The following is a 95,630-nucleotide window of genomic DNA, read 5'->3' on the forward strand; positions in this document are numbered from 1 at the left end:
CACCCCTGCATAAAAGGGGGCCCCGCCCGCTGTAGGGGGCGCCCCGCCCCTCTTTTCGTCGCTAACGGCGGGCGTAGACGCTGACGTCGTCGATGTTCGCCTTCGACCGGTCCGGCAGCGCGATCACACACAGGATCGTGATCACCGCGGACAACACGATGTAGATCGACACCGAGTACGGCGTGCCCGTCAGGTGCAGCAGCCAGGTCGCCAGCAGCGGCGCGGGCCCACCCGCGAACACCGACGCCAACTGGTACCCGAGGCCGGCGCCGCCGTAACGCAGGTGGGTCGGGAAGCTCTCGCCGATCAGCGCGGCTTGCGGCCCGTACTGCATCGCGTGCGCGACCAGCGACACGATCACCGCGATGAAGATCAGGGCGTGCCCGCCGTGGCTCAGCACCGTGAAGTACGGGAACGCGATCAGCGCCGTGAGCACCGCGCCGGTCAGGTACACCCGTTTTCGGCCGATGCGGTCGGAGAGCTGGGAGAACACCGGGATCAGCACCAGCTCCGCCAACGCGCCGACGAGCACCGCGTTGAGGACGAACGTCTTGCTGAACTCAGGACGCTCCACCACGTACACGAGCACGAAGCTGGTGAACAGGTAGAACGGCATCTGCTCGCTGAAGCGCAGACCGGCCGAGAGCAGGATCTCCCGCCAGTGGTGGCGCACCGCGTCCTTCACCGGCGCCTTCGACGTCTTCTTGTTCGCCACCACCGCCGCGAACATCGGCGTCTCGAGGATCCGCAGCCGGATCACCAGCCCGATGACCACGAGCACCAGACTCAGCAGGAACGGGATCCGCCAGCCCCACGAGTCGAAGTCCTCTTTCGACAGCGTCGCCGACAGCAGCGTCATGCCACCGGTTCCGAGCACCAGGCCGACCGGCACGCCGATCTGCGCGAAACTCGCGAGCAGCCCGCGCCTTCGCTGGTCACCCCATTCCATCGCGAGCAGCACCGACCCGCTCCACTCACCGCCGATCGCGATGCCCTGGATCAGTCGCAGCAGCACCAGGATCAACGGCGCCGCGAACCCGATCGACGCCGTCCCCGGCAGCACCCCCACCACCGCCGAGGACAGGCCCATCAGCAGGAGCGTGACGATCAGCGTCGCCTTGCGCCCCAGCCGATCGCCCCAGTGCCCGAAGATCGCCGCGCCGACCGGCCGGGCCGCGAACCCGACCGCGTAGGTGGCGAACGACTGCATCACGCCGGCGTATCCGCTCGAGGAGGGGAAGAACAGGTGCGGGAAAACAAGTGCCGCTGCCGTGTTGTAGAGGAAAAAGTCGTACCACTCGATCGTCGTGCCGATCGACCCGGCGAGCGCCGCTCGCCGCACTTGCACTCGACGGTCTCCCGTGGACGCTTGGACTGACTGGCTGACTTCGTTGTCGCCTAGAACCATGGGTGCACACCTCTCGTGACTGGCGTCACTCAATAGTGTGAGCCGTGCCCGCCTGTTTGGCGATTCCTGACGAACGATGCGGGAAGGTCGTTTCGTTCCGTCACCCTTTGTGGTCGTATTCCGCCGAAAACCACGGTCTGCGATTGTTCCGAAAACTTCGCGACGGGATGTCGGAAACCCGTGCGCGGCTCCGTCCCCGCAGCGACAACAGACCGAAGCTCACCGGCCGGACCGACACCACCGAGGAGAACCCCGTGGACCGCAGCGAGATCACCGAGATCCTCGACCGCCCGCTCAGCCAGGAGCTGCTCGAGCGCGACCTGTCCCGCCTGGCGTACGTCGCCCAGGACGGGACGCCGCGCAACGTGCCGATCGCGTTCACCTGGAACGGCACCGAGATCGTCATGTGCACCGCGAAGAACGCGCCGAAGCTCCCGTCCCTGCGGGCCAACCCGATGGTGGCGCTCACGATCGACACCGAGGTGCACCCGCCCAAGATCCTGCTCATCCGGGGCCGCGCCGAGCTCGACGTCGTCGACGGGATCCCCGAGGAGTATCTGCAGATGAACGGCAGCTACAAGATGACCGCCGAACAGCGGGTCGAGTGGGAGGCCGAGGTCCGCTCGCTCTACGACGGCATGGTCCGCATCGTCGTGACCCCGACCTGGGCGAAGCTCATCGACTTCGAGACCACACTGCCCAGCGCCGTCGAAGAGCTGGTCGAGCAGCGCGCCGAGCGTCAGCAAGCCTGAAAACCCCAGCCGGAAAAAGTTTCGCCGCGGGATGTCGAGAACCCGCGAACGGCTGCGTCCCCGTACCGAACCCGGCCAGAATGGGCCGGACCACACCAAGGAGAACGACGATGGCCAAGTACCTGCTGCTCAAGCACTACCGCGGCGCGCCGGCCGCGGGCAACGACGTGCCGATGGACCAGTGGACCCCGGAGGAGGTCACGGCCCACATGCAGTACTTGCGTGACTTCGCGGCCAAGCTCGAAAGCACCGGCGAGTTCGTGGACAGCCAGGCGTTGTCGCAGGAAGGCACGTGGGTCCGCGCCGGCGGCGAGGGCCGGCCGCCGGTCACCGACGGGCCGTTCGCGGAGACCAAGGACCTCATCGCCGGCTGGGTGATCATCGACGTCGAGACCCACGAGCGCGCAGTCGAGCTCGCCGGCGAGCTGTCCGCGTCGCCCGGTACGGGCGGGAAGCCGACCCAGGAGTGGCTCGAGGTGCGCCCGTTCTACGGCGAGTGCCCCGCCATCACCGAATGACGGCACCGGTGGACGAAACCCTGCTGCGGGCCCTCACACCGGCCGTGATCGGGATCCTCGGCCGCCGCGGAGCGGATTTCGCGGCGGCCGAGGACGCGGTGCAGGAAGCCCTGGTCGAGGCCGTGCGCGTGTGGCCGGACGACCCGCCGCGAGACCCGAAGGGCTGGCTGGTCACCGTCGCGTGGCGCAAGTTCCTCGACGCCGTGCGCGCCGACTCCTCGCGGCGCGACCGCGAGCTGCGCGCCGACGAGGAGCCCGAACCCGGCCCGACCGAGGTCGCGGACGACACGCTGCAGCTGTACTTCCTGTGCACCCACCCGTCGCTGACCCCGGCTTCGGCCGTCGCGCTCACGTTGCGCGCGGTCGGCGGGCTGACCACGCGGCAGATCGCGCAGGCCTACCTCGTGCCCGAGGTGACGATGGGCCAGCGCATCACCCGGGCCAAGAAAACCGTGGCGGGTGTGCGCCTGAACCAGTCCGGCGACGTCGGCACGGTGCTGCGGGTGCTGTACCTGGTGTTCAACGAGGGCTACTCCGGCGACGTCGACCTCGCCGCCGAGGCCATCCGGCTCACGCGCCAGCTCGCCGCCCGGATCGACCACGAGGAGGTCGCAGGCCTGCTCGCCCTCATGCTGCTCCACCACGCCCGCCGCCCGGCGCGGACCAGCGCCGACGGCCGGCTCGTGCCGCTGGCCGACCAGGACCGCAGCCAGTGGGACACAGGCCTGATCGCCGAGGGCGTCGACATCCTGCAGGCGGCGCTCGCACGCGACCGGCTGGGCGAGTTCCAGGCCCAGGCCGCGATCGCCGCGCTGCACGCCGACGCGCAGGCGGCCGAAGAGACCGACTGGGTGCAGATCGTCGAGTGGTACGACGAGCTGGTGCGCCTCACCGACAGTCCGGTGGCCCGGCTCAACCGGGCCGTCGCGGTCGGGGAGGCCGACGGTCCCCGCGCGGGCCTGGCCGCGCTCGCGGAGCTCGACCCCGCCCTGCCCCGCCACACCGCCGCGTCGGCGTACCTCCACGAACGCGACGGCGACCCGGCCACCGCGGCCCGGCTCTACGCCGAAGCCGCCGCGGCGGCGCCCAACCTCCCCGAACGCGAGCACCTCACCCGGCAGGCCGCCCGCCTGAACTCCCGGCTGCGCGGGTGAACGCAGCCCGGGGTCAGGCGGTCGCGTAGATGTCACGGTAGAGCTTCAGCGCGCGGCGGGTGAGGTCGTCGCCGTCCGTCGCACCAGATCCCGCAGACCGTCCACAGTGGTCGCGACCTCGAGTCCGCCGACTCGGCTGAACCCGTCCGGGACCTCGTCGTAGCGCGCGGCGCCGGCCCGCGCCAGCTCGGTCAGCACGGGAGCCACGTTGAACAGCCCGACGATCCCCGCTCCGACGATGACGACGTTGCGCATCTGCGCCCTCCGAAACCGTGCCCACCCACCCTGGCGCAGCGCTCCACGGGTTGACACGTAGGAATTATCCTACCTATTGTTTCCGGCATGACCGTCTCCCGCATCCAGTTCGTCACCGTGCCGGTGGCCGACCAGGCGAAAGCCCGCGAGTTCTACGTCGACAAACTCGGGTTCGAGGTCGTCGTCGATCGCCACGGCCCGGCCGGCCGGTTCGTGATGGTGGCGCCGAAGGGCGCCCAGACCGGCCTGGTGCTCGTCGACTACCCGATCTCCGGTGTCACGCTCACCGGCCCGCTGCACTTCCAACTCGACACCACCGACCTCGACGCCGACGTGGCCGCGTTGCGCGACAACGGGATCGAGGTCCCCGAGCCGCAGGCGATGCCGTGGGGCCGCGCGACCTCGTTCCGGGACCTCGACGGCAACGGCGTCGGGCTGCTCGAGCCCTCGGCGTTCGGCAACCGGCCGGGCTGAGCGGCGTGCCTGTCAACGACGACGTCTTCGCCGCGCTCGCCAACCCCGCGCGGCGCGAGGTGCTGCGGATGCTGCTCGAAGGCCCGATGGCCGCCGGCGATCTGGCCGAGCGCTTCGACATGCGCCGGCCCAGCCTGTCGGAGCACCTGCGCGTGCTGCGGGAAGCCGGCCTGGTCACCGAGCAACGCGCCGGGCGCAACCGCCTCTACTCCCTCGAAGCCGCGCCGCTGGAGGAAGTCACGACGTGGCTGCACCCGTTCGAGCGGTTCTGGCGCACGAAGCTCACCAACCTGCGTGACCTGCTCGACGAGGAGGACCTGTGACCGAGGCCGCGCCGAACTCGGAAGACCCGACGGCGGTGCACGTCGACCAGTTCCTGCCGCACCCCGCGCGCAAGGTCTGGCGCGCGCTCACCGAACCCGAACTGCTGGAACGCTGGCTCGCGATGCCCAACGACATCAAACCCGTGGTGGGACACCGCTTCGAGCTGCTCGCCCAGCCCGTGCCGGCGGCCGGGTTCGCGGGCGGGCCGGTGCGTTGTGAGGTGCTCGTGGCCGACCCCGAACGCGAGCTGAGCATCAAGTGGGGTCCGAAGTGGACGGTCACGTGGCGGCTCGTGCCGGAGGGCACCGGCACCCGGCTGTTCCTCAGCCACGAGGGCTTCGACCCCGACGACGAGTTCGAGCGCGTGTCCCGCCGGATCATGGGCGGTGGCTGGCGCTCGCACGTGCCGCAGGCCCTGGAGCGCGTGCTCAGCGCGCTGCCCGGCTGAACCCGGCTACGATCAGGCACCGTGACGGAGTCCAAACCGCTGCGCGCCGACGCCCGGCGCAACCGGGCCAAAGTGCTCGAAGCCGCGGAGACGGTGTTCGCGGCCAAAGGCACGGGCGCCCCGACCGAAGAGGTCGCCCGCGAGGCGGGCGTGGGCGTCGGCACGGTGTTCCGGCACTTCCCGACCAAGGAGGCGCTGCTCGAAGCGGTGCTCTACGCGCGGCTGCACCGCTTCGTCGACGAGGCCGAGGTGGTCGTCGCGCAGGACTCACCCGACGCCGGCGCCGCGTTCTTCACGTTCCTGACCAGCTGGATCGAGATGTCCAGCGCGAAGAATGCCTACTTCGAAGCCCTCAGCGCCGCCGGCGTCCACGTACCGAAGGCCGGCTCGGACGTCGCCACGCACCTGCTGGAAGCGCTCGGGGTGCTGCTGCGCCGCGCGCAGGACGCCGACGCGGTGCGCGCCGACCTCACCGTGGCCGAGCTGATCCCGGTGATCATCGGCACGGCCAAGGCCGCCGAGCACATCGGCGCCGACTGCGCGCTGCGCGACCGCGTGGTCGCGATCCTGTTCGACGGCCTGCGCCCGGCCTTGTCAGCCGCGCACGCTCCGCGCGTCGGGGCCTGACTCAAGCGCGCCTGACCCAAGAACGCCTGATCCGAACGGTTCCAGCACCGGGCGCTTCGGGCTCATCGTGTCGCCGGAAGACTCGCCGCGCAGGCGGCGCTGCACCCAAGGCCACGCGTGCTCGCGGCTCCAGCGCAGGTTCTCCTCGCGGCGTTCGCGGGTCGACAGGCGCGGGCGCGGCTCCAGCTCGGCCGAGGTGAGGTCGTGGGGGACCCCGAGCGCGCCGAGCACCGCGATCGCGATCTCGAGGTGGCCCCGGGAGTTGAGGTGGAGGCGGTCCGGTGCCCACAGTCGCCGGTCGCGCAGCTGCCGCATCGACCACATGTCCACCAGCAGCGTGCCGTGGCGGGCGGCGATGCCGCGCACGTTCTCGTTGTAGATCGCGACGCGCCCGCGCATCTGCCGGAACAGCGCATCCTCGACCCCATCGACACCGGTGAACAGAACGACCCGGGCGCCGGTCCCACGTAGCCGGGCGACGGCGAGCTCGTAGGAGTCAGTCAGCGCGTCGATGTCGACCTTCGGCCGCATCAGGTCGTTGCCGCCCGCGTAGAGCGTGACCAGGTCCGGTTCCATCGCGATCGCCGGCTCGACCTGCTCGGCGAGCACCTGCGGCAGCAGCTTCCCGCGGATGGCGAGATTGGCGTAGCGGAAGTCCGGCTCACGGGCGCCCAGCACCTCGGCAACGCGGTCGGCCCAGCCGCGCACGCCGTTCGGCGCGGCGGGATCGTCGTCGCCGACACCTTCGGTGAAGGAATCGCCCAGAGATACCAAGCGGTTGGTCATAACGAGAACCCTAATGCAGCCCGAATCGTCCCTTGATCGCCTCCGGTGTCACAGAGTGACGAGATTCGCTGAGATTTCTCCACGGATGGCTGAACTTCTCAGCGTCTCCGTCCGTTGTTGCGAGTGTGAAGTCACGATCCGGTCACCGTCGCTCCCGCCACGGCGCGCTGGCACTCGCCATTGTCGCTGGTGCGGGCCTCGCCGGCTACGTCACCATCCAGAAGGGCCCGGCAGCGTCCGCCGCCGGGACCGCCGACGCGGCCGAGGTCGCGCACACGCGGGCGGGCACGGCCGGCCAGGGCTCGTCGGCCCAACCGAAGCCGTCGCCCAGCAGCACTGCTCCGGCCTTGCCGCCGAGTGTGATGCCGTTCAACGCGAAGCTCACGTCGAAGGACATCCCCGTCGAGGGCGGCGGCGTGCGCGGCGGTGGCTGCAGCGGGTCCCTGATCGCGCCGGACTGGATCATCACGGCCGGGCACTGCTTCCACGACCTCGACGGCACCCGCGCCGGCGGCGCACCGAAGTACCACATGACGGTGGCGGTCGGGAAGATCAACGACGAGGACCCGCGCGGGCACGTGGTGCAGGCCGTGGACGTGCGCCAGTCGCCGGTCAACGACCTCGCGCTGGTCAAGCTCAGCGCCCCGATCACCGACATCGCACCGCTGACGCTGCCGACCGGGCCGCCGAAGGTCGGCGAGGACGTCGACTTCGTGGGCTGGGGTTCGCTCTCGGCCACCGTTGTCGCGCCGGCCGACCACATGAAACGAGGCCATTTCGAGGTCAGCGACATCCGCCACACCGAGCTCGACATGAGCCCCCTGGAGGCGCGCACCGTCGAGAACAGCCCGTGTCACGACGACTCGGGCTCACCGTTTTTCATCCCCCAGGGCGACCAGAGGGGCCGGCTCGTGGCGATCGAGGACAACGGCCCGGATTGCCCCCAGCCCGGTGTGGAGACCACCGCGCGCGTGGACACGATCCTCGACTGGATCCACGCGCAGATGAGCTGAGTCAGGCGCTGAGCTGCCGGGCCCGGTGGTCGGCGACGTTGACCCGCGTGCCGCACCGCGTCGAGCAGAAGCGGCGGCGGCCGTTGCGCGAGGTGTCCACGAACGCGATCCCGCAACCCTCACGTGCGCACAGGCCGAAGCGGTCGGGCGCTTCGCACACGAGGTGGGCGAGCCCGCCGGCCGAGTGCGCCTGCACGCGTTCCACGGCCTCGGCGTCTTCGCCGGCGTAGTGCAGGTGCGGGGGTTTGCCGTCGTGGCCGGAGATGTGCGGGCGCACCGCCGCGGTGAGCAGTAGCCGGTTCACCAGCTCCACCTGGTCCGCTTTGCCCGCGCCGAAAACTTCACGCAGCCGCCGGCCCCAGTCGAGGATGCGGGCGCCTTCGTCGTCGGTGATCCCGGTCAGCGTCATGCCGTGGGCCCGGCAGGTGTCCAGCACGTCGTCCGCCGAGACGCTGTCGTCCTGGGCCAGGGTGGCCAGCGCCGCCGCCACCTGAGCACCGGAGCCGCCGTAAGGGTTGAAGTGCACTGACTCATTACAGCACGATCGGGGCATGGATGAGAACCGTTGCCCCCGTTGTGGCTGGCCCCTGGCCGAACTGCCCCCGTCCGCCGTCGTGCCTGCTTCACGCGGCAGCCGTGCCGACTACGTCCGCTGCCTGTGCGGCAGCTGGGTCGCGCGACTCGGTGGTGTGGTGGTCGGGTCGACGCGGCCGGCTACCAGTGGGCGGGCCGGCTGAGGCGTTCGGTGAGCCGGGTCGTGTTGTCGCCGCGGGCGGCATTGACCTGCGACTGCGTGAGGAACAGGCACGCGGTGAGGTCCGCGCCGCGGACGTCGGCGTCGCGCAGGTCCGCCCCGATCAGGTCGGCCTGGCGAAGATCGGCGCCGCGCAGGTCCGCGGCGATGAGGTAGGCCCCTCGCAGGTTCGCGCCCCGCAGGTCCGCGTTCGCGAGCTTGGCCCCCATGAGATCGGCGCCCCTGCGGTCCTTCTTCTTGCCGCGCACCCCGTCCCGCACGAGCCGGCTCGTGGCCTGCAGCAGCACGTCCACGTTGGCGCGCTGCTCGGCGACGTCCAGCGCGAGCAAGGTGCCGGGGTCGGTCAGAGTGAGTTGTCCGGTCTCGGCGAGCGCGGCGTCGAGACCGGCGTGCAGCTCCCGGGTGACGTCCAGGGACCGGGCTTCGGTGAGGTACCAGAGCAGTTCGTGCAACTGGCGCATCACAGGCAGCGCGGCGAACATCTCCTTCGCGCCACCCGGTTCGCTGCGCCAGTCACGCCCGGCGAAGGTGATCTGCGAGATCTTCTGCCCGGCGCCGAAGCAGTCGTAGACGGTACAGCCGGAGAACCCCTTGTCCCGCAGGCGATCGTGGATGCCGCAGCCGAACTCCGGTTCCAGGTTGACGCACGGCTCGCCGGCCGCCTTGTCCATCGCGAAGTCCGCGGAACGCGTGAAGGTGAGGGCGACACAGCACAGCCCGAAGCAGCTGCCGCAGTCGGCGATGAGCGAATCGTGGTGGGACAAGTGTTCTCCTGGCCGGCCGGGTTCTCACCAGGGTATCGGCGCCGCCGTTGCCGCTCTGGACTACCGGCGTACAGCGACTGGCAGACCTTCGGCGGGAGGCGATCGCTCGCAGGGCCGGCCACGCCTCCGGCACCGTCGTGACCGCCGTCCGGACGACGTCCAGGTGCTGTTCCATTCCCCGTTCGAACAGCGCGTTGTGCACCGCGAGCCGTGGTCGCACGTCAGTCGGCGCTGGTGTCGTCGGGGAACCAGCTGCTCGCGACGAGGTCGACGGCGCTGCGTTCCGGCGCGCGGGCGGCGTGGTCGTAGGTCTGCTGGGTGGTGTCGATGCTGCTGTGGCCGACGTCGGCCTGCACGTGGACCAGTTGGGCGCCCGCTTCGACGGCGGTGGTGACGTAGAAGTGGCGCAGCGCGTGGGGGTGCATGGCGCCGGCGATGGGTTCGAGGTCGGTGCCGCCGGTGGCGGTGATGCGGCGGAGCAGCTGCCAGATCGCCTGGCGCTGGTAGCGGTTGCCGGTGCGGGTCAGCAGTAGCGGCGACGGCGGGGCGTGGCGCGCTTGGGTCCGGCGTTCGACGGTGGTCTCGCGTGAGGCGGCCGCGGTGTCGCGGGCGGAGAGGTAGCTCATGAGCGCGTTCTCCGCCGGGACACTGAGGTAGACCACGCGCGTCTTGCCGCCCTTGCCGAGCACGCGTAGCGCGCGACGGCCGCGGGTGACGTGCAGGTCGGAGCGGTCCAGGCCACACAGTTCGCTCACGCGGAGCCCGAGCGTGAAGAGCGCGACCACGGACACCGCGCGCGCCGTGTCCAACGGACTGGCGCCGCGCCGGGGTGTGCCGGCGGCGGTGTAGAGGGCGCGGACCTGGCGTGTGGTGAGGGTGACGGTGCCGGACGTGCTGCTCGCGGCCGTGGCGAGGCCGAGCCGGCGGCGGTTGAGGGCGGCGGGGTTTCCGGTGACGAGGCCGGTGTCGGCGAGGTAGCCGTAGAGCGCTTTGACGGTCGCGAGCATCCGGTCGCGCGTCGCGGGGGCGGCGTCGGCGGTGGCGAGGGTGTCGAGCCAGCTCTTCACGTCGGCCGAGGTGGCGGTCATCGGGTCGAGGCCGCGGGTGACGCACCAGCGGAACCAGTGGTGCGCGCGCAGCCGGCCGCGCGGTGCGGGCGGGGGAGCGGTGGCGGAACTCGGGCTCGAGCTCGGGCTGAGGCGGAGGGCGTCGGCGTAGTGGAGGACGGCCGTGCGCCAGGTGTCGAGGCGACGTCCCGGTTCGGCCCACTCGGCGAGGTCGGCCGCGGTGACGGGGAGGCCGAGTCCTTCGGCGTAGGTGCGGCGGGTGGCCTGGTTGCCGTAGCCGGCGAGCCAGTCCGCGATCGCGTCGAGCAGTGCGGCGGGGTCTTCGACGCCCGGCCAGACGTCGTGGTCGGCCGAGAGGGGGTACCCAGTTTTCGAGCCGGTTTCGAGGCTCACGATCTCACTCACAGCTGCTGGTTCCGTCACTCTCCGTCGACCGATCATCTTCCCTGGCAGCTTAGCAACAAAAGCTCTGTTCTGTAGCTGACCAAGGTATTAAGTTACATAACTAAAACCTCAGTTACAGGTTACGTAACCGATCAGATAGGCTTCAGAAGTGACTGAGGGAGCTGTGATCGAGGACCGGACCGCCGCGCTGTGTGGGTTCCGGCAGTGCCGGGCGCCGTTGCCGCCGCCGGGACCGCGTGGGGGCCGGCCGTTCGAGTTCTGCCCGGACCGGCGCTGGCCCGGGGACCGCACGTGCAAGCAACTCGCCGCCGCCGACCAGGCGCTGCGCGAAGCACTGGGCGATTCGGTCTCACACGCCGGCCTCACCGACGCGGCCGCGGAGTTCGTCCGCGCCGCCACGGAGCTGGGTGGGCCGCTGCAGACGCTGCGCAACGCTCTCGACAGCGTCGCCGCCCGCGCCCAGGACGAGGTGACCTCCGCCCTCACCCGCGCCGAGACCGCGGAAGCCCGCGCCACCGAAGCAGACGGCCTCCGCCAAGCCGCCGAAGCCCGCGCGCTGGAAGCCGAACAAGCCACCGCCGCCGCCCAGGCCCACGCCCAGGAACAGGCCGACCTGGCGAAAGCCGCCCAGGAAACGGCCGCGACAGCGGTGAAAGCCCGCAAGGCGGCCGAGCTCGACCAGGCCCGCGCCGAAGCCTCCGCCACCGCCGCTGCCGAACGCGCCGACCAGGCCGCCACCGACACCCGCACCGAACGCACTCGCGCCGACGCCCTCGCCGCAGAGCTCGCTCAACGCTCCGAGCGGCTCGCCGTCCGCACCACCGAACGCGACGCGGCACTCACCAGCCTGGCGCAGGCAAGCGCGCGCGAAGAGGAGGTCCGGCGGGACCTCACCGGCCGGCTCGACCAGGCCACCGAGGCGCTCACCACCTCCCGGGCCCGCCTCGGGGACCTCGAGCAACGTCTGGACGCCGCTCACCAGCACCAGCGCACGGAATCCGCTGCCTCGGCCGAAGCCGTCGCGGAGGCACGCAGCCGGTCGGCCGTCCTGGCCAGCCGGCTGGACGCGGCCCAGGAGCAGCTGACCCGGGCCGCGGAGCACCACACCGGCTTGCGGTCCCGGCTCGAGGGCGTGCACAGGCTCGCGCTGGCGACTCCCACCGAGAACACCGACCTGCGCGCGGATCTGCTGGCGGAACTGCTCGATCTGCCCGGGGAGACCCCACCGCCCGGGCTGTGAAGTTTCAACCGCACGCCGCTTCGGCCGCCGTGAGACCAGGTCCTGCCAGCCGAGGCGACTGACGGCTCGCGCACCTGCCGTGGGCGGCGTGCGGAGCCGCTTTCCCTTGACCGGCAGAGGAAGACGGTCGTCGAACGCCGGCCCCGCACCGCGGAGGCGGCCGCCCGCCGATCCGGCGGAGCCGTGGCACGCGTCGTCTGACGTGCGCGTTCGTGCCTTGCGGCCACGACGGCACGCGCGGGACATTGGCCGCGGGGGAATCGGACAGGGGAGGGAGAACGTGATGACCGCACAGTCACAGACCGATCCGACCTTCTACCGCAGCCCCGGCGACGCGATCGCGGCCCCGCCGGAGAAGCTCGCGTACGTCGTGGCATTCGACCGGACGGCCGCCAAACCGGACGCCCTGGCGACGGTCGACGTGGATCCCGACTCGGGCACTTACGGCAGCGTGGTCGGCTGGTCGGAGCTGCCGGGCAGCGGCGACGAACTGCACCACTTCGGGTGGAACGCGTGTAGCAGCGCGTTCGCGCACACCGGACACGACCCGGACGGCCTGCGCCGCCGGTTCCTGCTGCTGCCCGGGCTGCGTTCCTCGAACATCCACGTGTTCGACACCCAGCCCGACCCGCGCCAGCCCGTCCTGCACAAGACGGTGACCGCGGCCGAGCTGGCCGAGAAGGCCGGGTACTCCCGTCCGCACACCTCCCACTGCGGGCCGGACGGCGTATACCTGTCGTGTCTCGGCGCCGGGGAAGGCTCGGGCGGTCCGGGCGGCATCGCGCTGCTCGACCACGACACGTTCGACGTGGTCCGTGCGTGGGAGACCGACCGGGGCCCGCAATACCTGGCCTACGACGCGTGGTGGCACCTCAACCGCAATGTCCTGGTCAGCAGCGAGTGGGGTACCCCCGCCATGATCGAGGACGGCATCAATCCGGAGCTGCTGCTGGGCCACAAGTACGGGCACTCACTGCACTTCTGGGACCTGGCCGAGGGCCGCCACCGCCAGAGCGTCGACCTCGGCGAGCAGCACCAGATGGTGCTCGAGGTGCGCCCGGCTCACGACCCCGACGCCACATGGGGGTTCGTCGGCGTGGTGGTGTCCACCGAGGACCTGTCAGCGTCCGTGTGGCGCTGGCACCTCGACGGCGCCACCTGGGCGGTGGACAAGGTGATCACCGTGCCCGCCGAGCCCGCCGACGCCGCGGACCTGCCACCGGCGTTGCGGCCGTTCGGTGCCGTGCCGCCCCTGATCACCGACATCGGCCTCAGCGTGGACGACCGGTTCCTGTACGTGTCGTGCTGGGGCATCGGCGAGCTCAAGCAGTTCGACGTCAGCGACCCCGCCCGGCCGAAGGAGACCGGCTCGGTGCGCCTCGGGGGCATCACCGGCCGGGTCCCGCATCCGTCCGCGCCGTCCCTGCAGCTCTCGGGTGGCCCCCAGATGGTCGAGGTGAGCCGCGACGGTCGCCGGATCTACGTCACCAACTCCCTCTACGGCGCCTGGGACGACCAGTTCTACCCGGACGGTGTCGGGGCCTGGATGGCGAAGCTCGAGACCGATCCCGCCGTCGGCGGGCTGCGTGTCGACGGGAAGTGCTTCCTGCACGGCGACGACTTCCGTGGCCTGCGCCCGCACCAGGTCCGATTGGAGGGCGGCGACGCCTCGTCGGACTCGTACTGTTTCCGCTGATCTGAGCACCCGACCGCGACCGGCCGAGTCGGTCAGATCGCGGTTTCCGTGAAAGGGGACGCGCAGAGACTGCAGGTGATCGGCCCCAGCTCGAGGACCGACCGGGCCGCGCGGATGCGGCGCGGCTTGTCGCACCCGCACACCGCGGCCACGTAGTTCGGCCCGCCGCGGTGAGCACCGCGGCCGTCCACCGGCGCGATCACGATCGGAGCCGGTGCCGGCACGACGACATCGGGCTGGTCGGGGTCCGTGCGCAGCGGCTGCGGAGCCTGCGCACGGACCACCTCCTGCTCGGTGTGCCGCCACACCGTCAACGCCCGTTCGAGAACACGCACCGAATCCGCGTAGGCGTCGATCGTCTCGGGCAAGGCGGTGGTGGCCGACCACCCGATCCGATCCGCCTGCTCGGCCCGCACACCCAGCTCGTGGGCGAGCGCCGCGAACCGCTTGTTGTGGTACCGGCCGTCGCTCACGTCCACGATGTCGCGCGTGGCGGCGAGACCGTGGGCGGCTTCGTGCAGCGTGGTGGCCAGGATGTCGGTGGCGGGGCGGCGCAGGCCTTCGGCACCGAGGAAGAACTCGGCGCGCGGATCCTCGCCGGGGCCGACGTGCCAGCGGGAGCGGGCGAAGTGGCCGTGGATCTCGGTGGTGGTGCCCATCGTGCCGGACGCCAGGACGAGGATGGCCTCGGGCACGTCGGGGTGGCGGCGGCGGATTTCGGCCCACAGTTGTTCCATCGCGTGCATGACGCGGGTCGTCGGGCCGAGTTCAGGGATCACGCCGCGATCTTGCCGCTTAAGCGGTAACCGGGCCACCGAGCCCGTCGAGGACGCGGGCGAGGCCGGCGTCGAACGCGGTGTCCGGGTCGGGGTGGGAGCCGAGGTCGACGGCGCGGGCGAGGGTGGGGTAGCGGCCGGTCGCGAGCATGCGCCGCAGGTAGGGAGCCGACGCGCGTTGCCACTGCGCTTCGTCCTGGCCGGACTCGCGTTCGCGGCGCAGCTCGGTGATCTCGCTGCGGACGGCGCCGGTCACGTAGGAGTGCACGGCGTGCACCGCGACGAGCGCGTCGTCGAGGTCGCCTTCGTCCGCGGCGGCGAGCGACGCTTCGAGGTAGGCCAGCGCGTTCGGGCCGAGCCCGGGGCGCCCGCCGAGGAGGTCGGCGAACCATTCGTGCCGGTGTGCAGCCGTGCGGACCGCGTGGGCGAGCGCCCGCAGGCCCGCGCGACGGTCGGTGCCGGGCTCGGGCAGGGGCAGCTCGCCGTAGACGGCGTCGGCCATGAGGTCGAGCAGTTCGTCCTTGGTGGAGAGGTAGCCGTAGAGGCGCATTGGCCCGGCGCCGAGCGCGGCCCCGACCTTGCGCAGCGACACGGCCTCCAGCCCTTCGGCGTCGGCGAGCGCGCAGGCCGCGGCAACGATCCGCTCCCGGCTCAGCGGGGTCGGCGCCGATCTGGCCGGTGGCTCGGGCCGTTCCCACACCAGTTCGCTCATCGCGGTAACGATACACCGCACTCGTCTATACAGCGTATTGTAGAAATACACTGTATCGATCGGAGTTCTCATGCCTCGCATCGCCATCGCCGGAGGGGGCCTCGGTGGGCTGACGCTCGCCCGGGTCCTGCACGTCCACGGCATCCACGCCGACGTCTACGAACGCGACACCGGCCCGACCGCTCGCATCCAGGGCGGCACGCTCGACCTGCATCCCGCCGGCGGCCAGCTCGCGCTGCACGAAGCGGGGCTGACTTCTGGGTTCCGCGCCATCGCCCGGCCCGAGGGCCAGGACCTGGTGCTGCACGACCACACCGGCACCCTGCTGCTGCGCGAGGACACGCCCGACGACGAGTTCGGCCGCCCGGAAGCCGACCGTCCCGCGCTGCGCAAGCTGCTGCTCGACGCCCTGCCGCCCGAGACCGTCCACTGGGGACGCGCCGTGGAGGACATCACGCCGCTCGCCCACGGACATCGCCTGCACCTCGCCGACGGCAGCACCGCCGACTGCGACCTGCTCGTCGGCGCGGACGGCGCCCGTTCCCGCGTCCGCCCGCTCGTCACCCCGGCCGAACCCGCGCACACGGGCGTGAACGCGATCGAGCTCGTGATCCCCCACATCGACCGGGCCCATCCGGCGCTGTCGGGGATCGTCGGGCGCGGCAGTTTCATGGCGATCGGCCCGAACCGCACGCTGTCCGCGCAGCGCAACGGCGATGGCAGCGCCCGGGTGCATCTGACGATGCGCGGTGAGGAGGACTGGTTCGCGACCTCGGGCATCGCGTTCGACGACCCGGCGACGGCCAGGAACCAGCTGCAGGACCTCTACGCGGGCTGGGCCCCGGAGTTCCTGCAGCTGGTCGCCTCGGCCGAAGGACCGATCACCCGGCTGCCGATCACGGCGCTGCCGGTCGGCATGAGCTGGGATCCGGTTCCGGGCGTGACATTGCTGGGCGACGCGGCGCACCTGATGCCGCCGTTCGCCGGGGCGGGCGCGAACCTGGCGATGCTCGACGGCGCCCGGCTCGCCTTGGCACTCGCGTCGGCAGAAGACGTGCGCGGCTTCGAGGAGGAGATGTTCGCCCGCGCCGCAGTGGAGGCGCGGGACTCGGCGGCGAACCTGGCGAAGTTCCTGTCGCCGCGCGGCGCCCAGGGGGTGCTGGAGCTGATGCGGTCCCTGGGCGCCGTGGACGTCAGCTCAGGTGCTTGATGACCTCGGCGAACGCGGCGAGGTGCGGTTCGAGCACGCTGATGTAGGTGGTGCCGAACGTTTCGCGGTAGCGCTCGAGCCGCTCGGCGATCTCGCGCGGCGAGCCCACGAGCACGCCGGGCAGCTGGGTGAGCTGCTCGTCGGGCAGGCCGCTGGCCTGGCGGATGATGCCGAGGTCGAGCTCCTCGACGCTGTCGCCGACGGCCGCGACGAACAGGTTCAGCTCGATGTCGCCGAAGCGGTCGCCGGCGGCGTCGCGCAGCACCTGCACGCGGTGGGCGAACGCGTCTTCCGGGGCGGTGCCGGCGGTGACGCCGGCCATGATCGAGAAGCTGAAGATGTCGGCTTCGCGGCCACCGAGCGCCACCATGCGGTCGCCCGAGCCGGACAGCATGATCGGCGGCACGGCGGTGCCGGTTTCGGCGGCGAGCAGCTCGCGGGTGGCCTTGAGCGTGGACTCCAGCCTGCGGATGCGCTCGCCTCCGGAGCCCATCGGCACGCCGACGGCCTCGAACTCGTTCGGCATGTAGCCGGTGCCGAGACCGAGTTCGAGCCGGCCGTCGGTGAGGCGCTGCACGTCGGCGACATCGCGCGCGAGATAGGCGGGGCTGAGGATGCCGGCGTTGAGCACGTAGGTGCCCAGCCGGATGCTCGTGACGTCGGCCGCCGCGACCAGCGCGGGGAACGGCGAGGGCATCCCGAGGTGGTCGGGGACCTGGAGCACGTCGTAGCCGCGGTCCTGCACCTCGCGGGCACGGGCGCGCCAGTCCGTGCGGGAGCCGACGTTGAGCAGGGAGACCCCGAAGCGGAAGGGCTGGGTAGTCATAGGGGCGGATCCTTCGCATGCGGACGAACGGAGAAAGCCGGTACGGCCTCCGGCTCACACGTACGCCACGCTAGTCCCGTTCAACGCCATGATCGAGATCACGAGGTTTCGCGACCCGTACCGGTGACGCGGGGTTCGCGCAGGTGGTCGAGGACCCGCCCGAGCTGGTGGACGAACTGCTCGCGCTCGGCCGCGGGCAGGGGTGCGGTGAGTTCGTCCTGCACGTCGTCGAGGGTTTTCGTCATCGCGGCGAGGTGGGTGCGGCCTTCGCCGGTGAGGGTCACGACGTTGCGGCGCCGGTCGGCCGGGTCGGGTGCGCGCTGCACCAGGCCGGCGGCCTCCAGCTCGCCCACGGCCTCGACGACGTAGCTGCGGTCGATACGGCAGCGCCGTCCGAGCGCGGCCTGGCTCGCGGGGCCGAACTCGTCGAGCGCGGCGAGCAGCGCGTAGTGGTAGCGACGGAACCCGGCGGCGTCGAACGCCTCGCCCACCAGCCGCGTGACCTGCGTGGCGAGCTGGGTGACGAGCCAGCTGGGCCGGCTGCGCAACAGGGTGGGGACGCGGTCGTCCCCGGTGTTCTGCATGGGCAGAGCGTAACGGCGACGCGTGGCCGCGACGCGGGAAGTGGCTGCTTCGCGCAGCTACCTCCGGGTGATCGCCCGGAGCGAACCCCGCACGCCGTGAGCGAACGCCGGCCCCACGGCCTCGCCCACGCTCCTACGTTCGGGGCGGACAGGGATCTCGCGCGGAGAAGGAGAAGACGATGACGTTGACGGTGGTTCCCGGGATGCACGCGGCGGGGCAGCAGCCGAACGAGTCGGTGTACGAGCAGTTGCTGCGCGACCGGATCGTGTTCCTGGGCACCGAGGTGACCGACGAGGTGGCGAACCGGATCACGGCGCAGCTGTTGCTGCTCGCCGCCGACGACTCCGAAAAGGACATCACCTTCTACCTCAACTCGCCCGGCGGTTCGGTCACGGCGGGTATGGCGATCTACGACACGATGCAGCTGGTGAAGCCGGACGTGGCGACGTGGGGGCTGGGGTTCGTGGCGTCGATGGGGCAGTTCCTGCTCTCGTCGGGCACGCCGGGCAAGCGGCACTTGTTGCCGAACACGCGGATCGTGATGCACCAGCCGTCGGCGGGGATATCGGGGGCGGCGACGGACATCGCGATCCAGGCGGCGGTGTTCGGGAAGATGAAGCGGCGGATCGCGGAGCTCACGGCGGCCCAGACGGGGCAGCCGGTGGAGCGCATCACCGCCGACGCCGACCGCGACCGGTGGTTCGACGCCGAGGAGGCCCTGGCCTACGGGTTCGTGGACCACATCGTGGGCGCGGAGCGGGTCGCGACGGCCTGACCGTCCCTTCCGGACGGACTCTCGGGCACGCGCGTCCCGGCGTCCTCACGCCGGGACGCGCGTGCGGTACTGCTGGGGGCTGCGGCCGTATTCGCGTTTGAACGCGGCGCTCAACGCGAACGCGCTGCCGTAGCCGACCTGGCGGGCGATCGCGCCGATCGTCGTGTCGGGCTGCTGGCGCAGCAGGTCGGCGGCCAGGGCGAGGCGCCACGCGGCGAGGTAGGCCATCGGGGGCTCACCGACGGTGGCGGTGAAGCGCCGTGCCAGGGCGGCACGGGAGACGCCGGTGCCGGCCGCGAGCTCGGCGACGGTCCACGGGTGTGCGGGCTGGTCCTGCAGCAGCCGCAGCGCGCGGCCGGCCACGGGGTCGTCGTGGGCGCGATACCAGGCGGGCGCGGGTGAGCCGGGGCGGGCGAACCAGGTGCGCAGCGCCGCGATGAGCAGCAGGTCCAGCAGGCGGTCGAGCACGGCTTCCTGGCCGGGCACGTCCTTGCCGATCTCGGTCGCGAGCAGCGGGACGAGGGGGCTGTCCCAGTCGGCCGCGCGAACCAGCAGGGTCTGGGGCAGGGCGGCGAGCAGCCGTCGCGACACCTCGCCCACCCGTGGATACGTCCCGGTGAGCAACACGGTGGTGCCGCCGGCGGGGGTGCCCCAGGTGCGTACGCCGACGTCGATGAGGTCGATGAGGTGCTCGCCGTCGGGGGTGCGGCACTCCTGGCCGGGCAGGATCACCGCCTGCGGCGGGGTGGCCGGGTCGTCGGCGAACAGATACGGGTCCGGGCCGAGGGCGATCGCGATGTCCCCCGCCTCCAGGTGCGTGGCGTCGCCGTGGTCGGGCACGAGCCACGCCTCACCGGCCACCACGGCGACGATGGTGAGCGGGGCTTCGTCCTCGATGCGCAGTGACCACGGCGGCGTCAGGACCGAGCGGAGCAGGAAGGCCCCGTGCGCGCGGGGCCCGTCGAGGAGCGCGGCGAGCGGATCCATGCCCAGCAGTGTAGACGCTGGAACATGCGATTGAGCTGATGAACCATGGAGAGTCTCATCTGCCGGCGCTTCACTGGCTGGCATGACAAACACAACTCTGGTTCTGGGCGGTACGGGTAAGACGGGGCGCCGGGTGACGCAGCGGCTGACTGCGCGCGGTGTCGAGGTGCGGGCGGTTTCGCGCAGGAGCGAGCCGCGGTTCGACTGGGCGGACGACACAACGTGGGCACCGGTGCTCGATGGCGTCGGGTCGATCTACGTGACGTTCTACCCGGACCTGGTGGTGCCGTGGGCGGCGCCGGTGATCCGGGCGTTCTGCGCGCGGCCGGTGGCGGCCGGGGTGCAGCGGATCGTGCTGCTGTCCGGGCGCGGTGAGGAGGACGCGGCAGTCAGCGAGCAGGTGGTGCGGGAGTCGGGTGCGGCGTGGACGGTGTTGCGGGCGAGTTGGTTCTTCCAGAACTTCAGCGAGCACTTCTTCCTCGAGCCGGTGCTGGCGGGGGAGATCGCACTGCCGGCCGGGCAGACCACGGAGCCGTTCGTGGACGCCGACGACGTCGCCGACATCGCGGCCGAGGCGTTGACCACGGGTGCGCTCGACGGCCGCACGCTGGAGCTGACCAGTCCGCGGCTGCTGACGTTCGACGACGTGGCCGGGGAAATCTCCGCCGCGGTCGGGCGGAATGTTCGCTATCGTCCGGTTTCGGCGGAGGAGTTCGTGCGGCTCGCGACCGACGGCGGCGTACCGGCCGACGAGGCGCAGGTGCTGGTCGAGTTGTTCGCGCGGGTGCTGGACGGGCGCAACTCGCATGTGACCGGTGACGTGGAGCAGGTACTGGGGCGCCCGGCGCGCGATTTCGCGGACTACGCGCGCTCGACGGCGTCGACCTGCGTCTGGACGCGGTGAGCCGCGCCGGCTGGGGAAGGGAGCACGTGATGTCCACTGTGTCCGGAGTGGTCCTCGTGGTCGCGATCGTCGCGGCGGGGCTGATCGCGGGGTTGTTCTACTCCTACGCGGTGTCGGTGATGCCAGGCCTGGCGCGGGCCGACGACCACACGTTCGTGACGGCGATGCGCGAGATCAACATCGCGATCGTCAACGGCTGGTTCCTGCTCACGTTCCTCGGCGCGCCCCTGCTGGCGGCGGCCGCGGTGGTACTGGACCTGGTGGCCGGCGGACGTGGGGCGCTGCCGTGGCTGATCGCCGGCTTCGTGCTGCTGCTGGCGATGATCGTGATCACGGCTGTGAAGAACATCCCGATGAACAACGCGCTGGACAGCGGCACGGCTTCACTCGCCGAGCTGCGCGGGCAGTTCGAGACGAGCTGGGTCCGGTGGAACCTGTTGCGTGCCTTCGCCTCGGCGGCCGGGTTCGCATGCTTGCTCGGTGGGTGGCTGGCGCGCGGAACCGGTTGACACGGTGCCGGAGCCGGTCCCGCGGCGCGGGTCAGTCGGCGAGGCGGAAGTACAGGTCGGTCTCCCACTTCGTGGCGTCGGGTTCCACACGCGGGTCGGTGCGGTAGACCTCGAGTCGCCCGGTCCAGTGCTCGCCGTCGGCGGCCCGGGTGCGGTCCCAGCGCACGCCTTCGGCCGCACCCCACGCGAGGACTTCGGCGGTGGCGGCGACGAGTCCGTCCGGCGCGCCGTGGTGGGTGGCGGTCACGTACTTCCCCCCGGGCACGACGTCGTTGAGGTAGTCCTCGCCCAGTTCGACCGGCGCCGCGACGGGCACCCCGGCCTCCACCGTCAGGCTCGCCATGTCCGGGCCGATCACGAGGTAGCGGAAGAACGGCGCTCCCGCGGGCGTGACCCCGCGTTCGACAAGGGCGCCCACGATCGCGGCGATGCGGTGAGCGACCTCGCGCAGCCCGTCGAACCCGACGGTCGCGCGGTAGGCGACGTAGGGCTGGTCTTCGCGGTCCACCAGGGACGGCATGGGGTTCTCCTCGTGTTCGGGTCAGCCCAGCATCGGGCGGACTTCGATGGTGCCGTACGCGGCGGCGGGATGGCGGGAGGCGATGTCGACGGCCTCGTCGAGGTCGGCGCAGTCGATCATGACGAAGCCGCCGATCTGTTCCTTGCTCTCGGTGAACGGCCCGTCGGACAGCAGGACGTCGCCGCCGCGGACGCGGACGGTGGTGGCGGTGGCCGGCGGGTGCAGGCCTCCGCCGCCGACGAGGATTCCGCGGGCGAGCAGGTCGTCGGTCCAGCCTCCGCAGCCGGCGATCTTCTGGTCTTCGGTGGGCTCTTCGCCGGCGATCATGAGCAGGTAACGCATGAGCTGCCTCCTAGGCGTGGGTGAGGACTTCGGTCAGGCGGGCGGCGAAGGGACCGGGCTCGCCGGCGAACCCGCCGTGGTCGCCGGGGAACTGCACGGCGTCCTGCCCGAGCGCGCGGGCCAGTTCGACCCCGGCGGTGTGGGCGGGGGTGCCGGCCGCGGCCTTGCCGACGGCGACGACGAGGCGGGTGTCGGTGGCGCGCAGGGCGTCGAGGTCGGGTTCCCAGGCGCCGATCGCCGCCATGAGGTGGCCGAAGAAGAAGGCGAAGTTGCCCTGCATCCGTTTGCCCTGCTCGATTTCCTCGGCCGTCGGGTTCGCAGGTGGCGGCGGCACGTCGAACCCGGACGCCGCCATGAACGCGCCGAGCGCGGCCTCGACGCCCTGCTCGCGGCAGATCGCCGGGATGTCGGGGAAGTCGGCGAGCATCTCGCCGAGGTAGCGGCTGACCGGCGGCTCGTGCGCGATCAGGGTGGCGACCTCGCCGGGGTGGCGCCGGGTGTGTTCCAGCATCGTGATGGCACCGCCGCTGTTGGCGAACACGTGCGCGGGCCCGCCACCGATCTCGGTGAGCAGGCGGTGCACGTCGTCGGCGTGCTCACCGACGAGGTCGCTGCCGGGTTCGCCGGCGATCGGGCTGCGGGAGATGCCGCGCGGGTCGAAGGTGACCACGGTGTAGTGGTCGGTCAAGTGCGGGCGCAGGCCGGTGAAGGCTGTGGCGTCGGCGGGGCCGCCGGGCACGAGCAGCAGCACGGGGCCGTCGCCGTCGAGGTCGTAGGTCAGCTCGGCGCCGGGTACGCGCAGCGTCTTGGTGATCATCGCGGTCCTTCCGGTTCACGGGTCGGTTCGTCCAGCCGACGAACGGGCGGCGCCGGGACCGACACTTCGGCTCCGGAATTCCCGGGAGATGTTTCGGCGAGCCTGCGCCGCAGGAAGCTGCGCTCGGCGTCGGTGCGGGCGAGGTCGAACGCGTCGGTGTATGCGGCGTGGGCTTCGGCGGTGCGGCCGAGGCGGCGGAGGAAGTCGGCGCGGGTGGCGGGCAGCAGGTGGTAACCGGCCAGCGTGCCGCGGGCGGTGAGCTCGTCGGCGAGCGCGAGCCCGGTTCCGGGCCCGAACGCCATTCCCGCGGCGACCGCGTGGTTCAGCTCCACGACGGGGGTGGGCAGGTGGCGGCGCAGCTCGCGGTAGAGGCCGGCGATCTGGGCCCAGTCGGTGTCGGCGGCGCGCGCGGCCGTGGCGTGACACGCGGCGATCGCGGCCTGCACCTGGTACGGCCCAGGGCTGCGGCGGCGCAACGCGGCTTCCAGCAGGGTGGTGCCCTCGGTGATCGCGGCGGCGTCCCAGCGGCCGCGGTCCTGTTCCTCCAGCGGTACGAGCTCCCCGTCGGCGGCGACGCGGGTGGCGCGGCGGGCGTGCTGCAGCAGCAGGAGCGCGAGAAGGCCGGTGGCCTCGGGCTCGTCGGGCATCAGGTGCGCGAGCACGCGGGCGAGGCGGATCGCTTCCGCGGCGAGGTCGGGCCGTTGCAGATCGGGCCCGGCACTGGCGGTGTAGCCCTCGTTGAACAGCAGGTACAGCACGCCGAGCACGGCCGCGGTGCGTTCGGGCAGCAGGTGCGCGGGCGGCACGCGGTACGGGATGCCCGCGCTGCGGATCTTGCGTTTCACTCGCACGAGCCGCTGCGACATCGTGGCCTCGGGGACGAGGAACGCGCGAGCGATCTCGGCCGTGCTGAGCCCGGCGAGGGTGCGCAACGCGAGCGCGACCTGCGCTTCGACTGCGAGCGCCGGGTGGCAGCAGGTGAAGATAAGCCGGAGGCGGTCGTCGGGCACGGTGCCGTCGTCGGTCGGTGGTTCTTCGGGGACGATCATGCGCGCGGCCTCCCGGAGCTTGCCCGCGCCGACGGCGTCGCGGCGGATCCGGTCGACGGCTCGGTTGCGGGCGGCGGTGGTGAGCCAGGCCCCGGGTTTGGCCGGGATGCCGTCGCGCGGCCAGGTGCGCACGGCGAGGGTGAAGGCGTCCTGGGCGCACTCCTCGGCGAGGTCCCAGTCGCCGGTGACCCGGATGAGGGTGGCCACGACCAGCGACCACTCTTCCCGGAACGCCTGCGCGGCGGCGGCCTCCACCGCGGCGTCTCGCCCTTCCTGCTGCAACCCTCGCTCCCTCCGGTACCGGCTCGTACCCGCTCGACGAGCGGGCCACGCCGAAACCGACACCCGGATGCGAACCTAAACCGGGGGACCGACAGTTCTCCAGGCCTTCAGCGGCGCTCGACGAGCAGCGTCACCCCGTCGAGGATGCGGGCGAGGCCGAAGCGGAAGTGGTGCTCGGGGTTCGTCGCGGCGCCGTGGGCCTGGCCGGCGGCGGTGCCGACGCGGCTCGCGCGCGGGAAGTTCGCGGCGTCGGCGGCGGGGATTTCGGCGAGGACGGGCGCGCTGCGTTCCCACCACTCGGCGTCGGTCAGACCGCTGCGGCGCGCGAGCCGCACGGCGTCGATGGAGCCGCGCGCGGTGCCCTGCACGAGCCCGATGACGAGGCCGACGACGGCGTCGAGCTCCAGCTCGTCGAGGTCGAGGCCGTCGAGGGCGCTGAGTTCGCGTTCGTACTTGGCGAAGGTGTTGGGTCCGAGCGGCGGGCGGGCGGTGGTGATCTGCAGCAGCCAGGGGTGGCGGTGGTAGAGGCGCCACAGGTCCTCGGCCACGGTGGTGAGCGCGTCCCGCCAGCCAGTCGACGGCAGTTCGGCGGTGAGCTCGCCGTGGGCGTCGTCGAGCATCAGGTCGATCAGCTCGGCGTGCCCGGGCACGTAGGTGTAGAGCGACATCGGGGCGACGCCGAGCTCGTCGGCGACGCGGCGCATGGTCACGGCCTCGAGCCCGTCGGCGTCGGCCAGCCGGGTCGCGGTGGCGACGACGTCGGCCACGGTGAGCTTGGGTTTCGGCCCTCGCCGCGGCGGTCCGGGGATGCCCCAGAGCAGCTCGATCGTGCGCCGCGGGTCGCCACCGCCGGTGTACTCCGTGCTCATCCGCGTCATTCTGCCCTGTATTTCCTCGTACGTCGTACAGAGTTCTGGTAATGTCGGCGGACGGCGTACGAGACCGACGGGAGGGGGAGTCGTGGGGAGCGCATCGCCGGGGCGGGCCGTGGTGGTCGAGCCGGGTTTCGTCGTGTTCTGGCACCCGGACGGCACCACACCGGCGGGACCGGGCGAGCCGGGGACGGTCGACGTCGTCCTGCGCGACGGACTGCGCACGGTTCCGGCGCGGCGAGTGCCGATTGCCGACGCCGTCACGCTGCTGCGCGACGTCTCCGGCGACGCGTCGGCCGAGTTCTGGTCGGTCGCCGCGCAGGCGGGCACGCGCCTGGCCGAGGCCGGGTGGACGGGACCGCTGGCACCGGAGGAAGAACAGTGGCTGCGCCGGCTCGCCGACGCGATGCCGCCGCACGCCCACGCCACCCCGCTGCCCGGCGATCCCGCCCGGCTGCCCGAGCCGTTCCCTGTGCTGCTGGGCTTCCTGCGTGACGTCGCCGGCCTCGCCGCCGCCACACGGGTGTCGCTGCGGCTCGAATCGGACGACTTCGACGGCGGCCGGTTCCGCGCCGTGGTGCAGGTCCACGGCGACACGCTCGTGGACGCGGAGGAACTGTGGCGGACGGGCGCCGAGGCGGTCCGCCACGAGGTGCTGCTCGTGCTGCGGCGCTGCGCCGAGGTGTGGCCGCCGCTCGCCCCGCTGCTGGCCGCGCCCGTGCCCGCGGAAGTGGCGCTGCTCGACGACGACATCCGCGAGCTGCTCGGTGACGCCGCCGGCCGGCTGGCCGAGCTCGGCGTCGCCGTCCACTGGCCCGCGCAGCTGGCGGGGCTCACGGCCCGCGCGGTCGTCCGCCCTGGCGCCGCGCCGGACGACGTGCCCGCGTTCTTCGGCGGCGGCCGCGCGCTCGAGCTCGATTGGCAGCTCGCCCTCGGCGGCGCGCAGCTGTCGGCGGCCGAGCTGGATGTGCTCGCGAAGGCCCGCCGGCCCGTCGTGCGGCTGCGCGACCGGTGGGTGTTGCTCGGCCCGGCGTCCGCGAACCGCGCGCGGGAGCGGGCGCTGAAGCCCCTCACGCCCGTCGACGCGCTGGCCGCCGTGCTGGCCGGGACGACCGAAGTGGACGGTGCCGAGGTCGAGCTCGTCACCGACGGCTGGCTCGCAACATTGCGGTCCCGGCTCGCCGAGCTGCCCGGTCCGGCGCCGCAGCCGGCGGGGCTGACGGCGACCCTGCGCGACTATCAGCTGCGCGGCCTGCACTGGCTCGACACCGTCACCTCACTCGGCCTGGGCGGCTGCCTCGCCGACGACATGGGCCTGGGCAAGACGCTCACCCTCATCGCCCTGCACCTGCACCGCGACGCCGGCCCGACGCTGGTGGTGTGCCCGGCGTCGTTGCTGGGCACGTGGGAGGCCGAGATCCACCGCTTCGCTCCGGGCGTGGCCGTGCGGCGGTTCCACGGCGGCGCCCGCTCGCTCGACGAACTGGACGGGTTCGTGCTCACCACCTACGGCACGCTGCGCGCGGACCCGGCGCCGCTGGCCGCGGTGGCCTGGGATCTGGTGGTGGCCGACGAGGCCCAGCACGTGAAGAACCACCGCTCCGGCACGGCGAAAGCGTTGCGCACGCTGCGATCGTCCGCGCGGGTCGCGCTCACGGGCACGCCGGTGGAGAACACACTGTCCGAGCTGTGGGCGATCTTGGACTGGACCACACCGGGCCTGCTCGGCACGCTCACGGAGTTCCGCGCCCGCTGGGCGAAACCCGTCGAGACGGGCAGCGATCCGGCAGCGGCCGAGCGGCTTTCCCGGCTGCTGCGACCGTTCCTGCTGCGGCGGCGCAAATCCGATCCGGGGATCGCGCCCGAGCTGCCCGCGAAGACCGAGACCGACCGGCCCGTGGCCCTGACCTCGGAGCAGGCCGCGCTGTACGAGGCGGCCGTGCGGGAGCTGCTGGCCGAGGTCGGGGCGAGCGCCGGGATGGCCCGCCGCGGCCGGATCGTCAAGCTGCTCACCGCACTCAAGCAGATCTGCAACCACCCGGCCCACTACCTGGCCGAAGGCGACGACGCGCCCCTGTCCGGCCGGTCCGGCAAGCTCGAACTGCTGGACGAGCTGCTCGACACAATCCTCGCCGAAGACGGCGCGGTGCTCGTGTTCACCCAGTACGTGGTGATGGCGCGGCTGCTGCAACGCCACCTCGCGGGTCGTAAAATCCCCAGCCAGTTCCTGCACGGCGGCACCCCCGTTCCTCAGCGGGAGGAGCTGGTCCGCCGGTTCCAGGACGGTGCCGTGCCGGTGTTCCTGCTGTCACTGAAGGCGGCCGGGACGGGCCTGACGCTCACCCGCGCCGACCACGTCGTGCACTACGACCGCTGGTGGAACCCCGCCGTCGAGGACCAGGCGACCGACCGCGCGTACCGGATCGGGCAGACGCGACCGGTACAGGTGCACCGGCTCGTTGCCGAGGGCACTGTGGAGGACCGCATCGCGGCGCTGCTGCGCGAGAAGCGCGCGCTCGCCGACGCCGTGCTCGCCGGTGGGGAAGCAGCGTTCACCGAGTTGACGGACACCGAGCTCGCGGAACTCGTGCAGTTGAGGAGGCCGGCGTGACCGACCGCGTCCGGGGGTTCCCGGCGTTCCCCGCCCGCGAGGGCCGGGGTCCGTTCGCACGCACGTGGTGGGGCCGCGCGTGGCTGCAGGCCATGGAGGACACGGCCCTGGATCTGCGGCAACTGCGGCGCGGCCGCCGTTACGCCGTGGCGGGACTGGTCGGACCGATCACCGTGAGCCCCGGCCGGATCGCCGCGACCGTGGACGACACCGACGGCGGTCCGTTCCGCACGAGCGTGCACCTGGCCGAACTGTCCACAGCGGACTGGGACCTGCTGCTCGGCCGCGCCGCCGACCGGGCCGGGAACCTCGCCGCGCTGCTCGACCGGCACCTGCCGCCGGAGCTGGCCGACGACGTGCCGCTGCTGCCGGGGATCGGCGACCTCGACCCGGACTGCGACTGCCCCGGCTTCGAGCTGCCGTGCCGGCACGCGGCCGCGCTGTCGTTCCAGGTGTCGTGGCTGCTCGACGCCGACCCGTTCGTGCTGCTGCTCGCCCGCGGCCGCACCGAACGCGAGGTCCTCGACGAGCTCGGGCAGCGCACCACCCGCCCCGCCGACGGCATCCTCGCCGCCGACGCGTACGCACGGGTGGTGCCGCCCCTGCCGGATCTGGCCGAGTTCACCCCGGTGCCGCGCTAGGCGTGGGTGCCGCCGTCGATGCGGATCTCGGTGCCGGTGATGAACTCGCCGTCGTCGGAGGCCAGCATCGCCACGACACCGGCCACCGACTCCGGGCGGCCGACCGGGTTGCCGACCGGCGTCGCGAGATCCGTCGGCAGGATCGGCAGGAGCTTGCCGAACAGCGCCCAGTCCACGTCCTGCGGCATCCAGGTGCCCGCGTTGTCGGTGATGCCGCTCTTCACGCTGCCCGGTGCGACGCTGACCGCGCGCACGCCCTGTTTGCTGTACTCCAGCGCCAGCGAGTGCGTGAACGCCTGGATCCCGCCCTTGCTCGCCGCGTACGCCGCCATGTAGGGGTGCGCGAACGCCGCGGACGTGGAGCTGAAGTTGATCACCACGCTCTTCCCGGTGGCGATCAACGCGGGCAGCGCCTCGCGCGTGACCAGGAACGTGCCGGTGAGGTTCACCGCGACGATCCGGTTCCAGAACTCCAGCGACGTCTCATGCGTGTGGGAGGCCTGCAGGATCCCGGCGGCGTTGACGAGCACGTCGAGCCCGCCGAGGTGCTCGACCGCGGCCGCGGTGCCCTTCACCACCGACTGCTCGTCGGCGACGTCCATCACGAAGGTCTCGAGGCGCGGATCGCCGGCCAGCTCGGCGGTGCCCGCGATCGTCTCGGCGGACACGTCGGTGGCCACCACCCGCGCCCCCTCAGACAGCAGACGCAGCGTCGTGGCGCGGCCGATGCCGGAACCGGCACCCGTCACGAGGATCCGGCGATCGTGCAAGCGAGTCATCGATCTCCGTAGTGTTGGCTTCGGCTCCGCCGAAGCGTGCGAAATCGCTTTTGAGCCGGTTTCCGGACAGAGCGGTGGGACCGGCCGGGGGCCGATCGCACCGCTCTGTCCGGAAACCGGCGCGATCTCGCTGTTACGTTACCGAGTTCACCACTGCCTGCCACGGCGAAGTTTCCCCAGTTCCGGCATCGACACGTGCCCGATCCGGTACCGCACGGGGTCTTCGTCCGGTGCGTCCTCGGCCCACAGCGTGTAGCGCACCAGCTCCCAGCCGCGCGGGTCGATCACGAGCGCGGTTGAGTGGACGCCGTCGCGCTGCGAGTGCTCCGACAGGTCGGCCAGCGCCGGCGTGATCACGTCACCCGGAAGGACCTCGCGCGGCAGGGTTTCGGTTCGTTTGCCGGCCGCGCGAGGTGTCGCGCCGAACGCCGGTCCCTCCTCGAACGCCAGCACGGTCCAGTGCTGCACCGGCGGGCGCCCGAAGTCGTCCACGATCCCGCGGAACCCGCCCTCCCACAGGAACGAGTGCATCCCGGCCGGGTCGTGCCAGAGGTAGAAGGGGGAGTACTGGTTGAGCGCCGAGCCGTCGACGCCGCGCTCGCGTACCCCGTACGCCTTGAGCCCCAGCCCGGGGAACTCGTCCAGCAGCGGCCCGCGCTCGCGCACCCTGCGGTGGATGATCTGCATGTCGTAGTCGGCGGGCAGGGTGATCTCGTAGTGCATGGCGTGCACGGGTGACCTCCGATCGTCGAGGTCCACACTAGGAGGGCAGGGGCATGCGGGCGTACGGGTTTGTGGGAGCAGGGGAGATCACGGCCGCGATCGTCGAAGGACTGAGCGCGGATGTGGCTGACCCGCCCGCCGTGTTCCTCTCCCCGCGCGGGCGGCAGGTCGCACACGAGCTGGCCGGGCGGTTCCCGAACGTGGCTGTCTGCGCGAGCAACCAGGAGGTGCTCGACGTGGCTTCGGTGATCGTGCTCGCGGTCCGGCCCGACGTAGCGCGGGAAGTGGTGGCAGAGCTGGAGTTCCGGCCGGACCACGTGGTGCTCAGCGCCGTGGCCGGGGTGCCGCTGGCGACGCTGCGGGAGTGGACCGCGCCAGCCGCACCCGTCGTACGGACCATCCCGCTGCCGCAGGCCGCGCGGCGGCAGAGCCTCACCGCAGTGTTCCCGGACCACCCCGTCGCCCGCGGCCTGTTCGAGCCCCTCGGTGGGGTGGTCGTCCCACCCGACGAGCCGACGCTCGACGCCTTCAGCGCCGCGACCGCCACCTTCGCCGCGCACCTGGACTACCTGGCCACCATCGCGGGCTGGCTCGCCGGCCACGGCGTCGAACCCGGCGCCGCCGATGCCTACGTGACTCACCTGTTCGCGCAGCTGGGCCAGTCGCTGGACACCGCGTCGCTCACCGTGCTGACCGCGAAACACACCACACCGGGCGGGATCAACCAGCAGCTGATGACCGCGTTGCGCCACGACGGCGTGCCTGGCTCGGTGCGCCGCGGCCTCGACGCGGTCCTGGCCCGGCTGCGCGAATAACTCAGCTTTGCTTGCGCGCCAGCAGATAAGCCTGCGGAGTCTTCTCGTGCGGCGGCTCCGGTGCGCGAACCAGCCGGGCTTCCACCGTGAGACCGGCCTCGGTCAGCAACCCGGCGATGAAGTCCGGGTCGAGGCGGTAGGCGTCGAGGGAGATGTCGTGGCCGTAGCCGTTGGCGATGTGCCGGCGTTCGGCACCGACCTGGAACCCAGTCAGCAGCCGCCCGCCCGGCTCGAGCACGCGGGCGAGCTCCATGATCAGCACCGACAACTGCTCCGGCGGAGTGTGGATCAGCGAGTACCACGCGAGCGCACCCGCCAGCGACGCGTCGGCCAGCGGCAACGCGGCCATCGACCCGACCTCGAACTCCAGCCCCGGAAACGCCTGACGCGCGACCTCGACCATGCCAGGGGACAGGTCGATCCCGAACGCGTCCAGCCCGCGCCCCGCGAGATACCCCGTGACCCGGCCCGGCCCGCACCCGAGATCACCGACCCGCGCTCCGGCGCCGACCAGCTCGCTGAAGGTGTCCAGCATCGCGCGCTCCCACGGACTCGCGGCGAGGGCGTCCTTCAGCAGATCGGCGTAGGACACAGCAACGGTGTCGTAGGCGGTGCGGGTGGCGGACACGAAGTCGGTTTCGGAGGCGGTCATAACCGCGCACGCTAGCGGGCCGCCCAGCCCCGTGTCCGCGAAACGCCCCGGTTACACCCGGGCGCGGTCGATGATCGCCGAGGTGTCCGTGCCCGCCGGCAGCGTGCCGAACGCGATGCCCCAATCACCGCCGAAGCGCGACGCGCAGAACGCGTCGGCCACGGCCTGGTCACCGTGGCGCACGAGCAGGGAACCCTGCAGCACCAACGCCATCGACTCCACCACGCGCCGCGCGCGGAACTCCACGTCGTCCAGATCGGACAGTTCCTTCTTCAACCGGTCCACGGCGTCGTCGAGGCGCGCATCGGCACCGGCGGCCTGCTCGACCTCGGTGAAGAACGCCGCCACCGACTCCGGCTGACGGCCCATGGCGCGCAACGCGTCGAGCGCCGCCACGTTGCCCGAACCCTCCCAGATGGACATCAGCGGGGCCTCGCGGTAGAGCCGCGGCATCCCGGACTCCTCGACGTACCCGTTGCCACCGAAGCACTCCAGCGCCTCGGCCGCGTGCATCGGCGCCCGCTTGCACACCCAGTACTTCGTGACCGCCAGCCCGAGGCGCCGAAACGCCTGCTCCTGCGCGTCGTCCGGCCGATCGCCCGCCGCCGCGAGCCGCATCGCCACGGTCGCGGCCGCGTCGGACTCCACCACAAGGTCGGCCAGCACGTTCGCCATCAACGGCTGATCCACCAGCGCCTTGCCGAACGCATGCCGGTGCGTCGCGTGGTGCACCGCCCGCACCGCACCCAGCCTCATCCCCGACGCACTGCCGAGAGCGCAGTCGAGCCGGGTGTTGTTCACCATCTCGATGATCGTGCGGACCCCGCGGCCCTCCTCACCGACGAGCCAGCCCACGGCGTCCTCGTACTCGATCTCCGACGACGCGTTCGACCGGTTGCCCAGCTTGTCCTTCAGCCGCTGCAGGCGAATCGGGTTGCGGCTGCCGTCGGGCAGCACACGGGGGAGCAGGAAACACGACAGACCACCGGGCGCCTGCGCCAGCGTGAGGAACAGATCCGACATCGGCGCGGAGGTGAACCACTTGTGGCCCACCAGCCGGTACGAACCATCGGCGACCGGCCGCGCGGTCGTGGTGTTGGCCCGCACGTCGGAGCCACCCTGCTTCTCCGTCATCGACATGCCCGCGATCAGCCCGCGCTTGGTGCTCGGCTCCCGCAGCCCGAAGTCGTACTCCGTCGCCGCCAGCAGCGGCTCGTACAGCGCCGCCAGCTCCGCGTTGGCCCGCAACGCCGGAACTGCCGCATAGGTCATCGAAATCGGGCACGTGTGCCCAGCCTCCACCTGACCCCACACGTACAGCTTCGCCGCCCGCGCCGCGTGCGCCCCGGCCCGCTCGTCACGCCACGGCGCGCCCTGCAACCCGTGCGACACCGCGACGGTCATCAGCTCGTGCCAGTACGGGTGGTACTCCACCTCGTCGATCCGATTCCCGTACCGGTCGTGCGTGCGCAGCACCGGCTCGTTCTCGTTGACGATCCGGCCCCACTCCTGCGCCTGCTCGCTCCCGGCGAGCCGGCCCAGCTCGTGGACCTCCTCGGCCGCCCAGCCCGCGTCCGCGCGATCCAGCGACTCGAGCAGCGCCGGATCCTTCGCGACGTCGTAGACCAACGGCGGCACCTGGTTGGTGACCTCATGCGTGGCGGACATCGGAACCTCCCAAAGACCGGACGACGAACGTCCGCAACTCGACGACATCACTCACCGCACCGCCTCGCAGCGGCCCGATCAACACCTCCGCCGCGGCACCCACCAGCGCCGCCGCGGTCAGCACGGAATCCTGCGCGGGCAACGCACCCGAACGCACCCCGGCGGCTACGTGCTCGGCCACCACATCCCGGAAAGCGCGCCGGAACTCCAGGCGCTCCGCGTCGATGAGCGCGTCCACCGGCTCGGCCAGCAGCGCGTACGCCAGCCGCGGCGCCTTCAACGCGCGCGCCGCGAACGTCTCGAACACCGCCGCCACCCGCTCCGCCGGCTCACCCGGCCCTGCCGACGCCTCCCGCACCGCCTCGACCTCCCGCGTCACGACCTGGCGGAACACCCGCACGACCAACTCGGCCTTGGTGGGGAAGTGGCGGTACACCGTGCCGACGGCGACCCCGGCCCGCTCCGCGACGGCCGCCACGGAACAGCCCGCGTAACCGTGCTCGGCCAGCTGCTCGACCGCCGCGGCGACGATCGAGTCGCGCAGCGCGTCGAGGCGCTCCTGCACCTTGGGGGTCCTGCGGTAGGGCACGTCAAGAAGTGAACCATTGATTCATTACTTCAGTCAACTACGCCGGCACGCACCAAAATAGTCGCCCAGCCAAGGGGGAGTGGGGCGTGCTTGGCTGGGAAACCGGACGAAAGGACCACACCATGCTGCGTGGAATGGCCACCCTGAACTTCTCCGCCGACGACCTCTCCGCCGCCCAAGCCTGGTACACGGCCGTGCTCGGCATCGAGCCGTACTTCGCCAGGCCCGGCTACATCGAATACCGCCTCGGCGACCACGAGGCCGAGCTCGGCATCATCGACCGCCGATACCTGCCGCCGGCGCCCGAAGGCCCCGCCGGCGCGATCCTGTACTGGCACGTCGACGACTTGCCCGCCGCGCACGACCGCCTCATCGCCCTGGGCGCCACCGAGCACGACGGCCTGCGCGAACGCGGCCACGGATTCGTCACCGCCTCGGTCGTCGATCCGTTCGGCAACGTCCTCGGCATCATGTCCAACCCGCACTACGTCGACATGCTCGCGACGACCTGAGACCAGGGGAGAGGCAGCCGAGACCGGCCATGCACACCCCGAGCGACCCCGACCGGGCGAACGCCCGGAACACCCCAGTTTTCCGCTGCCTCGCGCCGCTACGATCCGGCCATGATCTGGGTGCGTACGGTGTTGGCCACACTCGGGCTGCTCGCGGTGACCTGGGTCGGCGTCGCACTGACCGTGTTCCACGGCAGCGGCGGCACTCTGCTGATCTGGGTCAGCGCCGCCCTGATACTCGTGATCCCGGCGATCCTGGCACGGTCCGCGGTGTTCGTCCTGCTGAGCATCTTCGTCGCCGGCATCCACATCGTGATCATCTTCATGGCCGGACTCACCGCCGTCGACGGATTCGTCCTGGAGACCCGTGGCGTGCAGGTGCAGGCGACCGCAACCGGCTACACCGACCATTGGACCGCCGCACAGTTCACACCGCCGAGCAAGTACACGCGCAATGGCCTGGCCGTCGTCACGCCGGACGGGCAGCACGGCGTCGTGGCCGTGGACGGCGCCAAGCCGGGCTCGGTCGTCGACGTGGTAGCCGACCCGGCAGCGGCAGTGGACCTGCACCGGCCCGACGAGGTCGACTTCACCGTCGGCATCGTCTGCGGAGCCATCGATCTCTTGATGATCTTCGGATGGGTCCACTGGGCCGACCGGTCGCGGTCCCGACGTCGGCGTTCGGCCGGCGAGGTACCAGCGGCTGCGGAGTAGTGGTCCACACCTGTCTCTGATCCGGAGGAGCGGGCCGATTGCCGTGACTTGACATAATGTACATTATCGGCACTTGGCCGACCTGCTGAAGGAAGCCCGGAGAGGGGCTTCAGGAGGCTGATTCCAGCGGTTTGAGCACCGCGAACGAGAGAGCATCCCGTGGGAAGCCCGCCGGAGCGCCGCGATCCGCGCCCGACCGAACGTCCACCACGCGACAGGCCCTGAGCAAGCCTCCTGGAGGCCGTCCGGAGACTTCGGCGGAGATCCCCGAGTTCAGACGTCAACGCCACCCAGGAACCCGCGTTCAATTCGTCACCGTGACGAATTGAACGAGACTAGCGGGACATCAAAAGTACGCAACCAACACGCGTACTGGACCATCGACAGTCGATCAACTCTCGGTACAGCCGCCTGGAACGACCTCAGGCAACCACTCGAACAGATGAACGATCCCTCGACAACACTGCGCCGCACAGTCGAAGACTCGCCAAACCGGCCATGCGGGCCGAGGACACGAGACCGAGAGAACCGTTGTCCCCCAAGGGGATTCACCCCTGCCGTGGCCATGTTTCATGCATAATCGCCATTATGCAGCATACCGGACAAGCATCCGGGCGACAGAACTGTCGGTGCTGTGCTGTACAAGATCCAGATGCTGGTTTCCGAGGCGCAGCAAGCGTTCTTCGCGGCACGGCGGCCGCGCAAGGACTCGCCGCACACCACTGCCGCCTACCGTCGTGATCTGGCCGGGATCACCACTCTCCTGCTCCAGGAGCTCGGCCGCGCGCCCGAGGAGCTGGATGTCGAACATCTGACGGCGCCGACGTTGCGGACGGCGTTCGGCGCGTTCGCCGACGGGCACGCGAAGAGCTCCGTGTTGCGGGCGTGGTCGACGTGGAATCAATTCCTCACGTTCTGCGTGTCCGACGGGCTGCTGGCAGGCAACCCGATGGGCGCGGTTGCCCGGCCCAAGACTCCCCCGCTGGTGCCGAAACCGTTGCGGGGTGAGGAAACTCCGGAGCGGTTGCTCGCCGCGGCGGCCGACGGTGCGCGGCGCGCGCGGGATCCGTGGCCGGAGCGCGACGTGCTGGTGCTGGCGCTCGGGCTGGTGGCGGGGTTGCGGGCGGCGGAGATGCGGGCGCTGACGCCGCGTTCGGTGGTGGGCCGGGACGGTGAGCTGCGGTTGCACGTCTCGGGCAAGGGCAGCCGGGACCGGTCGATCCCGGTGCAGCCGGTGCTGGCGAAGCTGATCGAGGACTACGGGAAGTCGTGCCGACGACGGTTTCCTCAGTTGCGCTTCCCGGCGGCGGAGCCGTTGCTTCGCGATCGGGCGGGTGAGCCGATCGGGCGTGGGGCGCTGGAGTACCTGGTGAAGTCGTGTTACCGGTGGGCGGGGTTGCACGACCGGGTGCCGGCGGGCGCGAACCTGCACGCGTTGCGGCACACGTTCGCGACCCGCTTGGCGGAGGACGGGGCGACGGCGTCGGAGATCATGGCGTTGCTGGGGCACGCGAGCCTGGCGACGAGCCAGAACTACATCGAGGCGACGGGCCGGGAGCAGCGGGCCGCGGCGGCGAGCAACCGGACGTACCGCGCGCTGGACGGGCTGGGCGCGGGTGATGCGGGCTGAGGGTTCAGTGGGTGGCCATGTACTGCTCGCGGAGCAGGTGTTTGCGGATCTTGCCGGAGCCGGTGAGCGGGAACTCGGTGACGAACTGCCACACCTTGGGTGTCTTGTGCGGTGCGAGGTGTTCGCGGACGTGGGCGAACAGTTCTTCCTCGCCGGCGTCCGCGCCGGGCCGCAGGAGCACGAACGCGCCGACTTGTTCGCCCCACTCCGGGTCGGGGATGCCGACCACGGCGACGTCGGCGACGGCGGGGTGGTCGAGCAGGACGTGTTCGATCTCGCGGGGGTAGATGTTCTCTCCCCCGCGGATGATCATCTCTTTCACGCGGCCTTCGATGGTGAGGTAGCCGCGGTCGTCCATGCGGGCGAGGTCGCCGGTGTGGAGCCAGCCTTCGGGGTCGATGGCGGCGGCGGTCTGTTCGGGCATGGCGTGGTAGCCGGTCATCACGTGGTAGCCGCGGGTGCAGAGCTCGCCGGTCTCCCCCGTGGCGGCGATTTCGCCGGCGAGGGGGTCGACGATCTTCACGGCGCAGGCGGGCAGGGCGCGGCCAAGGGTTTCGGCGCGGTCGTCGGCGCTGTCGGCGGGGGTGGTCATGGTGATGCCGGGTGAGGCTTCGGTCTGGGCGTAGATGATGGACATCGGGACGCCGAGGGTGGCTTCGATGCGGCGGACGAGGGCGGGTGGCACGGTGGCGCCGCCGCTGAGGGCGTAGCGGACGGAGCTGAGGTCGGTCTTGGGGAAGTCGGGGTGGCCGAGCAGGGCGAGCAGCATGGTGGGTACGCCGCCGAAGACCACTCCCTTCTCCTGTTCGAGGAGGGCGAGTTGCAGCGCGGGGTCGAACCAGGGCATGAGGACCTGGGTGCCGAGGGTGGCGATCGGGGCGAGGGTGGCGAGTACGCAGCCGGCGGTGTGGAACAGGGGCATGGGGTTGACGAAGTTCTCGCCGGGTCGCATGTCCAGCGTGCGGGCGTAGGAGAGCAGGGCGTTGTTCGTGATGCCCCGGTGGTGGAGCACGGCGCCTTTGGGGGTGCCGGTGGTGCCGGAGGTGTACTGGATCTGGGCGGGGTCGCCGGGTTCGACGGTGGGCAGGGCCTGGGTGGGCAGTCCGGAGGCGCGGAAGGCGCGCCAGTCTTCGAACCGGATGGTTTCGCGCAGGTCTGGCAGGTCGTGGCGGACGTGGTCGAGGATGGCGGCCATGGGGGTGCCGCGGTATTCGCCGACGAGGAACACGCCGGAGGCGCCGGACTGGCCGAGGACGTGGCGGAGTTCGGCTTCGCGCAGGGCGGGGTTGACGGTGACGAGCGTCAGGCCGGCGAGGGCGGTGGCCATCTCGAGCAGGACCCATTCGGGGATGTTGTTGGCCCACGCGGCCACGCGTTCGCCGGGTTCGAAGCGGCCGAGCAGGGAGCGGGCGGCGTCTTCGGCTTCGCTGAGGAGCTCGCCGTAGGTCCAGCGGCGGCGAGCCGCGGGGTCGGGCAGGCCTTCGACGAGGGCGGGTGCGTCCGGGGCTTGGTCGGCGGCTTCGCGGAGCAGGTCGCCGACGGTGATCTCGCGGACGAGTTCGAGTTCGGTGGCGGGTGTGAACGCGGCCTTCGTCACGGGCGTCTCCCTCGCTCGGCCGGCGCGCAGCTTCGCTGCCGGCAGTCCCCCGGGGACATTCCGGACTCTAGTCCGCCAGGCGGGCCGGCGGAGCCGCTTGAAATCCCGGCGGAGCCGCTTGGAGTCGGAGTGGAGCCGCTTGAATTCTCAGCGGAGCTGCTCGAGGTCCTTCGCGGCGTACACGATCTCTTCGGCGAGGCGGCGGAGCTCGTCGGCGTCGGCGCCGTCCTGGGTGGCGGTGGCGATGTCCTCGGCGGCGCAGCGCAGCTGGAAGAGGCGGTCCTGCAGGGAGGCGATCTCGGTGTCGGAGAGCACGACGGCGTCTTCGGGCAGGCCGCTGCGTTGCAGGGCGGTGCGGCGTTCGTAGGCGCGCTGGCGGCAGGACTGCCCGCAGTATCGGCGGCGCCGGCCGACGTTGCCGCCTTCAGGCAGGCGGCGGCCGCACCAGCCGCAGTGTTTGGGTGCGTTGCTGCGGCGCGGTACGACCAGTTCGTCGCCGGTCATCGGGTGCTCGGCCAGTTCCCTCACCCGCCAGACCCTAGCTGGCCATCGTGTTCTCATGCCGAGGCCATGCCGGTGGCGCACACTGTGGGGATGCGCCCACCGTTTCCGTACCTGGCCGATCCGCTCCCCCGTGCGTTCGCCCACCGCGGGTGGCACCTCGCCGAGCTGGAGGGGATGGAGAACTCGCTGCCGGCTTTCAAGCGCGCGGTCGAGGAGGGTTACCGGTACGTCGAGACGGATGTGCACGCGACGTCGGACGGTGTGGTGGTGGTCCATCACGACGACACGCTGGACCGCACGACCGACGGTGGCGGGTCGATCGGGGCGCAGACGTGGGAGCAGGTGAAGGGCGTCAAGGTCGGTGGGCGGGCGACGTTGTCGCGGTTGGAGGATGTGCTGGAGGAGCTGCCGCAGGCTCGGTTCAACGTGGACGTGAAGGCGAACAGCGCGGTGGAGCCGTTCGTGCGGGTGCTGGAGCGCACGGGTGCGATCGACCGGGTGGCGGCGGCGTCCTTTTCGGACTCGCGGCTGGCGCGGCTGCGGCGGCTGGCGGGGCCGAAGCTGTGCACGGCGATGGGGCCGCGGTCGGTGCTGATGGTATGGGCCAACGGGTGGGTGCCGCCGTTGCCGGTGAGCCGGTTCGCGGGAGGGTATCTGGCGCAGGTGCCGGTGAAGCAGGGGCCGCTGACGGTGGTGGACCGTTCGTTCGTGAAGACGGCGGAGCGGGCGGGGTTCGAGGTCCACACGTGGACGATCGACGATCCGGCGCAGATGCGCGAGCTGCTGGACCTGGGTGTGCACGGGATCGTGACGGACCGGCCGGACCTGCTGCGCGACGTGCTGGTCGAGCGGGGTGTGTGGCAGCAGGCCGGCTGAGCCGCGTTTCTACCTGGGGCGTTTGCCCTGCCAGGCGGCCTTCCACGTGAGCGGGCCGAGGCGACCGGAGTCTTTGATGCCGTTGGCGCGCTGCAGGTCGAGCACGGCGGTTTTGGTCTTGTCGTAGTAGCAGCCGGTGCCGGTGAAGCCGTAGCCGAAGGCGTTCATGCGCAGCTGGAACGTTTTGAGCGCGGGTGCGCAGTCGCCGTAGGCGTAGACGAGGCCGGGCCAGGCGGGCATGCCGCCGGGCGGCGCGGGCGGTGCGGGCTGCGGCTTCGGGGTCGGCGGGGCGGGCAGGCCGATGCCGCCCATGTAGGCGGATTCGTCGTAGGACGGGATGCGCTTGCTGCGCGCGTCGGCGTCGCCGACGAGTTTGAGCATCCCGCCGCACTGCCAGGGCTGCCAGCCGCGCATGCGGTAGAGGTAGAGCGCGCGGTAGTCCTGTTCGCGGGGGCTGGCCTGGTCGGGGCGACCCTGGCCGCCGACGCTGCGCCAGGTGGGCAGGTCGAACTGGTAGGCGCCGTAGTAGCCGTTGCCGGTGTTGATCGTGTAGCGGCTACTGGACTCGCACATCCGCAGCTTGGCCCAGGCGCTCGAAGCGGGGTCCGCGGACGCGGCGCCGGCGACGGCGAGCTGCAGCCCCAGGACGGCGGCCGCGAGGAGCAGGATCCTCACTGCGCCGCGGTGAGCAGTGCGAACGCGGTTGGTCATGGGTTGCACAGTAAGCACGTGACCCATTGACCACAAGAGTCACAACACGCACATCAGTCTCACACAAAACGGTAAAGAATCACGTGAGCGACACGCTCGCCGCGCTACTTCGGGAGCCGTTCGGTGCGGCGCGGATGATCGGCAAGCGACGAACCGGACACGGTTTACCCGTTCGGCGGTGTCGCGCGCGGCCGCCCAGTAGTCTGCCGCCTGACCTGGAGATTCGCGACCGCTGAGGAGCCGTGGATGACGCTGGCCGAGACCCGTGACAAGAAGCGGGAACGGTGGGGCTGGTACTTCTACGACTGGGCCAATTCGCCGTTCTATTCGTCGGTGACGACCGTGTTCGGCGCGCTGTATATGAGCACTGTCGCGGCGGCGGACGCGAAGCAGAACATCACCCTTAACGGGGACAAGGCGTGCCTCGACGCGTCCGGTGTGGACGACAAGCTCCACAACTGCGACGTGTCGTTGTTCGGGCTGCATTTCCCTGCCGGTTCGACGTGGGGTTACCTGCTGTCGGTGGCGACGGTGGTGCAGGTGCTGGTGCTGCCGATCGCGGGCGCGGTGGCCGACCGCAGCCGGAACAAGCGGCGGATCCTGGGCTGGTTCGCGTGGCTCGGCGCGGCGGCGTCGGCGCTGATGTTCTTCATGGCCGGCTCCGACTGGCAGCTGGGTGCGGCGCTGTTCATCGTCGCGAACATCGGCTACGGCGGTTCGCTGGTCGTCTACTACTCGTTCCTGGTCGACGTCGCCGAGCCCGACGAGCGTGACGACGTGTCCGCGAAGGGCTGGGCGTTCGGTTACCTGGGCGGCGGGCTTGCGCTCGCGTTGCAGCTGGCGTTCTACCTCAGCCGCGACGCGCTGGGCGTGGACACGGGCACGGCGGTGCGGATCTGCTTCCTGACGTCGGGCCTGTGGTGGGCGGTGTTCACCATCCCGGTGCTGCGCGCGCTCCCCCGCGTCCACACACCGGTGGCGGTCGAGCGTGGCGTGTCGGTGCTGCGGGCCGGGTTCCGGGAGCTGCGGCGGACGGCGGTGGAGGCGAAGGCGTTCCCGCTGACGCTGGCGTTCCTGGGCAGCTACCTGCTCTTCGCCGACGGGATCTCCACGGTGGTGGCGGTGTCGGCGCAGTACGGGAAGGACGAGCTGCGCTTCTCCGACGAGGTGCTGATCATCACGGTGCTGGTGATCCAGTTCCTCGCCTACGTGGGCGGGGTGCTGCACGGGCTGGTCGCGCGCCGGCTGGGCGCGAAGCGGACGATCCTGGGCAGCCTGGTGCTGTGGGTGGCGGTGCTGGCGGGCGCGTACTTCATCCAGCCGGAGCAGCCGCTGCAGTTCTACGCGGTCGCGGTGGGGATCGGGCTGGTGCTGGGCGGCACGAACGCGTTGTCGCGGTCGCTGTTCAGCCAGATGATCCCAGCCGGGAAGGACGCGCAGTACTACTCGCTCTACGTCGTGGGCGAGAAGGGCACGTCGTGGCTGGGTCCCCTGGTGTTCGCGGGCGTCGGGCAGGCGACGGGGTCGTTCCGGCTGGCGATCGTCGCGCTGGTGATCTTCTTCGTCCTCGGGTTCGTGTTCGTGGCCCTGGTGCCGGTGCGGCGCGCGATCGTGGCGGCCGGGAACCGTCCGCCCGCCGTGCTGTGAGCGGGCGGGCCGGGGCCGGATAGGGTCGATCGTCGTGACTGCCCTCGAAGAAGCCGTGCCCGACGATCCCACCGACGCGCTGTCCCCGGTCCCCGCCGCGCGCGCCCGGGGCGGCCGCCTGAAGTTCTGCTACGGCCCGATGGACTGCGGGAAGTCGACGCTGGCTCTGCAGATCGACCACAACCACGCGCGGCAGGGCCGGCGCGGGCTGGTGCTGGTGCGCCACGACCGGTCCGGGGCGCCGCAGATCAGCAGCCGGATCGGGATCACGCGCCTCGCCACGGAGGTCGCCGCGGGCACGGACGTGCGGGACCTGGTGCGCGAGCGCTGGGCCGACGGGCAGCACGTGGACTACATCATCGTCGACGAGGCGCAGTTCCTCTCCCCCGCGCAGGTCGACCAGCTGGCGGAGCTGGCCGACGAGGCCGGCATCGACGTGTACTGCTTCGGCATCGCCACCGACTTCCGCAGCCGCCTGTTCCCCGGTGCGGGCCGGCTGTTCGAACTGGCCGACGAGCTGCAGCCGGTGCAGGTCGAGGTGCTGTGCTGGTGCGGGCTGCCGGGCCGGTTCAATGCGCGCGTGCGGGACGACGAAATACTCCGCGAGGGTGACACCGTTGTAGTAGCAGATACCGAACAGCCCGTAGTTGAATCTTCAGCTTCAGTACGTTCCGATGCTGAATCCACTACGGTCCGTTATCAGGTATTGTGCCGCCGACACTTCCGGTTGGGTGACTTGGGTCCCGTGACGGCTCACCACGGTCAGTTACGGTTGTCGTGAACGGAGCGCCAGTAGCCCAACTGGGGGATATCCGCACTTGGAAGGCGGTGTCTGCGTCACGCCGGTGCGCGAAACCTGTCCCAGTAGAGGAAGCTGATGCCGAAGGGTGACGCAGCTCATCGTGAGCAACGACATGGTTACCGGGGAATCCCCCGAACGCCGCGTTCGTTGCATAGGGTGAGCAACACCCTGGCTCCACCCGGAGCTGACTGAAAGGACCCCATCATGGCCGACCGTGTTCTCCGTGGAAGCCGGCTGGGAGCGGTCAGCTACGAGACCGACCGCAATCACGACCTCGCCCCGCGCCGTACCGTGCGCTACGCGTGCCCCAAGAACCACGAGTTCGAGGTGCCGTTCTCCGACGACGCCGAGATCCCGACCGTCTGGGAATGCCGCCTGCACGGCAGCGAGAGCGAGATCGTCGATGGCGGGCAGCCCGAGCAGAAGAAGACCAAGCCTCCCAGGACCCACTGGGACATGCTTCTGGAGCGCCGCTCCATTCCCGAGCTCGAGGACCTGCTGAACGAACGTCTCGCCGAGCTCAAGGGACGCCGGACCAGCCGGTCCGCGTGAGTCTCGGCCAGTAGCTGGCTCCCACCCATCCCCCGATCGATCGGCCCCCGTGACCTCCCTCCACGGGGGCCTTTCGCATGTCCGGGGCCGGTTAACGCGGGTTGCTCCCCTGGAGGATCTGCCAACTGGTCCGCGTGGCCGGCCGGAGAAGGTGGGTTCCCGTGCCGCGGAGGGTGACGAGCGCCGTGTGGACGGGATCGAGAGCGTCGACTCTGGACGGCCGCAGCGGACGATCCGCGTCAGCTCCAGCACAGCTTCCTCCGGACATACGAAAGTCCGCCGCCCCGGTGACCAGGACGGCGGACTCGCATGGACCTCAGTAGCTCAGTGCCGGCCGAGCAGGCGCTTGACCTGTTCCAGGCGCCGCTTCACGCCCCACTCCGCGACGCGGAAGAAGGCCTCGCGCATGATGTCGCCGCTCATCTTCGACTGGCCGATCTCGCGGTCGGTGAAGGTGATGGGGACCTCGACGATGTCGAAGCCCGCGTCGGCGGTGCGGCGGGTGAGGTCGATCTGGAAGCAGTAGCCGTGGGAGGCGATCTCGTCGAGCTCGAGCTTCTCCAGCACCGGCCGGCGGTAGGCGCGGAAGCCGGCCGTCATGTCGGAGACCTTGAGGCCCAGGGCGATGCGCGAGTAGATGTTCGCGCCGCGCGAGAGCAGCTGCCGGCTCAGCGGCCAGTTGACCGTGCTGCCGCCGGGCACGTAGCGCGAGCCGATGGACAGGTCGGTGTCCGTGACCGCGTCCAGGATCCGCGGCAGGTCCTCCGGGGCGTGCGAGCCGTCGGCGTCCATCTCGACGAACGTGGCGTAGCCCTGCGCCAGGCCCCAGCGGAACCCGGCGATGTAGGCCTTGCCGAGCCCCGCCTTCTCCGTGCGGTGGAGAACGTGGACGCGCTCGTCGGCAGCGGCCCGCTCGTCGGCGAGCTCACCGGTGCCGTCCGGGCTGCCGTCGTCGACGACGAGCACGTGGACGTCCGGGAGTGCCTTGTGGAGCCGGTCCAGAACCGGGCCCAGGTTCTCCCGCTCGTTGTAGGTCGGGATCACCACCAGCACCGGCTCGATTCCTTCGGCCCCCCGCGGCGCCTGCGCCATCCGTCTCCTCCGAATCCGGCGGTTCAGCCCGCCGCGTCCCCTGCTGTCGTGCCGGCGCGAGTGCGCCGGGTGCGAAAACGGAGTACGAACCCGCCGGCGACACCGGCGATCGCCAGTGCCAGCAGTCCGTACTCCGTCCACGCACCGAGTCGATCCGACAGCGTAGTCTGCGTCCGCAGCGGCATGCGGCCGACCAGGGCGTCTGCCGCGAAAAGGCCGGTTGAGCTGGTGATCGTCCCGTCGGGGGCCACCAACGCGCTCACCCCGGACGTCGCCGAGACCACCACGGCGCGCCCGTGTTCGACCGCGCGCAGCCGCGACATCGCCAGCTGCTGGTAGCTCATCTCTCCCGGTCCGTACCACGCGTTGTTGGTCGGTACGACGAGCAGCTCGCCACCGTCGTCGGTCGCTTCGCGGGCGGGGTAGTCGAACGCAGTCTCGTAGCAGATGAACACGCCGACCTTGGTGCCGGCGACCGACAGGGCCGCGTTGCTGCCGTCGCCCGTGCGCATGTCGGCGGTGTCGTCGACGAACGGGGTGACCAGCCGTGCGATGTCGCGGGCGGGCACGTACTCGCCGAAGGGCACCAGCTGCTGCTTGGCGTAGCGCTGGCCCTGCCCTGTCTTCGGGTCCCACACGATCGCGGTGTTCTGAGCGGTCCCGTCGGGCAGCCGGTAGAGCGCGCCGATGATGGCAGGCACGCCGTAGGAGTTCACCATCTGGTCCACCGCCGGGTCGTCCCCGTCGACCGCGGTGGCGGTCTCGGGCCACACGAGCAGATCGGGCTTGGGCACCTTGCCCGCCTGGATCTGCGCGAGGAGCTTCGCGCTCTCCTCGAGGTGGTTCTGGCGCAGCACGTCGCGCTGGCCTTCGAGCGCGATGCCGATGTCGGGCGCGTTGCCCTGCACGGCGGCGACGGTGAGCGAGCCGTCCTGTGCGTCGGTGCCGACTGTCGGCCACACGGCCAGCCCGGCGACGACCGGCAGGAACGTGAGCACCAGGGGCGCGATGAGCCGGCGGTCGCGCAGCTTGCGCTGTTCCCACCACCGCGCGGCCAGCGCGGCGAGGCCGAAGCCGCTGAGCACCACGGCGAGCCCCACGAGCGGCGCGCCGCCGACGGACGCCAGCGACAGGTACGCGCCTTCGGGCTGGCTGAACGCGACGCGGCCCCACGGGAAGCCGCCGAGCGGGAACCACGCCCGTGGCGTCTCCAGCGCGACGAACACCAGCGCCCCCCACAGCGGCGCCAGCGGCAGCCGGGACACGACCCGGATCAGCACCCCGGCGAGTCCGAAGTAGAGCGACAGCGCGCACGACAGCCCCAGCCACGGCCACGGCCCGAACTCCCGGCCGAGGAAGTCCTGCAGCCACACCAGCAACGCGAGGAAGAACACGACGCCGTAGACGAAGCCGTAGCCGAACGCGCCGCGCAGCGACCGTCCACGAAGGACGAGCGCGAAGCCGGCGAACGCGATCGGCGCGAGCCACCACAGCGGTCTGGGCGCGAAGCTGAGGTAGTACAGGTAGCCCGTGGCGCCGGCGGCGACGAGCCGCACCAGCCACGCACGCGTGAACCGCGGTCGTTTCCGCCGCTTGGAGGTCGTTTCGTGCGGAGCGCCCGGTTCGGGGTCCACGACAGTCACTGCCACGCCCCGAACTCTAGGAGGCGGAGGTGAACTGGTCGTAGATGACCGTGCCTGCGCGCACCGTCCGCAGGCATTTCGGCAGCGGCGCGCCCGGGTCGAGGCGCGGCAGCGGCGGCACGCCGGAGCGCGGATCGGTGGACCAGCGCTGCACGCGGGTGTCGGCCGTGGCGACGACGAGGTCGGTCGCGTCCCAGATCGCGTAGTGCGCGGGCGCACCGGGTACGAGACTGCCGGTCACGCCGTCGTTGACTCCGGCGGCGCGGTGGCCCGCGCGGGTGTGGGCGGTGAAGGCGGCGCGCGCGGAGAGCCGGGCGGCCGGGGTGTGGTGGTGCACGGCCGCCCGGACGGCGGCCCACGGGTCGAGCGCCGTCACCGGGGAGTCGGAGCCGAAGGCGAGCACCACGCCCTCGGCGGCGAGCGTGGCGAACGGGTTGAGCCCGGCGGCGCGGCCGGCGCCGAGGCGCTCGGCGTACATGCCGGTGTCGCCGCCCCACGCGTCGTCGAACAGCGGCTGCACCGAGGCGACGACACCCCAGCCGGCGAGGGCACGGGCCTCGTCGGCGGTGACCATCTCCAGGTGCTCGAGCCGGTGGTGGCGGGCGGCGAGCGCGCGCTGGCCCACCTCCTTCTCGGCCAGCCGGAAGCCTTCGACGACCTCCGCGACGGCCGCGTCGCCGATCACGTGGAACCCGGCCTGCAGCCCGGCCTCGGTGCACGCGGCGAGGTGCTCGCCGATGCCGGCGGCGTCGGTGTAGAGGGCACCGGACGTGCCCGGCTCATCGGCGTACGGGCTGCTCAGGGCGGCGGTGCGGGAGCCGAGCGCGCCGTCGACGAACAGGTCGCCCGCCACGCCGTGGGCACCGAGGGCGCGGGCGGTGTCGAGCCCGCCGAGCTGCCCCCAGTAGCCGACGACCTCGGGCAGGCCGGGTTCGGCGGCGAGGGCGAGCAGGCCCGTGAAGTCGTCTTGGCCGGCGATGTCCGGGCCGCCGCACTCGTGCACGCCGACGATCCCGCGCGCGGCGGCCTCGGCGAGGAACGCGCGTTGCGCCGCCGTGCGCTGCTGCGGCCTGATCGCGGCGCGCGCGGCCGCGCGGACCTTGTGGTGGGCGTCGCGGGTGAGCGGTCCGTCGGCGGAGAAGCCTTCGCCGACGCGGGCCTCGGGCGCGAGGTCGATCAGCGCGGTGGACACGAGCGCGGAGTGCACGTCGACGCGGCTGAGGTAGACGGGCGTGGTGCCGGCGGCGTCGTCGAGCTCGGCGCGGCTGGGCAGGCGTGGGTCGGTCCAGGCCGACTCGTCCCAGCCGTGCGCGAGCAGCACCTGGCCCGGCGCGGCGGCGACGGCGGTGCGGACGGCGGCCAGCAGCTCGCCTGCGCCGCGCACGCGCGTGAGGTCGAGGCCGGTCAGGTGCAGGCCGGTGGCGGTGGCGTGCACGTGGGCGTCGACGAACGCGGGGGCGACGAACGCGCCGTCGAGATCGACCACCGTCGCGTCCGGGTGCAGCGCGCGGGCGGGGGCGTCCTGGCCGACCCAGACCACGGTGCCGCCGGACACGGCCAGCGCCGTCGCGTCGGGGGAAGACGGGGTGTAGATCCTGCCGCCGAGCAGGAGCGTCGTGCTGTCGTTCGTCACGGTGTCGAGTCTCCCCCGCGTCGCGCGCGCCGACCGCCCGGGGTCGGTTTTCCTCACTCCGCGTGAACACGAGTTCGCCCCTGTGAGCCAGGTCACCTGAACGGGTCGGGCCGGTCGGCACGTGCTTGGTCCGTGAGGGAGCGCCGCCGCCAGGTGGCCGCCGAAGGGGACGCGCGGTGCGGGTGACCGGCCGGGCGGGAGACAGGGGACTTCGATGCACCAGATCGTCGCGAGCCCGGTGACCGGGCTCATCCAGGCCGAAGACATCACCGACCTCGTCGCTGTGACCGAAGGCGAGGTGCTGCTGCCGGGCGAGCCCGGGTATGCCGCCGAGTGCGCCGCCTTCAACTTCAACAACCCGCTCGAACCCGCGCTCGTCGTCGCCGCGGTCTCGTCCGCCGACGTGCAGAACGCCGTCCGGTTCGCGCGTCGCCGATCACTGCCCGTAGCGATCAAGGCTACGGCTCACCAGGTCGTGGCCCAGGCGCGGGACGCGGTGCTGATCACCACGAGCCGCATGACCGGCGTGACCGTGGACCCGCGGCGGCGCACCGCGCGGGTCGAGGCCGGCGCCCGCTGGCAGCAGGTCCTCGACGCGGCGGCCGAGCACGGGCTGGCGCCACTGGCCGGGTCCGCGCCGGGCGTCGGCGTCGTCGGCTACACGCTCGGCGGTGGCCTCAGCCCCGTGATCGGGCGGACCCGCGGCTACGCCGCCGACCACGTGCGGCTCATCGAGGTCGTGACCGCCGACGGCGCGCACCGGACCGTGACGGCCGAGACCGAGCGCGACCTGTTCTGGGCACTGCGCGGTGGCAAGGGCAACTTCGGCGTGGTCACCGCGCTCGAGTTCGACCTGTTCCCCGTCACCCGCTTCTACGGCGGCGGCCTCTACTACGCGGGCGAGGACCTGGCCGTGGTGCTGCACGCGTGGCGCCAGTGGGTGCCGCTGCTGCCGGAGGAGGCCACGACTTCGGTGATGGTGCAGCGGCTGCCGCCGGCTCCCGAGCTGCCCGATGTGCTGCGCGGCGCGTTCGTGGTGCACCTGCGCTTCGCCCACCTCGGCTCGCCCGAGGCCGCCGAACGGCTTCTCGCGCCACTGCGTGACGTCGCCCCGGTACTGCTGGACCTGGTGGAAGACAAGCCGTTCAGCTCCATCGGCGAGATCCACCTCGACCCGGCCGACCCGCTCCCGTACTACGACCGCACCACCAGCCTGCGCGAGATCACCGCCGAGACGATCGACGCGCTCGTCGAGCTCACCGGGCCGGACTCGGACTGCCCGCTGCTGGGTGTGGAGCTGCGCGCCCTCGGCGGCGCGCTGGACCGCGAGCCCGCCGCACCGAACGCGGTGCCCGTGCGCGGCGTGCCGTTCCTGGTGTTCGCCCTCGGCGTCGGCGGTCCCGAGCGCGCCGAGGAGCTGCGCGCGGCCCTCGACACCGTTGTCGGCGCGCTGGAACCGTGGTCGGCTGAGCGGCAGTCGCCGAACTTCCTCTCGGCCGACGAGGGCTCGTCGGCCGCCGCGGTGCGCGCGATCTACGGGCCGGAGCGCTACGACCGGCTCGCCGCGGTGAAGCACGTCTACGACCCGGGCAACCTCTTCCGCGTGAACCACAACATCCGTCCGGCCGCCTGAGGACGCGTGCCGCAGCGGTCTCGACCGCTGCGGCACGCACAGTCACCGTGCAAGAAGATTTACGCCGTGAGAACGTTATGGCAGGATAATTTAACGCGTTCCCGACGACTCGAAGCACGAATGACTGGAGTACAGATGACTGCGATCCAGGAACCTGTGCCGCCTCCCGCCCACGACCAGCCGTACGAGTACGCGCGCACCGAGCTGGTGGAACCGGACTGGCGCCGCTTCCCCGGCTGGCACCACGTGACCGACGCCGAGTGGCGCGACGCGCAGTGGCAGCGGGTGCACTGCGTCCGCAACGTCAAGCAGCTGCACGCGCTGATGGGTGATCTGCTGGAGGAGCGGTTCTACGAGGACCTGCTCGCGGACCAGCGGGAAATGGCCACGATGTCGATGCTGCTGCCCCCGCAGATGCTCAACACGATGGCCCCCTCCGCCGGCAGCGACCCGGCCAAGGTCACCGAGGCGTTCTACGCCGACCCGATCCGCCGTTACATGCTGCCCGTGCGCAGCGACCGCGACCTCGCGTGGCCCAGCCACCCGCACTCGGAGCGCGACTCGCTGCACGAGGCCGAGATGTGGGTCGTCGAGGGTCTCACGCACCGGTACCCGACCAAGGTGCTCGCAGAGATGATCTCGACGTGCCCCCAGTACTGCGGGCACTGCACGCGCATGGACCTCGTCGGGAACTCGACCGAGCAGGTCGAGAAGCACAAGCTCACGCTCAAGCCGGTCGACCGCCAGGACGCGATGATCGACTACCTCAAGCGCACCCCGGGCGTGCGCGACGTCGTGGTGTCGGGCGGCGATGTCGCCAACGTGCCGTGGCCGCAGCTCGAGTCGTTCCTCATGCGCCTCATGGACATCGAGACCATCCGCGACATCCGCCTCGCCACCAAGGCGCTGGCCGCGCTGCCGCAGCACTGGCTGCAGCCGAAGGTGACCGAGGGCCTCGAGCGCGTCGCCGTCACCGCCCAGCGGCGCGGCGTGAACCTCGCCATCCACACGCACGTCAACCACGCGCAGTCCGTCACGCCCCTGGTCGCCGAAGCCGCGCGCACCGCGCTCGAGGTGGGCGTGCGCGACGTGCGCAACCAGGGCGTGCTCATGCGCGGCGTCAACGCCACCCCCGCCGCACTGCTGGATCTGTGCTTCGCGTTGCAGGGCGAGGCGAACATCTTGCCGTACTACTTCTACATGTGCGACATGATCCCCAACGCCGAACACTGGCGCGTTGCCGTGTGGGAGGCCCAGGACCTGCAGCACGCCATCATGGGCTACCTCCCGGGCTACGCCACCCCCCGCATCGTCTGCGACGTGCCGTATGTCGGGAAGCGCTGGGTCCACCAGCTCGCCGACTACGACCGCGACCGCGGCATCTCCTACTGGACGAAGAACTACCGCACCGGCATCGAGCACGCGGACCCGGAGGCGTTGCAGCGGCGGTACCCGTACTACGACCCGATTTCGACGCTGCCGGAGAGCGGGCGGAAGTGGTGGGCCGAGCAGAACAGCTGAGTCCTCCGCGTTGTCGAAAACCAGGTGAGCCCTAACCTCGCGAAATCGGGGCTCACCTGATTTCGTGGAAACCACCGGGAAAATCACACGTCTGCGCCCTTGCACGTCATCGACGGCGACGAAGGCCTGCTGGTGAATCAACACGTTGCCGTACAGACAGACCTCGGCACCGCCAATACGCTCCCCCACGCGGCACGTTCACGCTCGGGGAGGGCAGCGACATGCTCGATGCCAAGCAGCACCAGGGCAAGTTCGGGGAGGACTACGTCCGGGTGCTCGCCTCGGCCGCCGGGCTGCTCGTGCTCAAAGAAGATCTTGACGTCGACGGTATCGATCTCGGATTCCGTGCCACTGGGCACTACGGAAAAGTCTTCTCGCCCACCATCGAGGCACAGATCAAGACGTGGTCGGCCCCGCGGCAGTCGTCGGGGAACCTGATCTACCGCGGCCTCAGCGAATGGCAGTTCAACAAGCTCGCCGGACCGGACTTCTCGATCCCCCGGTTCCTCTTCGTGATCTGCGTCCCGCCCGACAGCGGCTCCTACGCCTCGTCACTGACGGAGGGCGTGCTGTTGCGCCACCTCGGCTACTTCGTCTCCCTGCACGCCGAACAGCCGATCGTGAACCCCGACAAGAATAAGAAACGCCCAGTCAGGGTTCCGACCGCCAACGTGCTGACCGCCGCCACGCTGCGTCGGCTCACCGAGACTCGATCGGCCTGGTGAGCCACAGGTGTCAACACCGCTGAACGTCGCCGACATCATCAGCTACCTCACCCAGACGGGCTGGGAAGAACATGATCCGCACGACCTGCGGGGAACGAGCACCTGGCACCACCCCGACGACTTTGAGGTATCGGTGCCGATCCGCGACGGCATGGGCGATGGCGAGCGCAGAGTGCGCGAGATCCTCAGGTGCCTGGCCGAGGTGGAAGACCGCCCGATCCCGGACCTCGCGCAGGAAATCTCCCGCCCCTACTTGGACAAGCAGTTCTTCCGCACCTTCCCGGCCGACCACGACTCCGGCTACACCTCGCTGGAATCCGGCCTTCAGGCGGTGAAAGGCGTGCGCGATCTTCTCGCGACGGCCGCTCGGACGGCGCTGCAAGGACCGCACTTCGCGTTCGCGGGCCGTTCGCCTGCCGCGGTCGGCGATCTGGTGCGGGCGGCGGAACTCGGGCCAGCCAGGGCGGGCAGCTACGTCATCGAAGTCCGGTTAGCGGCGAACGCGACTGCCCGCGCTATGTCGGGGGATCAGTTCGACGGGCGAATGGTGCTCGTGCAGCTTCACGAATCCGTCGCGGCGGCCCAGACCGCGGTGCTGACCGACCGGCCCGCCGCGTTCGACGAAGCGGTCACCGCCGGCGTCTCTGCCGATCTGTGCACCGCGTTGAGCGGCCTGTCCGGTTCCGGCGGCGAACCGTTCGAAGTCACCTTCCGCTGGGCTCGCGCGCGGCCTCATGACGCACCGACGTCGGCGCTGGCATTCCCGGCGCACGCGGAACCACTGCTGAAGGCGGCAGCAGCCCGGTTGCGCGGACTAAACGCATCGGGCCCGGCCTCGGTCGCCGGGACCATCAGCGGGCTGCACGACGACGACAACGGCGGAGACCGTTGGCGCATCAAGGTGGACGGCACCCTCCGCACCGAACACGACCGCCAGTCACCCCGGAAGTCGGTCTGGGTCCGCTTGCCCGACCAGATCACCTACGACCGGGCGATCGCCGCACATCGCGAGCATCGCCAGGTCAGCGTGTCCGGCGAACTGTCCAGCACGACCGGCCGGGTGGAGCTGGTACCCGGCCGCGACCTCGAGATCTGATCCGATCCGAACCCGGAGGACGACCGTGGCAACCGAGATGACCGTGCGCGACCAGGTTTCACTGTTCACGCTGATGATGGTGGCGCGGCCGGTGACGAACCGGGAACTGCGCGACCTCGCCGGCCTCGAGATCACCGCGGCCGTTCGCGCGAGGGCCAATCAGGACGTCGAACTCATCTCGACGACGAAGCGCGGAGCGGTCAACACACATCGACTCACGGCCGAGGGCCGAAGCTGGTGTGAGTCGGCGCTCGCGGCCGGCCGCCCCGACGGCGCGAAGTTCCCCGCGGGCGCGCTCTACGCCGCAATGGAGACCGTCGGACAATTCCTCGCGCGAGCGGACATCAAGTTCGGCGAGTTCTTCCAGCCCGATCTCGAAGGCTGGATCCGCGCGGTGTACGCCGAGTTGACGGTGCGCCGACCGCCGGGGAGCTGGGTCAAGCTCTCGACAGTCCGTCCCTGGCTCCAAAACGTCCCCAGGGAGGTGGTCGACGCCGAACTCGATCGGATGATCGAGCAGGCCGACGTGCGGTTGATGGCCGAGCTGAACCGGAAGTCGCTGACCGACGAGGAGCGCGACGCAGCGGTCGACATCGGAGGCCAGGCGCGCCACCTGCTGAAGATCGAGGCAGAGTGAACCCGGAGCTGGAGGCCCTCGGCCGGCTGCACCTCGGCACGGCGCCCACCCAGGACGAGGTGTGGGACTCGGTCTCGCCATACCACGTCGAGAGCCTCCACCCCGAAGTGTCACGGCGGCTCCTCGCGGCGATGGCCGTGGTCAGCGACGATCGGGCACCGACCGCGGCCGTGATCCAGGGCGAAACCGGGGCAGGGAAGACCCATCTCCTCAGCTGGACCCGGGAGGAGATCCAGAACCGGGGCGGATTCTTCTTCTACATCAAGCTCGTGAACGGACACGACTTCTGGCGCAGCGCCACCGGCAGCCTGGTCGACAGCCTCTACCGCAAAGACGAGGGAGGGCAGGAGCAACTGCTGCACCTTCTGCGCGAACTCTCTCGAGCGGCGGGACTCGGCGACGCGACCTGTGCCGCCGTCATAGGCGAACGCGATGTGACGCCTGCCGACCTCGACACCTTCATCGGCGGGATCCGACGGCTGGACCGGCAAGTGGGCAACGAGGCTCGCGACACCGCTCGCGCGCTGGCACTGGTCGCTGCCGCCCGGGACGATGCCGTGGCGGCCGGTACCTCGTACTTTGCGCTCAACGACGACGAGCTGGGGCAGCGCGCCATGTGGGGTTTGCCTTCCACCGCGACCCCCGCCCAGCGCGTACTGCGTGATCTGACCCGGCTGTTCGCCCTCGTCGGCCCGTTGGTGTTCGCGTTCGACCAGCTCGACAACCTCGTGGCCGTGTCCGAGAGTTCGGCGCTCACCATGCCTTCGTCGGGCGAGCACCGGGCCGCCAAGCGGCTGAGCGGGGCCATCGCCGACGGGCTGATGGACCTTCGAGAAGAGACCCGACGCACGCTCATGGTTGTCGCGTGCCAGCCAGACACATGGCACAAGATCTCCCAGGCGGCCATGGGCTCGGCATTGGACCGGTTCGACCTCCTTCCAGAACTCGGGGCGATCCCGGACGAAGCAACGGCCGCTGCCATCGTCGCGAGCCGTCTCCGCGAGACCTACGCGTCGGCAGGTTTCAGCCCGCCGTACCCGACCTTCCCGATCACCGCGGCCGCAATCGCGGACGCGCCGCGGCGCTACACGGTCCGCCGGCTCCTGCAGCGGGTGGCCCAGCACGTCAAGTCCTGCCTCGACTCCGGGCACGTGATCGAACTGGCTACGCTGAGCGACACGGAGGCGACCGCTACGACGGTCAGCACCGCATCGGCCGTTGAGGACCGTTCCGAAGACGAAGCGCTCACTGAGCGGTTCGAAGTGCTGCGGAGCGAGGCGGATCCGGCGATGCCGCTCGACAAGGCAACCGAAGACCGGCTCATGCCCGGCCTGGTGGGCGCGGGGCTCAAGTGCTTGATGATCGAATTCGCGGTGGACGAATCCCGGTTCGTGATCGAGGCCGGTTTCGGTCGCAGGGCAGCGCTGCACGCCCAGTTGCGCGTCGTCCTCGACGAAGCAACCGAGAACGACGTCCGGTGGTCCTTCCGGGGCGTCGCCACCGGCAACGCCCTGTCGGCGCAGGCGCAGATGCGCAACGCGATGACCGAAGCCGGGCTTGAGGCAGGCGTGGTGAGCCGGCAGCTGTCGCTGCTGCGCAACACTCGCTATCCGTCGGGTCGCAAGACCGAGGAGATCAAGGTTGACTTCGAGGCCCGCGGGGGCCGGTCGGTTCCGGTCAGCGGTGCCGATCTGCGAACATTGGCGGCATTGCGGCGGATGCTCGACGAGGGCTTGCCGGGCTTCGGCGGATGGCTCCGACGGACGCGGCCCGCCTCCCGGACCGAGGTGTTCTCCTCCCTCGTCGCGCAACTGCGCCCGTACGTCGGCGATGCCGGCGGCACGACGACTCCGGCGGAGCCTCTCGAGGAGCCTGCTCGTCAGCATGTCGAGGATTCCGCGCCGACCATCACGTTCGGCACAACCCGGCGAGGTGGCCGTCCCTTCGACGCTTACCTGGAACAGCTCCGGATGCACACGGCGGTGATCGGCGCTGCCGGTTCGGGGAAGACCGTGCTGCTGAAGCGGCTCGCCGAGCAGTGTGCGCTGCGCGGTGTTTCGAGCATCATCCTTGATCCGAACGACGATCTCGCCCGGCTCGGCGATCCCTGGCCTACGTCACCGCCGGCGTGGCACGAAGGGCAAACTGCCGAAGCGAGGCAGTATTTCTCGGGCGCCGAGGTGGTCGTGTGGACACCGGGCCTGAGCCGTGGCCATCCCCTGTTCTTCAACCCCCTGCCAGACTTCGGTCCGGTCCTCGACGACGAGGACGACTTCAAAGGGCTGCTCACCTCGACGGTCAACATCATCGCACCACACGTCGGTATCCACGGCGCCTCCGCCCGCGCCACCCAGCAGCGCGGCGTCCTGCGCCGCGCCCTCATCCACTACGCCCGTGAGGGCGGACGAAGCTTGAGGGGGCTCGTGGAACTGCTCGCCGAACCGCCGAGCGACATGGTGAACGCACGGACCCGCAAGCTGGCCGACAGTATGGCGGACACGCTCGAAGCCGCGCTCGACACCGACCCGCTCCTTGACGAATCGAGTCGGTCCGTCGACCCGGGCGTCCTCCTGACGCCGTCGCCGGGCAGGCGGGCTCGGATCTCCGTGATCAGCTTCGTCGGACTGTCGGGCGACGCGCCGGCGCAGTTCGTCAACCGCTTGCAGGCCGCCCTGTTCTCGTGGTTTAAGGCACACCCCGCCGCGGATGGAACGCTGGGCGGCCTGCTGATTCTCGACGAGGCGCAGAACTTCGTGCCCTCCGGCGCTTCCAACCCCAGCACTGACAGCACGGTGGACCTGATCCGCCAAGTTCGGAAGTACGGTCTGGGCATCGTGCTCGCGTCCCAAGCGCCGAAGGGAATACACAACCAAGCCTTGGGAAACACGGCCAACCAGTTCATCGGCAGAGTCACGGCGGCCGTCCAGGTTGAGGCCGTCAAGGCAATGGCGGCCGCGCGGAACTCGGTCATCGGCGAACCCGGGTCCCTCAGCCGCGGCAGCTTCTACGCCGCCGGCGAGGGAACCGCATATGTCCGGATCGACGTACCCCTCTGCCTCAGCCACCACGCCGGACCGCTGACCGAGGACGAGGTTGTCGAGCGCGCCCGTCGCGCGCCCGACAACCCCTGAGCCCCGTCAGGCTCACCACGCCACGGACGCGGATCCAGCCACCACCGGGCCTTGTAGATCTGCCCACCGTGCAGCTCGAAGGCGTGCTGCGGCCGGTACAGGTCCACCGTGTCCGTGCACCACGGGCAGGCGTTGCCCGGCTGGATGGCTGAGGTCACGACCTGGCCGGTGACCGGGTCGTCGCCAATGCTCGACGCTGTGCGGGTTGTTCGACGCGCCGATGTTCGCGGCCCAGCAGGAGTCGGTGCCCTGCGGGTAGGGCACGACCGCGGCCGGGCCGTAGGAGTCGGTGGTGAGCAGGTACTGCTGGGTGCCGAGGTGGCGCAGCTGGGCCTCGTCGGGCAGTCCCCAGGCGTTGGTCAGGTCGGCGAAGCCGCTGGCTGCCGTCGGTTTCCACGTCCAGCGTGTCTTGTCCGCGCCGAAGGCGGCGTCGGTCGCGCCGAGCACGTCGATCTGACGGCGTGAACACGAAGAGGAAGATCCGGCACACCTGTTCGAGAGAGTTCTCGAGGCCGGGAAACGGCTGGAACACTTCCCCCGCCACTATCAACGTATAACGCACCCCGGGGCTTGTGGCAAGACCCGGGTGATGCCGCACAATCACCATCCTGAAGCCGCGACCTGCGAAAACGCGGCAGAGATGGTGAAGGGGATCTGTGTCGGCTGAGGGGTACCAACAGGAATTGCAGTCCGAGCGCGACTACATCGCCGGGCTCTACACGCGGCTCGACGGGGAACGGGCGCGGGTGAAGGGCGAGCACGAGGCGGCGCTGGGGGAAAACGGCGGGACGCCCATGGAGCGCGACGTGCGCGTGCGTGCGCTGGGCAGGGAGGTGCGGCGGCTGGACGTGGTGGACAACGGCCTGTGTTTCGGCCGCCTGGACACGCTCGACGACGACGTGTCCTACATCGGCCGCATCGGGTTGTTCGACGAGGAGGACGAGTACCGGCCCGTGCTGCTCGACTGGCGGGCGCCCGCGGCGCGCCCGTTCTACACCGCGACCGGGGCGAACCCGGAGAACGTGTGCCGGCGGCGCCAGTTCCACACGCGCGGGCGGCGGGTCACCGAGTTCACCGACGAGGTGCTCGGCCGGCCCACGACCGGCGAGCACAGTGACGCCGACGCGGCGCTGCTGGCGGCCGTCAACGCGCCGCGCGGTGCGGGCATGCGCGACATCGTGGCGACGATCCAGGCCGAGCAGGACGAGATTATCCGGCTCGATCACCCCGGTGTGCTGGTGATCGAGGGCGGCCCGGGCACCGGGAAGACCGTGGTGGCGCTGCACCGCGTCGCCTACCTGCTCTACACGCAGCGCGAGCGGATGGAACGCCACGGCGCGCTGGTCGTCGGCCCGAACCCGGCGTTCCTGAACCACATCGGGCGAGTGCTGCCGTCACTGGGCGAGACGGACGTGGTGTTCACGACCACCGGCGGTTTCGTGCCCGGCCTGCACGTGAGCGCCGAGGACGCGCCGGAGGCGGCGCGGCTGAAGGGCGAGCTGAAGATCCTCGACGTGCTGGCGGCCGCGATCGCCGACCGGCAGCGGACGCCCCAGGAACCGGTGCCGATCACGGTCGGCGACGTCACCGTGCGGATCGACGCCGAGACCGCGCAGTGGGCCATCGAGGAAGCGCGCGCGAGCGGCCTGCCGCACAACGAGGCGCGCGACGTGTTCACCGAGATCGTCACCTACGTGCTCACCGAGCGCGCGATCACCCGGATCGGCCGCGGCTGGCTGGGCCGTGACGACCGAGAGGAACGCGACGACCTCAAACGCACCCTGCTCAAGGACCTCGCCGGCAACCCGCGGTTCGCCGCCGCCGTCGACGAGCTGTGGCCGATCCTCACGCCGCAGGGCCTGCTCGCGTCGCTCTACGAGTCTCCCGAACGGCTGCGCGCGGCCGGCGCCGACGAGGTGCTGCTGCGCGCAGACGGCGAAGCGTGGACGGTGTCGGACGTGCCGCTGCTCGACGAACTCGTCGACCTGCTCGGCCGCGACAAGGCCGCCGACGCCCGGGCCTCGCAGGCGGCCGAGCGGGAACGCAAGACCCAGGCCGCCTACGCCGCCGACGTGCTCGATTCGCTCATCGAACGCGAGGACCTCAACGACGACGTCGGCCTGCTCGCCAAGGACCTGCTCTACGCCGAGGACCTCGCCGACCGCTTCGTGGAACGCGACACCCGCGACCTCGTCGAACGCGCCGCGGCCGACCGCGACTGGACCTACCGCCACGTGGTGGTCGACGAGGCCCAGGAACTGTCCGAAATGGACTGGCGCGTGCTGATGCGCCGCTGCCCGAACCGCTCCTTCACCGTCGTCGGCGACCTCGCGCAACGCCGCTCGGCCGCCGGGGCGACGTCGTGGGCCTCGATGCTGGAGCGCTACGTGAGCGACCGCTGGGTGTACCGCTCCCTCACGGTCAACTACCGCACGCCCGCGGAGATCATGAGCGTCGCGGCCGCGGTGCTGGCCGGGTTCGCGCCGGGGATCCGGCCGCCGGAGTCGGTGCGCGCGAACGGGGTGCAGCCGTGGTCCCGGCATGTCACCGAGGCCGAGCTACCCGCGGCGGTGGAGGCGTTCGTGCGGGAGGAGGCCGGACGCGAGGGCACCAGCGTCGTGATCGGGCCCCCGGACGTGGCGGGCGCAGTGCCGGCCGCGGAGACGAAGGGGTTGGAGTTCGACTCCGTGCTCGTCGTGGATCCGGACCGCATCCTCGACGATGGTCCCCGGGGCGCTGCCGAGCTGTACGTCGCGCTCACCCGCGCGACGCAGCGCCTCGGTGTTCTGCACCGCGCTCCATTGCCAGCGGCGTTGTCGGGGCTCACCGAAACGGCGGCGTCACCGCTGCTCCAAGCGAGTCGAGAGCCCTCGCGCCCGTAACGTTTCCGGGCTGATCGCGCGACCTCAATACGGCAAAGCAGACACGAAGGGGGACGTGATGCGCGCTCTTGTCATGACCGGTGCGGCCAGTCTGCTGTCCTTGGCCGTCGCCGCGCCGGTGTCCGGCGTACCGGAGCAGTGGTCGACCGAGCCGTTCACCGCGTCGGTCGCGATCAGGGCCGGCGACGTGAACGGCGACGGCAAGGACGACCTCGTCCGCTACAACATCAACTGGTGCACCGTGATGCTGTCGTCCGGATCCGGCTTCCAGCCGGGGCAAGACTGGGGCGGGTGCCGAAGCGGCGCCAACGACAGCAGCTACTACGCGTACTTCATCGGCGACGTCGACAACGATGGCCGCGCGGACGCCATCACCGTGCGGCCGAACGCGATTTCGAGCCCGCGCGTGCGTGGTCTCTTCGTGGCGAGGTCGATCACCGACAACCACGGCGTGGAACGGTTCGGGACGCCCACGCAGTGGCTGGACAACACCATCGCCGGCGACGAAGGGAGCCTGGCGGCCGACTTGGAGGGCGACGGTGACACGGACGTGATCGGCTTGTTCACCGGCGTCCCGCCACTGGCTGCCAGATCGAACGGCACCGCGACGCTGCCATTGATCGCGTGGGGCCCGCCGCTGCGCGGAGAGAAGGCGACACTGTCGGCGGACGCGACCGGCGACGGCCAGGCCGACTTCATCCTCGTCGACTCGGGCGGCACGCGCGTGGTGCCCGGCACCGCGAACCGCTGGTTCGACACCCCGGCGCAGTGGTCGACGACCGCGTTCCACGGCACCAGGAAAACCTTCACCGCGGACATCGACGCCGACGGCAAAGCGGACCTCATCGCCGTCAACGACACCGATGTGCAGGTCATGCGCTCCACCGGGGCCGGCTATTCCGCACCCGAACTGTGGTATTCGGACTCGTTCTCCGGCACGAAGGAGACCCTCACCGCAGACGTGGATGGCGACGGCGACGCAGACCTCGTCGCGGTGAACGACAACGACGTCCAGGTGTTGCGCTCGCAGTAGACTCCCGTTCCGGGCCGAGGGCCGGCTTTCGGGCGGTGAAGGCCGCCGGGGCTTCACCGCCCGTCGCGCGCTGGCCTCATGCGGCGGGCGAAGCGACTTCACCCAGGCTCTGGCGGTACTCGAACGCCTCGGGTTCGTCCTGGTAGTCGAGAAGGTTCCCGGCGAGATCGTGCAGGAGCGCCTTGACCTCCGCCGGGGTGCACCGGAAGTACTCCCTGCGCCGGTTGACCCGGTTCAGCCGCCGGTCCTCGAGTTTGGTGTGGAGCTGCTGCTCGATCCGCACGGCGTCGTGCGAGAAGAACAGCGCGTGCACGTCGAACCGGAAGGGCACCGACGCGTCGCCGAGTTCGCGCACCCGGTCCATCGGCTCGAGCCGGCGGGTCATCCCGATCTTGACGACGTCAGGTCCGAACGAGCCGATGTTGCTGATCACGTAGACGTAGCCCGCGCGAATGTTGGCCTGCCGTTCTTCGATACCGGTCAGCGCGGCCTCGATTTCGGCGAGCTTCCGCTCGAGATCGGCCGCGCCCTCCAGATCGCCCTTCGCTCGCAGGGCCGCGATGGCGTTGCGGTAGTGCCCCTGCTCCTTGAGCAGCCGTTCCTGCTCGCGGCGGTACTCCTGCAGCGCCTTCTGCTCTTCCCGCAGAGCCGCACGTCGCTCGCGTTCGTCTTCCTTCTCCTGCTGCTTCTTCGCCAAGTAGTCGGCGGTGAGCTCGAGTTCCCGGATCTTCATCGCGTGGTAGCCGGGGTTGACCCGGATCGAAGCCATCGCCCCGAGCTTCTCGATCGTCCGAACAGCGGTCTCCAGCCGCTTGATCGCGGACGCGAGATTGCCCGCCTTGAGCACGCGGACGCAGTTCTCGGCCTCGGCGTTGTAGGCCCTGAGCATGAGCTTCGACAGATCTCCGACGAACTTGCGCCCCTGAGCCAGCGAGTTGTTGTAGTGGAAACTGTTCGACGCTTCGACGGCGGATTTCGCCCGGGTCATGTCTTTCATGGCGGCCTTCAGCCGTTCGAGCTCGGCCTTGTAGGCCTCGGCGTCCGAAAGCACGTGCCGGTACTGGTAGACGCCCACCTCCTGCATCAGCCGGGCGTCATCGGTCTCGACCACCTCGACCCGAAGGGCTGAGAGCTGCGCCTGCAGCCGGTTGAACTCGGCGTTCATGGCCGACGTCTGCTGCTGATAGCGGGCTTGCTCGGCGTGGAGCAGCTGCGTCTGAGCCGCGATTTCCTGCTGGATGGCGACCGAACCGAGCGCGCCCAGCCGCTGGAGCTCGCCGCGCAAATACAGGACCTCGCGCTGCGCCGCTTCGAGTTCTTCCTGCCGCTTCCGCCCACCGAACACCGACGCCTCCCCGGAGATCACCCTGCGTCAGGCAGAGTCGCCCAGGGATTCCGGTTCGTTACGGCACGGCTCGAGCGGCGCACGGCAGCCGCTAACGACCCTCCAGCAACACCCCGACCGCCAGCTCGAAAACCTCCCGCAGCTGCCCGAACAGTGGAGGCCCGCTCGGCGGGGTGATCTGCGCCGTGATGGACACCGCGATGCCGCCGCGGCCGTCGGGTGTGGCGGCGGTGAACTGGGTGTAGCCGAGGGTGTTGCCGGTGTGGCCGTAGACGCGGCCGTAGCGGGTGTCGTAGCGGAAGAGGGCCAGGCCGGCCGCGTTCGTGCCCGGGCCGGGTGGTTCGGACCCGCCTCGCCGGAACTGGAGCTGGGCGTCGCGGGTTTTGCGGTCGATCAGGGCGCCGCCGACGTAGCCGCGGATGAAGCGCGCCAGGTCGGCCGGTGTGGACACCACGCCGCCGGAGGCCCAGCTCCAGCCGGCGGCGACGGTGGTCGTCACGTCTTCGGGCGGGCCCGCGACGGTGGTGTCGTAGCCGTGCAGCGCCGGTTCCGGCAGGTCCGGACCACGCGGGAGGCTCGTGTCACCCAGCCCCAGCGGCTGCAGCACGCGCTGGCGGAGCACGTCCTCGTACCGCCGGCCGGTGACCGCCTCGCACATCAGCGCGACGAGAATGTTGTCGGAGTTCGAATACGCGTAGCGGCTGCCGGGGCGGAACAGCAGGTCGGGATCGGGGGCGTACGACAGCAATTCCCGCGGCGGTGGCGGATCGTGCAGGTTCGCGACCAGCGCGTCGCGGAAAACGTTGGTGCCGCTGAAATCGGGGATGCCGCTCGTGTGCCCGAGCAGCTGGCGCACGGTCGCGGCCGACCACTCGCGGGGCATCCCGCGCACCGTGCGGCCCACCGTGGTGTCGAGCGACAGCCGGCCGCTGCTCACGAGGGAGAGCGCCGTCGCGCCGCTGAACGCCTTGGCCACGCTCGCCACCCGCATGCGGTGGTCCGCGCGCGGGGAGCGGTGGGCACCGAGCCGGGGAACTCCCGCCGTGTAGAGGGAAGTGCCCGACCCGCGGCCGATCGCGACGACGACCGCCGGCGGGCCGTGCGGGCTCTCGTGCAGCCGCCGGATCGCCGAGCGCAGCGAGTCCTCCACGCGCGGGCGCCCGGTGGCCGTGGCCGGGGCGGCCGTCCACACGAGACCGCCCGCGGCGGCGAACGTGGCTTGGGCGAGAATCGCGCGCCGGGACATCACCATCGCACCACGGTAGCCGCGGGAAATGCGCAGCCCTAACGTTTCTTCGTCGCCCGGAAATCGTCACGACGGAGAATCGTTTCCTCTTGCCCCGGTGCGCATTCCGCGCGTTCACGCACCCGGCGGTGAATTACGGGCCGGGCCGGCGGCGCGCTTCCCCGCGCACCGGCGGCCCGGACACCGCTCACGCCATCTCGGGCACGTTCAGGTGCGCGATGGCGAGGTCGAACTCGCGGACGTCGAGCCGTTCGGCGCCGGCTTCCCGCAGGGTGGCCGCGCGCAGCGAGTTGGCCTTCTCGGCGGTGCGGCCCAGCGCCTCGGCGCTGTCGTAGCCGATCGAGGCCACGCACCGGCCGCTCGTGCGGTCGACCAGCAGGCTCGCACTGCAGAACCCGTCGAACTCGGCGAGCGCCGGCAGCGTGGTCATCTTGAACACGTCGACGACGGCGTCCACTTGCTCGGGCGCCACCTTCAGCCACGTTCCCCGCACCGCCGCGCCGGCACCGGAATGGTGATCACGGTGCAGCAGCGCGATCTCCCACTCCTCCACCTGCGGTGGCCCGCCGAACATGTCGGCGACCTGCTGCCGCAGCACGGTCATCGCCTGCGCGCTCTCATGCATGAACTCGGCCGAGCGCCACGCCGTGGTCACGATCGTGCGGCTGTCCTTCCGGCCGAGGAGCATCGACAGTCCCACGTTCCCCTCGGTGGCCAGCGCCGCGGGCATGACGGTGTCGCGCACGTAGGCGACCGCGTCGTCCAGCGACGCCGGCTTCAGCTGGATCGTCGTGCTGCGAGCGAACACGATCCACCTCCCGCCGGTCGTGGCGGCGCCCCGGTGACGCCACCGGTCCCCTCACCCTCCCCCCGGGCGCGGCGGGTCACAACGCCCCGAATTTCACGGCACCCGGGTCAGAACGCGGCGGTGCCGTTCGGCGTGCCGAGACCGGTCGGGCCGTCGTAGCCCGCGCCGGCGGTGCACAGGTACGAACCACCACAGGAGCCGTTGCTGCCGGAGGTCACGTCGAACAGGCCAGCAGGGTGCGCGTACGGCTGCGCGGCGGCCGTGACGGAGTTCCCGGCCAGCGCGTACACCGACGCGACGACCGGCGACGACAGGCTCGTGCCACCGACCTGCACCCAGCCGTCGGCGCCCTGCGCGAGCCCGAGCGTCAGCAGCAGGTCGCACACCGCCCCGCCGCCGCAACTGTTGTACGTGTCGTACACGCCGAGCCCGGTCTTCGGGTCGGCCACCGCGGCCACGTCGGCGACAGTCCGCTTCGCACACGCGGTGTCGTGTTGCCACGCGGGTTTCGGCTCGAGCGCGGAGCACCCGCTGCCGCTGCCCGACCACGTCGTCTCCGCCCAGCCGCGCGAGGTGCCGGCGGCCTTCTTCAGTGTCGTGCCGCCGACCGCCGTCACGTAGGGCGACGACGCGGGCCAGCTCACGCCGTAGCCGGCATCGCCGGACGACGCGGTGATGGCGATGCCGGGGTGGTCGAGGTGGGTGTCGGCGGCGGTGATCGTCGGGTCCTCGGCGCCGCCGTAGCTGTTGGAGATCGCCACGACGCCGGGGGTCGCGGCGGCCGTGTCGACGGCCGTCATCAGCGGGTCGGTGTCCGGGGAATCGGCTTCCACCAACAGGATGCGGCAGTCGGGGCACGTCGCGGACACGGCGTCGAGGTCGAGGCTGATCTCCTCCGCCCAGCCGTAGTCCGGTGCCGGCAGCGGGCTCGCCGCGCCGTGCTGGTTGACCTTGCGGAAGCAGCCGTCGGCCGATGTGCACGGCGCCAGCCCCCGCGCGGCGCGGTAGGTCGCGAGGTCGCTCTCGGCGGTCGGGGCGTCCATGGCGTCGACGATCGCAACGGTGCGGCCGTTCGCGTGCCGGCCGCCGAGGCCGTAGGCGGCCTGGATCTCGGCCGGTCCGTAGCCGACCGGCGTCGCCGCGACCAACGGTCCCGGCCCGTCCGGCGACTTGATCGCCTTGCCCAGGCAGTGCAGGCGGGCCTGCGCGCACCCGAAGTCGACGAAGCCGCCGCTCAGCAGCGGCGCGGCGTTCGCCGTGGTCGTGGTGGCCGCCGCCAGGGGAACGGCGAGCGTCACCGCCACGAGCACACGGGCCAGGTTCTTGAGTCGCGACACTGCGGCCTCCTTGATCACGCTGAGACAGCGAATGGTCGCATGTAACTCGTTCCGGGTCACCCGTCCGAATGAGGGAAAGTTCCACACCTCCGTTTCGGTTTGGCCCGCCTCCACCAGCATTGGTCCAGACAACTGTTACCAAGGCGTGACGCGCAGGCCGCCGACCGGCGGCTACTTTGTTGTGACTCACAACAAATCCGTGTCTGTGAATCACCGACGGAGGTGCCACGGCGTGAACCGGACCTTGGACCGCAGCTCCCGATCCAGCAGTTCCCGATCCGACGGCGCGCGATGGCGGAGGGCACTCGCCACGGCCGCGCTCCTGGCAGGGGCCGGGCTGGTCGCCGCTCCCCCGGCCTCGGCCGCCGGCGACTACACCCAGGCCGCGGCGGCGGCCGGCGCACAGCAGGTGCAGCTCACCTTCACCCCTGCCGACCCGGCCCGCTACGTCGACGTGCACTACACGGGCGTGCCCGGCGTCGGGCAGCAGAACGTGCGCATGACCGAGGGCGGCGGGACCTGGCGCACCACCGTCGGCGGGCTCGGCAGCGGCAGCGTGCTCGACTACTGGTTCACCTACGAGAAGAACGGGCCGCAGTTCGACACCCCGCACTTCACGTTCACCCAGGGCGGCGGCACGCAGGCCGGCTGCCCGGCACAGCCCGACGTGCCGGACTTCGGTCCGAACGTGCGGATCTTCGACCCGAACATGCCCGCCGCCACGATCCAGGCGCAGCTCGACGCCGACTTCAACGCGCAGAAGGACACGCAGACCGCGCAGTTCGCCGACCGCCGCGTGGCGCACCTGTTCAAGCCCGGCACCTACGCCGTGCACGACGACGTCGGCTTCTACACCTCCGTCGCGGGCCTCGGGCGCAACCCCGACGACGTGACGATCAACGGTGACATCACAGTTGACGCGTTCAACGCCTCCGACCAGGGCGTGGCGCTGCAGAACTTCTGGCGCTCGGCCGAGAACATGGCCGTGAACCCTTCCAGCGGCGACGACCGGTGGGCCGTGGCGCAGGCCGCGCCGTTCCGCCGGATGGACATCCGCGGCGGGCTGCAGCTCTACCCGGCCAGCTTCGGCTTCGCCAGCGGCGGCTACGTCGCCGACACCCGCGTGTCCGGGCAGACCGCGTCGATCTCGCAGCAGCAGTGGTACACGCGCGACTCGGCCTTCGGCAGCTGGGACGGCGGCGTGTGGAACATGGTCTTCTCCGGCACCACCGGCGCCCCGGCGAACACCTTCCCGAACCCGCCCGAGACGACGCTGGCCACCACGCCCGTCTCGCGCGACGTGCCCTACCTCTACCTCGACGGCGCGAACTACCGCGTGTTCCTGCCAGCCCTGCGCACCAACGCGTCCGGCCCGAGCTGGGCCGCCGGCTCCACCCCGGGGACGTCGCTGCCGATGAGCCAGTTCCGCGTGGTCAAGCCCGGTGACACCGCGGCGTCGATCAACAGCTCGCTGGCCGCGGGCTGCAACCTGTTCTTCACCCCCGGCGTGTACCACCTCGACCAGACGTTGAACGTCACGCGCGCCGACACCGTCGTGCTCGGCATCGGCTACCCGACCGTGGTGCCCGACAACGGCGTCGACGCCATGCACGTCGCGGACGTCGACGGCGTCCGGGTGAAGGGCCTGCTCTTCGACGCCGGCACCACGAACTCGCAGTCGCTGCTGACCGTCGGCACGGCCGGGTCGCACGTCGACCACGCGGCGGACCCGACGACGCTGCAGGACGTGTTCTTCCGCGTCGGCGGTGAGCTCGCGGGCAAGGCCACCACGAGCCTGGTCGTGAACAGCGACGACACGATCATCGACCACACCTGGGCGTGGCGCGCCGACCACGGCAATCCCGGCACGGTCGGCTGGACCAGCAACACCGCCGACACCGGGGTGCTGGTCAACGGCGACGACGTGCTCGCGACCGGCCTGTTCGTGGAGCACTACCAGAAGTACCAGGTGATCTGGAACGGCCAGCGCGGGCGGACGATCTTCTTCCAGAACGAGATGCCCTACGACGTGCCGGACCAGGCGTCGTGGAACGCGCCCTCGGGCGTCGCCGGGTACGCGGCCTACAAGGTCGGGGCGAACGTGACCTCCCACGAGGCGTGGGGCCTGGGCAGCTACTGCTTCTTCGACACCAACCCCGCCGTGTCGAGCTATCACGCGTTCGAAGTGCCGAACACGCCCGGCGTGCGGTTGCACAGCCTGCTCACGGTGTCGCTGAACACCCGCGGCAGCATCACGCACGTCGTCAACGACACCGGCGCGGCGACACCGTCTGGCACGGCGCCGGTGAACGTGGTCAGCTACCCGTAGCGGCACGCGACGGGTACAAGAGGGCTCTTCGCCGGCGTCGCTCCGGCGAAGAGCCCTCTTGTTGTTCGTGGAAGCTCCGGCGGGTGTCGAAGTGCCCTTCGGCCGTTCGTGTAATGGGCGACGAGAGGGAAGGATCGAGCCATGAAGCAGTACTTGCTCAGCGTCTACCAGCCCGACGGACCCACGCCGTCGGCGAAACAGCTCGACACGATCGTGGACCGGCTGGACGCGCTCAACGCCGAGATGAAGGACGCCGGCGCGTGGGTGTTCTCCGGTGGCCTCCACGCGCCCGGTTCGGCGACGGTCGTGCGGGCCGAGGACGGTGATCTACTCACGACCGACGGCCCGTTCACCGAGGGCAAGGAGCACTTGGGCGGGTTCACGATCGTGCGCGCGCCGGACCTCGACGCCGCGCTCGGCTGGGCCGGGCGGATCGCCGAGATCACCACGCTGCCGGTGGAGGTCCGGCCGTTCCAGGGCGAGGCCTGAGCGTGTCCACTGTGGACGCTCTGGATCGGGTGTTCCGCGCCGAGTACGGGCGGACCGTGGCGGTGCTGGTGAAGGTGTTCGGGGACGTCGACGTCGCCGAGGAAGCGGTGCAGGAGGCCTTCGCGGTGGCGGCGAGCCGCTGGCCGGCCGACGGACTGCCACCGAGCCCCGCCGGATGGCTCGTGACCACGGCTCGTCGCCGGGCTCTGGATCGTTTGCGCCGCGAGTCCTCGCGCTCCGACCGGCACGCGCAGGCCGCGCTCCTGCACGCCGGCACGGAACCGGCTGAGGAGGGCCCGGTGCGTGACGAACGGCTCCGCCTCATCTTCACCTGCTGCCACCCGGCGCTCGCCCCGCACGCCCGGGTCGCGCTCACCCTGCGGCTGCTGGGCGGCCTGACGACGGGCGAGATCGCTCACGCGTTCCTCGTGCCGGAGCCCACGATGGCGCAGCGCGTCTCCCGCGCCAAGGCCAAGATCCGCGACGCCGGCATCCCCTACCGCGTCCCCGCCGACGCCGACCTGCCCGACCGCCTCGGCGCCGTGCTGGCCGTGGTGTACCTGATCTTCACCGAGGGCCACACGGCGACGTCCGGAGCCTCACTGGGCCGCCCCGACCTCGCGGCGGAGGCGATCCGGCTGGGGCGGGTGCTGGCTTCGCTGATGCCCGACGAGCCCGAGGTGCTGGGATTGCTGGCGCTGATGCTGCTGGTCGAGTCACGCCGTCCTGCTCGCACGGGTCCCGGCGGTGCGGTGGTGCTGCTGCCCGACCAGGACCGCGGTCTTTGGGATCGTGCCCTGGTTTCCGAAGGTCAGGACCTCGTGCGCCGCTGCCTACGCCGCGACCGGCCCGGGCCGTACCAGCTGCAGGCCGCCATCAACGCCGTCCACAGCGACTCTGCCACCGCCGGGGAGACCGACTGGCGGCAGATCGTGCAGCTGTACGACCACTTGCTGCTTCTGACGCCTACGCCGGTGGTCGCGCTGCACCGTGCGGTGGCCGTCGCGGAGGTCGACGGGCCGGGGGCGGCGCTGGCGCTGGCGGACTCCTTGGATCTGGACGGTTACCACCTGCTGCACGCCGTGCGGGCCGACCTGCTGGCGCGCGCCGGCCGGCGCGGCGAGGCGGTGGCCGCGTACGACCGGGCGGTGGAGCTCGCGGAGAACGCCGCCGAACGAGCCCTGCTGGAATGCAAGCGTGCCGCCCTCGCCGACACCTAGGCGGAGCGCGGCCGATCACCGGCGAGCACGAGGCGAATGACTGGCTTCGGGGCGGCCGCGAGCCCCGGCGCGCCGAGCGCTCAGCGTGGCGGACCGCGTGCAGCGCGGCTCGGCGCCAGGCCGCCGCCGTCATCGGGTCCACGAGCGGGCGGGCGCCCGGCACCGTCATCGGGTACGGGTCTGCCGCGGCGACCGTAACGTCCCACGCCGGCAAAGCGAGCTGGTAGGCCCAGGTGGCCTCGACGATGGTGCGGATGGCCTAGTCGCCGCCGGTCGTCAAAGCCGGAGCGAGGGCCGCGTGCGCCGCGGGCGTGAGGGTGCGGCCGGAGAGGAGGCGCTCGGCTTCGCGGCGCAGGCGGGTTTTCGCCGCGGGGACGGAGACGTCGTGGGCGGGGCTGTCGGCGTAGACGTCGCGGGCGAGGTCGCGGACGAGGGCCTGGCGGTCGGCGCCGGCGAGGACCTGTTCGACGAGCTCCGCGCGGGCGTCGGGGGTGCAGTAGATGCCGAGGTCGCGCACCACGTCAGCGGGGTCGCCGGCGGGGTGGACGAGGTTGAGCAGCGCGTAGCGGCCGTGTTCGGTGCGCAGCCGCCCCGGTTCGCGCGCGGCAGCGTCGCTGGGGCCGACGAGCTCGGTGAGGCGGACCGGCACGGGCAGGTCCGGCACGGGCAGGTCCGCGAGCGGGCCCTGGTCCCCGGCGGGGGCGACGACCAGCAGCAGCAGCGAGTCGGTGCAGCCGGCGCAGCGGTCGGCGATGCGGCGCAGCTGCGGGGTGGCCGTGTTCCACTGGAAGTACCACAGCGCCCGCAGGGTCACCGGGGTGAGCCGTACTCGGCGGGCGCCGACGACGCGGAAGCCGTTCTCCGCCAGCCAGTCCATTGTGGACATGATGCGGCGGGCGGCGATCGCGTCGGGTTTGAGCAGCAGCAACCCGTGGGCGCTGGCGAAGCGTCCGACGTCGCCGGTGAGGGTGCGCAGGTGCTCGAGCGACTCCTGGAAGTAGGTGTCGGCCGCGTACCGCGCGTGCTTGTCCGCGTCGCGGGTCAAGGCCTCGTGCGGCCGCTGTCCGTCCTTCTCGTGCCCGTTCATGGCATCCGCTCCCTTCCGGGTGGTGACCAATGTCCCAGCGCGGGACCGGGGAAAACCCCAGAGCCGGGCGCACTCGCTAGACTCGGGCGGCGATGCGACGATTCCGGTGGTGGTGGGGAGCCCTCGTCCTCGCCTGCGTGGCTGTGCTCGCGGGCTTCTTCGCGTTCTCCGGCCCCGGGCTCAAACCCGGCCAGCCGCTGCCGCGCAAAGGACCACCCGGCACGGGCCCGCTGACGGTTGTGGCGATCGGTGACAGCACCGTGTCCGGTGAGGGCGCCGGCGACTACACCCCCGACACCGACGGCCGCAACGGCGACTGGTGCCATCGCTCGGCCAACGCGTTCGTGCAGAAGGTCCGCATTCCGGACGTCACGGCGCGGGTGAACCTGGCGTGTTCGGGCGCGCCGGCGGAGCAGGTGTCGCTGGGCGGCGTGAAGCAGTGGGGTGAGCCGTCGCAGGCGCAGCAGCTGGCCGCGGTGGTGAAAAACCACCGGGTGGCCGCCGTGGTGATCGCGATCGGCGCCAACGACGACCCGAAGTTCTCCACCCAGGTGTCCGAGTGCTTCAAGGCGTGGTTCTCGGTGAGCGCGCCGTCGTGCAACCTGGCACTGCAGAAAACGTGGCAGTCCAAAGTGGACGCGATGGTGCCGAAGGTGGTCAACGCCGTCGGCGATGTGAAGAAGGTGCTGGCCCAGGCGGGTTACGTGCCGGCCGACTACCAGCTCGTGCTGCAGTCCTACGCCACGCCCGTCGCCACGGACGTTCCGCCGGGGTTGCAGAACCTCGACGGCTGCCCGTTTCGCACCGACGACCTGCAGTGGATCTCGACCACGGGCATCACCACGCTCTCGGCGGGTCTGAAGCAGGCCGCCGTGCAGTCCGGCGCGCGGTTCTTGGACCTGGCGCGCGCGGGTGAGCACCACGAGGCGTGCAGCGGCGGGGTGAACCCGGCTTCGGAGTGGTTCACGCGCCTGACGCTGCACCTGAGTGATCTGGGCCAAGTGGACCGGGCGCAGCACGCGTCGCAGGAGTCGTTCCACCCCAACGCCGCGGGGCACGCCGCGATCGCCGACTGCCTCTCGGAGTTCCTCGCCGGGCGTGACGAGCTCGCCGCGTGCCTTTCCGGGCCCGACGGCAAGCTCCACGCGGTGCCCGAGGTTGCCAACCGCTGAGCGGCGGCGCTAGAGGTCGAGCGCGGCCCGCAGTGCGACGTCGATCTGTTCCTGCACTTCCTGGTCGATCTCGGCGATGCGCTCGTCGAACCACGGCCGGTACAGCCGGGTCAGGTTGAGCGTGGACACCCAGTACCGCGCGTCGACCGCGACGCCCAGAATGTCCTGCGGGTCACGGTCGAGCAGTTCGGTGCCGAGCAGCCAGGGTCGCTCGGACTCGTTCACCCCGTCCGACGACAGGAGCACGACGGTGCGTTCCCGGGCCGGTTCGGTCGGCGGGTGGTACGTCCAGACTTCACCCCTGCGCACGCATGTCCTTTTCCGCCGCGGTCCGTTCCACCTCGTCCGCCTCGGCCGCCGGCGCGATCGGCGCCTGCTGCGGGGTGTAGCCCGTGCGCACCGCCTCCCGCCGGGCCGCCTTGGACAACCAGGACGAGACCGAGATCCCGTGCGCTTTCGCAGCTCGTTCGGCGAACTCGAGCGCACCACTGTCGAGAGAAAGGGTGACCTTACGTGTTGCCATACCTTTTATCGTACCAGCGGTCGGGCTTGGAGGCGCCACAGCGACGTCACCTCCCCGGCACGGGCGGCGTGAAGGGGGTCTTCGGTGGCAGCCGCCTTCGGGTGCCGTGGTGCAGTGTCGACGCGGCCGGCCACGCGTAGACCCGCGGCGCCGACGAGGTCCAGGAGTTCGGCACGGGTCCGGAGTCCGAGGCGCTCGGCCAGGTCCGAGAGGACGAGCCAGCCTTCCCCGCCGGGTTCGAGATGGGCGGTCAGGCCGGTGAGGAAACCCCGCAGCATGCGGCTGTCGGGATCGTAGACGCCTTTCTCCAGGTCGGACACCGGATGCGCGGGCAGCCACGGCGGGTTGCAGACCACGAGATCGGCTCGCCCCTCCGGGTACAGGCACGGTTCGGGCACGTGGATCCGGGCGGTGAGGCCCAGCCGGGTGGCGTTGCCGCGGGCGCACGCGAGGGCACGCGGATTGCTGTCAGTGGCCGTGACGCGGGCGATGCCGCGGCGCGCCAGCACGGCGGCGAGGACCCCGGTCCCCGTGCCGAGGTCGAACGCGGTGCGCGTCAGGGCGGGCAGGGGTGCCTGGGCCACGAGGTCGACGTACTCGCTTCGGGTCGGCGAGAACACCCCGTAGTGGGGATGGACGCGGGCGCCGAGAGCCGGGACGAAGACGCCGCGCTCGCGCCACTGGTGCGCACCCAGCACGCCGAGCAGCTCACGCAGGGCGAGCACGCCAGGGCCGGTCGCGGACCCGTACGCCTGGCGGCACGCCTCCCGGACGTCCGGAGCGCGCCGCAGGTCGAGGCGGTACTCGGCGTCCACGGCGACGAGCACCTGCCTCAATACCCGAGCGCGGTTCCGGCGCGCCCGGCGGTGGTTGCGGAAGGCCTCGGCCGGGTCGTCGACGGGGTGGGGGGCTCGCCGGTCCAGCCGGCGGCCCATGGCCGCGAGCAGCCGGCGGGCTTGGGGGAAGTCACCACGCCACAGCAGGGCCACGCCGGAGCGGGCCAGGTCGCAGGCGGTGGCGGCGCTGCAGCGGTCGTCGACCGGGACGATTCGCGACGGGGGCGGGAACGGGGGCATCTCGGGCTCCTCGTGATCGGACGTGCGGGTACACGGCGAGCACTTCGGGGCGCGAGCGAGGAACCCCCGGACCAGGCCGGGGGCTCGAGACGCGGAGAAAGGTCCGGCTATCGCCTCGGCGCCGAAGTGCGCGAGGAGCGATCGCCGAGCACCATGCCGAGTGTCACGAGAAGCCTTTCCGAGAGCCGATACGCGGGGCCGCAGCATGGCACTCGTGCACGGGTGACCGCCACCGGATTTCGGCCGTCCGAAACAGCGGTGGTGAACCCACCGGAACGGGAGCGTGCACGACTCCTCATCGCGACGATCTACACCGAGCCGGCCCAGGACGACTGGCACGACTGCGCCTACTGGGCGCCGTTGGTGGAAGGGCGGATCCTCGGGCTCGGCGTGGAAGCGCACGCGGTGCGCGGTGACTACGGCCGGGGAATGGATCCGGATGTGCTGCTCGGGCAGCGCAGCCCGCTGCGTCCACCCGACGTGGGCCTGGAGCTGTTCGACGAACGGCCGCGGGCGCCGCTGTGGCGAGGCTCGCGGGCCGAGGATCCGGTGGCGATCTCCGTGCGGGTCGAGCGGGAGAACGCGGGCTGGGGCGCGCCGCACGACGCGGTGGTGTGGGCAGACTGGCAGGTCCGGCGGCGGGAAGGGCTGACGCTGTCGGAAGCGGTGCGGTTCGATCTCGGGCAGTACTTCGAGGAGCTGATCCGCGCGGACGTCGACCGGTGGTGGGAGGACGTGCCGAGGCGGGTGGCGCGGCACGTGGTGTCGGTGCTGGACGACCGGCCCGCGGTTCTCGGGGAGTGGGGGTTCGGGTTGCTCGGCGGGCGGGGCTGGATGATCGGGTCGGACGGCGAGGTGGAGATCTCCGTCGTCGGACCCGGGGGCCGGCACTACCTCCAGTTCGGCTGCGATCCCCAGGGCGATCCCGATGCGGAGGCCGGCCGGATCCTCGACCGGCTCCGCGACACGCACCCCGAACGGCTGCCGGCGACGGTGCGCTCGACCGTGGTGTAGCGGCCGGTGGGTGGTGCTCTCCACACGGGAAAGCACCACCCACCGGCAGTCACAACGTCGGCGAACGCCCTTCGAACGGCGTCGACAGCACCACCGTCGTCCGGGTCGACACCTTCGCCGCTTCCCGGATCCGTCGCAGCAGGTCCTCCAGCCCCAGTGGCGAAGCGACGCGCACCAGCAGGATGTACGACTCGTCGCCGGCGACCGAGTAGCAGGACTCGATCTCCGTGATGTGCTGGATGCGCTGCGGGTAGTCGTCGGGGGCGGCCGGGTCGTTGGGGGTCAGCGAGATCAGCGCGGTGAGCGGGAGGCCGATCTGCTCGCCGTCGAGGCGGGCGGTGTAGCCGAGGATCACGCCGCGCTGTTCCAGCCGCCGCACGCGCTGGTGCACAGCCGACACCGACAGCCCCACGCGTTCGGCGAGGTCGGTGAAGCTGCGCCGGCCGTCGGCGGCGAGCTCCTGCACGATGGCCTGGTCGAGGGGCTCGAGGGGGCCGCTCATGCTTCGAGCACGACGAGGTCGTGCGGCCGCGTGTTCACGGCCTCGACGCCGGTCTCGGTGACCACGACGATGTCTTCGATGCGGGCGCCCCAGCGGCCCGGCTGGTAGATGCCCGGCTCGACGCTGAACGCCATGCCCGGCTCCAGCGGCAGCGTGTTGCCCGCGATGATGTAGGGCTCCTCGTGCACGTCGAGGCCGATGCCGTGGCCGGTGCGGTGGATGAAGAACTCGCCGAAGCCGGCGGCGTCGATCACGTCGCGCGCGGCGGCGTCGATGGACTCGGCCGTGGCGCCGGGGCGCACGGCGTCGACCGCGGCCTGCTGGGCCTGCTGCAGCACGGCGTAGGTCGAGGCGACGTCGGCGTCGCGCGGTTCGCCGACGGCGTAGGTGCGGGTGGAGTCGGAGTTGTAGCCCTCGGGCAGCGGGCCGCCGATGTCGACGACGACCACGTCGCCGCGCTCGATCACGCGGTCGGAGACATCGTGGTGGGGGCTGGCGCCGTTGGGGCCGGAGCCGACGATCACGAAGTCGGCCACCGTGTGGCCCTCCTCGACGATGGCGGCGGCGATGTCCGCGCCGACCTCGGCCTCGGTGCGCCCGGCGCGCAGCCACTCGCCCACGCGGGCGTGCACGCGGTCGATGGCGGCACCCGCGGCGCGCAGCGCGGCGATCTCGGCGGCGTCCTTGCGCATCCGCAGCTCGCGCACGACGGGACCGGCGAGGGTCTGCTCGGCGTCGCCGAGGGCGGCGCGCAGGGCGAGCACGTGCAGGGCCGGGGTGAAGTCGCTGACGGCGACGCGGCGGGCCTTGCCGAGCCGGTCGGCCACCAGCCGGTAGGCGTCGTCGCCGTCGACCCAGGTGAGGACCTCGACGCCGAGCTCGGCGGTGGGTACGTCGGCGTAGCCGGGCGCCTCCAGCTTGGGCACGACGAGCGCGGGCACGCCGTCGGCGGGCACCACGAGCGTGGTGAGGCGCTCGAACGAGCCGCCCGCCTGGCCGAGCAGGTAGCGCAAGTCGGAGCCGGGGGCGATGAGCAGGGCGTCGGTGTCCGCGGCGGCAGCCGCCTTCGCTGCGCGGTCGAGGCGGGCGCGGAGCGCGGCGGCGTCCGGGGCGGGCGTGTGGAGGGATCGGCGCGACATGCGGCTGAGCCTAGTACCGGCGCGCGGGGGCACCCGTCACCCGGGCAGGGCCGGAGTTTCGAACAGCGGCGGCAACGCCGTGAGCATCAACGCGGACCAGACCACGTGGGTCAGCAGCGGCGCCTGAATGCCGCCCGTGGCACGCCGTTGCAGCCCGAACAGCGTCCCCATCACGATCGACGCCAGCACGAGCGCCGGGTTGCGAGTGGCCACGGTGGACAGTGCGTAGGCCGCCGTCGAGGTCACCACCGGTGCGCGCGTCACCGAGCCTTGCAGTGCGCCGCGGAAGAAGACTTCCTCGGCGGCGCCGGTGATCAGTGTCGTCGCGTAGACGGCCGGACCCGAGCCGCGGTCGGCGTAGGCGAGCACGCCCGCGATCGCCCGCGACAACGGCGGGATGCGGCGGGCCACCAGTGCACAGCCGTAGAACACGCCGAACGCGCCGGCGGCGACCGTCACCGGCCCCGCGACCGGGTGGCGTGAGGTGCCCCGCGGCGGCGGTCCCGCGGCGAGCCCGCCCGCGATCCAGGTGGCGGCGACGGCGCCCGTGCGCCCGTGGAAGCGGGCCGAACCGGGAGGCGTCGAGAGCGACCAGCCGAGCAGCCAGGTGCCGGCCGCGGTGAGCAGCCCGAGCAGCGAGCGCCGCATCAGGCCGCCCGCACGCGCTCGGCCAGTGCCGCCAGGGCCGCGGAGTCGTAGTCCATGGGTTCGAACGGTACGACGTCGCGGATCGCGGGATCGCGCACGACCACCTCGTTGGCCATGGAGTCGATGAGCGTGCGGCCGGTGGCCACGTCGACGTCGGTCACGAGCGCGAGCCAGTACGACGACAGCCGCGGCGAGAGCAGCGGCACGGGCACGATGAGCGGGCTGCGGCCCTCGATCCGGGCCAGCCGCCTCAGCATGTCCAGGTAGGCCAGCTGTTCGCTGCCGCCGATCTCGAACGTCCGGCCTTCCGCGGCCTGCGAGTCGAGCACACCCACGAGGTAGCGCACGACGTCGGCGATCGCGATCGGCTGGGCGCGGGTGGCGGCCCAGCGCGGGGTGACCATCGCGGGCAGGTGCTCCACGAGCTGTCGGGTGATCTCCCACGAGATGCCGCCGTGGCCGATCACGATGCCGGCGCGCAGCACGGTCACCGGCACGCCGGTGCCGGCGAGCAGGTACTCGACCTGGCGGCGGCTGCGCAGGTGGGCGGACAGGTCGTCGGAGTCGTCGCCGAGGCCGCCGAGGTAGACGATGCGGCCGGTCCCGGCGGTGCGCGCGGCGAGGGCGAACGCGCGGGCCGCGGCGGCGTCCCGGCGTTCGAAGTCACGAGCGTCGAGGGAGTGCACGAGGTAGTAGGCGGCGTCGGTGCCCCGCAACGCGTTGTCGAGCGAGCGGGAGTCCTCGACGTCACCGTGCACCGCGGTGCCCGCGCCCGTGTATGCGGCCGGGTTGCGGGTCATCGCGAGCACGTCGTGCCCGCCGGCGGCCAGTGCCTCGGCGACTCGGCTCCCGACGAAACCGGACGCCCCGGTGACCAGTACGCGCACTCCCACTCCCCTTTTCTCACGGTGTCGATCAGGGGTACCCGGGACGGGGCGGTGGAAACCGGGCGGCGCGTCAGGCGGGGTACTGCGCGGGCAGACGTGGCAGGCTGGGCGCGTGACCGGACCACTCGCCCTCCTCGACTCCGCGAGCCTGTACTTCCGCTCGTACTACGCGCTGCCCGACTCGATGACCGCGCCCGACGGGACGCCGGTCAACGCCGTGCGCGGGTTCACCGACACGCTGGCGCGCATCCTCACCGACCGGCGCCCGTCACGGCTGGTGGCGTGCCTCGACGCGGACTGGCGGCCGAAGTTCCGCACCGACCTGCTGCCCAGCTACAAGGCGCACCGGGTCGCCGTGCCGGGGCACGGCGAGGGCGAGGCCGACGTGGAGGAGGTGCCCGACACGCTCACGCCGCAGGTGCCGGTGATCCTCGACGTGCTGGCCGCGTTCGGGTTCGCCACGGCCGAGGCCGCGGGCTACGAGGCCGACGACGTGATCGGTGCGCTGGCGACCCACGAGCAGGACGCGCCCGTCGAGGTCATCACCGGCGACCGCGACCTGTTCCAGCTCGTGCGCTCGACGCCGACGCCGACCTCGGTCGTGTACGTGGGCAAGGGCTGGGCGAAGGCCGAGGTGTTGGGGCAGGCCGAGATCGCCGAGCGCTACGGCGTGCCGGCCGGCCACGCGGGTCCCGCCTACGCCGACATGTCCGCGTTGCGCGGTGACCCGTCCGACGGGCTGCCCGGCGTGGCCGGTATCGGAGAGAAGACCGCGGCGAAGCTCATCACGCAGTTCGGGTCGCTGGAGGAGCTGATCTCGGCCTCGCAGTCGGGCGACTCGCGGCTGCCGCTGAAGACCCGGCTGCGGCTCAAGGACGCGGCCGACTACCTCGCCGTGGCCCCCACCGTGGTGCGGGTCGCCGTCGACGCGCCGGTGGTGCAGTCCGGGCCGGACGCCGTGCCGACGAGCCCCGCGGACCCGGACCGGGTCGCGGAGCTGGCCGAGCGGTGGAACCTGGGCCGCTCGGTCGAACGGCTCCTGGCGGCGCTGCCGAAGGCGTGAGCGCGGCTCAGAAGTACGTGCCGCACCACGGCCGTGTGCCGGTGGCGAACAGGGTGTCGGCACGGCCGAGCGCCGCCGGGTCGACCGCGGTGATCCGGCCGGCTTGCGCGAGCGTCGAGGCGCGCCACTCGCCGAGGTAGAGCATGGCGAGGCTGTCGGCGTCGAGGCGCAGGTCCGCATCGGCGTCGGTGCGTTCGGCGCCGTCGGGGCCGATGCGGTAGCGGCCGCGGTTGGCCGGCAGCAGCCGATCGTCCACTTCGAACACGACGGGTTCGCCCTGCCCGTAGGTGCGAGCGGCGAGCGCGCCGGCGACGTCGACCAGCCGCAGCCACAGGTCGTCTTCCACCTCGGTGGTGCGGGCGCGGCGCGGGTCGGTGAGCAGCACGGACAGCGGTTCGTCGAGCGGGCGGAAGCGGGAGCTCACGGTGGCGATGAGGTCGATCGAGAGCAGGAACCGCCACAGCGCGGCGATCGCCTCCGGGTTCGTGCCGTGCAGGTCGCGGACCTCCAGCAGCGGGCCGCGTTCGGGTTCGGCGACGGTGGACTGGTCCACGCTCGTGAACATCGCGAACGCGTCGTCCTCACCGTTCGGTCCGGTGTGGACAGCCACGCGATACCCGCCCTCACGGCTGAGGCGGCGGTTGAGGGCGACGGGCCACCAGACGTCAGGGCGCGCGATCATGCCCGGCCGGTGCAGCCCGATCCGTTGGTACAGCGCGGGAAGCTGCGCGCGGGCCTCGTCGGTGTCGAGCAGCCGGACGGCGCCGCCGGCTTCGGCGCCCTTACGCAGCCGCGCGGGGTGGTCGACGCGGACGGTGGCGCCGGAAGTGGCGATGCCGTAACCGAAGCGGCCGTAGATCACGGCTTCGCTGGCGTGCAGGCACGCAAGTGTGGTGCCGCGTTCGGCGAGGTCGTTCAGCTGCGCGCTCATCAACGCGGTGACGACGCCGCGGCGCGTCCAGTCGGCGCGCACGCCGACACCGTCGACCGCCGTCGCCGGCAGGAGCGCACCGCCGGGGACGGCGATCGTGGTGGCGAAACCGCTGGTGATCCCGATCGGACGGTCGTCGGCGAACGCGGCGAACTTGCCGGGCGCGGCCCAGGAATCGCCGATCTGCGCCCACACCTCGTCCGAGAGCAGGGGGCTGTGCAGTGCTTGCCCGAGCAGGTCGAAGGTGGGCCGGCGCTCGTCGTCGGTGATCGGGCGTACCACGAAGTCGGTCATGCCGCGATCCAACCAAGCCCGCGGCGCGGGTGCCACGCGTTTTCCTTCGGCCGGCTACTTCGGGGCGTCGACGCGGTAGTCGCCCGCGGTGCCGGTGACCGTGATGGGCACGTGTTTCTCCTCGCCCGCGATGTCGACCACGCACTGGAACGTGGAGCCGTCGGTCACGGCCTGGCGGTCGGGGCAGCTGACCTCGCCGACACCGTCGAGCTGGTAGGTGTCGGCGAGGATCTTGGCGACGGCGGCGTCCATGGCTTTCGCGTCGAACACGCGCCCGGGCCCGGTGGCCGAGGCCGGCGTCGCGCCCGAACTTCCCGCCGACGTCTCTGAAGGCGTGGTGGCGGACGGCGTGACCGTGACGGTCTTGACGGGCGCCGCCGGGTCGGCTTTGGTCGAACAGCCGGTGGCGAGCAGCATTCCGAGTCCGCACAGACCCAGCACCAGCACGGCGCGCATTCCCGCTCCTGTCCCCCGATGCCCGGTTCAGGGCCCTTGGTCAAGGTCAGAAGAAAGTACCGCACCATGACGCGCGGCGCGTGCCGAACAAGGTGTCCACGTGCGACACCGCGGTGTCGTCGAGGACTTCGATGCGGCCGGTGTCGGCCAGGGCCGAGGCGCGCCACGCTCCGAAGTAGAGCATCGCGAGCGAAGTGACGTCGAGGCGCAGGGCGGGGGCGGCGTCGGTGCGTTCGGCGCCGTCGGGGCTGATGCGGTAGCGGCCGTCGTTGGCGGGCAGCAGCGGGTCGGTCACTTCGAGGACGACCGGTTCCGCCTCGCCGTAGGTGCGGGCGGCGAGTGCGGCGGGCGCGTCGATCACGCGCAGCCACGTTTCGTCCTCGACGGCCTTGACCTTGACCGCGCGCGGGTCGGTGAAGAGCAGTTCGACGGGTTCGTCGACGGGGCGGGCGATCACGGAGATGTCGTCGACGAGGTCCACCGACAGCAGGAACCGCCACAGGCCGGCGAACGCGGCGGGGTTGGTGTAGTGGAACTCGAAGACCGTGAGTTTCTGCCGGTCGCCCTCGCCGCGTTCGACGTGGTAGACGAGGTAGCCGTCGACGCCGTCCGGGCCGCGGTGCACCGCGGTCTCGACGGGGTTGTCCGAGCGGCGGGCCTGGTTCTCGTTCATGGGCCAGTAGTGCGCGGGCCGCGTGATCATGCCGGGCCGGGCGGTGCCGGTGGCGGCGTAGAGGTCGGGCCAGTGCAGCAGGGCCTGCTCGAGGCCGAACACGCTGACCTCGCCGCCGGCCGGTGCTTCCGGGCGCAGCCGCGCGTGGCGGCGGTCCACGACGATGTTGCGGCTGAGGGTGGCGACGCCGTAGCCGTACCGGCCGTAGATCGCGCCTTCGGTGGCGTGCAGGGACGCCAGCACGACGTCGCGTTCGGCGAAGTCCCGCAGCTGCGCGGCTTGCAGGGCGCTGAGCACGCCGCGGCGGGTGCGGCCGGCGCGCACGCCGACGCCGGTCACGGCCGCGAGCGGCACGCGCGCGCCGCCGGGAAGGACGACCTCGTGGTCGGCGGCGCGCACGGTGCCGATCAGCTCCGGGTCGAACGCGGCGAACACGCGCGACTCCTGCAGAGCCTCGCCGATCCGCTCCCACTCCTCGTCGCTGCCGGCCTTGACGTGCAGCGCCGCCCGGAACAGGTTCCAGGCCGCGCGCTGCTCGTCGGCGGAGGACAGGAGTCGTACGGTGTGGTCGCTCATGCCGCGATCATCCTGTGGCCCGCGGGGTGCGGGCCACCGATTTACCCGGCTTCACTTTTCAGGGTGGATCACTGCGGTGATCATGGGGCGGCGGGCGGCGAAACCTCGTAGTTGCCGTCGCTGCCCTTGACGGTGATCGGCACCTGCTGCGGCTTGCCGTTGATGGTCGCGGTGCAGTCGAACTTGGCACCGTCCTCGACCTTCTGCTCGGCCGGGCAGGTGACGCCGGTGACGCCTTCGATCTTGTAGGTGTCGGTGAGCAGCTTCGTGACGTCGGTCTGCATCTGGGTGTTGTTGAAGACCTCGGTCTTGAAGAAGCCGGGGGCGACGAACCCGAGGATCGCGACCACGGCCACCACGACGATGAGCGCCCCGATGCCGATGAACAGGCCGCGCTTGGACTTCGGTTCGTCACCGCTGTCGCCGACGGTCTGCGTGAGGGCGGTCGCCTGGCCGTAGTCGTACTGGTTGCCGGCGGGCTGGCCATAGGGCTGCTGAGCCTGCGGACCGGTCTGCGGCTGGCCGTACAGCGGCTGCTGCTGCGGGCCGCTCTGCGGGTACCCGCCGCCGGGCTGCTGCCCGTACTGCTGGGGCGGCTGCTGCCGGTTCGGGTCGTAGGGCTGGCCGTACTGCTGCGGGGGCGGCTGCTGGCCCCACTGCGGTTGCTGGGGCGACTGCGGGGGCTGCTGCTGCGGGTAGCCGCCGGGTTGCTGGCCGTACTGGGGCTGCTGCTGCGGCTGGACCCACTGCGTCGGCTGCGAGTCGTAGGGCTGCTGGGGCTGCTGGCCGTACTGCTGCGGGTTGTAGGGCTGCTGTTGCTGCTCCTGCGGCCCGCTCGGCGGGTAGGCGCCGCCCGGCTGTTGCCCGTATTGCGGCTGCTGCCCGTACTGGGGCTGCTGCTGCGGGTCGTTGCCGCCATACGGCGTGCTCATCGTTCGCCTCCGCCTTGATTGCCTGCGGCAGTGACCTCCTCGGGAGGGGTCGCTGCCCACGGTGTCGAGCGCGATCCAACCACAGGTCGGGGCCGAGCACACGCGCCCACGCGCACCCTGTCCGAGCGGTGACCTCGACCTGCCCGCGAACGCCCTGTGGCCGAGGCGCGCGCTTCAGGCAAAACAGTCACGCCGCGCCGGCCGCGACGACGCCGCGGCGCAGGGCGCGCACGGCTTCCGCGGCGGCGGCGCCGACCGGGTCGGCTTTGCCGAGGACGTCGCGGATCTGGTCGAGCAGGTCGATCACCTGGCGTGACCAGCGGACGAAGTCGCCGGCGGACAGTTCCTGGCCGTTGGTCTCGGCGGCGGTGAGGACCTTCTCGAGCGATTCGCCGCGGGCCCACCGGTAGACCGGCCACGCGAAGCCGGCGTCGGGTTCGCGGGTGCGGTCGAGGTGGTGGCGGCGTTCGTCCTCGGTGAGGTCGACCCACAGCTTGGTGGTCTCTTCCCAGGCCTTGGGCACGGAGCCACCGGGCAGGCGCGGCTCCCCCGCTGTGTCACGGCGGGCCTCGAACACGAGCGTGGACACGACGGCGGCGAGCTCGGCCGCGCCGAGGCCTTCCCACACGCCGTGGCGGATGCACTCGGCGGCCAGCAGGTCGGACTCGCTGTAGAGACGGGCGAGGCGGTGGCCGTGTTCGGTGACGCGGTCTTCACCGGTGCCGGGGCCGAGGTAGCCGCGTTCGCCGAGCAGCGCGAGGATCCGGTCGAACGCGCGGGCCAGCGAGTGGGTGGTGGCGGCGACCTTGCGTTCGAGCTGCTCGGTTTCGGCCTGCAGGCGCTGGTAGCGCTCGACCCAGCGCAGGTTGGCCTCGCGTTCGGCCAGACCGTGGCAGGGGTGGGCGCGTAGGGCGCGCTGCAGGGTGTTGAGCTCCGCGTCGTCGCCCTGGCTCGTGCGGCGCCGCTGGCGCCCGGGCAGGGAGATGCCGGAGTCGCGCAGGGCCGAGGCGATGTCGCGGCGGGTCTTGGGCGAGCGCAGTTCGATGTGCTTGGGCAGGCGGATGTGGCCGAGCGGCTCGACCGGGGCCGGGAAGTCCGCGACCGACAGTGGCCCGGACCAGCGGTCCTCGGTGACGACCACGGGCCGCGGCTCGCGGATCGGATCCAGGCCCGGGTCGACGACCACGGCCAGGCCCGCGCGGCGCCCGGCGGGCACGGCGATGACGTCGCCCTTGCGCAGCTTCTCCAGCGATTCCGCGGTGCCGGCGCGGCGGGTGGCGGTGTTCTGCCGGGAGAGGGTTTTCTCGCGGGCGGAGATCTTGGCGCGCAGCTCGACGTATTCGAGCATCTCGTCGAACTCGCCAGTGACCGCGCGGGCGTAGCCGACGAGGGCTTCCTTGTTGCGGTCGATGCGCCGGGAGGTGCCGACCACGGACCGGTCGGCCTGGAACTGGGCGAACGACTGTTCCAGCAGCTCGCGTGCGGAGTCGGCACCGACCTGGGCGACGAGGTTCACGGCCATGTTGTAGCCGGGCCGGAACGACGAGCGCAGCGGATACGTACGCGTGGAGGCGAGGCCGGCGACCTGCTTCGGGTCGACGCCGGGCTGCCAGGCGACGACGGCGTGGCCTTCGACGTCGATGCCGCGGCGCCCGGCGCGGCCGGTCAGCTGCGTGTACTCGCCCGGGGTGAGGTCGACGTGGGCCTCGCCGTTGTACTTGACCAGGCGTTCGAGCACCACGGTGCGGGCGGGCATGTTGATGCCCAGCGCGAGGGTCTCGGTGGCGAACACGGCCTTGACCAGGCCGCGGAGGAACAGTTCCTCGACGGTCTCCTTGAACGCGGGCAGCAGGCCCGCGTGGTGGCCGGCGAAGCCGCGTTCCAGCGCTTCGCGCCACTCCCAGAAACCGAGGACGCTCAGGTCGCCCTCGGGCAGGTCGGCGGTGCGCTCGGCGACGATGCGGCGGATTTCCTCGACCTGTTCGGGCCCGTTGAGCCGCAGCCCGGAGCGCACGCACTGCGCGACGGCGGCGTCGCAGCCGGCGCGGGAGAAGATGAACACGATCGCGGGCAGCAGCCCGGCCGTGTCGAGGCGCTCCACGACGTCGACGCGCGAGGGCGGGCGGAACCGTTGCGGGCGGGGCGCGCCGCGGCGGCCACCGCGGTTGCCACGCATCGAGGCGGGGGCGAAGCGGCCGAGCTCTTCGGCGCGGCGCAGCAGGCCGGGGTTGATGCTCAGCTCGGCGTTCGGGTCGCCTTCGTCCTGGCCGGCGAACAGGTCCATCAGGCGGTTGCCGATGAGCATGTGCTGCCACAGCGGGACGGGCCGGTGCTCGTCGACGACGACGGTGGTGTCGCCGCGGACCTCGACGAGCCATTCGCCGAACTCCTCGGCGTTGCTCACGGTGGCCGAGAGCCCGACGACGCGGACGTGTTCGGGCAGGTGGAGGATCACTTCTTCCCACACGGCGCCGCGGAAGCGGTCGGCGAGGTAGTGGACCTCGTCCATCACGACGTAGCCGAGCTCGGGGATCGCGGAGCTGCCGGCGTAGAGCATGTTGCGCAGCACCTCGGTGGTCATCACGACCACCTGCGCGTTGCCGTTGATGGAGGTGTCGCCGGTGAGCAGGCCGACGGCGTCGCTGCCGTAGCGGGCGACGAGGTCGGCGTACTTCTGGTTGGACAGCGCCTTGATGGGCGTGGTGTAGAAGCATTTGCGGCCTTCGGCGAGCGCCAGGTGCACGGCGAACTCGCCGACCACGGTCTTGCCGGCGCCGGTGGGCGCGCACACGAGCACGCCGTGGCCGTCTTCGAGAGCCTCGCAGCCGCGGACCTGGAAGTCGTCGAACTCGAACGACACCTCGCCGGCGAAACGCGTCAGCTGGGGGTACTTGCCGCGGCGGCGTGAGACCGCATAGGCCTCGGCCGGGGAAGGTGAAGGGCTAGTGGCCACCCTGTCAGGGTTCCACACGGCACCGACAGTCCGCACGCGGCGTGCCGACCGGTGTGTGGCCGTGCGGTTACGGGGCGACGACGGTGAGCGCGCCGGGCACGCAGGTGGCGGTGAAGGGGGTGACGCCCTGGGATTCACCGTCGGCGTAGGCGGGCCAGCCGGGGCCGGTTCCGGTTTTGCTGCCGGTTTCGATACTCAGTGTCCGGGTGCGCAGGGTGCGGACGGCGGGGTGGTCGAGGTGGGCGCCGGTGCGCAGGCCGGGCAGCAGGCGCAGCAGCTGCAGGCGGCCGGCGGCGCCGATCACGGTGACGTCGAAAAGCCCGTCGTCCGGCGTGGCCTGGGGGCAGATGGGGACGCCGCCGCCGTAGTAGGGGGTGTTGCCGACGGCGACCAGGGTGGCGTCGAGCTCGAGGGTGCCTTCGTCGGTGTGGAGGGTGACGGGGCGGGGGCGGAAGGCGGCGAGCTCGGCGAGGATGGCGACATCGTAGCGGCGGGGGCCGGAGGGCCAGCGGAGGCTGTTGGCGCGGGCGTTGACGGCGGCGTCGAAGCCGGAGCACAGGACGGTGGCGAACCAGGCGCCGTGCTCCCTCGCGCCGCTGCCTTCCGCACTGCCTTCCGCGCCGGCGAGGCGGCCGAGGTCGAGAGTGCGGCGGGTGCCGGCGCGCAGGGCTTCGGCGAGTTTGTCGGCAGCCGTGAGGGCGTCGGGTGGGGTGCCGAGGGCGCGGGCGAAGTCGTTGCCGGTGCCTGACGGGACGAGGCCGAGGGCGACGTCGTGGTCGGCGCAGAACTGCACGCCTTGATGTGCGGCGCCGTCGCCGCCGAGGACGATGAGCACGTCGAGGCCTTCGGCGTGGGCCGAGCTCATGAGGGCTCGGGATTCCGCGACGCTGGTGGCGGTGAGGACGTCGAGCCGTTCGACGGCGGGGCGCAGCCGGGCGGCCACGGCGTCCGCGATCCGGGCCGCGGCGCCGTGGCCGGAGGCCGGGTGGACGGCGAGCGCCGCGGTGAGCCCCATGCGGTGGTGGTTACGTGATGTCGTCGGTCGACTGGCTGCGCGGCGAGGTCACGGGCTCGTCTTCCTCGACGGTGCTCGGCGTGTAGTCGAACGGCGCGGCTTCGTCGTCGTCGAGCTTGTCCCAGCCCTGGTCTTCGCGGATCTTGTCGCGCTTGCGGTCGTTGAAACGCGTGATCTGGATGGCGATCTCGAACAGCACAGTGAGCGCGGCGGCGAGACCGAGCATGGAGAACGGGTCGGAGCCCGGCGTCGCGAACGCGGCGAACACGAACAGCGCGAACAGGATGCCGCGGCGCCACCGCTTGAGCTGCTGGTAGCGGACGACCCCGACGAGGTTGAGCATCACCACGATCAGCGGGAGCTCGAAACTGACGCCGAAGATGAGCAGCAGCGACAGGATGAACGAAATGTACTTGTCCGCGGTCAGCGCGGTCACGAACTGGTCTTGGCCGAAGCCCGCCAGCAGCGCCAGCGCGTGCGGCACGAGGAAGTACGCCAGCACGGCACCGGCGGCGAACAGTACCGATGCGAAGCCGACGAAGACGAGCGCGTACTTGCGTTCCTTCGTGTAGAGCCCGGGAGCGATGAACGCCCAGAACTGGTATAGCCAGAACGGCGAGAGCAGGACCGCGCCGGCCGCGACACCGATCTTCAGGCGGACCATGAAGACCTCGAACGGCTGTGTCTGCAGCAGCCGGCACCCGGCCTGGTTGCCGCCGAAGCGCTGATCGGCGGGGATGGCGCAGTACGGGTGGGTCATGATGTCGCCGAGCGACGGGATCGGGCCGAGGTGCTGTTCGAACCAGATCCAGCCGAAGATGCCGCCGATGACGATGAACAGCAGGGCGAACCCGAGCCGGCGCCGGAACTCGTAGACGTGTTCGATGAGTGTCATCGTGCCGTCGGGGTTTCTGCGGCGGCTGCGCCGGCGCCGGTTGCTGGGGCGCGCGCCTGTGCCGTTGGCGGCTTCCGCCACTGGTCGTTCCGTTCTCGTCGTAGCCCGCCGGAGCGCGCTGGGTGTTCAGCGCGCTCCGCGGACCGGGGACCGGGTGGGGTGGTCGGGCCTCAGCTGGCGTTCTTTTGCGGCTGCTCGGCCGCCTGCTGCTTCTTCAGCTCGTCGAGCTGGCGCTGGAGGTCGGCGACCTGCTGGTCCTGGGCCGGGGCGGTGGCCTGCGGGAGCTGGCGGGTCTCGACCTGCTCGGCCTCGTCCTTCTGCTCGCCCGTGAGGTCCTTGGTCTCGGCCTTGAAGATCTTCATGGACTTGCCGATGGAGCGGGCGGCGTCCGGAAGCCTCTTGGCCCCGAACAGCAGAACCACGACGAGCACCAGAATGATGATGTGCCACGGCTGCAGCGCGTTCATGGCGGTGGCCTCCTTGTTTCTTTAGTCGTTGCCGATGTTACTGGTTTCCGGTGCGTCGCGGCGCTGAGCCACGGCCACGCGAAGTGCTGCGGACCGGGCGCGGAGGAGTCCGGTCCGGTCCTGGGTGTTCGTAGCCACCATGCTCAGGGTGCGGCGGAACTGGCGCAAGACTCTGATCGTCCGTACTGCCAGGACAATCAGGACGAGCACGCCCGCCGCGAGCACTACGTAAGTGGGCCAGTACGACACGTGGGTTACCTTAACGGCCGTAGGTTGACGGTAGGTGACGGGATCGGGCCACCGCGTCGGCCGCTCGTCGTCGAACCGCGTCAGCCAGTGTGACCGGGCTCTCCACCTGCGCGTCTCCGGCGAGTCCGAGGACCAAACGGACCATCCAGGACTCGTCCGCATAGCGCATCCGGATGCGCAGCCGCCCGCCTTCGAGCTCGGCGAGTTCTTCACACGGGTAGTACTCCGCGACCCAGCGCGCGTCGGGGTCGAGCACGAGCTCGGCCTCGCACTGGTCGGGCCGGGCGGAGAACACGCCGTCGGACAGGTCGGTGGGGCGCGCGTGGGCCGGGGGCACGGCGGGCTCGTCGAGCACGGTCAGCTCGTCGATGCGGTCGAGCCGGAACAGCCGGACGTCCTCGACGCGGCGGCACCAGGCTTCGAGGTAGCCGACGGCCTGCACGATGAGCAGCCGCATCGGGTCCACGGTGCGTTCGGTGATCTGGTCCTTGGACGCTGTGTAGTAGCGCATCCGCAGCGCGCGCCCGGCCTGCAGCGCGGCCGCGACCTCCTCGCGGGTCTTCGCGGCGCGTTTGCCCTCGCGCACGCCGCCGCCGACTACTACACCGGCCGGCTGGGCCTGGCCCGCGGCGTCCTCGATCTTGGCGATCGAGCGGCGCACGGCGTCGCCGTCGACCACGCCGGGGGTGTCGGCGAGCGCGCGCAGGGCCACGAGCAGGGCGGTGGCCTCGCCGCCGGTGAGGCGCAGGGGCCGGCTCATGCCGGCGTCGTGGGTGACGACGATGGTGTCGCCTTCGAAGGACAGGTCGATGAGGTCGCCCGGGCCGTAGCCGGGCAGGCCGCACATCCACAGCAGTTCGAGGTCCTTGCGCAGCTGGCGCGGCGTGACGTCGAAGTCGTGGGCGGCCTCGTCGACGCGCACGCCCGGGCGCGCGAGCAGGTAGGGCACGAGCGCGAGCAGGCGCGGCATGCGTTCGGTGGAGCCGCTCATCGGCTGCTCCCCTGCTCGGCGCGGGCGAGGACGGCTTCGAGGCGGTGCTGCACGGATTTGGCGAGCACGTCGGGTTCGAGCACGAGCACGTCGGGTCCCTGGGCGGCGATCCAGTCGGCGGCCGACTCGGGGAAGAACAGGCCGATCTCGATGAGGTCGCCCTCTTCGCCGTCGATCGTGTCGCGGCCGACGACCTCGCCGCGGCGGCGCACGCCGGCGGCGCGCCCGTCCGCGACCCACAGGCGGGCAGTGGTGACGGGGCTGGATTCCTCGCTGCCGCCGGTGACGGACACGAGCTGCAGCAGGTTCACGCCGTCGGGCCGCGTCACCGCGCCCGGCTCGCCGATCGGGGTCACCTTGCCGGTGACGCGGGAGAGCCGGAAGCAGCGGGTGGCGCCGCGGTCGCGGTCGTGCCCGACGACGTACCAGCGTGCGCGCCAGGACACGACTCCCCACGGTTCGAGCTCACGCATGCGGCGTTCCGGGGAGCCGACGCGGCGGTACTCGAACCGCACGGCCTGGCCGCTCTGCACGGCGGCGAGCAGCGGCCCGAACGCCGGCTCGGCGCGCACGCGGGGCTCGATCACGGTGGGGGCCTGGTCGTCGACCTCGACGCCGGCGGCGCGCAGCTTCACGAGCGCGCCCTGGGCCTGCCCGGTCAGCTCGGGCGAGTCCCACAGGCGCACGGCGAGGCCGACGGCGGCCGCTTCGTCGGGGGCAAGGTCGATCTCGCCGAGCTCGTAGTCGCGGCGGGCGATGCGGTAGCCCTCGACGGGGTCGAAGGCGGAGTTGCGGCCGGTCTCCAGCGGGATGCCGAGCTCCCGCAGCTCCGTTTTGTCGCGTTCGAACGTGCGGAAGAAGGCCTCGTCGCTGGCCGCGTCGGCGTACCCGGGCACGATTCCGCGAATCCGCTCGGCGGTGAGGTACTGCCGGGTGGACAGCAGGGCGAGCACGAGGTTGACCAGCCGTTCGGCGCGTGCGGTGGACACCCCTACAACCCTAGCTCTCCTCGTCCTCCCCGATCGTGAGGTTCCCCGAACGCGTCGCGGCCCTAGCCTGGAACCATGGCTGAACGTGTACTGCTGGTGACCGGAGCGTCGCGAGGGATCGGGGCGGCGACGGCCAGGCGCGCCGTGGCGGCGGGGATCCGGGTGGCGCTCGTGGCCCGGAAAGCCGAGGCCGTGGCCCCGCTCGTGGCCGAGTTCGGCGAGGAAAACGCGCTGGCGCTGGCCGCTGACGTCACCGACTGGCGGGGTGTGTCGGGCGCGGTCGAGGCGACGCTGGCGCGGTTCGGGCGGCTGGACGCGGCTTTCGCGAATGCCGGGATCGGCATGGGCGTGTCGTTCTTCGGCGACGGCGGCGCGGAGCCCGAACAGTGGCGGGAACTGGTGCTGACGAACGTCTACGGTCCCGCGCTCACGGCCCGTGCCGTGCTGCCGGCGTTGGCGGACACGAGCGGTCATCTCGTGCTGACGGGTTCGGTCGCCGGCCGTTATCCGCGCAAGGGGAGCCTGTACTCGGCGACGAAGTGGGCGGTGAGCGGGCTGGCGGCGGGGATCCGGGAGGAGGCCGTGGGCACGGGCGTGCGGGTGACGCTGGTGCAGCCCGGCATCACCGACACCGACATCCTGACCGACGAGCAGCGGCGCAAGCCGAAGCTCGCGGCCGACGACGTCGCCCGCGCGGTGCTCTACGCGCTGGAGCAGCCGCCGTCGGTGGACGTCAACGAGATCATGGTCCGCCCGACCGGGCAGGTCCTTTAACGTTGCAGGTGGGCGACGCGGCCGCCGGTGCCGCTGGCCCAGCAGCTGCCCGCGGGCGCGCAGTCGACGGTGTCGAAGCTGCCGGTGTCGAACCGCGTCCAGTGGTGGCCGCCGTCGGGGCTGAGGTCGCTGCCGCCGGGGCCGACGGCGATGACGGAGCCGCCGAGCCACGCGAGCCCGGAGCGGTAGCCCGCGGGGTAGTGCGCCGGCGTGCGCCAGGTGCGGCCGCGGTCGGCGCTGAGCGCGACGGCCGGGCCGGGCGCCGTGGGGTTCGCGAAGTCCCCGCCGATCGCGACGCCCTGCCACGGCGTGCGGAACGCGAGCGCGAACACGCCGGCCGACGCGCTGCTGGGCAGGGGGGTGTCGGCGACGGTCCAGTGGTGCCCGGCGTCGCCGGTGTGCAGCACGCGGGCGCGTGCGCCGCCGCCCATCGCGAGCCACGCGTCGAACGGCCCGGAGGTGGCCACGCACTGGCCGCTCACCGCGAAGCCCGCTTCGCCGGGCAGCGCGGGCGGGAACGCGCTGTCGGGGATCTGCCGCCAGGTACGGCCGCCGTCCGCGGTGGCCTGCAGGCGGAACTTCCCGTCGACGGGGTCGCTCATCGCGAGGCCGCGCCAGGGGTCGAAGAAGGCGAGGCAGTCGTAGAACGCTTTCGGGTCGGGGTTGGCGAACGTCTGGCGCCAGTGCCGGCCGGCGTCGTCGGTGCGGTAGACGCGCGAGTCCTCGCCGGGGCCGATGGAGAGCACCACGGCGTGGTCGGCGTCGAAGGCCTCGATGTCGCGGAACTCCAGCGTCTCCGTGCCGGGCGGCCCGACGGGGCTCCAGGTGCGGCCGCCGTCGGTGGTGCGCAAGACGGTCCCCTGCGTGCCGCTGACCCACGCCACGCGCCCGCTGACAGCCGAAAGCCCCCGGAACTGCGCGGTTACCCCGGTCGGCGTCAGCCGCCACGACGGGAGCCGCTCAGCCGCGCCCGCCACCCCACCGGCGACCAGCGGCAGCACCGCACCCAGCAGAACCACCAACGCACGCACGACCCGCATGCGGCCGATCTTGCCGCACCCGGACGGCGACTTTCGTCGGGAACGCCGGATGTGCCGACCGCCCTTCGGACCCGAGCCGAGTGCACCGGATATGCCCGAGGGCCGCCCCGCGTGGTGCGGGGCGACCCTCGACGGCTGCGGTCCTGGCGGGTTACAGCGAGCTGATCAGGCGTTCGACTCGCTCGTCCACTGAGCGGAACGGGTCCTTGCACAGCACGGTGCGCTGGGCCTGGTCGTTGAGCTTGAGGTGGACCCAGTCGACGGTGAAGTCGCGGCCGGCGGCCTGGGCGGCGGCGATGAAGTCGCCGCGGAGCTTCGCGCGGGTGGTCTGGGGCGGGGTGTCCTTGGCAGCTTCGATCTCGCCGTCGTCGGTGACGCGCTTGACCAGGCCCTTGCGCTGCAGCAGGTCGAAGATGCCCCGGCCGCGGCGGATGTCGTGGTAGGCGAGGTCGAGCTGGGCGATGCGGGGGCTGGAGAGGTCCAGGTCGTGCTTCGCGCGGTAGCGCTCGACCAGGCGGTGTTTGATGGCCCAGTCGATCTCGGTGTCGATCTTGGCGAAGTCCTGCTGCTCGACGGCCTCCAGCGCGCGGCCCCACAGCTCGACCACGCGCTCGTTGGCGGGGGTGGAGCCGTTTTCCTTGAGGTGCTGCACGGCACGCGCGTGGTACTCACGCTGGATGTCGAGCGCCGAGGCCTCGCGGCCGCCGGCGAGGCGGACCTGGCGGCGGCCGGTGAGGTCGTGGCTGATCTCGCGGATCGCCCGGATCGGGTTGTCGAGGGTGAAGTCGCGGAACTGGACGCCGGCCTCGATCATCTCGAGCACCAGGTTCGCCGACCCGATCTTGAGCATCGTGGTGGGCTCGGCCATGTTCGAGTCGCCCACGATCACGTGCAGGCGCCGGTAGCGCTCGGCGTCGGCGTGGGGCTCGTCGCGGGTGTTGATGATGGGACGCGAGCGCGTGGTGGCGCTGGAGACGCCCTCCCAGATGTGCTCCGCGCGCTGCGAGAGGCAGTACACGGCGCCGCGCGGGGTCTGCAGGACCTTGCCCGCGCCGCAGATGAGCTGGCGCGTGACGAGGAAGGGCAGCAGCACGTCGGCGATGCGGGAGAACTCGCCGGCGCGCGTCACGAGGTAGTTCTCGTGACAGCCGTAGGAGTTGCCCGCGGAGTCGGTGTTGTTCTTGAACAGGAAGATGTCGCCGCCGATGCCCTCGTCGGCCAGCCGGCGCTCGGCGTCGACCAGCAGGTCCTCGAGGATCCGCTCACCGGCCTTGTCGTGCGTGACCAGCTGCGTGAGGTCGTCGCACTCGGCCGTCGCGTACTCGGGGTGCGAGCCCACGTCGAGGTAGAGCCGGGAGCCGTTGGACAGGAAGACGTTCGACGAGCGTCCCCAGGACACGACCCGCCGGAAGAGATACCGCGCGACCTCGTCGGGCGAGAGCCTGCGCTGACCGTGGAAGGTGCACGTGACCCCGAACTCGGTCTCGATGCCAAAGATCCGCCGCTGCATCTCACCAGAGTAGGCGCTGCACCCCCTTGAGCGGTGCGCCGTTCGGGCGGCGACACGCGGTCGGTACGTTGCGTGGGGTGAGAAATCGCGCGAATCCGGCGACGGAGCAGCGCGACCCGCGCCGGACGGAGAAGAGGTCAACAACGGTGTTGCACCAGCTCAGCCGCCCGTTCCGGAAGGTCGGGCGCACCGATCGGGCCCTGATCCGCCACAGTGCGGCCCTGCCGAGGACCCGCGCCGACGATGTCCTCGGCTGGCTTTCCAAATCCGCCAACAAGTCGCGCCTGTGGTGGGTCGTGGCCGCCGCGCTGGCCGCCCGCAAGGGTGCGACGCGCCGGGGAGCGCTGCGCGGGATGGTCGCCATCGCCGGGGCCAGCGCCGCGGCGAACCTGCTCGGCAAGCCGCTGTTCCCCCGGCGTCGCCCGGCCGAGGACGAGGTGCCCGAGCACCGGCGGCTGCGCAAGCGGCCCACGTCCTCGTCGTTCCCGTCCGGCCACGCCGCCTCGGCCGCCGCGTTCGCCACGGCCGTCGCGATGGAGTCACCGAAGGCCGGGCTCGTCGTCGCACCGCTGGCGGGCGCGGTGGCGTACTCGCGGGTGCACACCGGCGTCCACTGGCCCAGCGACGTCGGCGCCGGCCTGGTGATCGGCGTCGGGGTCGCCGCACTGACGAGGCACTGGTGGCCGCTGCACCCCGACGTGCCCGCCCGCACCGCGCACACGGCCGAAGCGCCGGAAATGCGCGACGGCGAGGACATGCTGGCCCTGGTCAACCCGCACTCCGGCGTCGACGGCCAGGACCCGACCGAGGACGTGCGTTACGCCTGGCCCAAGGCCACGCTCCTCTACCCCGACCCGCGCCAGGACCTGCGCGACCAGCTCGCGGCCGAGATCGACGCCCGCGGCGGCTCCGTGCGCGCGCTGGGCGTGGCGGGTGGTGACGGCACGGTCGCCGCGGTCGCATCCGTGGCCGCCGAACGCGGCCTACCGCTCGCGCTCATCCCCGCGGGCACGCTCAACCACTTCGCCCGTGACGTCGGCGTGCGGTCGATGCCCGACGCCGACGCGGCCACCGAAGCCGGCAACGCCGTCGGCATCGACCTGGGCGAGGTCGAGGTCCACGGCGCGGGCGAGCCGGAGCACCGCTGGTTCGTGAACACCGCGAGCCTCGGCGGCTACCCCGAGATGGTCCGGCTGCGCGAGAAGCTGCAGCAAAAGCACCCGAAATGGCCTGCGGCCGCGCTTGCACTCGCCCGCGTGCTGCGCCGCGCGAAACCTCTGCCCATCCTGCTCAACGACGAACCCGCCGACGTCTGGCTGATCTTCGTCGGCAACGGCACCTACTCCCCCAAGGGCTTCGCTCCGTCGCGGCGCCCGGCGCTCGACACCGGCCTGCTCGACGTGCGCTACCTGCGCGCCGACGTGCCGTACTCCCGCGCCCGGTTCCTGCTCGCGATGGTGACCAACAGCCTCAACGCCAGCCACGTCTACCAGCAGCTGGACCTGCCGGAGCTGCGCGTGAAGCTGCTCGGCGGCAACCGCCGAGTCGCCACCGACGGCGAGGTCGGGCCACTCGGCAACGAGTTCACCTTCCGCGCCCGCCCCAGCGCCCTGACGATCTACCGCAACCCCGACAACCGGGGTTGACCAGCGCTTTACCCGCTCACAGCGAATCCACAGCAGCCCATCCCTAGCGTGATCACGTCAGGTGCGGGCGACCCTGCCCGCTTCCGTTCACGGCAGGGAACCCCCTCGTGCGTTTTTCCTCATGCGATGCCACGCGCCCGGCGGTGCGGTCGTGATGCCGCAGGCCGCGGTCGACCCGGTGCTGCCGTCCGACATCACGGCACAGGCGCGTGACCTCGGCCCGCTCGAGTCACCGGCGATCTGGCTGACCGCCGCCGGCGCGGCCGTCGCCGTGCTCGCCGTGACCATCGTGCTCGGGCACCACCGGCGCGCCCGCCGCTGGGGAACCGGCGGCGCGGTGGTGCTCTTCCTCCTCGCGGCCGTGACCGCCGTGAACAGCTACGTCGGCTACGTCCGCACCCCCGGCGACCTCGGCCGGCTCTTCGAACGCGGCTCCGGCGCGGCCGACGCCGTGGGGATGCTGCTCGACGACGGCGCGGACGAACCCGATGCGCCGGCCGACACCACCGCCACGGCGCAGCACCACCCCGCGGTGGTGAGCAGCGGGCAACGCGTCGACGTGCTCAGCCTGCCCGACCCCGCCGACGCCGTGCCCTCGGGCGAGAACTACGTGATCCTGCCGCCCGGCTACGACGACCCGGCCAACGCCGGCCACCGCTACCCCGTCGTCTACCTGATCCACGGCTACCCCTACGGCGGCCCGCGCGACTGGCTCACCTCCGGCGCCGCGCCCGACGCGCTGCGCAACCTCGAGGCCGACCACGTGATCGCCCCGATGATCGTGGTCAGCGTCGACCTCACGGCCGGCATGCCCAGCAAGGACTGGGAAGGCCTCGACGTCCCCGGCGGCCCGCAACTCGAGACCTACCTCGCCAAAACCGTCGTCACCGGCGTCGACCACCACTACCGGACCCTCGCCGACCGCCGCCACCGCGCACTCGGCGGCATGTCCGGCGGCGGCTTCGCCGCCCTCAACACCGGCCTGCACCACCTCGACGAGTTCGCCACCCTCGTGATCGCCCTGCCCTACGACGACCTCAACGACTCCATCGGCGTCCTCGACGGCCATCCCTCCGCCATCGCCGCGAACACGCCACGCCACTACCTGCCGACGATGACGTTCACCGCACCGATCTCCGTACTCCTCGCGGCCGGCACCGGCGCCCCGACCGACGTCGCCACGGCCCACCGCATCGCCGACGCGCTGCACCGCCGCGGCCAGGAAGCCGTCGTCCACACCGAACACGGCTTCAACCACACCTGGCACACCGCCCGCGCGACGCTGCCCTACCTCCTGGCCTTCGCCGACCAGACCTTCCGCAGCCCCACGCCGGCGTCCTGAACCAGTCCCGAAACGCCGAGTGGGGGGGGGCGGGCGGCGGGCGGCCCCCCCCCCCCCCCACAGAAAAACAACAAAGAAAAACAAAGAGAGAAAAGAAAAGAAGGGAAGACAC

The 95,630-nt window shown here is 71.4% G+C and carries 94 protein-coding genes; 41 read left to right on the plus strand and 53 right to left on the minus strand.

What is annotated here, in order from left to right:
• Positions 1–61 precede the first annotated feature (61 nt).
• Complete coding sequence (locus ABZU76_RS41920) at positions 62–1,408, minus strand: MFS transporter (protein WP_354880980.1); 1,347 nt, start codon at positions 1,406–1,408, stop codon at positions 62–64.
• Positions 1,409–1,662: 254 nt separating this feature from the next.
• Between ABZU76_RS41920 and ABZU76_RS41925 the strand changes: the two genes are divergently transcribed.
• From ABZU76_RS41925 to ABZU76_RS41935, 3 genes are all read left to right on the plus strand, one after another.
• Complete coding sequence (locus ABZU76_RS41925) at positions 1,663–2,160, plus strand: pyridoxamine 5'-phosphate oxidase family protein (protein WP_354881205.1); 498 nt, start codon at positions 1,663–1,665, stop codon at positions 2,158–2,160.
• A 110-nt stretch (positions 2,161–2,270) separates the two neighbouring features.
• Positions 2,271–2,678, plus strand: a complete 408-nt coding sequence (locus tag ABZU76_RS41930; protein ID WP_354880983.1) for a YciI family protein — start codon at positions 2,271–2,273, stop codon at positions 2,676–2,678.
• The gene (locus tag ABZU76_RS41935; protein ID WP_354880986.1) at positions 2,675–3,832 is read left to right on the plus strand and encodes a DUF6596 domain-containing protein; all 1,158 of its coding nucleotides are present in this window, start codon (positions 2,675–2,677) and stop codon (positions 3,830–3,832) included. The genes ABZU76_RS41930 and ABZU76_RS41935 overlap by 4 nt, the downstream gene beginning before the upstream one ends.
• A gap of 45 nt (positions 3,833–3,877) precedes the next feature.
• On the opposite strand, the gene ABZU76_RS41940 is transcribed toward ABZU76_RS41935, so the two are convergent.
• Positions 3,878–4,087: a hypothetical protein gene (locus tag ABZU76_RS41940; protein WP_354880989.1), complete on the minus strand. Its 210-nt coding sequence runs from the start codon at positions 4,085–4,087 to the stop codon at positions 3,878–3,880.
• An 87-nt stretch (positions 4,088–4,174) separates the two neighbouring features.
• On the opposite strand from ABZU76_RS41940, the gene ABZU76_RS41945 reads away from it, so the two are divergent.
• From ABZU76_RS41945 to ABZU76_RS41960, 4 genes are read left to right on the plus strand one after another with little or no spacing between them, the layout of a single operon-like run.
• Positions 4,175–4,561: a VOC family protein gene (locus tag ABZU76_RS41945; protein ID WP_354880992.1), complete on the plus strand. Its 387-nt coding sequence runs from the start codon at positions 4,175–4,177 to the stop codon at positions 4,559–4,561.
• 5 nt (positions 4,562–4,566) lie between these two features.
• Entirely contained in the window at positions 4,567–4,884 is a 318-nt protein-coding gene (locus ABZU76_RS41950) for a metalloregulator ArsR/SmtB family transcription factor (protein WP_354880995.1), read from the plus strand.
• Positions 4,885–4,919: 35 nt separating this feature from the next.
• Positions 4,920–5,333 (plus strand): SRPBCC domain-containing protein, encoded by a 414-nt coding sequence (locus tag ABZU76_RS41955; RefSeq protein ID WP_354881208.1) that lies wholly within the window; start codon positions 4,920–4,922, stop codon positions 5,331–5,333.
• 21 nt (positions 5,334–5,354) lie between these two features.
• Positions 5,355–5,960, plus strand: a complete 606-nt coding sequence (locus tag ABZU76_RS41960) for a TetR/AcrR family transcriptional regulator (protein WP_354880998.1) — start codon at positions 5,355–5,357, stop codon at positions 5,958–5,960.
• Here the strand turns inward: ABZU76_RS41960 and ABZU76_RS41965 are convergent.
• Complete coding sequence (locus ABZU76_RS41965) at positions 5,928–6,746, minus strand: SGNH/GDSL hydrolase family protein (RefSeq protein WP_354881001.1); 819 nt, start codon at positions 6,744–6,746, stop codon at positions 5,928–5,930. The two genes, ABZU76_RS41960 and ABZU76_RS41965, sit on opposite strands and share 33 nt — an antisense overlap.
• Before the next feature lie 125 nt (positions 6,747–6,871).
• On the opposite strand from ABZU76_RS41965, the gene ABZU76_RS41970 reads away from it, so the two are divergent.
• Positions 6,872–7,759: a trypsin-like serine protease gene (locus ABZU76_RS41970; RefSeq protein ID WP_354881004.1), complete on the plus strand. Its 888-nt coding sequence runs from the start codon at positions 6,872–6,874 to the stop codon at positions 7,757–7,759.
• A gap of 1 nt (position 7,760) precedes the next feature.
• Here ABZU76_RS41970 and ABZU76_RS41975 read toward each other — a convergent pair whose 3' ends face one another.
• The 3 genes from ABZU76_RS41975 to ABZU76_RS41985 all read right to left on the minus strand — a co-directional run bounded on the left by ABZU76_RS41975 (position 7,761) and on the right by ABZU76_RS41985 (position 10,749).
• Positions 7,761–8,285: a CGNR zinc finger domain-containing protein gene (locus ABZU76_RS41975; RefSeq protein WP_354881007.1), complete on the minus strand. Its 525-nt coding sequence runs from the start codon at positions 8,283–8,285 to the stop codon at positions 7,761–7,763.
• Between the two features lie 188 nt (positions 8,286–8,473).
• Positions 8,474–9,277 (minus strand): pentapeptide repeat-containing protein, encoded by an 804-nt coding sequence (locus ABZU76_RS41980; RefSeq protein ID WP_354881010.1) that lies wholly within the window; start codon positions 9,275–9,277, stop codon positions 8,474–8,476.
• Between the two features lie 221 nt (positions 9,278–9,498).
• Positions 9,499–10,749 (minus strand): tyrosine-type recombinase/integrase, encoded by a 1,251-nt coding sequence (locus tag ABZU76_RS41985; RefSeq protein ID WP_354881013.1) that lies wholly within the window; start codon positions 10,747–10,749, stop codon positions 9,499–9,501.
• A 148-nt stretch (positions 10,750–10,897) separates the two neighbouring features.
• Here ABZU76_RS41985 and ABZU76_RS41990 point away from each other — a divergent pair, with 148 nt between their 5' ends.
• Together ABZU76_RS41990 and ABZU76_RS41995 are read left to right on the plus strand one after the other, a co-directional pair.
• Positions 10,898–11,989, plus strand: a complete 1,092-nt coding sequence (locus ABZU76_RS41990) for a response regulator receiver protein (protein ID WP_354881016.1) — start codon at positions 10,898–10,900, stop codon at positions 11,987–11,989.
• Between the two features lie 283 nt (positions 11,990–12,272).
• Positions 12,273–13,685 carry a selenium-binding protein SBP56-related protein gene (locus tag ABZU76_RS41995; RefSeq protein WP_354881019.1) on the plus strand — a complete coding sequence of 471 codons (1,413 nt, stop codon included), beginning with the start codon at positions 12,273–12,275 and terminating at the stop codon, positions 13,683–13,685.
• Between the two features lie 32 nt (positions 13,686–13,717).
• Here ABZU76_RS41995 and ABZU76_RS42000 read toward each other — a convergent pair whose 3' ends face one another.
• Entirely contained in the window at positions 13,718–14,464 is a 747-nt protein-coding gene (locus tag ABZU76_RS42000; protein WP_354881022.1) for a hypothetical protein, read from the minus strand.
• Positions 14,465–14,480: 16 nt separating this feature from the next.
• Positions 14,481–15,173: a TetR/AcrR family transcriptional regulator C-terminal domain-containing protein gene (locus ABZU76_RS42005; RefSeq protein WP_354881025.1), complete on the minus strand. Its 693-nt coding sequence runs from the start codon at positions 15,171–15,173 to the stop codon at positions 14,481–14,483.
• Positions 15,174–15,243: 70 nt separating this feature from the next.
• Between ABZU76_RS42005 and ABZU76_RS42010 the strand changes: the two genes are divergently transcribed.
• Positions 15,244–16,383, plus strand: a complete 1,140-nt coding sequence (locus ABZU76_RS42010; protein WP_354881028.1) for an NAD(P)/FAD-dependent oxidoreductase — start codon at positions 15,244–15,246, stop codon at positions 16,381–16,383.
• Here the strand turns inward: ABZU76_RS42010 and ABZU76_RS42015 are convergent.
• Together ABZU76_RS42015 and ABZU76_RS42020 are read right to left on the minus strand one after the other, a co-directional pair.
• The gene (locus ABZU76_RS42015; RefSeq protein ID WP_354881031.1) at positions 16,367–17,209 is read right to left on the minus strand and encodes a TIGR03621 family F420-dependent LLM class oxidoreductase; all 843 of its coding nucleotides are present in this window, start codon (positions 17,207–17,209) and stop codon (positions 16,367–16,369) included. The genes ABZU76_RS42010 and ABZU76_RS42015 overlap by 17 nt on opposite strands.
• Before the next feature lie 98 nt (positions 17,210–17,307).
• Positions 17,308–17,793, minus strand: a complete 486-nt coding sequence (locus ABZU76_RS42020) for a MarR family winged helix-turn-helix transcriptional regulator (RefSeq protein WP_354881034.1) — start codon at positions 17,791–17,793, stop codon at positions 17,308–17,310.
• A gap of 179 nt (positions 17,794–17,972) precedes the next feature.
• Here ABZU76_RS42020 and ABZU76_RS42025 point away from each other — a divergent pair, with 179 nt between their 5' ends.
• Positions 17,973–18,569 (plus strand): ATP-dependent Clp protease proteolytic subunit, encoded by a 597-nt coding sequence (locus ABZU76_RS42025; RefSeq protein ID WP_354881037.1) that lies wholly within the window; start codon positions 17,973–17,975, stop codon positions 18,567–18,569.
• Between the two features lie 45 nt (positions 18,570–18,614).
• Here the strand turns inward: ABZU76_RS42025 and ABZU76_RS42030 are convergent, their stop codons facing one another.
• Positions 18,615–19,556 carry an AraC family transcriptional regulator gene (locus ABZU76_RS42030; protein ID WP_354881040.1) on the minus strand — a complete coding sequence of 314 codons (942 nt, stop codon included), beginning with the start codon at positions 19,554–19,556 and terminating at the stop codon, positions 18,615–18,617.
• A gap of 82 nt (positions 19,557–19,638) precedes the next feature.
• Between ABZU76_RS42030 and ABZU76_RS42035 the strand changes: the two genes are divergently transcribed.
• Entirely contained in the window at positions 19,639–20,460 is an 822-nt protein-coding gene (locus tag ABZU76_RS42035) for an NmrA family transcriptional regulator (RefSeq protein ID WP_354881043.1), read from the plus strand.
• 29 nt (positions 20,461–20,489) lie between these two features.
• Positions 20,490–20,969, plus strand: coding sequence for an anthrone oxygenase family protein (locus ABZU76_RS42040; RefSeq protein WP_354881045.1), 480 nt, complete (start codon positions 20,490–20,492; stop codon positions 20,967–20,969).
• 31 nt (positions 20,970–21,000) lie between these two features.
• Here ABZU76_RS42040 and ABZU76_RS42045 read toward each other — a convergent pair whose 3' ends face one another.
• From ABZU76_RS42045 to ABZU76_RS42065, 5 genes are all read right to left on the minus strand, one after another.
• A complete protein-coding gene (locus ABZU76_RS42045) occupies positions 21,001–21,489 on the minus strand; it encodes a GyrI-like domain-containing protein (RefSeq protein WP_354881048.1) in 489 nt (162 codons plus the stop codon).
• A gap of 21 nt (positions 21,490–21,510) precedes the next feature.
• Positions 21,511–21,831 carry a YciI family protein gene (locus ABZU76_RS42050; RefSeq protein WP_220240725.1) on the minus strand — a complete coding sequence of 107 codons (321 nt, stop codon included), beginning with the start codon at positions 21,829–21,831 and terminating at the stop codon, positions 21,511–21,513.
• Between the two features lie 10 nt (positions 21,832–21,841).
• A complete protein-coding gene (locus ABZU76_RS42055) occupies positions 21,842–22,648 on the minus strand; it encodes an alpha/beta hydrolase (protein WP_354881051.1) in 807 nt (268 codons plus the stop codon).
• The gene (locus tag ABZU76_RS42060) at positions 22,645–23,979 is read right to left on the minus strand and encodes an RNA polymerase sigma factor (protein ID WP_354881054.1); all 1,335 of its coding nucleotides are present in this window, start codon (positions 23,977–23,979) and stop codon (positions 22,645–22,647) included. Before ABZU76_RS42060 ends, ABZU76_RS42055 begins: the two co-directional genes overlap by 4 nt.
• A 107-nt stretch (positions 23,980–24,086) precedes the next feature.
• A complete protein-coding gene (locus ABZU76_RS42065; RefSeq protein WP_354881057.1) occupies positions 24,087–24,857 on the minus strand; it encodes a TetR/AcrR family transcriptional regulator in 771 nt (256 codons plus the stop codon).
• 82 nt (positions 24,858–24,939) lie between these two features.
• Between ABZU76_RS42065 and ABZU76_RS42070 the strand changes: the two genes are divergently transcribed.
• Positions 24,940–27,462, plus strand: a complete 2,523-nt coding sequence (locus ABZU76_RS42070) for a DEAD/DEAH box helicase (RefSeq protein WP_354881060.1) — start codon at positions 24,940–24,942, stop codon at positions 27,460–27,462.
• Entirely contained in the window at positions 27,459–28,103 is a 645-nt protein-coding gene (locus ABZU76_RS42075) for an SWIM zinc finger family protein (RefSeq protein WP_354881063.1), read from the plus strand. Before ABZU76_RS42070 ends, ABZU76_RS42075 begins: the two co-directional genes overlap by 4 nt.
• Here ABZU76_RS42075 and ABZU76_RS42080 read toward each other — a convergent pair.
• Positions 28,100–28,882 (minus strand): SDR family oxidoreductase, encoded by a 783-nt coding sequence (locus ABZU76_RS42080; RefSeq protein ID WP_220240729.1) that lies wholly within the window; start codon positions 28,880–28,882, stop codon positions 28,100–28,102. The two genes, ABZU76_RS42075 and ABZU76_RS42080, sit on opposite strands and share 4 nt — an antisense overlap.
• 147 nt (positions 28,883–29,029) lie before the next feature.
• On the minus strand, positions 29,030–29,641 hold the full coding sequence (locus tag ABZU76_RS42085; protein WP_354881066.1) for a DUF4865 family protein: 612 nt from the start codon (positions 29,639–29,641) through the stop codon (positions 29,030–29,032).
• A 17-nt stretch (positions 29,642–29,658) separates the two neighbouring features.
• Between ABZU76_RS42085 and ABZU76_RS42090 the strand changes: the two genes are divergently transcribed.
• Positions 29,659–30,420, plus strand: coding sequence for an NAD(P)-binding domain-containing protein (locus ABZU76_RS42090; RefSeq protein ID WP_354881069.1), 762 nt, complete (start codon positions 29,659–29,661; stop codon positions 30,418–30,420).
• Position 30,421: 1 nt separating this feature from the next.
• Here the strand turns inward: ABZU76_RS42090 and ABZU76_RS42095 are convergent, their stop codons facing one another.
• From ABZU76_RS42095 to ABZU76_RS42105, 3 genes are read right to left on the minus strand one after another with little or no spacing between them, the layout of a single operon-like run.
• Positions 30,422–31,072, minus strand: a complete 651-nt coding sequence (locus ABZU76_RS42095; RefSeq protein ID WP_354881071.1) for a class I SAM-dependent methyltransferase — start codon at positions 31,070–31,072, stop codon at positions 30,422–30,424.
• A 51-nt stretch (positions 31,073–31,123) separates the two neighbouring features.
• Positions 31,124–32,740 carry an acyl-CoA dehydrogenase family protein gene (locus ABZU76_RS42100; RefSeq protein WP_354881074.1) on the minus strand — a complete coding sequence of 539 codons (1,617 nt, stop codon included), beginning with the start codon at positions 32,738–32,740 and terminating at the stop codon, positions 31,124–31,126.
• Positions 32,724–33,329, minus strand: a complete 606-nt coding sequence (locus tag ABZU76_RS42105) for a TetR/AcrR family transcriptional regulator (protein ID WP_220240733.1) — start codon at positions 33,327–33,329, stop codon at positions 32,724–32,726. The genes ABZU76_RS42100 and ABZU76_RS42105 overlap by 17 nt, the downstream gene beginning before the upstream one ends.
• A 122-nt stretch (positions 33,330–33,451) precedes the next feature.
• Between ABZU76_RS42105 and ABZU76_RS42110 the strand changes: the two genes are divergently transcribed.
• The 3 genes from ABZU76_RS42110 (at position 33,452) to ABZU76_RS42120 (ending at position 36,185) form a co-directional block, all read left to right on the plus strand.
• Complete coding sequence (locus ABZU76_RS42110) at positions 33,452–33,841, plus strand: VOC family protein (RefSeq protein ID WP_354881077.1); 390 nt, start codon at positions 33,452–33,454, stop codon at positions 33,839–33,841.
• Positions 33,842–33,952: 111 nt separating this feature from the next.
• Positions 33,953–34,555: a hypothetical protein gene (locus tag ABZU76_RS42115; protein WP_354881080.1), complete on the plus strand. Its 603-nt coding sequence runs from the start codon at positions 33,953–33,955 to the stop codon at positions 34,553–34,555.
• Between the two features lie 634 nt (positions 34,556–35,189).
• The gene (locus ABZU76_RS42120) at positions 35,190–36,185 is read left to right on the plus strand and encodes a tyrosine-type recombinase/integrase (RefSeq protein ID WP_354881083.1); all 996 of its coding nucleotides are present in this window, start codon (positions 35,190–35,192) and stop codon (positions 36,183–36,185) included.
• Between the two features lie 4 nt (positions 36,186–36,189).
• On the opposite strand, the gene ABZU76_RS42125 is transcribed toward ABZU76_RS42120, so the two are convergent.
• Together ABZU76_RS42125 and ABZU76_RS42130 are read right to left on the minus strand one after the other, a co-directional pair.
• Positions 36,190–37,782 carry an AMP-binding protein gene (locus ABZU76_RS42125; protein WP_354881086.1) on the minus strand — a complete coding sequence of 531 codons (1,593 nt, stop codon included), beginning with the start codon at positions 37,780–37,782 and terminating at the stop codon, positions 36,190–36,192.
• 147 nt (positions 37,783–37,929) lie between these two features.
• Positions 37,930–38,286 carry a hypothetical protein gene (locus ABZU76_RS42130; protein WP_354881211.1) on the minus strand — a complete coding sequence of 119 codons (357 nt, stop codon included), beginning with the start codon at positions 38,284–38,286 and terminating at the stop codon, positions 37,930–37,932.
• Positions 38,287–38,376: 90 nt separating this feature from the next.
• Between ABZU76_RS42130 and ABZU76_RS42135 the strand changes: the two genes are divergently transcribed.
• Positions 38,377–39,162: a glycerophosphodiester phosphodiesterase gene (locus tag ABZU76_RS42135; RefSeq protein ID WP_354881089.1), complete on the plus strand. Its 786-nt coding sequence runs from the start codon at positions 38,377–38,379 to the stop codon at positions 39,160–39,162.
• A 9-nt stretch (positions 39,163–39,171) separates the two neighbouring features.
• Here ABZU76_RS42135 and ABZU76_RS42140 read toward each other — a convergent pair whose 3' ends face one another.
• Positions 39,172–39,873 (minus strand): transglycosylase family protein, encoded by a 702-nt coding sequence (locus tag ABZU76_RS42140; RefSeq protein ID WP_354881092.1) that lies wholly within the window; start codon positions 39,871–39,873, stop codon positions 39,172–39,174.
• Positions 39,874–40,119: 246 nt separating this feature from the next.
• On the opposite strand from ABZU76_RS42140, the gene ABZU76_RS42145 reads away from it, so the two are divergent.
• The 3 genes from ABZU76_RS42145 to ABZU76_RS42155 all read left to right on the plus strand — a co-directional run bounded on the left by ABZU76_RS42145 (position 40,120) and on the right by ABZU76_RS42155 (position 42,874).
• The gene (locus ABZU76_RS42145; RefSeq protein ID WP_354881095.1) at positions 40,120–41,520 is read left to right on the plus strand and encodes an MFS transporter; all 1,401 of its coding nucleotides are present in this window, start codon (positions 40,120–40,122) and stop codon (positions 41,518–41,520) included.
• 34 nt (positions 41,521–41,554) lie between these two features.
• Complete coding sequence (locus tag ABZU76_RS42150; protein ID WP_354881098.1) at positions 41,555–42,301, plus strand: thymidine kinase; 747 nt, start codon at positions 41,555–41,557, stop codon at positions 42,299–42,301.
• Between the two features lie 225 nt (positions 42,302–42,526).
• Positions 42,527–42,874: an RNA polymerase-binding protein RbpA gene (locus ABZU76_RS42155; RefSeq protein WP_091613651.1), complete on the plus strand. Its 348-nt coding sequence runs from the start codon at positions 42,527–42,529 to the stop codon at positions 42,872–42,874.
• A gap of 324 nt (positions 42,875–43,198) precedes the next feature.
• On the opposite strand, the gene ABZU76_RS42160 is transcribed toward ABZU76_RS42155, so the two are convergent.
• Genes ABZU76_RS42160 through ABZU76_RS42170 form a run of 3 tightly spaced genes read right to left on the minus strand, consistent with a single transcriptional unit; the run spans position 43,199 to position 47,242 of the window.
• On the minus strand, positions 43,199–43,966 hold the full coding sequence (locus ABZU76_RS42160) for a polyprenol monophosphomannose synthase (protein WP_220240743.1): 768 nt from the start codon (positions 43,964–43,966) through the stop codon (positions 43,199–43,201).
• A 23-nt stretch (positions 43,967–43,989) separates the two neighbouring features.
• The gene (lnt, locus tag ABZU76_RS42165) at positions 43,990–45,615 is read right to left on the minus strand and encodes an apolipoprotein N-acyltransferase (RefSeq protein ID WP_354881102.1); all 1,626 of its coding nucleotides are present in this window, start codon (positions 45,613–45,615) and stop codon (positions 43,990–43,992) included.
• Positions 45,616–45,625: 10 nt separating this feature from the next.
• Positions 45,626–47,242: an amidohydrolase gene (locus tag ABZU76_RS42170; RefSeq protein WP_354881105.1), complete on the minus strand. Its 1,617-nt coding sequence runs from the start codon at positions 47,240–47,242 to the stop codon at positions 45,626–45,628.
• Positions 47,243–47,456: 214 nt separating this feature from the next.
• On the opposite strand from ABZU76_RS42170, the gene ABZU76_RS42175 reads away from it, so the two are divergent.
• The 6 genes from ABZU76_RS42175 (at position 47,457) to ABZU76_RS42200 (ending at position 55,985) form a co-directional block, all read left to right on the plus strand.
• Positions 47,457–48,875, plus strand: coding sequence for an FAD-binding oxidoreductase (locus ABZU76_RS42175; RefSeq protein ID WP_354881108.1), 1,419 nt, complete (start codon positions 47,457–47,459; stop codon positions 48,873–48,875).
• Positions 48,876–49,010: 135 nt separating this feature from the next.
• The gene (locus tag ABZU76_RS42180) at positions 49,011–50,396 is read left to right on the plus strand and encodes a lysine 2,3-aminomutase (protein ID WP_354881111.1); all 1,386 of its coding nucleotides are present in this window, start codon (positions 49,011–49,013) and stop codon (positions 50,394–50,396) included.
• A gap of 221 nt (positions 50,397–50,617) precedes the next feature.
• Positions 50,618–51,121: a DUF4365 domain-containing protein gene (locus tag ABZU76_RS42185; protein WP_354881114.1), complete on the plus strand. Its 504-nt coding sequence runs from the start codon at positions 50,618–50,620 to the stop codon at positions 51,119–51,121.
• Positions 51,122–51,128: 7 nt separating this feature from the next.
• Positions 51,129–52,217 carry a hypothetical protein gene (locus ABZU76_RS42190; protein ID WP_354881117.1) on the plus strand — a complete coding sequence of 363 codons (1,089 nt, stop codon included), beginning with the start codon at positions 51,129–51,131 and terminating at the stop codon, positions 52,215–52,217.
• Positions 52,218–52,254: 37 nt separating this feature from the next.
• Positions 52,255–52,854, plus strand: a complete 600-nt coding sequence (locus ABZU76_RS42195) for a hypothetical protein (RefSeq protein ID WP_354881120.1) — start codon at positions 52,255–52,257, stop codon at positions 52,852–52,854.
• A complete protein-coding gene (locus ABZU76_RS42200) occupies positions 52,851–55,985 on the plus strand; it encodes a DUF87 domain-containing protein (protein WP_354881123.1) in 3,135 nt (1,044 codons plus the stop codon). The genes ABZU76_RS42195 and ABZU76_RS42200 overlap by 4 nt, the downstream gene beginning before the upstream one ends.
• Before the next feature lie 12 nt (positions 55,986–55,997).
• On the opposite strand, the gene ABZU76_RS42205 is transcribed toward ABZU76_RS42200, so the two are convergent.
• Positions 55,998–56,432, minus strand: a complete 435-nt coding sequence (locus tag ABZU76_RS42205) for a hypothetical protein (RefSeq protein WP_354881126.1) — start codon at positions 56,430–56,432, stop codon at positions 55,998–56,000.
• 209 nt (positions 56,433–56,641) lie between these two features.
• Here ABZU76_RS42205 and helR point away from each other — a divergent pair, with 209 nt between their 5' ends.
• Entirely contained in the window at positions 56,642–58,867 is a 2,226-nt protein-coding gene (gene helR / locus ABZU76_RS42210; protein ID WP_354881129.1) for an RNA polymerase recycling motor ATPase HelR, read from the plus strand.
• Between the two features lie 58 nt (positions 58,868–58,925).
• Entirely contained in the window at positions 58,926–59,900 is a 975-nt protein-coding gene (locus ABZU76_RS42215; protein ID WP_354881132.1) for a VCBS repeat-containing protein, read from the plus strand.
• Between the two features lie 76 nt (positions 59,901–59,976).
• Here ABZU76_RS42215 and ABZU76_RS42220 read toward each other — a convergent pair whose 3' ends face one another.
• The 4 genes from ABZU76_RS42220 to ABZU76_RS42235 all read right to left on the minus strand — a co-directional run bounded on the left by ABZU76_RS42220 (position 59,977) and on the right by ABZU76_RS42235 (position 64,636).
• The gene (locus ABZU76_RS42220; protein ID WP_354881135.1) at positions 59,977–61,245 is read right to left on the minus strand and encodes a DUF4041 domain-containing protein; all 1,269 of its coding nucleotides are present in this window, start codon (positions 61,243–61,245) and stop codon (positions 59,977–59,979) included.
• A 91-nt stretch (positions 61,246–61,336) separates the two neighbouring features.
• Positions 61,337–62,497, minus strand: coding sequence for a serine hydrolase domain-containing protein (locus tag ABZU76_RS42225; protein WP_354881138.1), 1,161 nt, complete (start codon positions 62,495–62,497; stop codon positions 61,337–61,339).
• Positions 62,498–62,678: 181 nt separating this feature from the next.
• Positions 62,679–63,299 carry a hypothetical protein gene (locus ABZU76_RS42230; RefSeq protein WP_354881140.1) on the minus strand — a complete coding sequence of 207 codons (621 nt, stop codon included), beginning with the start codon at positions 63,297–63,299 and terminating at the stop codon, positions 62,679–62,681.
• A gap of 107 nt (positions 63,300–63,406) precedes the next feature.
• Positions 63,407–64,636 carry a S8 family serine peptidase gene (locus ABZU76_RS42235; RefSeq protein ID WP_354881143.1) on the minus strand — a complete coding sequence of 410 codons (1,230 nt, stop codon included), beginning with the start codon at positions 64,634–64,636 and terminating at the stop codon, positions 63,407–63,409.
• Positions 64,637–64,868: 232 nt separating this feature from the next.
• Between ABZU76_RS42235 and ABZU76_RS42240 the strand changes: the two genes are divergently transcribed.
• The 3 genes from ABZU76_RS42240 to ABZU76_RS42250 all read left to right on the plus strand — a co-directional run bounded on the left by ABZU76_RS42240 (position 64,869) and on the right by ABZU76_RS42250 (position 68,674).
• The gene (locus ABZU76_RS42240; protein ID WP_354881146.1) at positions 64,869–66,965 is read left to right on the plus strand and encodes a hypothetical protein; all 2,097 of its coding nucleotides are present in this window, start codon (positions 64,869–64,871) and stop codon (positions 66,963–66,965) included.
• Positions 66,966–67,106: 141 nt separating this feature from the next.
• Positions 67,107–67,454, plus strand: a complete 348-nt coding sequence (locus ABZU76_RS42245) for a YciI family protein (protein ID WP_220240751.1) — start codon at positions 67,107–67,109, stop codon at positions 67,452–67,454.
• Positions 67,455–67,456: 2 nt separating this feature from the next.
• Positions 67,457–68,674, plus strand: coding sequence for a sigma-70 family RNA polymerase sigma factor (locus ABZU76_RS42250; protein ID WP_354881149.1), 1,218 nt, complete (start codon positions 67,457–67,459; stop codon positions 68,672–68,674).
• Between the two features lie 259 nt (positions 68,675–68,933).
• Here ABZU76_RS42250 and ABZU76_RS42255 read toward each other — a convergent pair whose 3' ends face one another.
• Positions 68,934–69,761 carry a hypothetical protein gene (locus ABZU76_RS42255; RefSeq protein ID WP_354881152.1) on the minus strand — a complete coding sequence of 276 codons (828 nt, stop codon included), beginning with the start codon at positions 69,759–69,761 and terminating at the stop codon, positions 68,934–68,936.
• A gap of 92 nt (positions 69,762–69,853) precedes the next feature.
• On the opposite strand from ABZU76_RS42255, the gene ABZU76_RS42260 reads away from it, so the two are divergent.
• Positions 69,854–70,933 carry a GDSL-type esterase/lipase family protein gene (locus ABZU76_RS42260; protein WP_354881155.1) on the plus strand — a complete coding sequence of 360 codons (1,080 nt, stop codon included), beginning with the start codon at positions 69,854–69,856 and terminating at the stop codon, positions 70,931–70,933.
• A gap of 9 nt (positions 70,934–70,942) precedes the next feature.
• On the opposite strand, the gene ABZU76_RS42265 is transcribed toward ABZU76_RS42260, so the two are convergent.
• Genes ABZU76_RS42265 through ABZU76_RS42275 form a run of 3 tightly spaced genes read right to left on the minus strand, consistent with a single transcriptional unit; the run spans position 70,943 to position 72,532 of the window.
• Positions 70,943–71,242, minus strand: a complete 300-nt coding sequence (locus tag ABZU76_RS42265) for a hypothetical protein (RefSeq protein ID WP_220240755.1) — start codon at positions 71,240–71,242, stop codon at positions 70,943–70,945.
• Positions 71,229–71,456, minus strand: coding sequence for a hypothetical protein (locus tag ABZU76_RS42270; protein WP_220240756.1), 228 nt, complete (start codon positions 71,454–71,456; stop codon positions 71,229–71,231). Before ABZU76_RS42270 ends, ABZU76_RS42265 begins: the two co-directional genes overlap by 14 nt.
• Before the next feature lie 5 nt (positions 71,457–71,461).
• Positions 71,462–72,532, minus strand: coding sequence for a class I SAM-dependent methyltransferase (locus ABZU76_RS42275; protein WP_354881159.1), 1,071 nt, complete (start codon positions 72,530–72,532; stop codon positions 71,462–71,464).
• 261 nt (positions 72,533–72,793) lie between these two features.
• Between ABZU76_RS42275 and ABZU76_RS42280 the strand changes: the two genes are divergently transcribed.
• Positions 72,794–73,546 (plus strand): hypothetical protein, encoded by a 753-nt coding sequence (locus ABZU76_RS42280; protein WP_354881162.1) that lies wholly within the window; start codon positions 72,794–72,796, stop codon positions 73,544–73,546.
• Positions 73,547–73,595: 49 nt separating this feature from the next.
• On the opposite strand, the gene ABZU76_RS42285 is transcribed toward ABZU76_RS42280, so the two are convergent.
• From ABZU76_RS42285 to ABZU76_RS42300, 4 genes are read right to left on the minus strand one after another with little or no spacing between them, the layout of a single operon-like run.
• Positions 73,596–74,048 carry an Lrp/AsnC family transcriptional regulator gene (locus tag ABZU76_RS42285; protein WP_009078207.1) on the minus strand — a complete coding sequence of 151 codons (453 nt, stop codon included), beginning with the start codon at positions 74,046–74,048 and terminating at the stop codon, positions 73,596–73,598.
• Positions 74,045–75,187, minus strand: a complete 1,143-nt coding sequence (locus ABZU76_RS42290; RefSeq protein WP_220240758.1) for a Xaa-Pro peptidase family protein — start codon at positions 75,185–75,187, stop codon at positions 74,045–74,047. The genes ABZU76_RS42285 and ABZU76_RS42290 overlap by 4 nt, the downstream gene beginning before the upstream one ends.
• Before the next feature lie 36 nt (positions 75,188–75,223).
• Positions 75,224–75,835: a CPBP family intramembrane glutamic endopeptidase gene (locus tag ABZU76_RS42295; RefSeq protein WP_354881166.1), complete on the minus strand. Its 612-nt coding sequence runs from the start codon at positions 75,833–75,835 to the stop codon at positions 75,224–75,226.
• Positions 75,835–76,722 carry an NAD(P)H-binding protein gene (locus tag ABZU76_RS42300; protein ID WP_354881169.1) on the minus strand — a complete coding sequence of 296 codons (888 nt, stop codon included), beginning with the start codon at positions 76,720–76,722 and terminating at the stop codon, positions 75,835–75,837. Before ABZU76_RS42300 ends, ABZU76_RS42295 begins: the two co-directional genes overlap by 1 nt.
• Positions 76,723–76,834: 112 nt before the next feature.
• On the opposite strand from ABZU76_RS42300, the gene ABZU76_RS42305 reads away from it, so the two are divergent.
• Positions 76,835–77,785 carry a 5'-3' exonuclease gene (locus tag ABZU76_RS42305; protein ID WP_354881172.1) on the plus strand — a complete coding sequence of 317 codons (951 nt, stop codon included), beginning with the start codon at positions 76,835–76,837 and terminating at the stop codon, positions 77,783–77,785.
• A gap of 7 nt (positions 77,786–77,792) precedes the next feature.
• Here ABZU76_RS42305 and ABZU76_RS42310 read toward each other — a convergent pair whose 3' ends face one another.
• From ABZU76_RS42310 to ABZU76_RS42360, 11 genes are all read right to left on the minus strand, one after another.
• Positions 77,793–79,010 (minus strand): GNAT family N-acetyltransferase, encoded by a 1,218-nt coding sequence (locus ABZU76_RS42310; protein ID WP_354881175.1) that lies wholly within the window; start codon positions 79,008–79,010, stop codon positions 77,793–77,795.
• Positions 79,011–79,064: 54 nt separating this feature from the next.
• Positions 79,065–79,466 carry a DUF4333 domain-containing protein gene (locus ABZU76_RS42315; protein WP_220240763.1) on the minus strand — a complete coding sequence of 134 codons (402 nt, stop codon included), beginning with the start codon at positions 79,464–79,466 and terminating at the stop codon, positions 79,065–79,067.
• 46 nt (positions 79,467–79,512) lie between these two features.
• Positions 79,513–80,715 (minus strand): GNAT family N-acetyltransferase, encoded by a 1,203-nt coding sequence (locus tag ABZU76_RS42320; RefSeq protein ID WP_354881178.1) that lies wholly within the window; start codon positions 80,713–80,715, stop codon positions 79,513–79,515.
• 80 nt (positions 80,716–80,795) lie between these two features.
• Positions 80,796–81,647, minus strand: a complete 852-nt coding sequence (locus ABZU76_RS42325; protein WP_354881181.1) for a DUF4333 domain-containing protein — start codon at positions 81,645–81,647, stop codon at positions 80,796–80,798.
• 187 nt (positions 81,648–81,834) lie between these two features.
• Positions 81,835–84,600, minus strand: coding sequence for a DEAD/DEAH box helicase (locus tag ABZU76_RS42330; RefSeq protein ID WP_354881184.1), 2,766 nt, complete (start codon positions 84,598–84,600; stop codon positions 81,835–81,837).
• 67 nt (positions 84,601–84,667) lie between these two features.
• The gene (locus ABZU76_RS42335) at positions 84,668–85,615 is read right to left on the minus strand and encodes a YegS/Rv2252/BmrU family lipid kinase (protein ID WP_354881187.1); all 948 of its coding nucleotides are present in this window, start codon (positions 85,613–85,615) and stop codon (positions 84,668–84,670) included.
• Positions 85,616–85,625: 10 nt separating this feature from the next.
• The gene (gene tatC, locus ABZU76_RS42340) at positions 85,626–86,591 is read right to left on the minus strand and encodes a twin-arginine translocase subunit TatC (protein ID WP_354881189.1); all 966 of its coding nucleotides are present in this window, start codon (positions 86,589–86,591) and stop codon (positions 85,626–85,628) included.
• Between the two features lie 89 nt (positions 86,592–86,680).
• Positions 86,681–86,977: a Sec-independent protein translocase subunit TatA gene (gene tatA, locus ABZU76_RS42345; protein WP_220240769.1), complete on the minus strand. Its 297-nt coding sequence runs from the start codon at positions 86,975–86,977 to the stop codon at positions 86,681–86,683.
• Between the two features lie 21 nt (positions 86,978–86,998).
• Complete coding sequence (locus ABZU76_RS42350; RefSeq protein WP_220240770.1) at positions 86,999–87,226, minus strand: bacteriophage holin; 228 nt, start codon at positions 87,224–87,226, stop codon at positions 86,999–87,001.
• Positions 87,227–87,236: 10 nt separating this feature from the next.
• Positions 87,237–88,217 carry a WYL domain-containing protein gene (locus ABZU76_RS42355; protein WP_354881193.1) on the minus strand — a complete coding sequence of 327 codons (981 nt, stop codon included), beginning with the start codon at positions 88,215–88,217 and terminating at the stop codon, positions 87,237–87,239.
• Positions 88,214–89,206, minus strand: coding sequence for a WYL domain-containing protein (locus tag ABZU76_RS42360; RefSeq protein WP_354881196.1), 993 nt, complete (start codon positions 89,204–89,206; stop codon positions 88,214–88,216). Before ABZU76_RS42360 ends, ABZU76_RS42355 begins: the two co-directional genes overlap by 4 nt.
• A gap of 75 nt (positions 89,207–89,281) precedes the next feature.
• Between ABZU76_RS42360 and ABZU76_RS42365 the strand changes: the two genes are divergently transcribed.
• Positions 89,282–89,980 carry an SDR family oxidoreductase gene (locus tag ABZU76_RS42365; protein ID WP_354881199.1) on the plus strand — a complete coding sequence of 233 codons (699 nt, stop codon included), beginning with the start codon at positions 89,282–89,284 and terminating at the stop codon, positions 89,978–89,980.
• Here ABZU76_RS42365 and ABZU76_RS42370 read toward each other — a convergent pair.
• Both ABZU76_RS42370 and pafA read right to left on the minus strand, forming a co-directional pair.
• Positions 89,977–91,011 carry an oxidoreductase gene (locus tag ABZU76_RS42370; RefSeq protein ID WP_354881214.1) on the minus strand — a complete coding sequence of 345 codons (1,035 nt, stop codon included), beginning with the start codon at positions 91,009–91,011 and terminating at the stop codon, positions 89,977–89,979. The two genes, ABZU76_RS42365 and ABZU76_RS42370, sit on opposite strands and share 4 nt — an antisense overlap.
• Positions 91,012–91,171: 160 nt before the next feature.
• Positions 91,172–92,530 carry a Pup--protein ligase gene (gene pafA / locus ABZU76_RS42375; RefSeq protein WP_220240774.1) on the minus strand — a complete coding sequence of 453 codons (1,359 nt, stop codon included), beginning with the start codon at positions 92,528–92,530 and terminating at the stop codon, positions 91,172–91,174.
• Positions 92,531–92,676: 146 nt separating this feature from the next.
• Here pafA and ABZU76_RS42380 point away from each other — a divergent pair, with 146 nt between their 5' ends.
• Both ABZU76_RS42380 and ABZU76_RS42385 read left to right on the plus strand, forming a co-directional pair.
• Positions 92,677–94,176, plus strand: a complete 1,500-nt coding sequence (locus ABZU76_RS42380; protein WP_354881218.1) for a phosphatase PAP2 family protein — start codon at positions 92,677–92,679, stop codon at positions 94,174–94,176.
• A 121-nt stretch (positions 94,177–94,297) separates the two neighbouring features.
• Positions 94,298–95,518, plus strand: coding sequence for an alpha/beta hydrolase-fold protein (locus ABZU76_RS42385; protein ID WP_354881202.1), 1,221 nt, complete (start codon positions 94,298–94,300; stop codon positions 95,516–95,518).
• The last annotated feature ends 112 nt before the right edge of the window (positions 95,519–95,630 follow it).

It is taken from the genome of Amycolatopsis sp. NPDC005232 (assembly GCF_040607795.1).
Classification (GTDB): domain Bacteria; phylum Actinomycetota; class Actinomycetes; order Mycobacteriales; family Pseudonocardiaceae; genus Amycolatopsis.

What these genes read in the sequence shown, in the direction of transcription:
- ABZU76_RS41920 (WP_354880980.1), bottom strand. Translation starts at nt 1,408, where the DNA reads ATGGTTCTAGGCGACAACGAAGTCAGCCAGTCAGTCCAAGCGTCCACG.
- ABZU76_RS41930 (WP_354880983.1), top strand. Translation starts at nt 2,271, where the DNA reads ATGGCCAAGTACCTGCTGCTCAAGCACTACCGCGGCGCGCCGGCCGCG.
- ABZU76_RS41935 (WP_354880986.1), top strand. Translation starts at nt 2,675, where the DNA reads ATGACGGCACCGGTGGACGAAACCCTGCTGCGGGCCCTCACACCGGCC.
- ABZU76_RS41940 (WP_354880989.1), bottom strand. Translation starts at nt 4,087, where the DNA reads ATGCGCAACGTCGTCATCGTCGGAGCGGGGATCGTCGGGCTGTTCAAC.
- ABZU76_RS41945 (WP_354880992.1), top strand. Translation starts at nt 4,175, where the DNA reads ATGACCGTCTCCCGCATCCAGTTCGTCACCGTGCCGGTGGCCGACCAG.
- ABZU76_RS41965 (WP_354881001.1), bottom strand. Translation starts at nt 6,746, where the DNA reads ATGACCAACCGCTTGGTATCTCTGGGCGATTCCTTCACCGAAGGTGTC.
- ABZU76_RS41995 (WP_354881019.1), top strand. Translation starts at nt 12,273, where the DNA reads ATGACCGCACAGTCACAGACCGATCCGACCTTCTACCGCAGCCCCGGC.
- ABZU76_RS42005 (WP_354881025.1), bottom strand. Translation starts at nt 15,173, where the DNA reads ATGAGCGAACTGGTGTGGGAACGGCCCGAGCCACCGGCCAGATCGGCG.
- ABZU76_RS42010 (WP_354881028.1), top strand. Translation starts at nt 15,244, where the DNA reads ATGCCTCGCATCGCCATCGCCGGAGGGGGCCTCGGTGGGCTGACGCTC.
- ABZU76_RS42015 (WP_354881031.1), bottom strand. Translation starts at nt 17,209, where the DNA reads ATGACTACCCAGCCCTTCCGCTTCGGGGTCTCCCTGCTCAACGTCGGC.
- ABZU76_RS42020 (WP_354881034.1), bottom strand. Translation starts at nt 17,793, where the DNA reads ATGCAGAACACCGGGGACGACCGCGTCCCCACCCTGTTGCGCAGCCGG.
- ABZU76_RS42025 (WP_354881037.1), top strand. Translation starts at nt 17,973, where the DNA reads ATGACGTTGACGGTGGTTCCCGGGATGCACGCGGCGGGGCAGCAGCCG.
- ABZU76_RS42030 (WP_354881040.1), bottom strand. Translation starts at nt 19,556, where the DNA reads ATGGATCCGCTCGCCGCGCTCCTCGACGGGCCCCGCGCGCACGGGGCC.
- ABZU76_RS42035 (WP_354881043.1), top strand. Translation starts at nt 19,639, where the DNA reads ATGACAAACACAACTCTGGTTCTGGGCGGTACGGGTAAGACGGGGCGC.
- ABZU76_RS42040 (WP_354881045.1), top strand. Translation starts at nt 20,490, where the DNA reads ATGTCCACTGTGTCCGGAGTGGTCCTCGTGGTCGCGATCGTCGCGGCG.
- ABZU76_RS42045 (WP_354881048.1), bottom strand. Translation starts at nt 21,489, where the DNA reads ATGCCGTCCCTGGTGGACCGCGAAGACCAGCCCTACGTCGCCTACCGC.
- ABZU76_RS42050 (WP_220240725.1), bottom strand. Translation starts at nt 21,831, where the DNA reads ATGCGTTACCTGCTCATGATCGCCGGCGAAGAGCCCACCGAAGACCAG.
- ABZU76_RS42055 (WP_354881051.1), bottom strand. Translation starts at nt 22,648, where the DNA reads ATGATCACCAAGACGCTGCGCGTACCCGGCGCCGAGCTGACCTACGAC.
- ABZU76_RS42065 (WP_354881057.1), bottom strand. Translation starts at nt 24,857, where the DNA reads ATGACGCGGATGAGCACGGAGTACACCGGCGGTGGCGACCCGCGGCGC.
- ABZU76_RS42080 (WP_220240729.1), bottom strand. Translation starts at nt 28,882, where the DNA reads ATGACTCGCTTGCACGATCGCCGGATCCTCGTGACGGGTGCCGGTTCC.
- ABZU76_RS42090 (WP_354881069.1), top strand. Translation starts at nt 29,659, where the DNA reads ATGCGGGCGTACGGGTTTGTGGGAGCAGGGGAGATCACGGCCGCGATC.
- ABZU76_RS42095 (WP_354881071.1), bottom strand. Translation starts at nt 31,072, where the DNA reads ATGACCGCCTCCGAAACCGACTTCGTGTCCGCCACCCGCACCGCCTAC.
- ABZU76_RS42100 (WP_354881074.1), bottom strand. Translation starts at nt 32,740, where the DNA reads ATGTCCGCCACGCATGAGGTCACCAACCAGGTGCCGCCGTTGGTCTAC.
- ABZU76_RS42110 (WP_354881077.1), top strand. Translation starts at nt 33,452, where the DNA reads ATGCTGCGTGGAATGGCCACCCTGAACTTCTCCGCCGACGACCTCTCC.
- ABZU76_RS42115 (WP_354881080.1), top strand. Translation starts at nt 33,953, where the DNA reads ATGATCTGGGTGCGTACGGTGTTGGCCACACTCGGGCTGCTCGCGGTG.
- ABZU76_RS42130 (WP_354881211.1), bottom strand. Translation starts at nt 38,286, where the DNA reads ATGACCGGCGACGAACTGGTCGTACCGCGCCGCAGCAACGCACCCAAA.
- ABZU76_RS42135 (WP_354881089.1), top strand. Translation starts at nt 38,377, where the DNA reads ATGCGCCCACCGTTTCCGTACCTGGCCGATCCGCTCCCCCGTGCGTTC.
- ABZU76_RS42140 (WP_354881092.1), bottom strand. Translation starts at nt 39,873, where the DNA reads ATGACCAACCGCGTTCGCACTGCTCACCGCGGCGCAGTGAGGATCCTG.
- ABZU76_RS42145 (WP_354881095.1), top strand. Translation starts at nt 40,120, where the DNA reads ATGACGCTGGCCGAGACCCGTGACAAGAAGCGGGAACGGTGGGGCTGG.
- ABZU76_RS42155 (WP_091613651.1), top strand. Translation starts at nt 42,527, where the DNA reads ATGGCCGACCGTGTTCTCCGTGGAAGCCGGCTGGGAGCGGTCAGCTAC.
- ABZU76_RS42160 (WP_220240743.1), bottom strand. Translation starts at nt 43,966, where the DNA reads ATGGCGCAGGCGCCGCGGGGGGCCGAAGGAATCGAGCCGGTGCTGGTG.
- ABZU76_RS42175 (WP_354881108.1), top strand. Translation starts at nt 47,457, where the DNA reads ATGCACCAGATCGTCGCGAGCCCGGTGACCGGGCTCATCCAGGCCGAA.
- ABZU76_RS42180 (WP_354881111.1), top strand. Translation starts at nt 49,011, where the DNA reads ATGACTGCGATCCAGGAACCTGTGCCGCCTCCCGCCCACGACCAGCCG.
- ABZU76_RS42185 (WP_354881114.1), top strand. Translation starts at nt 50,618, where the DNA reads ATGCTCGATGCCAAGCAGCACCAGGGCAAGTTCGGGGAGGACTACGTC.
- ABZU76_RS42195 (WP_354881120.1), top strand. Translation starts at nt 52,255, where the DNA reads ATGACCGTGCGCGACCAGGTTTCACTGTTCACGCTGATGATGGTGGCG.
- ABZU76_RS42215 (WP_354881132.1), top strand. Translation starts at nt 58,926, where the DNA reads ATGCGCGCTCTTGTCATGACCGGTGCGGCCAGTCTGCTGTCCTTGGCC.
- ABZU76_RS42225 (WP_354881138.1), bottom strand. Translation starts at nt 62,497, where the DNA reads ATGGTGATGTCCCGGCGCGCGATTCTCGCCCAAGCCACGTTCGCCGCC.
- ABZU76_RS42245 (WP_220240751.1), top strand. Translation starts at nt 67,107, where the DNA reads ATGAAGCAGTACTTGCTCAGCGTCTACCAGCCCGACGGACCCACGCCG.
- ABZU76_RS42255 (WP_354881152.1), bottom strand. Translation starts at nt 69,761, where the DNA reads ATGAACGGGCACGAGAAGGACGGACAGCGGCCGCACGAGGCCTTGACC.
- ABZU76_RS42260 (WP_354881155.1), top strand. Translation starts at nt 69,854, where the DNA reads ATGCGACGATTCCGGTGGTGGTGGGGAGCCCTCGTCCTCGCCTGCGTG.
- ABZU76_RS42270 (WP_220240756.1), bottom strand. Translation starts at nt 71,456, where the DNA reads ATGGCAACACGTAAGGTCACCCTTTCTCTCGACAGTGGTGCGCTCGAG.
- ABZU76_RS42275 (WP_354881159.1), bottom strand. Translation starts at nt 72,532, where the DNA reads ATGCCCCCGTTCCCGCCCCCGTCGCGAATCGTCCCGGTCGACGACCGC.
- ABZU76_RS42285 (WP_009078207.1), bottom strand. Translation starts at nt 74,048, where the DNA reads ATGAGCGGCCCCCTCGAGCCCCTCGACCAGGCCATCGTGCAGGAGCTC.
- ABZU76_RS42290 (WP_220240758.1), bottom strand. Translation starts at nt 75,187, where the DNA reads ATGTCGCGCCGATCCCTCCACACGCCCGCCCCGGACGCCGCCGCGCTC.
- ABZU76_RS42295 (WP_354881166.1), bottom strand. Translation starts at nt 75,835, where the DNA reads ATGCGGCGCTCGCTGCTCGGGCTGCTCACCGCGGCCGGCACCTGGCTG.
- ABZU76_RS42310 (WP_354881175.1), bottom strand. Translation starts at nt 79,010, where the DNA reads ATGACCGACTTCGTGGTACGCCCGATCACCGACGACGAGCGCCGGCCC.
- ABZU76_RS42315 (WP_220240763.1), bottom strand. Translation starts at nt 79,466, where the DNA reads ATGCGCGCCGTGCTGGTGCTGGGTCTGTGCGGACTCGGAATGCTGCTC.
- ABZU76_RS42320 (WP_354881178.1), bottom strand. Translation starts at nt 80,715, where the DNA reads ATGAGCGACCACACCGTACGACTCCTGTCCTCCGCCGACGAGCAGCGC.
- ABZU76_RS42325 (WP_354881181.1), bottom strand. Translation starts at nt 81,647, where the DNA reads ATGAGCACGCCGTATGGCGGCAACGACCCGCAGCAGCAGCCCCAGTAC.
- ABZU76_RS42335 (WP_354881187.1), bottom strand. Translation starts at nt 85,615, where the DNA reads ATGGGGCTCACCGCGGCGCTCGCCGTCCACCCGGCCTCCGGCCACGGC.
- tatA (WP_220240769.1), bottom strand. Translation starts at nt 86,977, where the DNA reads ATGAACGCGCTGCAGCCGTGGCACATCATCATTCTGGTGCTCGTCGTG.
- ABZU76_RS42355 (WP_354881193.1), bottom strand. Translation starts at nt 88,217, where the DNA reads ATGAGCGGCTCCACCGAACGCATGCCGCGCCTGCTCGCGCTCGTGCCC.
- ABZU76_RS42365 (WP_354881199.1), top strand. Translation starts at nt 89,282, where the DNA reads ATGGCTGAACGTGTACTGCTGGTGACCGGAGCGTCGCGAGGGATCGGG.
- pafA (WP_220240774.1), bottom strand. Translation starts at nt 92,530, where the DNA reads ATGCAGCGGCGGATCTTTGGCATCGAGACCGAGTTCGGGGTCACGTGC.
- ABZU76_RS42385 (WP_354881202.1), top strand. Translation starts at nt 94,298, where the DNA reads ATGCGATGCCACGCGCCCGGCGGTGCGGTCGTGATGCCGCAGGCCGCG.